The organism is Pseudomonas sp. COR18 (assembly GCF_048568395.1).
Taxonomy (GTDB): domain Bacteria; phylum Pseudomonadota; class Gammaproteobacteria; order Pseudomonadales; family Pseudomonadaceae; genus Aquipseudomonas; species Aquipseudomonas fuscovaginae_B.
The window spans coordinates 3,717,431-3,831,983 of the sequence record NZ_CP183808.1; the positions used below are offsets into that span (position 1 = coordinate 3,717,431).

The window sequence follows — 114,553 nt, forward strand, 5'->3', positions numbered from 1 at the left end:
CAGCTTCCTGCGTGGCCGGGTGTTGCAGCGGTTGCAATCGGTCAGAGGGGGCACCGGCGAGCGAGTCGTTCTCGCCGCCTTGCCGGGTGATTGCCGCGAACTGGAGCTGCTGGTCGCCGGCCTGTTGCTGGGCAATGGCGAAGGGCCGATCAGCGTACTGGCCATCGGGCAGCCGTTCGACGAGTTGCCGCTGATCTGTGAAAAGGCCCGGCCGCGGGCGCTGGTGTTGTACTCCAACCGCTCACCGGCCTCGGACATGCCCCGGCGGTTGAACCGCCTGGCGCTGGCGGTGGAGTGCCCGGTGATGCTGGCCGGCGATGCCTCGGATCTGCTGCAGGATACGCTGGAAGGCACCAGCATCGGTTGCCTGGGGCACGACGGCCAGTCGATGCGCCAGCGCCTTCAGCAGTTGCTGGCCGGCAAGCTCGATACTTGATGACCCGCCCGTGCAGGCCTTCAGGCGTGAAATTCCGGGTGCGCCAGGCGGTGCTGCTGCAGGATGTACTGGCGCAATCGCTGGATTTCGTCCGGGTTGCTCTGGTTGAGTCGGTAGGCGTACAGGCCCTGTTCGGTTTCGCGCTCGAAACGTCCCTGCAGGGCGATACGTTCATAGCCTGACGGGCTGAACCACTGGTTGAACTGCCGGGGCGGCTTGAGACCGTTGCGCAGTTCCAGCAATACCCCCTTGAACGAAATCTCGCGGACCGCCAGGGCTCCAGGCTGGCCGCGGACGTTCTCCAGGTACACCGGGGTTGCCAGGGCCAGGCGCCACGGGCGGACCCGCGGACCATCCTCGAAGATGCTCGGCACGCCCAGGCGCAGGTGCTGGGCATGGAACTCGTCCTCGACCAGGTGCAGCGGAAAACTCATCTTCTGGTTTTCGAAATTGGCCTGGAGGGTGACCTGCTCATGGGCCGCCAGCCTCGTCAGCAGGTCGCGGATCTGCGACACGCCGTTGACCAGCAGGCTCGACGAATTGTCGCGCTTGTTGAGCTGCGGGTTGTGCTGCATGTTCCGGATGAAATCCAACTCGTCCTGAGTCAGAAGGGCAGTGCGGGGCATGATCGGGCTCGAGAAAACAAGGCGGTCTGGTTGAGGCGGCTGACGCTGCATAAGACAACGGATTGCATCATTGGTTGATGCCACTGGTCGCCCGGAGGGCTTCGAGTTCGGCCTTGACCTCGGCCAGTTGCGCCTCCAGTTGGGCAGCCCGTTGCTGGGCCTTGACCTGGGCCGTGACATCCTTCTGCACACCGACGAAATAGGTCAGTTGGTCGCTTTCGTTGAACACCGGCGAAATCGACAGTTCGTTCCAGAAATGCGTTCCATCCTTGCGATAGTTGCGAATGATATGGCGGCACGGCTGGCGTGTGCGCAACGCTTCGCGAATCAGCGCCAGAGCCGGCTGGTCGCGATCGCCGGACTGCAGGAAACGGCAGTCCTGGTAGAGAATTTCCTCCTTGCTGTATCCGGTAAGGCGTTCGAAGGCGGGGTTGGCGTAGATCAGGATGTTGTCTTCGCCTTCCTGCTCCGCAACCACGATACCTTCGTTGGAGGCATCGATGACAAGTTGCAGCAATTTCGAATTGATCATTGTCGGAGAAATCCACAGTCCATTGGCACGCCATTCAAGTTTAAGAGAATGTCCCGGCGGGTCAATGCCGGCCGGGACGTGTGGAGGGAATTTCAGTGGGAATATTTCTCATCTGGTAATATCCCCGGCTTTACACAGCTCCAGGATGAGATTGATGAAAGTCGCCATTCTTTCCGGCTCGGTCTACGGCACCGCCGAAGAAGTAGCCCGTCATGCCAAGCGGATCCTCGACAAGGCCGGCCTCGAGGCCTGGCATGACCCGCGTGCGAGCCTGGCCGACGTCCAGGCGTTCGCCCCCGAGGCCTTTCTGGCGGTGACCGCCACGACCGGCATGGGCGAGCTGCCGGACAATATCCAGCCGCTCTACTACGCCATTCGCGATCAGTTGCCAGCGGCCTGGCGCGGCCTGCCGGGTGCGGTGATCGCCCTCGGCGATTCGAGTTATGGCGACACCTTCTGCGGTGGCGGCGAACAAATCCGCGAACTGTTCGCCGAACTCGGCCTGCGTGAGGTCCAGCCGATGCTGCGCCTGGACTCCAGCGAAACGGTCACCCCCGAAACCGACGCCGAGCCCTGGCTGGCCGAGTTCATCAGCGTACTGAAAGGTTGACCGGCCGCTCGCGCAGCAGCGCCAGCCAGGCCTGCGCGGCTTGTGACAGATAGGCGCCACGGCGCCAGATGAAGGCGATATCCCAGCGCAGGTCGGTGGGCGAACTGAGGCTCAGGCGGACCACGCCGGGCCGCACCAGCGAGCGTGCGACCACGCTGGGCATCAGCGCCACGCCTTGCCCGGCGGCCACCAGTGCCGCGAGGAAGTCCGCCTGGCCGCTGCGCCCGCTTTCCCTGGGGGTGAACCCCAGCCGCTCGCAGGCCTGGATCAGCCGATGGTTGAGCACGAAACTGCGCTGATACAGCAGAAAGGGCGTGTCGGCCAGTTGCTCCAGGCGAATCGAGCCTTCCTCGGCCAGTGGATGGTCGATTGCCAGCAGTACATCCAGGGGCTCGTCGCAGAACGCCTGGCAGTCGAACGCCGGGTTGCTTGGCGTGAGACCGGCACCCAGCTCCAGCTCGCCACTCAGCACCGCCGGTTCGATGTTCAGGCTGCCGCCCTCGAGCAGTTGGATGGCGATATTCGGATAGCGTCGCCGATACTCGGCGAACAACCCGGCGAACAAGGTATCGCCGCCCAGTTGCGGCAGCCCCAGGCGCAACTCGCCCCGGGCCAGTTGGCTCAGGTCATCGAGTTCGTGCAGCAGCCCGTTGCGCAGACGCAACATTTCCTCGGCCCGTTGCAATACCACCCGGCCGGCAGCGGTCGGCAGCACCTGTGGGCCCTGGCGGTCCAGCAGCATGACCCCGAGGCTGTGTTCCAACTGGGCGACCTGCTTGCTCACCGCCGACTGGCTGATGTGCAGGGTCTTGGCGGCCTGGGTGAAGCCGCCCTGGTGAACCACTTCGACAAAACTGCGCAGTTGCTTGAATTCCATGGGCCAATTCCAATTTGGAATGGATGTCAGTCTAACAATTCGCTTTTGGGATGAAAGGCCCGGCTCTAGAATTTTCGCCATGGGAGGGCCTGAATCCGATGAACAGATCACTGCTGAAAAAAACCGCGCGTCTGCTCGCCGAACTGTCGGTGTTGTGCGGCCTCTATCTGCTCGGCGGTCAGGTGGCGGCCTGGACCGGCTGGCCGATTCCCGGCGGGGTGATCGGGCTGGCGCTGCTGTTGCTGCTGTTCGCCTCGGGGCGGGTCAAGCCGGCCGCGCTGCAACTGGGCGCCGGCTGGCTGATGGCGGAGATGCTGCTGTTCTTCATCCCGGCGCTGATGAGCCTGCTGGACTATGGCGCCATGCTGCGCCAGGACGGTTGGCGGATCCTGCTGGTGATCATGTGCAGCACCCTGCTGGTGATGCTTTCGACCGCATTCACTGTCGAATGGGTCTGCCGCTGGAGCAGCCGCCGTGAAGCTTGAGTGGATGTCGCTGTTCTGGCTGGCGTTGACCCTGGGCGCCTATGCCTTCAGCCGCTGGAGCTACCGACGCACGGGGCGTTACCTGTTGTCGCCGCTGATCCTGGTGCCGGTCATCCTGCTGGCGGTCGCCGTTCCGTTGCACACCGCCTATGCCGAGTACTCGCGCGACACCCATTGGCTGGTCCTGGTACTGGGGCCTGCCACCGTCGCCTTCGCGGTGCCGATCTGGCAGCAGCGTGGCCTGCTCGTTCGCCATTGGCCGGCGCTGTTGCTGGGCATGCTGGCCGGCAGCGTGGCCTCCATCGGCAGTTCCTACGGGCTGGCCCGTGCCCTGTCGCTGGACAGTGCCCTGGCCCTGTCGCTGGTGCCGCGCTCGATCACCACGCCCTTCGCCATGCCGCTGGCCCGTGATCTGGGCGGTGTACCCGACCTGACGGCGGTGTTCGTGCTGGTCACCGGGGTGTTCGGCGCGATGGTCGGTGGCGTCCTGCTCAAGTGGCTGCCATTGCGCAGCAGCCTGGCGCGTGGTGCGCTGTTCGGCGTCGGCGCGCACGGTGCCGGGGTCAGCCGGGCCCGTGAAGCCGGAGGCGAGGAGGGAACGGTCGCCGGCCTGGTGATGGTCCTGACCGGCCTGCTCAACCTGTTTTGCGCGCCACTGCTGGCTATGCTGATCTGAATCGGCCGGGCTGATGCCAGCGGGGAGGCGCGGACTATCCCTCTGCCTTATCGCGCACCATTCACCCCCAACCGTATTTATTGTGACCGGATGCCACGTATCCGACACTCAGGCTCTATATCCCACTGCCCCTGGCTGGAGAGCTGTCATGAGTGAGTCTGTGCGCTTCGAAGATAAAGTGGTGATCGTCACCGGTGCCGGCGGTGGCCTGGGGCGGGCCCACGCATTACTGTTCGCCCGCCATGGTGCGCGTGTGGTGGTCAACGATCTGGGTGGCTCGACTCACGGCGAGGGCGCCAGCGCTTCGGCAGCGGACAGGGTAGTAGCGGAAATCCGCGAGGCTGGCGGCACCGCCGTGGCCAACCACGATTCGGTGACCGACGGCGACAAGATCGTGCAGAACGCCCTGGATGCCTTCGGTCGGGTCGACGTGGTGGTGAACAACGCCGGCATCCTGCGCGACAAGACCTTCCTCAAGATGGAGGACGCCGACTGGGACCTGGTCTACCGGGTGCATGTCGAGGGTGCCTACAAGGTCACCCGCGCCGCCTGGCCGCATCTGCGCGAGCAGAACTACGGCCGGGTGATCTTCACGGCCTCCACCTCCGGCATCTACGGCAACTTCGGCCAGTCCAACTATGGCATGGCCAAACTCGGGCTGTATGGCCTGACCCGCACCCTGGCTATCGAGGGGCGCAAGAACAACATCCTGGTCAATGCCATCGCGCCCACCGGCGGTACCCGCATGACCGAGGGGCTGATTCCGCCGCAGGTGTTCGAACTGCTCAAGCCGGAACTGATCAGCCCGCTGGTGGTGTTCCTCGGCAGCGAGCAGTGCGAGGAAACCGCTGGCCTGTTCGAGGTCGGTGGCGGCTGGATCGGCAAGACCCGCTGGGAGCGCAGCCTGGGCGTCGGTTTCGATCCGCACAACGGTTTCGGCGTGGACGAGGTCGCGGCCAACTGGCAGAAGATCTGCGACTTCGACAATGCCGTGCACCCCGCGGATACCCCCGAGTCCCTGCAACAGATGATGGCGAACCTGCAAAAATACAGCGGCTGACAGGCGTCGCCGGTGAGCGAACGCCGGCCATAAAAAAGGCCGCTGTAATCACAGCGGCCAAGGAAAGACGTTTGATCAAGGAGCGATAAATCAACGTCAGTGAAGCAGGTGACCATCGGTTCGCCGGCGAGCCGATGTCGAAACCGGGGCGGCCGCACTGGCCGCAACCGCCTTCAGTGCAGAGTCGATGACTCGATGCCCGAACCTCTCCCGAAGCTTTGACCCTCCGAGCGATTCCCCTGAAAGCCAGGCCAGGATAGGGAATTGTCGCGCCCTGAAACAGTGCGCTTCATGACAATCACTGTTGCAGCGGGCGTAACAGTCGCGAATGACTGTGCCGAGGTCGCACCTTGTGTCGGCGAGCCTCATCCATTCCCCCTATGGCGTGCCATCCAGCCCTTCGATGGTCCCCTGCAAGCCCGCGCCGGTGCGGCCATTCATCCTTTGGAGGTACAACGAAAATACCTCCTTGGTGCGCTTATCGCTCCCGCTGGCGCTGGGTAGGGTGAAGCCTTCTGTCACTCACCGGGGAAGACGCATGACAAAAACAACAATGCGCGCCATCTTCACGCCGCAGGCGCTGGCGGTAGCCGTGGCTCTGGGGGCGAGCGCCCAGGCCAATGCGGTTTCGTTCAATATCGGGGAGATCGAGGGCAAGTTCGACTCGTCCCTGTCGGTCGGTGCGAGCTGGGGTATGCGTGATGCCGACAAGTCGCTGGTCGGGGTCTCCAACGGCGGTACCGGCCAGGCGTCCACCGGTGATGACGGACGGCTGAATTTCAAGAAGGGCGAGACCTTCTCGAAGATCTTCAAGGGCATCCACGATCTGGAACTGAAGTACGGCGATACCGGTGTATTCGTCCGTGGCAAGTACTGGTACGACTTCGAACTGGCGGACGACGACCGTGAGTTCAAGGACATCAGCGACCATCATCGCGACGAGGGCGCCCGCTCTTCCGGCATCGAACTTCTCGATGCCTTCGTCTACCACAACTATTCGATTGCCGATCTGCCGGGCACCGTGCGCCTGGGCAAGCAGGTGGTCAGCTGGGGCGAAAGCACCTTCATCGGCAACTCGATCAACAGCATCAACCCCATCGACGTTTCGGCCTTCCGCCGGCCCGGCGCCGAAATCAAGGAGGGGCTGATTCCGGTCAACATGTTCTTCGCCTCCCAGAGCCTGACCGATTCGCTGACCGTCGAGGGCTTCTACCAACTGAACTGGCAGAACACGGTTGTCGATAACTGCGGCACCTTCTTCGGCAACGACGTGGTGGCCCATGGTTGCAACAACAACTACACCGTCGGCAGCCCGGCCATCGCGCCGCTGCAGCCGGTAGCCGCGGCTTTTGGCCAGGGCTTCGAGGTCACCTCCGAAGGCGTGGTGGTGCAACGCAGCAAGGATCGTGAAGCCCGTGATGGCGGCCAGTTCGGCGTAGCCCTGCGCTGGCTGGGCAATGACACCGAGTACGGCCTCTATTTCATGAATTACCACAGCCGGACCCCGACCGTCGGTACCACCACGGCGGGCCAGGCCACCATCAACTCCCTGGGCAGCATTCTGCCGCTGGTGCCTGCCGCCTTCCGCACCGGCCTGGCCCAGAGCATCATGCTGGGGCGTGGCCAGTACTACCTGGAGTACCCGGAGGATATCCGTCTCTACGGCGCAAGTTTCTCCACCACCTTGCCCACCGGCACCGCCTGGAGCGGCGAGATCAGCTACCGGCCCAATGCGCCGGTGCAACTCAACACCACCGACCTGACCCTGGCCCTGGTCAACCCGATTGCCGGTGGTGCCGCCTCGCCGATCCGCACCACGGCCGGCTCCGACAACACCGGCTATCGCCGCAAGGAAATCACCCAGGCGCAAACCACCCTCACGCAGTTCTTCGACCAGGTGCTGGGCGCCGATCGCCTGACCCTGGTGGGCGAGGCCGGGATCACCTACGTCGGCGGCCTGGAGTCCAAGGACAAGCTGCGCTACGGGCGTGACTCGGTCTATGGCGCCTACGGCTTCCAGGGTGATACCGGCGGTTACGTCACCGCCACTTCCTGGGGCTACCGTGCCCGGGCGATCCTCGACTACAGCAACGTGATTGCCGGGATCAACCTCAAGCCCAACCTGTCCTGGTCCCACGACGTCAAGGGCTACGGCCCCAACGGCCTATTCAACGAGGGCGCCAAGGCGGTCAGCATCGGCGTGGATGCCGACTACCGCAACACCTACACCGCGAGCCTGAGCTACACCGACTTTTTCGGTGGCCGCTACAACACCCTGATTGACCGCGATTTCCTGGCGCTCAGCGTCGGCGCGAACTTCTGATCAAGGCTGAATAAGGACTACTTCATGCGCAAGATGATTCTGCAATGCGGCGCCCTGGCCCTGAGCCTGCTGGCGGCCAACGTGATGGCGGCGGTTTCCCCGGAGGAAGCGGCCAAGCTGGGCACCACCCTGACCCCGATCGGCGCGGAAAAGGCCGGCAACGCCGATGGTTCGATTCCGGCCTACACCGGCGGCATTCCGAAAAACGCTGGCGCGGTGGACAGCAAGGGCTTCCTCGCCGATCCGTTCGCCAATGAAAAACCGCTGTTCGTGATCACGGCGGCCAATGCCGAGCAGTACAAGGCCAAACTCTCCGATGGCCAGTTGGCGATGTTCAAGCGTTATCCACAGACCTACAAGATTCCGGTCTACCCCAGCCATCGCACCGTGGCCCTGCCACCGGCGGTGCTCGAGTCGGCCAAGCGCAGTGCCCTCAACGTCACCGCGATCAACGACGGCAACGGCCTGGCCAACTTCACCGGCAACCGCTACTACGCCTTCCCGATTCCGAAGAACGGCGTGGAGGTCCTGTGGAACCACATCACCCGCTACCACGGTGGCAACCTGCGCCGCACCATCACCCAGGCGACGCCGCAGACCGACGGTTCCTTCACCCCGATCACTTTCGAGGAAGAGGCTGCGGTGCCCTCGGAGATTCCTGATCTGGCGCCGGACAAGGGCGCCAACGTGCTGACCTTCTTCAAGCAGGAAGTCACCGCGCCGGCGCGTCTGGCGGGTAACGTGCTGCTGGTGCACGAAACCCTCGACCAGGTGAAGGAGCCGCGCCTGGCCTGGGTCTACAACGCCGGCCAACGCCGTGTGCGCCGGGCCCCGCAGGTCGCCTATGACGGGCCGGGTACCGCCGCCGATGGCCTGCGTACCTCGGACAACTTCGACATGTTCTCCGGCGCGCCGGATCGTTACGACTGGAAACTGATCGGCAAGAAGGAGATGTACATTCCCTACAACAGTTACAAGCTGGACTCGCCAAGCCTCAAGTACACCGATGTGATCAAGGCCGGGCATATCAACCAGGACCTGACCCGCTACGAGCTGCATCGGGTCTGGGAGATCGAGGGCACGGTCAAGCCGAGCGAGCGGCACATCTACGCCAAGCGTCACATGTACATCGACGAGGACAGCTGGCAGGTCGCGCTGGTGGACCACTACGACGGTCGTGGCCAGCTGTGGCGGGTGGCCGAAGGGCATGCGCAGTTCTACTACGATCACCAGGTGCCGGCCTACACCGTCGAAACCCTGTATGACCTGATTGCCGGTCGCTACATCGCCCTGGGCATGAAGAACGAGGAGAAGCACAGCTTCCAGTTCGGCTTCGTCGGCAAGGCTGCGGACTACACCCCGGCGGCGCTGCGGGCCAGCGGCGTGCGCTGATAACAGTCGCCACGGAACTCGTGGCCGCTGTGGAGTCCATGGGAGCACACGTGCCGGTGGGAGCTGGATGTACCCGCGAAGAACGATCACGCGCTTATCCTGGATAAACGCGTGGTTGGATTCGCGGATAAATCCTGCTCCCACTAAGGCCGGCTCCCACAACCTTTTTCTCCCGAAGCTCTTTTTATGAGGTCCGATCAGCCTCCTGAATACTTGTTCATGCCAGTGCCCGAACAGGAATAGGGTAAGCGGATAAAACCAAGAAAGGCTGCCGCCATGACCGCCATGACCCCGCGTCTGGATCGTCCCGGGTTCCTGCCTCGCCTGTCCTCCCGCCATCTGTCGCGCCCACGCCTGAGTATTCCCCTGATCGAGTCCCAGGCCCGGGTCCGTCTGCTTTGCGCCCCCGCCGGCAGCGGCAAGAGCGCGCTGCTTGCCGAATGCCTGCTGCAGGCGCCCGCCGATTGCGGGGTGTGCTGGCTGCCTCTGGCCGGGGCGAACCTGGCGACCGAGGCCTTCTGCAGCGCCCTGGCCGAAGCCCTGGGCCTGGACGGCCCATGTGACGAGTCGAGCCTATTGGCCCGGCTGGCCCGCTGGAGCACACCGACCTGGATTTTCCTCGACGACTATTGCCGCCTGCCCGACCCGGCACTGGATCAACTGCTCGACCGCCTGCTGGCGGTCAGCAGCCCGATGTTGAGCTGGTGGCTGGGTGGACGGCGCCGGCCCCACTGCAACTGGCCACGACTGTTGCTGGAGGGCGAACTCCATGAGGTCGGGGCCGCGCAACTGGCTTTCGAGCGCAGCGAGATCGAACGCCTGGTGGTCAACCCGACGAGCCAGGTGTCGCCCCAGTGCATCGAGCGGATCAGCCAGTACACCGGCGGCTGGTGTGCCGGCGTGCGGGTGGCGTTGCTGGAGGCGCCGGCCTGGATCGCCAACGACCCGGATGCCGGTTCGCGGCGCTCGGCGACCCTGCTCGATTACCTGCAACACGAACTGTTCGACGTGCTGGCGCCCGAACTGGCTGAGGCCTGGCGGGTACTGGCCCATTTGCCGCGGTTCAACGCCGACCTGTGCGAGCACCTGTTCGGTGTGGGCGAGGGGGCCCAGTGGATGCGCACCCTGCAGGAGCTGGGGTGCTTCGTCGAACCCTGGGAGGAATCCGGCGAATGGCTGCGGATATTCGCCCCGCTAACCCTGCTGCTGCGTGACGAGCCGTGGCCGGCCGCACGCTCCTGGCATCGGCGGGCCTGCCAGTGGTTCAGCGCCCGGGGTGACTGGCAGGCGGCGGTGGAGCAGGCTCTGGCGGCCGAAGAGCTGGAAGTCGCGGCGAGCCTGCTGCACAACTTCAGTTTCGACTACCTGTTCGAGGGCCAGAACGTCCCGTTGCTGTTGCGCCTGCACGAGCAGCGCCCGGACGAGCTGTTGTTCGGTACCCCGCATCTGCTTGGCCTGATCACCACCGCGCTGCTGTTCGCCGGACGTTTCGACGAGGCGGCGCGGAGCATCGAGCAGATGGCCCGCTTCGCTCCACAACCGTCGGCGGCGGCCCAACGGCAGTTGGTTGCGCGTTGGCAGGCGCAGCAGGGTTGGCTGTTGCACCTGCAGGGACGGGCGGCAGCGGCCCGCGAGCATTTTCTCGAAGCACTCCAGGACCTGCCGCCGGCGGCCTGGCCGGCGCGGCTGTTCTGCCTGTCGGGCTTGACCCAGCAGGCCCTGCTCAATGGTGAACTGGAGCAGGCCCATGCCTTGAGCCGGGAGGCCCTGTGCCTGGCCCGGGCGCAAGGCTCGCTGCTGTTCGAGGCGTTGCTGGAACTCGACCACGCGCAATTGCTGGAGCAGCGCGGGGCCTTGCAGCGCAGCGAGGCGCTGTTGGAGAACATCCAGGCGCTGCTGCTGGCCAAGCATTACGTGACCGGTCCGTTGCGCGGGCGTGTGGCCCTGCGCCAGGGGCGTCTGGCCTTGCGCCAGGGCCATGACCAGCAGGCCGCCGAATACTTCCGGACCGGGCTCGATGAATGCCTGCGTTGCCACGATAAACGGGGGCTCTACGGCTTCCTCGGGCTGGCGTTGCTGGACGCCAACCAGGGTAATTATCCCCAGGCCTTCGTACGCTTGCGCGATGCCGAGCGGCTGATGCAGCAGCGGCATATTCCCGACACGGTATACCGGGCGGTGCTGCTGATGATCAGCAGCCATTTCTGGTTACAGCAGGGACGTCCCGAACTGGCGGATGAAGCGCTGACCCGGGTGCTGCGCCACTATCGCGGGCCGAACGCGGTACAGGCGCCGCCGGCCACCCTGGAGCTGATTCCACGGCTCGAGTATCTGCTGGTGCTGGCCCAGGTCTACCAGCACAAGCCTTGTGCGGCGCTGGAGTCGCTGGCCCGGCAACTGGAGCAGGCCCAGCGCCGTGGCATGCAGGGCATCGAGACGGAGATTCGCCTGGCCCTGGCGGAGGTGGCGTTCCTGCAGGGGCAGGTAAGCCTGGCCCGGACTCATCTCGGCGAGGGCCTGGCACTGGTCGGTCGCTGCAATCTGCAACAGGCGCTGCGCGAACTGCGCCTGCGTCAACCGGGCCTGCTGGCGGCGCTGGGGGTCGAGGAGGAACTGGTGGCCAGCGGTGACAACCCGTTGAGCCAGCGCGAACTGGAAGTGCTCAGGCTGATTGCCCAGGGCAGTTCCAACCTGCAGATTGCCGACCAGTTGTTCATCTCGCTGCACACGGTGAAGACCCATGCCCGCAGGATCCACAGCAAGCTCGGTGTCGAGCGCCGCACCCAGGCGGTGGCCAAGGCCAAGGCGCTGGGCCTGATGGGCTAGGACAAGGCTGATGTCGTGGGCGTTGGGCTCAGCTGCGCAAGCGCTAGCCTGTGGGAGCCGGATTTATCCACGAAGCCTTTGGCAGTCCCAAGGGCCTATTCGCGGATAAATCCGGCTCCGACAGTCACTGCATTCCCACAGTCACTGGCTTTTCTGGTAGCCCATGCGCCAACTGATCGCCTCGCTGGCCGCCAGCAGGCGCTTGGCCGCCGGGCCGTTTTCATCGGCATGGAACAGCGACGTCGGGCCCACCACCGTCAGCACCGCCACCACCTGGCCCAGGGCGTTGAACACCGGTGCCGACAACGCGTCGACCCCCGGCATCAGCAGGCCATGGACGAAGTGCAGCCCACGCTGGCGGATCTGTTCGCAGGTCGCGGCGTAGGTGGCGGCATCGGCCAGGGGATGCGGGTGGCCGGCCTTGAGCTCGGCCTCGCGCAGGTCGACGGTCTCGCGATCCGGCAGGAAGGCGTTGAACACCAGGCCGGTGGATGAACTGAGCAGCGGCAACACCGAGCCCAACTGCGTGACCACGGTCACCGCACGCACCGCCGGCTCGATATGCACCACGGTCGCCCCGTGATTGCCCCAGACCGCCAGGAAGCAGCTTTCATTCAGGTCATCGCGCAGCTCCGCCAGGGGCATCGCCGCCACCTGCAGCACATCCATGCCGTTCAGCGCCGCGAGACCGACCCGCAACGCCTCGCGACCGAGGCCATAGTGATTGGTGGCGACGTTCTGTTCGGCGAAACCGCTGGCGATCAGCGCCTGCAGGTAGCGGTGCACCTTGCTCGCCGGCATCTGCACATGCTCGGCCAGGCGCGACAGCGAGGTGCTGGGCGACAGCTCGGCGAGGGCCTTGAGGATATCGGTACCGACCTCGGCCGAGCGGACTTTCTGTTTGGCGTTGCTGTCGCTGCTGCGCGGCTTTTCCATGGAGGCGATGTGATCCCGGGACGAATGGGCGTCTTTATAGCTTGACGAGCACAGGCAATCAAATTACGTTTTGCATAATCGAATTACGCAATTCATAAATTTCGATCCAATAAAAACAACCGACCTTGCTGCCTGTCCGTGATTGGGGGAGCCGGCACGGGTCCACTCCACCAGGAGGCTCCATGAACCTCGACTCCACGACGCTGGCCTACCAGTCCGGCTTCGGTAACGAATTCAGCAGCGAGGCGCTGCCCGGCGCGCTGCCGGTCGGCCAGAACTCGCCGCAGAAAGCCCCCTACGGGCTCTACACCGAGCTGCTGTCCGGCACCGCGTTCACCATGGCCCGCAGCGAAGCCCGGCGCACCTGGCTGTATCGCATCCAGCCCTCGGCCAACCATCCGGCGTTCGCCAAGCTGGAGCGACAACTGGCCGGCGGCCCTCTGGGCGAGGTCACGCCCAATCGCCTGCGCTGGAACCCGTTGCCGATTCCGGAGCAACCCACGGATTTCATCGATGGCCTGGTGAGCATGGTCGCCAACTCGGCAGCGGATAAACCGGCCGGCATCAGCGTCTACGGCTATCGCGCCAACCGCTCGATGGAGCGGGTGTTCTTCAACGCCGACGGCGAACTGCTGCTGGTACCCGAACAGGGGCGCCTGCGCATCGCCACCGAGCTGGGGGTGCTGGAACTCGAACCGCTGGAAATCGCCGTGCTGCCCCGTGGCCTGAAATTCCGTATCGAACTGCTCGATGCAACGGCTCGTGGTTATGTCGCCGAGAACCACGGCGCGCCGTTGCGCCTGCCGGACCTGGGACCCATCGGCAGCAACGGCCTGGCCAACCCACGCGATTTCCTCGCGCCCGTGGCCCATTACGAGGACCGCCGGCAGCCGACCACCCTGGTGCAGAAATTCCTCGGCGAGCTGTGGGGCTGCGAGCTGGATCATTCGCCACTGAACGTGGTCGCCTGGCATGGCAACAACGTGCCGTACAAATACGACCTGCGGCGCTTCAACACCATCGGCACGGTCAGCTTCGACCACCCGGACCCGTCGATCTTCACCGTGCTGACCTCGCCGACCAGCGTGCCGGGCATGGCCAACCTCGACTTCGTGATCTTCCCGCCGCGCTGGATGGTGGCGGAGAACACCTTCCGTCCGCCGTGGTTCCACCGCAACCTGATGAACGAATTCATGGGGCTGATCCAGGGCGCCTACGATGCCAAGGCCGAAGGTTTCCTGCCCGGCGGCGCGTCCCTGCACAGTTGCATGAGCGCCCATGGGCCGGACGGCGAGACCTGCAGCAAGGCGATCGCCGCCGAGCTGGCGCCGAGCAAGATCGACAACACCATGGCCTTCATGTTCGAGACCAGCCAGGTACTGCGTCCGAGCCGCTTCGCCCTCGACTGCCCACAGTTGCAGAACAATTACGACGCCTGCTGGGCAAGCCTGCCCAACACCTTCACCCCGGATCGGAGATAACCCATGACTCAACCCAACCTTGCGCGCAGCTGGGTCGCATCCGCCAACGGGCATGCCGACTTCCCGTTGCAGAACCTGCCACTGGGCATCTTCAGCCATAAGGGCTCGGCCCCACGCAGCGGCGTGGCGATCGGCGAGCATATCTTCGACCTGCAGGCGGCGCTGGAAGCCGGCCTGTTCGACGGTGCGGCCAAGGCCGCGGTCGAAGCCACCCGTGGCGGTCAACTGAACGCCTTCTTCGAGCTCGGCCGCAGTGCCCGCCAGGCCCTGCGCCAGCGCCTGCTGGAACTGCTCGGGGAAAACAGCAGCCTGCGGGGCCGGATCGAAGCCGAAGGGGCGAAGTTGCTGCCGCTGGCGGCGGACTGTGTCATGCACGTGCCGGCGAAGATCGGCGATTACACCGATTTCTACGTCGGTATCCAGCACGCGCAGAATGTCGGCAAGCTGTTCCGCCCCGACAACCCGCTGCTGCCCAACTACAAGCATGTGCCGATCGGCTACCACGGCCGGGCCTCGACCGTACGTCCATCCGGTACCGAGGTACGTCGGCCCAAGGGGCAGACCCTTCCTGCCGGGCAGAGCGAACCGGTGTTCGGCCCTTGCGCCCGGCTGGACTACGAGCTGGAGCTGGGGATCTGGATCGGCCAGGGCAATGCCATGGGCGACTCGATCGCCATCGCCGACGCCGCGGAGCATATTGCCGGCTTCTGTCTGCTCAACGACTGGTCGGCGCGTGACGTGCAGGCCTGGGAGTACCAGCCGCTGGGGCCGTTCCTGTCGAAGAGTTTCGTCACCAGCATCTCGCCCTGGGTCGTCACCGCCGAGGCCCTGGAGCCGTTTCGCAAGGCCCAGCCGGCGCGTCCCGAGGGTGATCCGCAGCCGCTGCCGTACCTGCTCGACCCGCGGGACCAGGAAACCGGTGCCCTCGATATCGAGTTGGAAGTGCTGCTGCAAACCGAGGCGATGCGCGAGCAGCAGTTGCCACCCTTGCGCCTGGCCTTGAGCAACACCCTGCACATGTACTGGACCGTGGCGCAGATGGTTGCGCATCACAGTGTCAACGGCTGCCAGTTGCAGCCCGGCGACCTGTTCGGCTCCGGCACCCTGTCCGGCCCAGAGGCCGGCCAGTTCGGCAGCCTGCTGGAAATCACCGAGGGCGGCAAGAAAGTGGTGGAGCTGCCGTCGGGCGAAGTGCGCCGGTTCCTCGAGGATGGCGACGAAATCATCCTGCGTGCTCGCTGCCACCGCGAAGGCTTTGCGTCGATCGGCTTCGGCGAATGCCGTGGCAGGATCCTGCCGGCGCGTTGAGAGGAGCGAGCCATGGAGCTTTACACGTACTACCGCTCGACCTCGTCCTACCGGGTGCGGATCGCCCTGGCGCTCAAGGGCCTGGACTATCACGCGCAACCGGTCAACCTGATCGCGCCGGGGGGCGGTGAACACCGCCAGCCGGCGTACCTGGTACTCAACCCGCAGGGGCGGGTGCCGGCATTGCGCACCGATGCCGGGCACCTGCTGACCCAGTCGTCGGCGATCATCGAGTTTCTGGAGGAGCGTTATCCACAGGTGCCGCTGTTATCCCGCGACCTGGCGACCCGGGCCCAGGAGCGGGCGGTGGCGGCGTTGATCGGCTGCGACATCCATCCGCTGCACAACGTCAGCGTGCTCAACCTGCTGCGCCAGTGGGGGCATGATGAGCAGAAAGTTCAGGAGTGGATCGGGCACTGGATCACCCAGGGGCTGGCCGCCGTCGAGCAGTTGATTGGCGAGACGGGCTACTGCTTTGGCAATGAGCCGGGATTGGCGGACGTCTACCTGATTGCGCAACTGTATGCGGCCGAGCGCTTCAAGGTGCCGCTGGAGGCCTATCCGCGTATCCGCCGGGTCGCGGCGCTGGCACAGCAGCATCCGGCGTTCATCCAGGCTCACCCGGCCAATCAGCCGGATACTCCGGCCTGAGGTCCGTCGCCCGGACCGTCAGTGCACGACGGTATCGGGCGGCATGCGCCCAAGGCGTTCGGTCAGGCGCAGGCGCTGGATCGGGTCGTCGCTGAGCAGCAGGGCGCGTTCCAGGTCATAGCGTTCGGCCCGCGGACAGTCGAGTTTCTGGTACAGGCTGGCACGGGCCAGGTAGTCGCTGGCGTTGCCCTGGCCCAGTTCCAGGACCCGTTCGGCATCGCGCAGGCCGGCGAGGAAGTCATCGTTGGCCAGGTGCAGTTGCCGCAGGTTGCGCGACAGGCGCTGGAGCATGTCCACCGGTGTCGCCGTCTGCATGTGTTCGGCACTCAGGAGCAGGGTCGGGCCGTACTGGCGGCTGAGCAACTCACGGCAATCGTTGGGGTAGAGACGGCGGCCGCCGCAGGGATCGAGCAGGTGGTCCGCGCCCGGTACCCGCAACAGGAAGTGCCCGGGAAAGTTGACCCCCACCAGCGGAATCTCCAGGCCTCGCGCCAGTTCCAGGGCGATCAGTGCCAGCACCAGCGGTTGTCCGCGACGACGCTGCAGGACCTTGTCGAGCAGGGCGGCATGGGGGCGTAGCGGGGTGAACTCGTCCTGCTGGAACCCCAGCTCGTTCATGCGCCGCAGCAGCGGTTGCGCCAGCTCGCTGACCGGCAGCAGTGGCAGCCCCGCGCTGACCCGCTGTTGCAGATCCTTGAAATCGCGCAGCAGGCTTTCGGGCCGCACCTTGGAATCATGCTCGGCGGCGATCCACAACGCCGCTTCGAACACCGCGGGCGGCGTACGCTCCAGACAGGCAAAAAAAGCTTGGCGGGGGTTCATCGAAATCTCCGGCAGATGCTCTGTTTTAGCGCTGCTGCGGGGTTTCGTCCAGTGGTTTGGGGCCCCGGCGGGTTATGTCATAAAGCCTGCAATGCTGGCCGGCTTATTCCCCGGTACTTCGGCATTCTTTGCGGGCAAGCCTATACTCGCTGTGTACAAGAAGTGATCAGGGGGCTATTCGATGTTTGCTCTCATGCAAAGCACTCGCCTTGAATCGCTGCACCTCAGCGTCGACCCGGTGACCGGGTTGAAGGCGGTGATCGCCATCCATAACCGTCGCCTGGGGCCTGCCCTGGGTGGTTGTCGTTACCTGGCCTACCCTGACGACGAATCCGCCATGACCGACGCCATCCGCCTGGCCCAGGGGATGAGCTACAAGGCGGCTCTCGCCGGCCTGCCGGTGGGCGGTGGCAAGGCGGTGATCGTCCGGCCTGCCCATGTCGAGAGCCGGGCCGCGCTGTTCGAGGCCTTCGGCCGCTGTATCGAACAGCTCGATGGCCGCTACATCACCGCGATCGACAGCGGCACTTCAACGGCCGACATGGATTGCATCGCCCAGTACACCCGGCATGTCACCAGCACCACCAGCGCGGGCGACCCGTCGCCCTACGCGGCTCTGGGGGTATTCGCCGGCATCCGTGCCACGGCCATGGCACGCCTGGGCAGCGACAATCTCGAAGGCCTGCGCGTGGCGGTCCAGGGGCTGGGCAATGTCGGTTATGCCCTGGCCGAACAACTGCACGCGGTGGGGCGGAGTTGCTGGTCAGTGACAACGATCAGGGCAAGGTGCAGTTGGCGATGGAGCAGTTGGGCGCCCACCCGGTCGCGACCGAGGCGTTGATCAGCACGCCCTGCGATATCTTCGCGCCCTGCGGCCTGGGCAACGTCCTCACCAGCCAGAGCGTGATGCAGCTGCGGTGTGCGGCTGTCGCCGGTTCCGCCAACACGCAATTGACCAACCTGAGCGTCGCCGACCAGTTGGAAAAGCGCGGGATCCTCTATGCGCCGGACTACGTGATCAACTCTGGAGGGTTGATCTATGTGGCGCTCAGGCACCACGGGGGGGAACTGTCGGACATCACCGCGCACCTGTCACGAATCGGTGCGCGGCTGACCGAGGTCTTTGCCCATGCCCAGGCGGAAAAACGCTCGCCAGCGCGGGTCGCGGACGAGCTGGCGGAACGCCTGCTGTACCGCTGAGGTCCCGGGTTACTCGGCGTCTGCCGGGGCCGAGAGCAGTTCGGACAGGGCGTCCGGCTGGCTCTTGAAGGCCTTGGCGAATACATCGCGGTTCTTCGCCATGTAGATGCCGACTTCCTCCACCTGTTGCTCGTTCAGCGAAGGCACGGCCTTCTGCAGGACTTCAGCCAGCAATTCGGCCAGTTCGAGCATCTTGTCATGACGGTCAGCTTCGGCTTTATCCATGAACAAACGCTCCAGATCTCGGCTGCTGCGGTATACCACTTCGACGGCCATTTACCACCTCACATGCCTTCTCGATAGGTTGTCTTGTGCGATTACTGTATTTATATACAGTTAAGAGGATATGCGAATCCTCGAGGTTTGGATAGTGGCTTTTTAATGTAGACCTGTTTCGGGTTTTGTCAGGGGGTGCGGCTTCCGGTCGCGGGCAAAGCCGCCGTCATAGGCCGGGGGCACGTGCCTCGAAGGCCGCGGTCACCATCTCACTCCAGCCCCTGGCCTTTTTTCTGCATGGCTTTTACGTGCAGTGAAACAGTCACCTTCAACCCGCATCATCCGATCGAGCCGATCTAAGGACGTGCACCGTGAAAATCAATTGGGCCGAGAAACTGCGGCAAAACGTGCATCAGGTGGCTGAGTCCCTGGGCAATCTGTTCGTCGAGTCCTTCCATTACCTGGCACTGTTCGCCATCGGTGGGGTCACGGCCTGGGCGGCCGTGATGGAGTTCCTGCTGATGATCGAGGAGGGGCACATCAAGATCGATGACATCCTCCTGTTGTTCATCTACCTCGAGCTGGGCGCGATGGTCGGGATCTACTTCAAGACCAACCACATGCCGGTGCGCTTCCTGATCTATGTAGCGATTACCGCGCTGACCCGCCTGCTGATCTCCAATGTGTCGCACCACAACCCACCGGACATGGGCGTGGTCTACGTGTCCGGGGCGATCCTGCTGCTGGCCTTCGCGATCCTGGTGGTGCGTTACGCCTCGTCGCAGTTCCCCTCGGTGAAGATCGAGCACCCGCAGCGCAAGGTCGGCGAGGGTTCGGCCGAACATCCCGAAGTGGAAAAAGGCGAGCTCTGAGCCCGCCTTCCAGGAGCGTTCCCGTGGGTCAGTTGATCCACATCCCGGCCCGCAGGTGCCAGCCATCCCCACGCTGCTCCCAGTGCGGGTGCACGTAGCGGTAGCCGGGCCGCACCGGCTCCCAGTGGCCGTGCACCGCCACATAGCGGCGACCATCCCAATGCCAGTAGCCGCGGGCCCAGATGAAGCCCGGACGGTAGGCCGGCTCGACTTCGATGACTTCCTGCGGTGGCGGTTGTGGCGCCACCACCTCGACGTACCTGACCGGCGCAGGGCGCTCGACGATCACCGGGCGTTCACGTACCACCCGTTCCTGCACACAGCCCGCTGCGGCGACCACCGCGATGGCCAACACGGCATAACGAAAAAACATCAGACCTCCTCGGACTCTTCCTGGCATGGCGTGTCTGTAGTGAACGACGGAATTTTCAGGTTCGGCCGTTGAATAGGTTGTAACAGTGTGTGTCTGTCCGTTGGCTGAACCCGAAGGCGCTTTGTTCCATGTCGGTTGCCGTTGGTCGGGTGGGCGTCAGTCAGGCGCTGCAGGCGGTCCTGGGGATGAAGGGTGTCAGCCTCCGGACAGGCGCACGGATAGACACTGGTGCTGTGGTAGACAACATTTTCCCAGCAAGGAAGTTTCCGCATGTCGCTTGCCCGTGCTGTTTTTCGACCGCTGTGTTGCTGGTTGCTGGTCTCGCTTTTTGCCCCCGTCGCGGCCATGGCGGCGGCCGCGCCCCTGAGCCCGGCTGATGCGGCCTGGCTGCGGCGTGACGGTTTCGACCTGGATGCAGCCAATGTCGCCCGCTTCCGGGCCATGGGCCGTACCGGGCTGTTGCAGGCGCAACTGAACGATCGTCTCCACGATTCGTTGCCGCCCGCCATCGAGGCCCAGTTGCAGGCCTATCCGATCCTGGCGACCCCGTTGCAGGCGACCCTGCTGGCCTTCCGGCAGGCCCAGGAACAGGTCAAGTCGATGCCCGCCGGCGATCCCCAGGCCGAGGAGAAGAAGGCCTTGCAGCGCCAGGCCAACGACGCCGCCGACCAGGCCCGGCAGATCGTCCTGCTGCGGGCGGTCTACGGCAGCAACCCGCTCAAGGAACAGCTGGTGTGGTTCTGGCTCAACCACTTCAGCGTCTTCGCCGGCAAGGGCTCGGTGCGGCTGATGGTGGCCGACTACGAGGAACGGGTGATCCGCCCCCACGCGCTGGGCAAGTTCAAGGATCTGGTATTGGCGACGCTCAAGAGCCCGGCCATGCTGGAATACCTGGACAATGCGCAGAACGCCCGGGGCAAGGTCAACGAGAACTACGCCCGTGAACTGATGGAGCTGCACACCCTGGGTGTCGGCTCCGGCTATACCCAGCAGGATGTCCAGCAATTGGCGCTGATCCTCACCGGTGCCGGGGTGCTGCCGCTGGATGACCGGGTGCAGAAGTTCGGCCCGCGGGTCGCGCCGCTGGTGGTGCGCGACGGCCTGTTCCAGTTCAACCCCAACCGGCATGACTTCAGCGATAAGGTGCTGCTGGGCCAGCCGATAGCCGGCAGCGGCTTCGACGAGATCACCCGCGCGGTGGAGTTGATCACCCGGCAGCCGGCCTGTGCCCGCTTCATCTCGCGCAAGCTGGCCGAATACTTCGTCGCCGATCAGCCACCGCAGGCCCTGGTCGATCGCGTGAGCGCCACCTTTCAGCGCACCGACGGCGATATCGCCCAGGTCATGGGCACGCTGTTCGAGTCGCCGGAGCTGCAGCACAGCGCCGGCAGGAAATTCAAGGACCCGATGCAGTTCGTGGTCTCGGCCGTACGCCTGGCCTACGACGGCAAACCGATCGCCAACCCGCGTCCGCTGCTCAACTGGCTGAACCAGCTGGGCGAGCCGTTGTTCGGCCGTCTGACGCCCGATGGCTGGCCGCTCGATGCGGCCGGCTGGGCCAGTTCCGGGCAGATGTCAAAGCGCTTTGAAATCGCCCGGGCCATTGGCGCGGGCAGCAATCGGCTGTTCACGCCCGAGGGCAGCCAGAGCATCGGTGCCGGATTCCCGCTGATCACCACGCCGCTGTACTACGACGCCATTGAGCCGCATCTGTCGGCGGCCACTCTCGGGGCGCTGAATCAGGCCCGGTCGCCGCAGGAGTGGAACACCTTTCTGCTGTCCTCCCCCGATTTCAACCATCGCTAGGTGCCCTGATGAATCGTCGAGACTTTCTGCTGGCCTGTGCGGCAGGCGCGGTGACGCTGCCGGGCCTGTCGTTTTCCACACGGCTGTTCGCCGCCCCCGCGTCGGCCCCGCGTTTTCTGCTGGTGTTCCTGCGCGGTGGCTACGATTGCAACAACCTGCTGGTGCCCTACGCCAGCGACTTCTACTACGAGTCGCGTCCGAGTCTGGCGATTGCCCGCCCGGATGCCCACAACGCCGACAGCGCCATCGCCCTGGATGGCCACTGGGGCCTGAACCCGGTGCTGCGGGATTCGATCTACCCGCTGTGGCAGCGCAAGCAGATCGCCTTTGTGCCGTTCGCCGGGACCGACGACCTGTCACGCAGCCATTTCGAGACCCAGGACAATATCGAGGCCGGGCAGCAGGCCGGGCAGCAGTCCCATTACCGGTCGGGCTTCCTCGCCCGCCTGGCGGGCGCCGTCCCCGGCAGCGCGCCGATCGCCTTCACCGACGCCCTGCCGGCGAGCTTCCAGGGCGGCCGGGATATCCCCAACCTGTCGCTGCGCGGGCTGTCCAGGCCGGTGTTCGATGAGCGCCAGTCGAACATTCTCGCCTCGATGTACCAGGGCACGCCGCTGGCGGCGTCGGTCGCCGACGGCCTGGAACTGCGCCAGCAGGTTTCCCGAGAGTTGCAGGAGGAAATGCAGAAGGCCGGGCGCGGCGCACCGACGGCCCGCAACTTCGCCGCCGAAACCCGGCGCATCGCCACCCTGTTGCGCGATCAGTACCGCCTGGGTTTCGTCGATGTCGGCGGCTGGGATACCCATGTCAATCAGGGGGGCGTCCAGGGGCAACTGTCGAACAACCTGGCCAACCTCGGCCAGGGCCTGGCCGCGTTTGCCGAGGCCATGGGCGAGCAGTGGAAAGACACCACGGTGGTGGTGGTTTCGGAGTTTGGCCGAACCTTTCGCGAGAACGGCAACCGCGGCACCGACCACGGGCACGGCACGGTGTATTGGGTGCTGGGCGGCAGCGTGCGGGGCGGGCGGATCGCCGGAGAGCAGGTGGCGGTGAACGCGGCCGGCCTGCTGCAGAACCGCGACTATCCGGTGCTCAACAACTACCGTGACCTGCTGGGTGGGCTGCTGGGGCGGACCTGGGGAATGTCCGCTGCGCAGTTGCAGGTCGTTTTCCCCGGCGCGCGCCCCAATGGGCTGCAATTGGTCTAGATCGCCAGGTAGCCGAGCTCCGGCCGGGGAAGCCTGGCAGGGCGGGCCAGCAGCTTGAGATTGTCGTCGTCGGTCATGGCCGTGAGAATCTCCAGGGCGCTGTGGCCCTGCTCGATGGCGATGCCGAACTGCACGCTCTGTATCAGGCGTTTCAGGCGCTGCGGGTCGTTGCGTTGCGCCGGGCTGATCATCCGCTTGGCGACCACGCCGTCGGCATTGGACAGGGTCAGCAGGATGCTGCCATCCAGGCCCTGCAGGCTCAGGTTGACCCGGTACTCGGGCTGGAAGGCGTCGTTGATCAACTGGAAGGGATTGTCCATGGTTTTCACCGTTCTGATCGGAACATGCAGGCATTGACTACGTGGAAACCGGATTGGTTCGTTATTCCGGACCACTGGCCATCCGTGGTCCTGGCTTCATGCCGGAACCGTCGAACTGGAGAATGACAAAGCAAGCCCTGTGCCGGATCACGGGCGGGGCGTTCGCCATGAGCGGGGAGGTCGATTCGGTGGGGATTTTCAGCTGACGTTGTGTCGGGAAATTTCAGATGCTAAGGCCCGACCCAATTCCCGACCATACCAGTGCTTTTGCGGCTTGTCCGGCTTTTTTTGTCGAAAAATATTTATCTTTTCAAAGGGCTTGAATTGTTTTTCCAGCTGCCCAACTCTGTAGACAAGAGGCTATGTTTCGCACTGCCTCCAGCGGTGCGGCGAACCTCTTGCGAGCTAGCTGAAATAAGGGAAGAACTATGCAAATCCAAGTCAATAGTGATAACCATATTCAAAGCAGCAAACGACTGGAGGAGTGGGTCCGTACGACCGTTGAGAGCACGCTCGAACGCTACGAAGACGACCTGACCCGGGTCGAAGTCCACCTCGGGGATGAGAACGGCGACAAGCCCGGCCCCCACGATATTCGTTGCCAGATCGAAGCCCGGCCAAAAGGCCGCCAACCGATTTCCGTCACCCATAAGGCCGATACGCTGGAACAGGCGATCGACGGCGCGTCAAGCAAACTGGAGCATGCACTGGAACACCTGTTCGGCAAACTGGCGGCCAAGCGCGCCACCATCGTCAGGGGCGAGCGCCGCGACCTGGGTGATGCCCTTCTGGAAGAGGAGTTCGAAGAGAAAGAGCGCGTACGCCTGGCCGCCAATGGCTGACCGTCAGCGCTGAAAAAAAGGGCCTGCATTTGCAGGCCCTTTTTTATTGCGGCGTGAATCGGCTCAGAACGCTACGGAGGTCTGCAGGTAGACCGTGCGTGGTTCACCTACGTACTTGCCCTTGTTGTTGTCGTCGAACGAGCGGGTGAAGTACTGATGGTTGAAGATGTTCTTCACCCCGACGGCAACGTTCAGATCCGACAGCTGTGGGCCGAAGTCGTAGGCCGCGCGGCTGCTGAACAGCATATAGCCGGGAATACGTCCGGTGCTGCCGTCGGCACTTTCCGCGTGGGTGTTGGCGTTGTCGGCGAACTGGCTGCTCTGGTAACTGCTGTCCAGGTTCAGTTTCCACGGCCCCTCGGTGTAGCTGACCCCCAGAGTACCCTTGTGCTTGGAAGAGAACGGTACGCGGTTGCCCTTGTTCGGGCCGTCCTCGCGGATGGTCGCGTCGACGTAGGCGTAGGTCGCGTACACATCGAACCCCGCCAGTGCCGGGCTCAGCCCGTCGAGGGCATAGTTGACGCTGGTCTCGATCCCCTGGTGGCGCGTCTGGCCACGGGCGATCACCGTGTCGTTGGTCTGGTTGCTGTCGTACTGGTTGTCGAAGTTGATCAGGAACGCCCCGATCTCCGCGCGCAGGCTGCCGTTGTCATAGCGGGTGCCGAGTTCCCAGGTCCGTGCCTTCTCCGGTTTCACTTCGCCACCCGCCACCCGGTTGGGCATCTGGCTGTATTGCACGCTGCCGAAGGAGCCTTCGGTATTGGCGTAGAGGTTCCAGCTTCCGTTCAGGTGATACAGCACATTCAGCGCCGGCAACGCGGTGTTGTAGTCGCCCTGGTACTGCACGTGTGTCAGGTTGTTGTTCTGCCGGGTATCGATCATTTCGTAGCGGATGCCTGGGGTGAAGGTCCACTTGCCGATATCGATGCGGTCATCGATGAACACTGCATGGGCCTGGGTGGCTCCACGGGTGTCGCGGTCGTTGCGGCTGTGGGTGTCAGGGAAGACCTGGTTGCTGGTGATCGGCGTGCGGTAGCGCAGTTCGTGACCGGCCTCGTTGATATAGCGGTAGCCGACGCCCAGCTCGTGCACCGTGTCGCCGAGGTCGAAGCCCTGGCTGAAACGGGTTTCCAGGCCACGCACCCAGTACTCGCGCGGGGACAGGGAGAGGAAGCTGCCCTGGTCCAGGTAACCGCTGCGCAGGGTCTTGGTGAAGAAACTGTTCACGGTGAATTCGCGACGATCCTGCTGGTAGCGGTAGCCGAAGTCGAACATCGTCCGCCGACCCCAGAAGCTGTCCTTCAGGCGGGTCGACTGGTACGGGTCGGCCGCATAGGCGGCGCTGCTCAGGCCGCCGGGCATGTCGGCCTGGCCTTCGTAGTATTGGGCCATGGCGGTGAAGCTGTTGGCGTCGTCGAGCTGGTACTTGCCCTTGAGGATCAGGTCGTCGATCTCGGTGTCGCTGTGTTCGCGCCAGTCGCTGCCGCGAGTGCCGGAATACAGCAGGGCGCCGCCCAGGCCGTTGTCGGCGGTGCCGCCGGCCAGCAGGTTGCCGGTGCGCTTGAAGCCATCCTGGCTGGAGGACGGGCTGACTTCGGTCTGGAAACCACCTTTGACCGTGGGCGTGTCGGGAATCGCCCGGGTCACGAAGTTGACGATGCCGCCGACGTTCTGCGGGCCGTAGCGTACCGCGCCGCCGCCACGGACGACATCGACGGCGTCCATGTTGTCCATGCTCACCGGGGCGAATGACAGCTGCGGCTGGCCGTAGGGGGCGAACGGCACCGGGATGCCGTCCATCAGGACCGTCGAGCGCGAAGCCAGCCGCGGGTTGAGGCCACGGATACCGAAGTTCAGCGCCATGTCATGGCTGCCGGTGCCGTTGTTCTCCGGAGCGTTGACGCCGGGGATGCGATTGAGCACATCGCGGGCCTGGGTGGCGCCCTGGCGCTCGAACTCTTCGCGGCGGATCACATCACGGGCGCCGGGATGTTCGAAGACATTGGCCTGTTCGGCGGAACCGAGCCAGTCACCGACCACGGTCGAAGTGCCCAGCTCCAGGGGCGTCGCGCCAGCCGCCGCTGCCGGTTGCAGGCTGAAGGCATTGTTGCCTTCGTCGCGGGCCTGCAGGCCGGTGCCTGCGAGCAGGGCAGCGAGCCCGGCGGCGGGGCTGTAGTCACCGTCCAGCCCGTGGCTTTGCAGGTTGCCGGTAACCTGGGAGCCGAAGGAAATCAGCACGCCAGCCTGGCGGCCGAACTGGTTGAGGGCGTTTTCCAGCGAGGTCGGCGCGATCTGGTAATGCCGGACCGTGGCCTGATCGGCCTGGGCAAGGTTGCCAAGGTTCAGGCTGGCGCCCAGCAGCAGGTAGCGCAGGGAGCGGGCGAGGGGGGTGAGACGGGACGATTGAGAGGGCATGGGGCGATCCTGAGAAGTGGGGGCAAGGTGGCTTTCCTTCTCTGTCACGCGACACTGAAAAAACGGCTCACTCTTTTCCGATTATTTTTCTGCGGCCGCTTCAGGCCCGTGCCTCGACGTTGACCCAGAAACGGGTGAATCGCCGTACCCGCACCGGCAGGCTGATTTCCAGCAGGTCGAGAATGCGTTCGCTGTCGTCCAGCGGGTAGCTGCCGGAGATCAGCAGGTGGGCCACCTGCGGGTCGCAGTGCAGTTGCCCGCGTCGATAGCGGCTCAATTCGTCGAGGAAATCCGCCAGGCGCATATGGGCGGCGACCAGCATGCCCTCGGTCCAGGCACTGCCGCCGGCCTCGAGTGGTTGAGGGATCTCCCAACCCTGGCGGCTGAAGCGCACCTGCCGGTTCTTCGGCAACAGCAACGACGTGCCGCTCCAGTCCGTGGGGCGCAGTTCGACCTGGCCGTCGAGCACCGCCAGTTGCGTGTGGTCGCGCCCTTGCCGGACGTCGATCCGAGCCTGCTGCGTGCGGACCACGCCCTGGGCGGTGGCGAGCAGCAGTGGCCGGCTGTCGGCCACTGCGTTCAGCAGGATCTGTCCTTCGAGCAGACGGACCAGCCGTTGCCCGGCATCGAAGCGCACATCGACTGCGGTGCCGGTATTGAGCTGCAACTGGCTGCCATCGGCCAGTTGCAGCTTGCGCCGTTGGCCGATCGGGGTGCGATAGTCGGCCAGCAGCGGCGTGAGCGGGTTGTGCTCGCGAAGGCCCCAGCCCAGCGCCGAGCCCGCACCCAACAGCAACAAAAGCTTCAAGGCCTGGCGCCGGCCCTGGCTACGTGGCGCATTCAGGGCCGCATGGGCCAGCGGCGAGGATAGCCCGCGCAGCCGCTGATTGACCCGCTGAATATGCTCCCACGCCCGCTGGTGTTCGCCGTGGGCGGCCAGCCATTGCTGCAGCGCCTGCTGCCGGCGCGGGTCGAGCGGGCCACTCTGGACTTCCATCAACCAGTGCACCGCCTGCTCGGCGACCTGGCTGGAAAAGTCCGCCGGGCCGGACATCGGCGACCTCATCGGGCGAAGTAGCAGCGCATCGCTGCCTTGGTCAGGTGGCGCTTGACGGTGGCGAGCGAAATGCCCAGTTCGGCGGCAATGGCGCCGTGGCTCAGGCCGTCGACCTGGGACAGCAGGAACGCGCGTTTCACCAGGCGGGGCAAACCGTCGAGCAACTGGTCCAGCTCCACCAGGGTCTGCAGGATGATTGCCTTCTCTTCCTCCGACGGGGCGAGCATCTCCGGGAACTGCGCCAGGGTTTCCAGGTAGGCGCGCTCCAGGTCCTGGCGCCGGTAGTGGTTGCACAGCACGCGCTTGGCGATGGTCGTCAGGAATGCGCGGGGCTCGATGAGCTGCGGCGTCTCCCGCGCCGCCAGCACCTTAATGAAGGTGTCCTGGGCCAGGTCCGCGGCGTTTTCCGGGCAGCCGAGACGGCGCCGCAACCAGCCGGTGAGCCAGCCGTGGTGGGCGTGGTAAAGGACTTCGACGGTTTGTGCGTGGTGCACCGTTAGCACTCCGGCCACTGGCGTGGATGCTTAAGAGAACAAGAATTGTTCGCATTGTAGGGCCCGGCCGGGACATTCGGCAATCCACCCCGATCCACGGAGCAGGCGATATTCGTCGGCGTCTTTTGCGTATGAGAATATTTATCATTAATATTGCGCGATTATTCGCAGTGGCTTGTCGGGGTATTTCCGATGGTCGCCTTTCGCGTTTTCCCTTTTCCAAGGTCGGTCCATGAAAAGCAGTACTGGCAGGCTGTCCGTCTCCTATCGTCTGGCTGTCACTTCGCAGGTGCCTGTGGCATGGGCGTTGGCGGCATCGGGCCTGCCAGGCAGCCGTCTGGCTGCGCGGGTGCTGTCTTGAACCTGATGCTGACGCCACCCGAATCGCCACAAGGCAATGACCTGGAAAGCAGTGCCGGGCGCGCGCATTTCCTGCGGGTATTCCTCTCCCAGCGTTCGCAGATGGAAGCGCTGGTCAGCCGCCGCGTCGGCTGTCGGGCGACGGCGGCCGACCTGGTGCAGGACCTGTTCCTGCGCTTCTGGCGCCGGCCGCTGGTGCAGGTGGAGGAGTTGAGCACCTACCTGCTGCGTTGTGCCGGCAACATTGCCATCGATCATCTGCGCAGCGAGGGGGCCCGGGTGCGAGTCAATGAAGGCTGGTTGCCCGAGCAGCCCATCGAGAGCCACGAGCCCGAGGCGGCCTTGGAAGCCGGCAATGACCTGCGGCATGTCGAAGCGGCGTTGCGGGCGCTGCCGGAGCGCACGCGGCAGATTTTCCTGCTGAACCGCATCCATGGGCGCAAGTACGCCGAGATCGCCCGGGCCATGGGGTTGTCCCAAAGTGCCGTGGAAAAACATATGATGCGCGCCCTCGAAGCCTGCAAGGCCAGCCTTCGTGATCCCCAGATACCGCGCACGCCAGGGAATGCCTCGAAATGAACCGCTCCAGCGTCCAGGTGACGCCCGCTCAGGAACAGGCCGCGCTGGTCTGGTTGAGCCGCTTGCACGACCAGCCCGGCAGCGCCGAGCAGGCGATGTTCAGCCGTTGGTTACAGGCTGATCCGGCCCATGCCGAGGCCTATGCCCAGGCCCAGGTGCTCTGGGAGCTGAGTGAGGTGCCGGCCAGCCGCCTGGCGCAGGAAGAGGCCTTCGCCCTGCAGGGGTTGCTCAGGGAAATGGACCGTCCGCGTCGTAGCGTCTTGCGCCGCTGGTCCGGGCCGTTGGCAATGGCCGCCTGCCTGTTGTTGATGATCGCCGTCGGCGCCGGTTGGCAGCCGCAGCGCTGGCTCGACGATCTGGGCGCGGATTATGTGTCGGCGCCGGGGCAGGTGCGTACGGTGACCCTGGCCGATCGCTCCGAGGTGACCCTGGACACCGACAGTGCCATCGCCGTGGATTTGCGCGGCGACGAGCGGCATGTTCGGCTGCGTCGTGGTTCGGCGTTCTTCAGTGTCAGCCACACCGGCGAGCCGTTCGTGGTCGAGGCCAGGGGCGGCGAGGTGCGGGTACTGGGGACTCAGTTCGAGGTCCGTCTGCAGGACGAGGGCGCGCGGGTCACCGTGTTGTCCGGGCGGGTCGGGGTTACGCCCGCTCAGGGCGCGGCGCAACAGGTGCTGACCGCCAACCAGCAGCAGGCCTATGCCGACGGCGCGGCGCAACCGCTGCAGACGGTGGACAGCGATCTGCAACTGGCCTGGCGCCAGGGCTGGCTGAACTACTCGAAGGCGCCGCTGGCCGAGGTGGTGGACGACCTGCGACGCTACTACCCGGGGCGCATCCTGCTGTTCAACGATGCCCTGGCGGCGCGGCGGATCAGCGGCAGTTTCCCCAATCGGGACCCGCAGGCGGTGCTGGATTCGCTGCAGGGCGTGCTGGGGTTCGAGCAGCACAGTCTGCTGGGGCGGGTCATCGTGTTGCGCTGAGTGTCCTGGCCTGGACCTGAGCATCAGCCGCGGCTCCGGATAATCACGCCATCACCCTGCGAGCCCTGAAAATATTTTCAAAAAAGAGGTGAGGTAAACCCGGACGCCATTCGTGTAGTGGGTGAAAGTGCGATGCATTCGCATCAACGGCTTATCCATACACGGGTCTCCAGCATGAAGTCCAAGGCAAAATCGGTGGCAGGCAATTCGGTCAAACAGTGGCTCGGCGCTTCGGCGTTGGCGGTTTCAGGGCTGGCCCTGTTGCCGTCGAGCGTGGCCCGGGCGGTTGAAGCGAGCACGCAGCAAAGTGCAGTCTTCAACTTTTCCATCGCCGCCAAGCCGCTGCCCCAGGCCCTGAACGATTTCAGCCGGGTCACCGGCCTGAGCGTGGTCTACACCGATGAGGCGCCCTACAACCTGCAGGCCCCGGCGGTCAGCGGTCAGTTGAGTGCCGAGCAGGCCATGCAGCGCCTGCTCGGCAACTCCGGTTTCACCTTCCGTCGTACCGACGAACACACCCTGGCCCTGGAGCCGCTGCCGACCGAAGGTGCGCTGAACCTCGGCGCCACCACCATCAACGGCAACCGCCCGAACGATGGGGGCGGCACCAGCTACCAGCCGCCGCAGGTCAGCTCGATTGCCCGCTCCAGCGCCTCGCTGCAGGAGATCCCGCAGACCATCAACATCGTCCCGGCCCAGGTCATCCGCGACCAGACGCCGCGCAATCTGGACGATGCGTTGAGAAACATCAGCGGCATCACCCAGGCCAACACCCTCGGCAGCACCCAGGACGCGGTGATGATCCGTGGTTTCGGCGACAACCGTAACGGCTCGATCATGCGCGACAGCATGCCGGTGGTGCAGGGCCGTGCCCTGAACGCCACCACCGAGCGGGTCGAAGTGCTCAAGGGTCCGGCGTCGCTGCTCTACGGCATCCAGGACCCGGGCGGGGTGGTCAACCTGGTCAGCAAGAAGCCTCAACTGGAGCAGTACAATGCGGTGACGATCCGCGGCTCGACCTATGGCTCGGGCAAGAACGGCAGTGGCGGCAGCCTCGACAGCACCGGGGCGATCGGCGACAGCAACCTGGCCTACCGGATGATCGTCGATCATGAAGACGAGGATTACTGGCGCAACTTCGGCACCCACCGCGAGACCCTGATCGCACCGTCCCTGGCCTGGTTCGGCGACAACACCAAAGTCCTGTTCGCCTATGAACACCGCGAGTTCCTGACCCCGTTCGACCGTGGCACCGCCATCGACCCGAAGACCAACCATCCGCTGAATATTCCGGCCGACCGCCGCCTGGACGAGCCGTTCAACGACATGGAAGGCCGTTCCGATCTCTACCACTTCGAGGTCGACCACGACCTGAACGACAACTGGAAAGCCCACTTCGGCTACAGCTGGAACCGCGAGACCTATGACGCCAGCCAGGTGCGTACTACTTCGGTGAATGCCAACGGCACCCTGACCCGCAGCATGGACGGTACCCAGGGCGCACTGACCACCGACCGATTCACCACCGCCAGCCTCGAAGGCAAGGTACAACTCGTCGGCCTACAGCATGACCTGGTGTTCGGCGTGGATGACGAGTACCGCAAGGTCTACCGGGCCGAGCTGATCCGCCAGAACCAGCGCCGCGCGTTCAACTACCTCAATCCGGTGTATGGGCCTGAAGTGGAGGGAACCACCGTCAGCGCCAAGGACAGTGCCCAGACCGATCTGCTGCGCAGCGATGCCGTGTTCCTGCAGGACTCGATCCACCTCGATGACCATTGGATCCTGGTCGCTGGCGGGCGTTTCGAGACCTTCGACGAATATGCCGGCAAGGGCCAGTCGTTCCAGGTCAACACCAATACCAACGGGCAGAAGTTCTCGCCACGTTACGGCCTGGTCTACCGCTACACCGACGAGCTGTCGTTCTATGGCAGTTACACCGAGTCGTTCAAGCCCAACTCGACCATTGCCCCGCTGTTCACCACCGGCACCCAGCGCCTGGTTCTCGACGGCTCGATCGATCCGGAAGAGTCCAAGTCCTGGGAACTGGGCGCCAAGCTCGACATGCCGGGCCGGGTGACCGCCACCGCGGCACTGTTCGATATCCACAAGCGCAACGTGCTGGTCACCGTCGCCGAAGGCGCGACCAACGTCTACAGCGTGGCCGGGGAAGTGCGTTCCCGTGGCCTGGAAATGGATGTCAGCGGCCAGTTGAGCGACCGCTGGAGCGTGATCGGCAGCTATGCCTACACCGATGCCCAGGTCACCCGGGATGCCAACTTCCAGGGCAACGACCTGCAGAACGTGGCGAAGAACAGCGGCTCGTTGTCGGCGGTTTACGACTTCGGCACGATCATCGGTGGCGACCAGCTGCGCGTCGGCGCCGGGGCCCGTTATGTCGGCGAGCGTGCCGGTGATGCGGCCAACACCTTCGAACTGCCGGGCTACACCGTGGCCGATGCCTTCGCGACCTATGACACCAAGGTCGAAGGGCAGAAGGTCAAGTTCCAGCTCAACGTGAAGAACCTGTTCGACAAGACCTACTACACCTCGGCGGCCAGCCGGGTCTTCGTCTCCATGGGGGATTCGCGGCAGGTCTCGCTGTCCAGCACCCTGGAGTTCTGAGCAGGTATACGGTTCGCCTGCCGGGTATCGCCGGCAGGCTCACCCTCTGGCACCTTAACCGCAGCTGTCCGAGCGCTTCATGTCCCGGGAAAGCCGGCTATCCTGCGTGGATTCCCGGGGCCCTGTTACCGCATAATTCCTTCTGTTGACTCGATAAGTACCTTTTCCTATGTGCCTCGTTGAGTGATGGGCCGCGCCTTGCCGCGCGGCTCTTCTGTATCTGTGTCAATTGAAGTTGGGGCATTGGATGAATTGGCTACAAGGTTTCACCGGCAGGGGCGTCGTGGTCGTCTGCTGCGCATTGCTCGGGGCCTGTTCCAGCAAGGCGCCGCCAGCACCCGAGCCGGTGCGTACGGTTATCCTGCAGGCGGCGCAGTTGCCGTTGCCGCTGCCACGTTCGAATTTCTGCGCCGGGCTCGACAACACCCTGCGCAGCCCGGTCATGCAGGGGGCGGTGACCTCGCTGGTGGTGCGTGAGGCGGGCAGCGGCAGGCTGGTCTGCGAATACAACGCCCAAAGCCGGCTGGTGCCGGCTTCGAGCATGAAGCTGGTGACCACGGCGGCGGCCATGGACGTGCTGGGCGCCGACTTCCGTTTTTCCACCACCGTGCTGAGCACCGGCGTGCAGCAGGGTGGGCTGCTGGTCGGCGACCTGTACCTGCGCGGCAGCGGCGACCCGAGCATGCGTCAGGAGGATTACCAGGCCCTGGCGGCGGATCTCGCCCGCAAGGGCATCACCCGGGTGCGGGGCCGGCTGATCCTCGACGACACCGCTTTCGACCGCCAGCGCCTCGGGCTCGACTGGGACCCGGCGGATGAGCAGCAGTACTTCGCCGCGCAGATTTCCGCCTTGAGCGTGTCGCCGAATGCCGACTTCGATGCCGGCTCGATCCTGGTCAATGTGCGGGCCGCGGGTGTACGCCAGCCTCCACGGGTCAGTTTCACTCCAGAGAACCGCTACATGACCCTGGCCAATCGCGCGATCACCGGGCGTGGTGGTCCGCTGGTGGTCAGCCGGGCCTCCGGCAGCAACCTGCTGCAGATCAGCGGGGCCTTGCCCAAGGGCGCCGAGCGGGTGGTGCAGCTGAGTGTCTGGGAGCCGACCGGGCTGGTGGCCGATGTGTTCCGTAGCGCGCTGCTCCAGCGCGGTATCGTCGTCGAAGGTGGCAGCGTGCTGGGACTGGCCACGCCAGCCCAGGCCCGGCCGCTGGCGGAGCACCAGTCGCCGGTGCTGGCGGAGCTGATGCCGCCGTTGCTCAAACTGTCGAACAACAACATGGCGGAAATCCTGCTCAAGGCCATGGGCCGCAAGACCGCCAACAGCGGCACGGCGGTGGCGGGCGCGGCGGCGGTGAGCGGTTTCCTGCAGCGCCAGGGCGTCTCGCCGGCCGGTTTGCAGCAGTTCGACGGTTCCGGCCTGTCCCGGCGTAACCAGGTGTCGGCGCGGACCCTCAGCGATCTGCTGCTGGCGGTGCGCAACCGGCCCTGGTTCAACGCCTGGTACGCGGCGCTGCCGGTGGCCGGCAACCCCGAGCGGATGGTCGGCGGCACCTTGCGCAAGCGTCTGCGCGGCACGGCGGCGGCGAACAATGTGCACGCCAAGACCGGCAGCATGCGTGGCGTGTCGTCGCTGGCCGGGTACGTCACCAGCGGCAACGGACAACCGCTGGTGTTCGCCATGTTGACCAACAACTACCGGGTGGGCGGCTGGGCGATCAAGGACATCGAGAACCAGGTGGTGACGGCGCTGGCCAACAAGACCGATTGAGCCCTGGCCTGTGAGGGCAGTCCAGGGAGCAGTGTTCAACCTTCAGTACAGGAATGCCTGCCGGTACTGGCCGGGCGTGGCCCCCAGTACCTGGCGGAAGCGGTTGGTGAAGTGGCTGGCACTGGCGAAACCGCAGGCCAGGGCGATCTCTCCGAGTGGCCGGGCACTGCCGCGCAACAGCACCCGCGCCCGTGCCAGGCGTCGGGCCAGGACATACTGGTGGGGCGGCAGGCCGAAGCTGTGGCGGAACATCCGCGCGAAGTGATATTCGGACAACGTACATAACCCGGCCAGCTCGCCAAGGCTCAACGGCTGTTCCAGCCGGTGGTCGATGTAGTCCACCAGCAGGCGCCGCTGATGCGCGGCCAGCCCGCCCTTGAGCCGCAATCCCTGGCGCAGGCCGACCTGGTTGAGCAGCGCATGATCGAGCAGGTCATGGGCCAGGCTGCTACTGAGCAGGCGTTCCGCCGGTTCGTTCCAGTCCAGCCCGATCAGTTGGCGAAAGCGGCGGGCCTGCTGCGGGTCTTCGAGAAAGGTGTGCTCCTGCAACTGCAGTTCACGCGGCTCGCGGTCCAGCAGGGTGACGCAACCGAGGGCGAACTGCTCCGGGCTGAAGTACAGGTGCGCCAGCCGGATGCTGCCGTTGATCACCCAGCCGGACTGGTGTTCGGCCGGCAGGATGCACAGCTTGTCCGGGCCGCCCTTGGTCTCGGGCCGGCCACGGCGGAAGGTGCCGGTGCCACCGGCGAGGTAGCAGGACAGGGTGTGATGGCCAGGCGCTTCGTAGTCCTGGGCATCGTGGTGGTTGCTCCAGATGGCGGCCGCCAGCCCGTCGCCCAGTTCGGCGCTGTGTTCCAGGCGCGAATGGGGCGAGCGGTTGAGGGCTTGAAAGACTTGCAGGGTATCCAGTGCGGACATGGTCTGTTCTCCAACGTCTCGCATGCTACTCCCTCGCGTGCCGGCTGCCAGCCCCAGGCGATGACCGCCGCGACAAAAGCGCAAGTTTATGCAAGCGCGAGCCTGCACCATGGCCGCAGACTGGGCCGGACTTTCAGGAGCCCGCACCATGAACCTCTTTCTCTATCTGCTCACCGTATTGATCTGGGGTACCACCTGGATCGCCTTGAAACTGCAACTGGGCGTGGTGGCGATTCCGGTGTCGATCGTCTATCGCTTCGGCCTGGCGGCGCTGGTGCTGTTCGTCATGTTGCTGCTCAGCCGGCGCCTGCAGCCGATGAACCGGCGGGGTCATCTGATCTGCCTGGCCCAGGGTCTGTGCCTGTTCTGCCTGAATTTCATGTGTTTCCTCACCGCCAGCCAGTGGATTCCCAGTGGCCTGGTGGCGGTGGTGTTTTCCACCGCGACCTTGTGGAATGCCCTGAACGCCCGGGTGTTCCTCAGGCAGCGGATCGCCCGTAACGTGCTGCTGGGCGGCGCCCTGGGCCTGCTGGGGCTGGGCCTGCTGTTCTGGCCCGAACTGTCCGGGCATAGCGCCGGCCCGCATACCGCGCTGGGCCTCGGCCTGGCGTTGCTCGGTACCCTGTGCTTCTCGGCCGGCAATCTGCTTTCCAGCCTGCAGCAGAAGGCCGGGCTCAAGCCACTGACCACCAACGCCTGGGGCATGCTCTACGGCGCGGCGATGCTCGGGACCTACTGCCTGCTCAGCGGCATTCCGTTCGTCATGGAGTGGAATACCCGCTACCTCGGCTCGTTGCTGTACCTGGTGATTCCAGGCTCGGTGATCGGTTTCACCGCCTACCTGACCCTGGTCGGTCGCATGGGGCCGGAACGGGCCGCCTACTGTACGGTGCTGTTCCCGCTGGTGGCGCTGAACGTTTCGGCCTATGCCGAGGGCTACCACTGGAGTGCACCGGCGTTGCTCGGGCTGCTGACGGTGATGGCGGGCAACGTGCTGGTGTTCCGCAAGCCCGCTGCGCCACGGCCCGCGGTGGCGGTGAAGACAGCATGAGCCCGGTCGGCGTAATACCCGGCTAACGCCCGGCGACCGTCGCGGTTTTCTAGGCTGGCGTTTTCAACGCTTGCCAGGGAGGCCGAATGAGCCCGCCGGAACCACCATCGCCAACCACCGCGTCACTCCCAGCCGATATCGCTGCGGGCGTCGACCCGCAGCTCGCCGCCTTCGTCGCCCGCCAGAACCCGAGCCTGCATTCCCATGACAGTTGGGCCCGGCAGCAGGTCCTGGACCATCTCACCCAGTCGTTCCAGGCTTCCATGGGGCCGCTGAACGAGAGGGAGCAGCGCACCTGGCTCGGTCTTTTCCATTCATTGAACGCGACCGGAAATGCCCTGGATACCGAGAGCCGGCGCCTGCTCGACGAGTTCGAACAGACTGGCCTGCACGAGTTGCGCAAATGGCTCAAGCAGACCAGTCGCCTGGATCTCGACCCGCGGACGACCTATCTGCACACCGCCTATGCCTTGAATCCACAGAGCCGCAGCAACTTGCCGGCGATCTTCAAGCGGGCAGTGGATGCCAGTGGTGTCACGGTCGTAGAAGTGGCAACGCTGTCGTTGTGGGACGCCGCACGCCTGAACTTCGCCTTCTTCGACTTCCCTGAAGTGAAGGGCCGCTGGATCAGCCATGATCAGGGGGCAGACAGCGTCAGTAAGCACGGCCTGGTCGATGTGGACGATTTCATCCGCATCGTCCGGGAACTGAACCTGGGGGCCGACCTGCGCCAGCGAGTCGAGAAGGCGCTGACTCCCGAGGCCGGGCTGGCCCGGGCGATTGGCGCGCACATGCACGACCTGTTCCGCTTCAACCTCTATGACGCACCACGCAATGCCAACAACAGCGGTCTGAGCCGGGAACTGTTCGACGCCTTGCGCGATGCGCTGGAACTCGGCCTGCCATGGCTGAAGGTCGAGCATGTGTCGCTCAAGCTGCCGGACTCGCTGCCGGGCCTTGTCGCCGAGGTGGAATTCACCATCGAGGAGGCCATCCTGCAGCTGTTTTCCTGGAGTCCCTCGGACCGCGGGCGCTTCCATTTGCCGCTGCTGATCATTCGGGTCCCCGGGGTGGTCGGGCTGTACAGCTATTGTGCCGAGCGGCCGAGCGGTGTGCTGCGTCACCACGTGTCGCAGGCGGCCTTCGAACATGAGTTCAAGGCCCTGCTCCAGGTTGGCAACGTCCGCGGACAACTGGGCTGGCTGATCTCCTCGCTGTCCTTCGAGCAGCAGGGCCGGCTCTGGCCACTGCTCGATCCCGAGCACAAGCCAGAGGGCCTGAACTGGGCCGCCGGGAAACTCTACGACGCCTTTCACTGGGTGTTTCCGGTCCGGACCCTGGATGACCTGGAGTTTGCCTACCAGCCCACCGGGCAGGATCCACAGCAGGCGTTGAGCGCTTTCTATCGTTGGCGTTTTCGCGTCAATGTCGAGGCGATGGCGGTGTCCAAGGGGCAACAGGATTGGCGGGCGGTCAAGGAGGGGGTGGTCACCTTCATGCACCATCTGCTCGACCTGTTGCTGACGCCGGTGCCGGGAGGGCTGGGCAGTATCGGCCGGATCGTCACGGCAGCCCTGGGCATGAACCTGGTCATGGAACTCTACGAAGGGATCGAGCAGGCCGGCCAGGGCCATCCGGAAAGCCTGCTGCAGGCTGGGCTGGAAATCGGCAGCCTGTTGCTGATGGGCGGCTTGCATGGCTATGCCGGGCGCCTGGCTTCGCGACACATTGCCAGCGAGTTCGCCCAACTGGATCGGTACCGCATGGTGCCGGGCGGGAATACGGTCACCCGCCTGTGGAAAAACAGCCTGATCCCCTATGCGCGCAAGCGTCTCGAACTGGCCTCGGTGTTCGATGGCAACGGGCTGGGCCGCCAGGGTGGCAAGCTGTATGGCCAGGCCAGGGAGAACGATCAGGAACTGACGGTCGAGCTGCAGTACGACAAAGTCCTGCCGGGTTATCGGGCGGTCCCGGCCGACCCTGCGGCATTTCACCCGCCGATGGCCTACGATCCCGAGTCCCGGCGCTGGTCGGTGTCCCTCGACGACAGTCGAACGCTTTCGGATACCCGCCTGCTTGAGCGCATGGTCGCTCTGAAAGGGGGGACCCCGGAGCAGTTGCGGCGGGCTCTGGAGACCAGTGGCGTTTCCCGCGAGCATCTGGATCAGGTCTGGTCGGGGCAATTGCCGCAACCGGCACTGGTTGAAGCGCTGGAGCGTTTCGAGGTCGAGCAGGGGATCGCCGGGATCGTGGCCGCCGACGAAGAGCAGGGCCTGCTGTCGCCCATGTCCCAGCGCGTGCTGTTCTGCCTCTTGCCTCACTTGTCACTCTGGCCCGAGGACCTTTGCCTGCGGGTTCATGACAGCAACGGCGAACTGCAGCAGGTTTATGGCAGGCGCCAGCGCCTGGGCATGTTCAGGCGCTCGGTAAACATCAGGCAACTGGCGCAGGGCGGTTTCGTCGAGCATTCCGAGGTGAGCGGCGCTGCGATGACCACCCTTGCCCATGAAGCCGGCGTGCTGGACCTGATCCTCGGCCTGTTGCCCGGCGAGACACTGATCGGCGGCATGGAACCGGTGGTGCGACGTGTGCTGGTGGGTGAGGTGCGTCTTCAACTCGGCGTGATGGCGCGTGAGCGTTCGGCGGAATTGTTCGAGGCTCTGGGCATGTATTCGGGCTGGTTGAAGATCGATGCCGGCACCAGTACCCATGCCTCGAACAGCGGCGCGATCAGCTACCTGCCGGTGTTCCTCGGCGGCATGCCGCACTCGGTGGTGACCTTGCGCCTGTTGTATCCACACCTCTCGTTGCCCAGGCTGGCGCAGTTCCTGCGCGACCATCCGCTGTCGTCGACGCAGGTCGGGGACCTGCTGGAGCATCGCCGTGCGCCGTATCGCCTGCGCTACACCCTGGAGCGTGAGCAGCAGTTCAGTGCACTGGGGCGTGTTCTGGATGGTATTCGTCAGGTCCGTTCGTTCCATGAGCCGACGGATGCCTGGCTGCAGTGCATTGCCGGCGATTTTCTCCGTGATCGGCTGGGCAGGGAACTGCGCTGGGTCGATGGTCAGGAGGCGGCCTTGCCCGTATCGGACCAGTTGTCGTTGCGGCGATACGGGCAAGGCACCTACACCACCTTGCAGGCGCGTCGGCAACCGGGCCTCGATCTGTCTGTACCGAGCCAGAGCTTCTATCTGGCCCTGGCCGCTTCGCTGTCGGCTCGGGAGCAGGGGCTGTTGGGGATGTCTTCCTCAACCGACATCCAGTCGCTGCGTGACGGATTCGCCGCCTACCTGCTGGCCTTGCGTCGGGAGGACGGTAGCCTGGGCTTGCGGTTGGAGCAGTACGAGCGCCAGCTTCCGGTCACGCCGCTGGCGGTGTCGGGCGTGCCAGGCTTGTACACGCTGGATCGGCGTTGGCTGGTGCGCCTCGGGCAAGGTTTTCATGAAGTCGAATGGGATGGCCAGTTCGATGAGTGGCGGGGGCGCCATCCGACGGTCATGGGCGCCTATGGGCCATTGCTGGAACACAATGGCCGTGGTGGCTGGTGGCATGAATTCGAACAGCCATGGACCTGGAGCGGGGAGCGGGCACTGCGGCGGCTGTTGGGAGACGGAGTGCTCGTTACCGATGAGTTGGCCCGTCAGGTTCTGGACACCAGCGGGGTGCCTTACAGCCTGCCCGGTCGATGGTTGTTCGAGAATCAGGTTCCGGTGCCGTTGCTGGATGAGGTTTGCCGGCACTTCGACCTGCTCCGCCTGCCGGCGCCTGCCGACACCTCTATCGAGTTGGCGCCCCTGGTGACCGTTGTCCGGCAGCAATTCCCGTCACTGGGCAAGGAGCTGACGCAGGCCATGCTGGAGCAGGCGGATTCGTCCGAATGCCAGCTGATTCGCGAGTCTCGACGGTTGTCGCTGGGGCTGGCCGAGGAGGCCCGTTACCTGAGTGGCGAGATCGATGTCTGCCGGCTCTACGAGAGCCTGTGCCTGCCCACCGAGAGAACCGACTTCAACGACACCCTGCTCCTGCAGTTGCTCGACCGTTTGCCGGGTTGGGAGCCGAGCCTGCGGATCGAGTTGCGTCGCGATACCGTGGCCGGTCCGTTGATCGCCAGCGTCGGGGCCGATACGGCTGTTACCCGCCGGGTGCTGGTCAAGAGCGACGCCGGTTATGAGCCGTTCGCCATGGAACGTGGCGGTAGCCGCAGCCTGGCGACAGCCCATGAGGATCCGTTTTCCGCCGTGCTGCTGGCCGTGCCGCAACTGCGACGCACCACCCTGGGTATCCCTCATGTCGGTGAGACGGTCGAGCAGGATCTGAAGCGGGTGATGTTCCAGAGTGCGGCAGTTGATCGCAATCGCCTAAGGCGCCTGCTCAAGCAACCTCCGGTCATGCCCTGGGCCCACCTGCCACAACGACTGGTACGGCTGGTCGGTGGCACGTTGGGCTATCCGTTGACAGGGCGGGCAAGGGCGGGAGGATATCCGCCGGGGTTGCTGAGAAAGTTGAGGGGGCTTTATCGCGGCTGTACCGAGGCGCAGTTGTTCGCCATCCTGGCAGACCTGGGCAGCACGGTCGAGGCCCGCACCCGGGCTGTCGAAGCCTTGCAGGCCGAGTATCGCCAGTTGAAGAAGGAACTGGCTGCCTGGGTGGCGGCGCCGTTGTTGCAGGAGCCCGAGTCTTTCTCCATCGATAGCCGGGTTGTACCGCGCCGGGAGATCGCCCGGCGTATCCGGCGCTGCTGGCGTCGCCAGAGCGCCGGGCCGGAGTCGGCGCCGTTGTCTTATGTGTTGGTGCTCGATGGCCTGGAGGTCGAGGATCTACCGGAACTGAATACCGATTTCAGTCATGTCGCGCTACTGTCGATGAACAATATGGGGTTGGGGGGCGTTCGCTACCTGAGTCGCTTCCTCAGAAGTTTCCCCGGGTTGACCACGCTGCGCATGGAGCGTAGCGGCCTGAGCAGCCTGCCCAACGCCATCGCCGAGTTGTACAAGCTGCAGGTGCTGTCGCTGGAGAACAACCGCCTGCGTCTGATCCGTGGCACCGCACAGGAGCTGGAGGGGCTGGAGGCCTTGCTTGAACTCAACCTCAATGGCAACCCACTGGGCGTACTGCCCAATTTTGCCACGATGCAACGCTTGCAGGTGCTGCGGCTGAGCCACACCGGAATCCACGAATGGCCCCTGGGGTTGCTCGGGCTCAGGGATCTGGTCAGGGTCGAGCTGCGGATGAATACCATCAGCGATCTGCCCGTGCTGTTGTTCAATGGGCATGATCAGCTCTGTCACGGCACCGATCTGTCGGGTAATCCGCTGTCGTCCCAGGCACTCAGTGCAATCCTGAGCTACCGGCAACGGCATGAGCAACTCATGAACTTCGGTATCGAGGACCTGCCGGTATCGTCCACGTTCGGGATCGACCGTTGGGCGGCGGGCAACGAGAAGACCGCGCACAGGGTCATGCTGTGGAATCAGTTGAGGGAGCTACCGGGGGCGGATGTGTTTTTCCTGCTGTTCGAGCGCATGAGTTCCCCGCCGACCTTCTTCAATGTGCATTATCGGGCGGCCCGCAACAATCTGAGTGCGCGGGTGTGGCGGCTGATCGAGGTCGCCTCGCAAAGCCTGAGCCTGTGCAACCGGTTGTTCCAGGTCGAGGGGCAATGGCGCTATTCGGGGGCTACCAGTTACCAGATCTTCAACCGCCTGGAGTTCGTCGTGGATTGTCACGAGGCCTTGAAGCTGGAGCAGGAAGCCGCCGAGTCCCGGCTGCTGACCCTGTTGAGAGGGCAGTTCCGCCTGGAGGCCCTGCGCCTGGCAAGCAGTATTCGGCACACGTCGCCGATTTTCTGGTACCGGGCCTACTATGACGCGCTGGCGCGGGAGCTGGCCTTGCCCGACCAGTTCAATGGTTTGTTCAGCCCCAGCCCGGTGCGGCTCAACCGTCGACAGATTGACGAGATGAAGGCGCAGGTGCTGAGCCAGGAGCTTGCCGCGCAATCGCCTCAATCCCCGCCCAACGATCCGTCGCGAGCCTTGCTGGGCGAGGTGTTCGAAGAGTTGCCCGAGGAAGTTCCACCTGAGCCGCCCGAGGTCCTGCCCGAATATCTGCCCCAAGAGCCTGCCACACCCAGCGAGGATGGCAGTTCTCCCCTGGTCCGCTTCCTGGTGGCCAACGATGTCTGGAGCAATTTCCTGATTCATGCCCATGACGCCGATTTTCAACGGGTCTTCGGCAAACTGCTGGCGTTCGACAGCCATCCGGAAGACAACGAGTATCGCCTGCTCTGGCGTACCCGGATGAGCCAGTTCCAGTACAACACGCGGCGTTCGGCCTGGGTCAGGTACTGGACCATCCGGGCCTTGCTCAAGGAGGGGGTATCGGCCTTGGGCAGTGCCTGAGGCCGATCAGTGGGGAGCGCTTCAGCCTTTCCAGACCTGCGGGTTGACCAGGTCCTGCGGGCGCTCGCCGAGCAGGGCGCTGCGCAGGTTGGCCAGCGCGCGGTTGGCCATGGCTTCGCGGGTTTCATGGGTGGCCGAGCCGATATGCGGCAGGGTCACGGCATTCTTCAACTGGAACAGTGGCGACTCGGCCAGCGGCTCCTTCTCGTAGACATCCAGCCCGGCACCGCGCAGGGTGCCGGCCTGCAACGCCTGGATCAGTGCCGGCTCGTCCACCACCGGGCCGCGGGAGATGTTCACCAGGATCGCTCCCGGCTTCATCAGGCCCAGCTCACGCTCGCCAATCAGATGGCGGGTCTTCTCGCTGAGCGGCACCACCAGCACCACGAAGTCGGCTTCGGCCAGCAAGGCGTCGAGGCTGCGGTACTGGGCCCCCAGTTGCTGCTCCAGCTCGGTCTTGCGGCTGTTGCCGCTGTAGAGAATCGGCATGTTGAAACCGAAGTGGCCGCGGCGGGCGACGGCGGCGCCGATGTTGCCCAGGCCGACGATACCCAGTGTCTTGCCATAGACGTCGGTGCCGAACAGGTCCGGGCCGATGGTGGCTTTCCACTGGCCGGCCTTGGTCCAGGCATCCAGCTCGGCCACCCGGCGAGCGGTGCTCATCAGCAGCGCGAAACCGACGTCGGCGGTGCTTTCGGTGAGCACGTCGGGGGTATTGGTGAGCATGATCCCGCGTTCGCTGAGGTAGGCCACGTCATAGTTGTCGTAGCCGACCGAGACACTGGAAACCACTTCGAGCCTGCCGGCGTTTTCCAGCTGGGCGCGGCCCAGCTTGCGCCCGACACCGATCAGGCCGTGGGCATGGGGCAGGGCTTCGTCGAACTGGGCACTGAGATCGCCGAGCTTGGGATCCGGGACTATCACCTCGAAATCCTGGCGCAGTTGCTCGACCATGGCAGGGTTGATGCGGCTGAAGGCAAGTACGGTTTTTTTCATCGCGAAGCTCATCGAACGGCGGGGATAGCAAGCACGCTATCATTTTTCGCCGGGGGCTGTAGGGGCGAGTAAGGCTTGAGGGCCCCTTCGCGGGCAAGCCACGCTCCTACAAGGTCCGTGTCGAACCACAAATCCGCAAGCGACTGATGACCTGTAGGAGCCGGGCTTGCCCGCGAAGGGGCCCTCAAGCCTGCACACAATCCTGGGCTCTTCCACCGTCTCAGGTCGCCAGGCGTACGCTGCTCAGTTCATAGGCGGCCAGCTCGGCCTGGTGAGCGGCGAGAATTTCCGGCAGCGAGCCGCGCAGGTACTCGACCCAGGTCTTGATCTTGGCATCCAGGTACTGCCGCGACGGATAGATCGCGTACAGGTTCAGTTCCTGGGAGCGGTACTCGGGCATCATGCGCACCAGGCTGCCGTTGCGCAGGCCTTCGATGGCCGCGTACACCGGCAGTACGCCAACGCCCATGCCGCTGGTGATCGCGGTTTTCATCGCGTCGGCCGAGTTCACCAGGAACGGCGAGCTGGACAGGGTCACCGCCTCCTGGCCATCCGGGCCGTTGAAGGTCCAGTTGTCCAGGGCCGTTACCGGGCTGACCAGGCGCAGGCAGGCGTGGTTGAGCAGTTCGCTGGGCTTGCGCGCGCAGCCGTTGGCCTTCACGTACTCGGGCGAAGCGCAGACGATGCTGTAGGTGATGCCCAGCCGTTGCGAGACGAAACCCGAGTCGGGCAACTCCTTGGCGAGCACGATGGACACGTCGTAGCCCTCGTCCAGCAGGTCCGGCACGCGGTTGGCCAGGGTCAGGTCGAAGGTCACGTCCGGGTGGGTCTTGCGGTAGCGGGCAATCGCATCGATCACGAAATGCTGGCCGACCCCGGTCATGGTGTGCACTTTCAGCAGCCCGGCCGGCCGCGCATGGGCGTCGCTGGCCTCGGCCTCGGCTTCCTCGACGTAGGCCAGGATCTGTTCGCAGCGCAGCAGGTAGCGCTTGCCGGCCTCGGTCAGGGCGATACGGCGGGTGGTACGGTTGAGCAGGCGGGTTTGCAGATGGGCTTCCAGGTTGGAGACCGCGCGCGAGACGTTGGCCGTCGTGGTGTCCAGTTGTACGGCGGCAGCGGTGAAGCTCCCGGCTTCGGCCACGCAACTGAAGGCGCGCATGTTTTGCAAAGTGTCCATGGGGCTCTCTCTGGGGCGATGGCAAATTGTGACACGAAGTAACAAGGCGATGTGCAGCTTGTCTCCGCCCGAATGTGGCGCTTTTGCGCCATCGGCTTCATTCGACCCGCCAGGCGCTCTTCACCTCGGCGTCATAGTAGTCGTCGATGTAGGCGAAAAACACCTCTTTCAGGGCTTCCCGGGCCTGTTGCAGGTGGTGCTCGTCCGGGGTGTCGCGGGCGGTCCTGGCGGCCTGGAACAGGCTATCGACGACGTGCCTTCCCGGCGGTGAAATGCGCCTCCTGATTTCTGCGAGTTCCTGAACGATCAGCGTCTTTTCGCCGCCATTGGCAATATTTTCCAGCAGCTTGTCGAAGGCGTTCGCATGCTTGTGAACATACCCGTCCCACCAGTCGATGTCGGCCTGCGTGCGCTTGCTCAGTTTGCCCAGGGCGAGCGGTAGCAACAGGTCCAGCGACTGGCTGCCCAGCTGTTCCTCGAGCAGGCTGTGCAGATGGCCGCCGAGGCCGACCTCGACCGTCAGCGGGGTGGGGGTATCGATGGTCCGATTGACATTGTCGGTTTGCGTGAGGAGTTTCTGGCTCAACAGCAACACCGGTTTCCCCTCCTTGATCTTCAGCGAGAACGTCGCCGAGACGCCATGTTGCTGATATACCACCGTGCCGGCGATCAGCGCCACGATAGGCGCCGGGTCGAAGCCGTTGACGCCGAGCCGGGACAGGCCGCTCGAGACCAGGTTCTGCAGGCTTTCCAGGCTGTTGAACTGGCCGTTGAGCGTAAGGTCCAGGTAGGTCCCGCTCAGGTGCGGGTCGTCGTCCTTGACCGACGACAGGCTGAGTTTCACCGAGGTTTGCGCACTGGCACCGGCGACGACCTTGAGTTTCGCTTCGGTGCTGATGCTCCGGGTTTCGGTGTCGGCCTTGGCCGTATGGGTTTTCAGGCTGTCCGGGCGCAGCAGCAGCGCATGCTCCGTGAACTGCTGGCGGATGGCCCGGTCCTCTTCCGAGCCTTCAGCGATAGCGTTGCTGATCTTGAGATGGATGTAGTGGTTGGCCAACTCCCGGGAGCGGCTGTCGACTGCCTCTGTGAGCTCTTTTCGCTTGCGGGACTCCAGATTGCGCAGTACCGCGCTGGTCAGTTGCTCGCTGCTGTTGGCGACATGTTCGTCTATGGCGCTGATTAATTGCTGCGCTGTGGTGTTGTCGCTGTGTGTTTTATCAAGGCGCGTTCTGGCGAGCTCCGGGTAGCTGTCATGCAACCCGATGATATCCATCGCCTGGTTTTTCGTGGTGTGCAGGATGTCCGCCTTTACCGTCGCACCCAGCGTGACGACGCCCAGGCCATCGAGTTCGGCGCTACCGGTCAGGGCAACCCGCGTGCCGCGTTCGATCTGGAACGGCTGGGCCTTGGGGCTGTGTCGCTCGAACCCCGGCGAGTCGAGGCCGTTTTCCCGCAGTTTTTTTTCCAGGTAGAGCTGGCTCTGGGCGGCAAGCCGGATGTTGCGCTTGTAGTGGTTGCAACTGGCGAACAGATTGCGGCTCTGGGTGAGCATGTCGCGCTTGGAACCGTTCCACCAGGTCCATTTGGAGCGGCTGCGGGCATTGGCATAGGCGTCGATATCGCCGTACTTGCGGACGGTGGACTTCTCGACCGACACACCTGCCTGTGCCGAGGCCACTCTGGCTGACAACTTTGCCGTCACCCCCGCGCTGACGCTGGTGGTATCCCTGATGATGCGGCCCTGGGTGGTGCTCAGTCCCGTGGACAGCTCCATGCCTGGCACGATACTGGCCATGCCCAGTACCCCCATGCCCACCCCCAGCCGGGTCTGGTTACCCAGTGAGCCACCCTCGGCCACCGTGGCCCGGCTTTTGGCCAGGGCCTGGTCCAGCACGGTTTTGCTGCGCTGGTCGCGGCTGGCACGAAACTGCCATTTGAGCATCCGGCACAGGTCGCGTTGCTCCTCGTGCTCCTGGCGGTGGGGTTCGGCGCCGGTGCGGGCGAGTTCGTCAAATGATTGCTGGGCCGCCTTGAAGTATTCATAGCAGGCCTGTGCCTCCTTTTTGCCGAGGCTGGCCGGGTCGGGGGCACCGCTGGTGCGCGACAGCAACTGTCGGTGGAGCTTTTGCTGGGTGGCACGCCGGGCAGGCGGGCTGTCTGCCAGCTTTTCCAGGAAGTGCTTGGAAAGCGTGCCAACGGTTGTCGGGGGGCGGTCCTGGCTGGCAGGGGCCGCTTGGACGCCTTGCAGGTGTTGCGCGAGGTCCTGCTGGGGCGGGTTCAGCGACGGGGCTTCGTCGTGGTACGAGTCCATGCGGGTGTAGCTGAGCAACCTGGGGATTGCAGGGTCGCTGGGAAACAGGGCCTGCTTGTTTGGCACCGCGCTGGAGAGCTTCATGGTTCGTCACTCCGGCGCCTGGCAGCGTCGCAGGAAAAAATCGCAGGCGTCGAGGATGCCGGTCCTTTCGCCCAGGCAGGGTTCGACGAACAGGGCCTTGACCGCCTGGTCGCGGAACCAGGTATCGAACAGCAGCATCACGGGGGCATCGGGGCCCTGGACGATAAAGTCGGGCGAGCCACTACCGGCCGGTGCATCGGGGCGGGCGAGCATGAGCAGCAGTCTTGGCCGGTCGTACTCCAGCCAGAGCCGGTGCTGATCCCAACCGGTGGCGAGTTGGAAGTAGTCGGCCGGCGGGTCCGGCAGTTGGCGGCTCAGAAGGCGGATGAAGTCATCACGGATGGCTTCGGACATGGTGAGCGTCCTGTTTCAGTCGGCGGAGTGTTTGGCGGCACTGGAAAGGCTGAAGAAGGTGGTCAGTTCTCTCAGTACCTGTTCCGGGGAGTGGGCCGGGCGGATCAGCCCCCTGACGACGGGTGTCGTCTCCTGGCAGTCGATGCTCATGTGGCTGCGGCACAGGCTCAGGTTGAGCTGTTGCCAGTGCCGTACCGCGATGTGCCCGACGCCCTGCAGTGCCCGGCTGACCCGGTAGCCGTCGGCGTACTCGAGGGTGCAGGGATCGCCATCCAGAGTCAGCAGGTGCAAGCGGTCTTCGCGCCGTTCGACCGCGATTCGCAAGTCGTCGAGCAGGCAGTGTTGCAATGCATCCAGGGGATCGGGAGGGACGAGGGAGCGGTAAAGACCACAGCGCTTGCGTAGTTCGAGAGACAGATTCATGGAATGCCTCTGACTTGTGTTTTTTATTGTCAGTCCGGTGACAACGTCGATATGGATTCAGACTGGCATGGCGGTTGGGTCGCCAATATCACAATGCGCTCATGGACCGGGTCGCTCTGGCATGTCATTTCGCCATCGCCTGCGACGGATTATCGCGGGAACGGTAACAAATATTCGCAGGAATCCACGCTTATCGCCGTGCCGGGCGCCCCATAGAATTGCCGCTCCAAAGCTTCTCCATCCATGTCGGGAATTCGCAGCAGTGCCGCGTCGCATCAGCAGAGAGTTGAAGACTCTCAGTGTTTGGGCTTTATCCTTGGCTATCAGCGGCTGCATCGGAACCGGAGGAATTGCCCCACAAGGCAAGAGCCTCGCCGCCAACACCCTTTCCACCGACGAAGCGATCCGCAGCGCCGCGCGCGATGCCCACTGGCCGACAGCCCGTTGGTGGCAGGCCTATGGCGATCCGCAACTCGACCAATGGCTCGACCTGGCCCTGCAAGGCAGCCCGAGCCTGGCCATGGCCGCCGCCCGGGTGCGCCAGGCGCGGGCCCTGGCCGGCCTGGCCGAATCGGCTGAGGTGCTGCAGGTCAACGGCCAGTCGACCCTCAAGCGCCACAAGTGGGCCACCGACCCGTTCTACGGGCCCGGTGATCTGGCTGGTTCCAACACCTGGGACAACAATGCGGCCCTTGGCCTGAGCTACTCCCTCGACCTCTGGGGCCGTGAGAGCAACGCGACCGAACGCGCCGTGGACCTGGCACACATGAGTGTCGCCGAGGAGCGCCAGGCCCGCCTGGAGTTGCAGGGCAACATCGTGCGGGCCTACATCCGGTTGTCGCTGCATTACGCCCAGCGCGATATCGTCGAGGCGACCCTGACCCAGCAGACGCAGATTCTCGACCTGGCACAACGCCGCCTGGCAGGCGGCATCGGTACCCAGTTCGAAGTCAGCCAGGCCCAGGCGCCGTTGCCGGAAACCCACCGCCAGCTCGATGCGCTGGACGAGGAAATCGCCCTGAGCCGCAACCAGCTGGCGGCCCTGGCCGGTTTCGGTCCGGGCGAGGGCGCGCGCCTCAAGCGTCCATCGCTGTCTCTGCGCACCGCACTGAAACTGCCGTCGGCCCTGCCGGTCGACCTGCTCGGCCAGCGCCCCGACGTGGTCGCCAGCCGCTGGCAGGTCGCGGCCCAGGCCCGCGGCATCGACGTGGCCCATGCCGGTTTCTACCCCAACGTCGACCTGGTCGGCAGCCTCGGCTACATGGCCACCGGCGGCGGCATGCTGGAGTTCCTGGCCGGGAAGAAATTCAACTACAGCGTCGGCCCGGCGATCTCGTTGCCGATCTTCGATGGCGGCCGCCTGCGTGCCGAACTGGGCGAAGCCACGGCCGGCTACGACATCGCCGTGGCTCATTACAACCAGACGCTGGTCAATGCCCTCAAGGGTATTTCCGATCGATTGATCCGCCGCGAGTCGCTGGACAAGCAGCAGGCCTTTGCCGCCGAGTCGGTGGCGGCGGCGCAGAAAACCTACGACCTGGCGATGATCGCCTACCAGCGCGGCCTCACCGACTACCTCAATGTGCTCAATGCGCAGACCCTGCTGTTTCACCAGCAGCAGGTCGAGCAGCAGGTCCAGGCCGCGCGCCTGAGTGCCCATGCCGAGCTGGTCACCGCCCTGGGCGGTGGCCTCGGTGCAGGCAACGATGTACCGGCGCCGGAGCGCAGCATGCCGTCCAGACCAGCCGCCGTAATGGCCGCCTTCGATCACTGAGAATCGCCCCATGACTCCCTTGCCCGCCCCGGTGCGCTGGCTGTACTCCCTCGAATGGCGTCGCGGTTTCTTTGACTGGGCGCGTAGCGATGGCGTGACCTGGGTCTACATCTTCAAGGTCCTGGCCGCCGCCTTCCTGACCCTCTGGCTGGCCATGCGCCTGGAGTTGCCGCAGCCGCGCACGGCGATGATCACCGTGTTCATCGTCATGCAGCCCCAGAGCGGCCACGTGTTCGCCAAGAGTTTCTACCGCCTGCTCGGTACCCTGGCCGGCTCGGCGATGATGGTGCTGCTGATCGCCCTGTTTGCGCAGAACACCGAGCTGTTTCTTGGCGCCCTGGCGATCTGGGTCGGGGTCTGCTCGGCCGGTGCGGCGCGCAACCGCAACTTCCGCGCCTACGGTTTCGTCCTCGCCGGCTACACTGCGGCGATGGTCGGCCTGCCGGCCCTGGCGCACCCGGAAGGGGCGTTCATGGCGGCGGTGTGGCGGGTGCTGGAGATCGCCCTGGGGCTGGTCTGCTCGACCTTCGTCAGCGCCGCGATCCTGCCGCAGAGCGCCAGTGCGGCGATGCGCAACGCGCTCTACCAGCGCTTCGGCGCCTTTGCCGGGTTCGTCAGCAGCGGCCTGCGTGGCCCCCATGCCAGCGCGGCGTTCGAAACCGCGAACATCGGTTTCATCGCCCAGGCCGTGGGCATCGAGGGCCTGCGCAGCGTCACCGTCTTCGAAGATCCGCACATGCGCCGGCGCAACGGTCGCCTGAACCGGCTGAACAGCGAGTTCATGGCCCTGACCACCCGCTTCAATGCCCTGCACCAACTGCTGGAGCGCTTGCGCGGTGACCAGGCCTCGACGGTGTTCGCCTTGATCGAGCCGGGCTTCCGGGGCCTGGCCGAACTGCTCGACGGCTTTGCCGGGCGCGGCCTGACCGACGCCGATGCCGCACGCCTGGCGCAGCAACTGGCCGACTACAAGGCGAGCCTGCCGGAGCAGGTGCGCAGCCTGCGTTCGGCGTTCCTGGAGCGCGAGCCGGACGAAGCCGACCTGCTGGATTTCCACACCGCCTTCGAACTGCTCTACCGCTTCGTCGAGGAACTGCACAGCTATGCGTTGACCCACGCGTCCCTGGCCGACCACCGCCACGAACGCGAGCAGTGGGACGAATCCTTCGTGCCCAAGACCAACTGGCTGGCGGCCTCGGCGTCGGGCCTCCGGGCCGCGTTCATCCTGCTGGTGCTCGGCAGTTACTGGGTCGCCACCGCCTGGCCGAGCGGGGCGACCATGACCCTGATCGCCGCCGCCACGGTCGGCCTGTCGGCCGCGACCCCGAATCCCAAGCGCATGTCGTTCCAGATGGCCTGCGGGACCTTTCTCGGCGCGCTGATCGGCTTTGGCGAGATGTTCTTCGTGTTCCCCTGGATCGACGGCTTTGCGCTGCTGTGCCTGGTGCTTGCCCCGGTGTTCGTGCTGGGCGCCTTCCTCGCCTCGCGCCCGGCCTACATGGGGGTGGGGGTCGGCCTGCTGATTTTCTTCAGCACCGGCTCGGTCCCGGACAACCTGACGGTCTACAACCCCTACACCTTCATCAACGACTACATCGGCATGGTCATGGGCATGCTGGTCTGCGCGGCGGCGGGCGCGATCATCCTGCCGCCCAACAGCCGCTGGCTCTGGCAGCGGCTGGAGCAGGACCTGCGCGAGCAGGTGGTGTTCGCCATCAGCGGCAAGCTCAAGGGCCTCGGTTCGGCCTTCGAAAGCGGTACCCGCGACCTGCTGCACCAGGCCTACGGTTTCGCCGCGGGCCAGCCGCAGGTGCAGAGTTCGCTGTTGCGCTGGATGTTCGTGGTGCTGGAGGTCGGCCACGCGATCATCGAGCTGCGCAAGGAACAGGCGATCCTGCCGGTGCATCCGGCCTATGCCGAATCGCAGCCGTGGCGCCAGTCGATCCGGGTCATGGGCCGCTCGCTGATACGCCTGTTCATCCAGCCGGGCGCCAGCAATCTGGAGCGCGCGCTGGTGGCGGTGGACCACGCCATCAGCCGGGTCCAGGCCACCGACGAACCCTTTGCCCGCCACTTCGACACCTCGGTGCTGCGCCGGGTGCAGAGCTACCTGCACTTCATCCGCACCTCGCTGCTGGACCCGCGTTCGCCGCTGGCGGCCCTGGGCCACCCACAAGGAACTGCCCATGCTTCGTGAAATCGCCTTCCACGGCCTCTACCTGCCGACCGTGACCCTGGTGTTCCTGGTGGCCGCGGGGGTGGGCTGGGCACTCGACCGCTTCATCGCCAGCCATGACCTGTACCGCTTCTTCTGGCATCCGGCGCTGCTGCGCCTGAGCCTGTTCAGTTGCATCTTCGGCGCCCTGGCGCTCACTGTTTACCGTTGAGAACGACCCGATGAAAAAGCTCTTCAGCCTGCTCGCCACCTTGCTGGTCCTGGCCCTCGCGATCTGGATCGGCCGGCTGCTGTGGGTGCAGTACATGGAAACCCCCTGGACCCGCGACGGCCGGGTACGCGCCGACATCATCAACGTCGCGGCGGACGTCACCGGCGAGGTGGTGGACGTGCCGGTGCGTGACAACCAGGTGGTGAAGAAGGGCGACCTGCTGATGCAGATCGACCCCGAGCACTATCGCATCGCGGTCAAGCAGGCGCAGTCGCTGGTGGACTCGCGCAAGGCCACCTGGGAGATGCGCAAGGTCAATGCCCATCGTCGCGCCGACCTGGACAACATGGTGATTTCCAAGGAGAGCCGAGACGATGCCGGCAACCTCGCCGACGCGGCCCTGGCCGACTACCAGCAGGCCCAGGCGCAACTGGAGGCGGCACAACTGAACCTGGCGCGGACCCAGGTGCGCGCGGCGGTGGACGGCTACGTCACCAACCTCAATGTGCACCGCGGCGACTATGCGCGCATGGGCGAGGCGAAGATGGCGGTGGTCGACATGAACTCGTTCTGGGTCTACGGCTTCTTCGAGGAGACCAAACTGCCCCATGTGAAGGTCGGCGACCCGGCGGACCTGCAACTGATGAGCGGCCAGGTGCTCAAGGGGCACGTGGAAAGCATCTCGCGGGGTATCTACGACCGCGACAACCCCGAGAGCCGCGAACTGATCGCCGACGTCAACCCGACCTTCAACTGGGTGCGCCTGGCCCAGCGGGTGCCGGTGCGGATTCACATCGACGAGGTGCCGGACGGTGTCTTGCTGGCGGCGGGGATCACCTGCACGGTGGTGGTCAAGCCGACCGCGCAGTGACCTGGGGCAGCGGCAGGCTGCAAGGGCCCCTTCGCGGGCAAGCCCGGCTCTCACAGGGACGATGTCGAGCCGTAGCTTGTGGAACGCCGCAACACTGTAGGAGCCGGGCTTGCCCGCGAAGGGGCCCCGAAGATCACCGCCAACGCCTGGCTTCACTCGGTCGTTGTGGGGCCATCACGGCGGATGGTGCCTAGAGCCGGCCTCCCAAGCCGAACTTCTTCATCAGCACCTTCTCCAGCAGGCCCTTGGGCAGCAGGTTCGCCATCAATGGCAAGGCCCGGCTGCCGTTGCCCAGGCGCAACAGACGTGGCGGATTGGGCTGGCTGGCGGCCCTGAACAGGCCGGCGGCAAATTCGCTGGCCGGCGTCGGCCGGTTCTGCGACGCGTTGGCCCGCGCGCGGATGCCCTCACGCAACGGCCACCAGGGCGACTCCTCGGCAATCAGTTGCTCGGCCTCATGGCTGGCATTCCGGGCGAAATGGGTGTCGATCGCCCCGGGCTGCACTTCCATCACCCGCACACCAAAGGGGGCCAGTTCCATGCGCAGCGCATCGCTCAGGGCATGCACCGCCGCCTTGGACGCGCAGTAGGCGCCGGCGAACGGAGTGACCAGCACGCCCGAGACACTGCCGACATTCACCACCAGCCCACGGCTGCGGCGCAGCGCCGGGAGCAGGGCGCGGGTTATGCCGACGATGGAAAACACATTGGTTTCGAACTGCCGCTGCATGGCCTCGACACCGCCATCGAGCAGCGGACCCATGGCGCCGTAGCCGGCGTTGTTGATCAGGATGTCCAGGCCCGCCGGCTGCTGCCCGATACGTTCGGCCAGCTGTTGCAGGGCCTTGCCATCGTTGACGTCCAGCTGCACGGCGGTGAACCCGGCGGCGGCCAGAGCGGCGACATCCTCGGCCTTGCGTGCGGTGGCCCAGACCTCATGGCCGGCCTGTCTGAAACTGTCGGCCAAGGCGCGGCCGATACCGCTGGAGCATCCGGTGATCAAGGTGACGGGCATGGGCACATCCTTATGAGGCCTGAGAGTCGAAGACCTCCGAGAATACCTTGTCCGTGACAAAAAGGAGTGAATCGAGCCCCTGTTTGATCTTTTCCCGGTTGGTACCGTGCATGCGGCTCTGGCCACCGTGACCATCGAGAAAGAACAGGGTGGGTACGAACTCGATCTCGATAGCCGGTTGCATCAGCTTGAAGATCGGATAGCTGAGCTGGAAAAACGCCACCTTGTCCCGATAGGGCCCGGCGGCCAGTGCCGCGATTTGCGGCTTGAGTTGTTCGCAGGGCGGGCAGCCGCGACCGTAGATCAGCACGACCGAGGGCTTGGGGCGGATGAGCGGCACTTCCAGGCTGCCCAGCTCGCTGCGGAACGCGCGCCGGGTCTTTATCTCGGTCACTGAGGTGTGGCTCTTCATTCTGACTCCCTGCCTGGGTTGCACCGCCAAAGGGTTATTCAACGCCAAAATCAGAGGGTTGTAACCTGTCAAAAATGACAGGTGGCTAAGTGCCATCATTGTCGGTTTCAGCCGGAAAAACTGCCCTGCAGACGCTCTGCGCGAAACTCCAGAGTCTGTGGACGGTAGCCGGGACGCAGGGGCGGCATTGGCAGGCAATCTTCCCAGACTCCTGCGGCCTGCAACTGGCCAGGACCGCGATAGCGGGGGGCGCTGTAGCTGTTTTCGGCGAGGTTGACGGTGTCGCCCGGAGCGTAGGCGGCGATGCGCCAGCGCAGTTCCACCAGGGGCACGCTGTTGTCGTTTTTCATCTTCAGTTGCAGCGGTCGGTCGGCCGGGCAGTGCTCGGGGGCGTAGCTGATACGCATCTCCAGGTGCGCCAGTTGCCGGGCTTCGCGGGTATCCATCCAGGCCACCCAGGCGGCCACCATGCCCAGTCCGGCCAGCGCGGCCAGGGAGACCGGCAAGGCCTTGGCCGGGTAGCGCAACAACAGGATCAGCCAGGTGATGATCAGCAGGACGCCGATGAACATGAACGGATGCCTCGATAATGCGGGAAGCCTCATCCTGACAGTGTAGGTGGCGCGGGTCCATCCTGGAGATTTGCCCACCTGTCAGGGAGCGTGGCTCTTACAATTCGGGGGCAGTGTCGTGAGCGGAATAGGGGGCACCCGCGCCCTGCCAACCGCGGATAGGGGACGCGGCGGGCAGGGCGCAGGTGGTGGAACGCGGGAATCACTGGGCGATGGTTTTCACCGAGACGCCCCGCTCGACCGGGGTCGAACGGCCGTAGATATCTTCGAAACGCTCGATATCGTCTTCGCCCAGGTAGCTGCCCGATTGCACTTCGATGATCTCCAGCGGGATCTTGCCCGGGTTGCGCAGGCGGTGCACCGAGGCGATCGGGATGTAGGTGGACTGGTTCTCGCAGAGCAGGAACACGTTTTCGTCGCAGGTCACTTCGGCGGTGCCGCTGACCACGATCCAGTGTTCGGCGCGGTGGTGATGCATCTGCAGCGACAGGCACGCTCCCGGCTTGACCGAGATGTGCTTGACCTGGAAGCGTCCGCCCATGTCCACCGAGTCATAGGAGCCCCATGGCCGGTAGACTTCGCAGTGGTTCTGGGTTTCGCTGCGGCCCTGTGCGTTGAGGGTGTTGACCAGTTGCTTGACGCCCTGGACCTTGTCCTTGTGGGCGATCATCATCGCGTCCTTGGTCTCGACCACCACGATGTTCTCCAGGCCGATCACCGACACCAGTTTGCCGTTGCCGTGGATCATGCAGTTGCGGCTGTCCTGGATCACCACGTCGCCCTTGCTGACGTTGCCGTTCTCGTCCTTCTCGTGCACATCCCACAGCGACGACCAGCAACCGACGTCGCTCCAGCCGGCGGTGAGCGGTACCACGCAGGCGCGCTGGGTCTTTTCCATCACCGCGTAGTCGATCGAGTTGTCCGGGCACTGGGCGAAGGTGGCTTCGTCGAGGGTCACGCTGTCGGCATCCTGCTGGCTGCGTTCGAGGGTCAGCAGGCAGGTGTCGTAGATGTCCGGATCGTGCTTTTTCAGCTCTTCGAGGAAGCGGCTGGCACGGAACAGGAACATGCCGCTGTTCCAGTAGTAGCCGCCGGCCTCGACGAACTCGTTGGCGCGTTTTTCATCGGGCTTCTCGACGAATTGCGAGACCCGGCTGACGCCTTCCGGCAGCAGCGCGTCGTTGCTCGACTTGATGTAGCCATAGCCGGTTTCCGGCTTGGTCGCCGGCACGCCGAACAACACCATCTCGCCACGTTCGGCGGCCACGGTGGCCAGGGCCAGGGCGCGCTGCAGGCCCTTCTGGTCCTCCAGCACATGGTCGGCGGGCAGTACCAGCATCAGCTCGTCGCGGCCTTCATTGACCAGCAGCATGGCGGTCAGGGCCACGGCGGGGGCGGTATTGCGGCCGAAGGGCTCCATCAGGATGCGCTGGGCTTCGAGCTGGCGTGCCTGCAGCTGTTCGCTGACGATGAAGCGGTGGTCCTTGTTACAGACCACGATCGGGGTGTCCATGCCTTCGAACACCAGGCGTTCGATGGTCTGCTGGAACAGGGTCTGCTCGCCGGTCAGGGCGAGGAACTGCTTGGGAAACTGCTTGCGCGACAGTGGCCAGAGACGGGAGCCGCTACCACCAGAGAGGATTACCGGGATCATGCTGTTACTCCTTTAAACGATATTGGGTTCAGAGCTACTGTGTGCTGTCTTGTTGTTGTCCAGTGCCGGACGATGCGCGTTGGCGGGAGCAGCACCTGTCGAGCCCGCACGCTCAGGTCGCGTTCGTCCGGCGAATTCATCAGCGGGTCGATACCGGGCGCTTGACCCAGACCGGCGACAGGCTGCTGCCGCTGCCGGTGACGTAGAGCACCGCCGCTTCGCCGCGTTCCAGCGCGACCGGCTTGAGGTCACTGACCTTCTGGTTGCCGTCGTACAGGGCGAAGCTGACCTTCACCGGGTTGATCTCGCGTTCGCCACGACCCTTGGCGGCCACCGACTGGACCACGTCGGTCTTGCCATCGGCGGTCTTGAGGGTCAGGGCCTTGTCGCTGAGGTTCTGCACGCGTACCAGGGACTTCTGCTTGTTCTTGAACGGTGGTTCCTCGATCAGCTGTGGCTGGCCGCTGGCGTTGTTGACCAGGGTGTAATAGTGATCGGGGGCGAGTTTCACCGGCAGGCTCTGGCTGCCGATCTTGGCGCTGTAGTCACCGCCGGGCATGAAGCTGAAGTCGCTGCTGGCCAGTGGGGCGACGTCGTTGAGCGCGGTGGCCCCGACGGTGGCGCTGACTTCCTGGTTGCTGGCGTTGTACAGGCGTACGAAGCTCGAGCCTTTCGGTGCGGTCGGGCCGTACAGGGCGGCGTCGCCGGCGGCCCAGACCTGCAGCGAGAGCAGGCTCAGGCCGGCGGCCATGGCCAGGGTCTTGAGGGTACGGCCGTGGGTGTTACCAGTAGTAGTAAAAGTCATGGTGCATACCTCTTTTTCAGTTTTGCGCCTGTGCAGGCGACTCGGATCGGGTTGTGTTCAGAACCAGGTTCTGTTGGCGGATACCCGCGGCTTTCAATTGCGCAACCCACTGCGGGTCGGCATCGCCGATTTCGTTGTTGACCGGCAGGTAGCGCTCCGGGAATTCCCAGATCAGCACCTGTGGCGGGTTGTTCTTGAAGGCGTCGCTTTTCAGGTAGGCGAGCATCGGCAGGATGGGCCCATGGCCGTCCTCGGCGTAATTGACCACGTCGCTGTGCAGTGCCTGCTTCAGGGCGCCGACGAAGTTCCATTTCGGGTTGGCGCTGTAGCTGGTGCCGATCAGTGCCACCGGCACCTCGTTGTCGGCGAACAGGGCGTCGTCGCCGGCCGACTCGCTGTCGACGGCATGGGTGACACGTTTTTCCAGCGGCTCCTCGGCCGGCATCAGGTTCTCGAACAATGGGTCCAGCGGCAGGAACTGACGCAGGTCGCCCTTGTGTTCCTCGGTCTTTCCGGCCTCGGTGACGAAGCGCTGCGGCTGGCCGCTGAGCGGCATGGCCTGGGCTATCGCGTTGGCCAGTTGGTTCGCGGCGACCTGGGCACCGTCCGGGGTCCAGTGGGTGTCGGTGCGCAGGAATACCTGCTGGCCGTTCTGCTTGGCCTGCTGCAGCGGGCCGAGCAGGTCGGGGGCGAGGATGTGCCCGGCGGCGACGCGGGCATGGAAGTCACGGTACAGGTCGGCATGGATGCTGGCCGGACGCTCGTCGCCGAGGTGTTCCGGATACAGCCGGACCTTGGCCGGAACGATCGCCATCACCAGGTTCACGCCTTTGGCCTTGAGGGTCTGGCGCACGCCTTCGACCAGTGCGTAGTTGCCTTGCAGGTTCTGCTGCTGGCCGGCGGTCGGCTTGAACTCCTCGTCGCTGTAGAGCCATTGGTCACGGCCCAGTACCACGCCGGGACGGCCTTCGTTGAACAGCTTGAAGTCCAGCGCGGCCCAGAGGTTGGTGCCCAGGCGCTTGATCGGGAACTCGTCGTCGTAGCGGGTCTCGACGGCCTTGGCCCAGCGCCCGTTGAGGAACGTGGCGTCGGGGTTGGTGCTGAAGCCGATGAGGCCGCGCAGGGACCACAGGCCCAGCGCCAGCAGCAGGGCGAGGAACAGCGCGATATAGAGGATGCGTAATGAGCGGGTCATGGTCGGCTCCCTCAGAACTGGAAGTAGAGGAACGGCGAGAAGCTCTGCGCCGAGAGTTTGAGAATCGAGGCGATGAACAGCAGCAGCACCAGGGCGCGCATCAGGTAGCGCGGCCAGTCGGCGACCCAGTAGGCCGGTTGCACCTGGGCTTCGACGCCGACGGTGTAGCCGGGCTCATGGATGCTGCCGGCCGCTTCGCCGGGCGCGGCCTTGATCAGGCCGGGTTGGGCGCTGGCCGGGCCATCGGCCGGCTTGCCTTTCGCCTTGGCGGCGGGCGGGTCGCGGTACAGGTCGCGCAGGCCGAAGAACGCCAGGGTCGCGTAGGCCACCACCAGGGTCGCCACCTGCAGGCCGGTGAGGCTGGCGCGGTTGAGTTCCGACAGCGACCAGTCGCCGAAGCTGAACATGGCACCGTACATGCGGCCGGCCACGTGCAGGTTCTCGGCACGGAAGATCACCCAGCCCATGATCACCAGCAGGAAGGTCAGAGCCCAGCGGATCGGGTTGAGGCTGCGCGGGGTGGTGTTGATGCCCAGGGCCTTTTCGATCGCCAGCCACATGCCGTGCCAGGCGCCCCAGACGATGTAGGTGATGTTCGCCCCGTGCCACAGGCCGCCGAGCAGCATGGTCAGGAACAGGTTGCGGTAGGTGATCAGGGTGCCGCGGCGGTTACCGCCGAGGGTGATGTACAGGTAGTCGCGCAGCCAGGTCGACAGGCTGATGTGCCAGCGCCGCCAGAACTCGGTGATCGACTGGCTGATGTAGGGCTGCTTGAAGTTCTCCATGAAGCGGAAGCCCATCATCAGGCCCAGGCCGATGGCCATGTCGCTATAGCCGGAGAAGTCGAAGTATAACTGCGCGGTATAGGCCAGCGCGCCGAGCCAGGCATCGCCGGTGGTCGGATGTTGCAGGGCGAAGCAGTGGTCGGCGACCACCGCCAGGGTGTCGGCGATGAACACCTTCTTGATGAAGCCCTGCATGAACCGCGTGGCACCTTCGGAGAACTTGTCGAGGGTGTGGGTGCGGTGGTTGAACTGGTCGGCCAGGTCACGAAAGCGCAGCACGGGACCGGCGATCAGGTGCGGGAAGATCGCCACGAAGGCCGCGAAGTCGATCAGGTTGCGGGTCGCCGGGGTGTCGCCGCGGTACACGTCGATGATGTAGCTGATGGACTCGAAGATGTAGAACGAGATACCGATCGGCAGCAGCACGTGGGTCAGGATGAACGGTTCCAGACCGAACGAGGTCATGATCGCGTTCAGGCTGTCGACGCCGAAGTTGGCGTACTTGAAGTAGCCGAGGATGCCCAGGTCGACGGCCACGCCCAGCAGCAGCCAGCGCTGGGCCGGTTTGCTGCGTACGCCGGCGGCACCGACTTTCAGGCCGATCCAGTAGTTCCACAGGGTCACGCCGGCGAACAGCGCCAGGAAGTCGACCCGCCACCAGGCGTAGAACACGTAGCTGGCGACCAGCAACAGCAGGTTGCGATAGCGTTGCCCGCTCAGGTAGTACAAGCCGAGAAAGATCGGCAGGAACAGGAACAGGAACACGTTGGATGAGAAGACCATCCCGATCTCTCCTTGTCTGATCAACAGTCCGGGGCCAAGGCCCCCCCAAACCCCCCATGCAATCCGGGGGGCGTCGATCGTTCCCACGCTTTGCGTGGGAACGCCTCTCAGGACGCTTGGCGTCCGCTTTGTGACGCAGGGCGTCACGGGCTGCGTGCCCACGCGGAGCGTGGGCACCATCGGGTTCGTTAGCGGTTACCCTTCTCGTGCGCCGGGTCGTAGACCCGGGTCAGGTCGCCGCCGAGGCGGAAGGCCTTGAACGGCTGCATCCCGTGCTTGCGCTGCAGCACATCGTCCGGGCAGGTGTAGAGCGTGCAGTAGGGCTCCAGCCAGGCGAATTTGCTGTCGACCTTGAGATCGGTCATGTCCTGCTCGCGGCCGTTGCGGGCCTGGAACTGGCTGGGGTCCTGGACGCCGGCCAGCACCCGGTCGCCGAGGCGCTTGAGCGCAGCGTTGTTTTCCTGGCGCAGGTCGACGCCGTTGGCCAGGGCGAAGCTGGCGATCATCGCCAGCGGCGGCAGCGCATAGTTGTGGTAGGCCAGGGCGCGTTGCTGGCGCTTGAGTTCGTTGGGCAGGAAACCCTGCGGGTCGACCTGGTTGGCACCGACCTTGTATTCCTTCACCGCCCAGTCGAACAGGTCGCGGCGGTCGGTGGCGATGGCGGTTGCCATCACCGCCCAGGCGGCCCAGTACGAGTGGTTGTTGGTCTTGTCCAGCGGCAGGTTGTCCCAGTCGCTGACCACCTGGTCGGCCAGCTTGCCGAACCAGGCCTCGATCTGCTGCGCCTCCTTCTGGTGGGTCGCCAGCGGACGGGAGTCGGAGAACTTCAGGCGCAGGTAGGACGAGGCCATGCTGCCCAGCGCCCATTTGCGCATGGACTTGCCGGTGTGGTTGAAGTCCCTGGAGGTCAGCGCATCGGCCTGGGCCCAGGCGGTCAGCCAGTTCAGCGTACAGCTCAACTCCTGCGGGCGGCCGTCACGCATGAACTGCATCACCTGTTTGCTGGTGCCGCGCTCCATGCTGGTGATGTCGGCGGTGCTGTCGCGAAAGGCCTTTTCCGACTGCACGTTGAGGGTCGCCCGGGCCTTGTCGGAACCTTCGTACTTGCTGCGGAACTGCAACTGGCCGGTGTAGGGCTGGGGCATGGCCTCGCAGCCCTCGCTGCTGTCGCCGCTCTTGACCTTGTCGACGGCGGCGAAGTAACCCTGCGGCGGACGCAGTGGCGCCGCCGCCTGGGCGGAGCCGGCGACGATCGCCAGGCCCAGCAGGGAAGGAACGAGCAGTGTGCGGATAGTCATCTTCAGGCACCTCATAACCCGGCCTGGGCCCGGTGGGGCTCGGCGCTGGGGAATACGTTGCGTTTGCAGATCTTCGCCTCGACCTTCTGGGGCGCGGTGCCCGGTTCCGGGCCCTGGACTTCCACGGCCAGCAGGTTCTGGTTGGCCCAGTCCTCGTCGGTGCGCAGTTCGAAGGCGAAACGTCCGTCCGTGTCCGATGTTTCCGGTTTCTCGATCTTGATGTCCTCGTGGCGACCGTTCATGTACCAGAGGGTGGCTTGCAGGGTTTTCACCGAGGTGTCGGCGAAACGGATGTCGACCTGGTGGCCGCTGTTGCGCAGGTCGCGGTTGTTGCTGTTGACCAGCAGCTCGTTCTTGCCCGGCTTGACCGTGGTGCTGGCACTCATGTCGGCGTTCTTGCCTTCGCAGCCGTTGTCGAGCAGGGACATCATCTGCCGGTAGATGGTTTCCTGGTCCAGGCGGTAGAGCGGCGAGAACTCCCAGATGAGGATCTTCGGTGGTTTCTTCTGGAACTCTTCGCTGCCCAGGTATTGCAGCATCGAGCCTTCCAGGCCGCCGCCGGGGAAGGCCACGTTGAGAATGTCGGCACCGATGTACTGCTGCAGGAAGCCGGCGAAATTGTAGTTCTTGCCACTGTGGCTGGTGCCGACCAGGGTGATCTGCGGGTCGCCGGCGTCACCGAACAGGTCGCCGTCTGCTGCTTCACCCTTGGGCTCGGTGGCGAACTGTTCCATGTACTGGATCGCATAGCTGGTGCCGCACAGCTGGCCGGCCATGTTGTGCAGGGTGCCGGTCTTGCCCATGCGCCCGGAGACGTGGGTCTCGAATTCGCGAGGGGGGATGTCGGCGAAGCCGGGGACCTTTTTCACCGTCTCGGCGACGATCTTCGCCGTGCGTTCGGCACCGTACGGGGTCCAGTGCTGGTCGCCACGGAAGTAGAAGTCGTGGGCCTGCTGCTCGTTGGTCAGTGGCGACAGGTCGGGCACGTGGTAGCCCATTTTCGCGAAGCGGCCGAGCATCGCCTGGTAGTTGTGCAGGGCCTTCTGGTAGTCGAACTTGTCGCGCTCGGCGGGGAACAGCTTGTTGCGGTTCACCAGGCCACGGGTCGGCTGGTAGACCACCACCAGTTCGACGCCCTTGCTCTTGAAGGCATCGTGCAGTTGCTGCAGGCGCTTGTAGCCGGCCGGCGTGGTGTCGAACTCGGTGCGCAGGTCTTCCTGGGTACGGAACAGCCAGTCGCCCTGGGCCTGGACCAGAGTGGTGAAGTTCTGCTGGTAGCGGGTCACGTAGTTCTTCGCGTCATGGGCCGCGGGGCACAGGCTGCAGCAAGGCTCGGCGGTGAATTTCGGCGCTTGCACTTCCTCGGCCCGCAGGTTGCCGCTGGCGGCGAGGATCGCGGTGGCAAGGGCAGAGAGGCCGAGCAGTTTGATCAGGTGTGGGTTCATTAAGGTCGTCCTCAATCGCGCATTTCGGTCTGGCGTTCGACGGGGTCGATCAGCACGGCTTTCTGCTGGCGCACCAGCAGGTCGAGAATTTCATCCTGGCGATCACCCAGCACGCCGGTGAAGGTGATGCCGCTGCTCTTGGCCGGGGCGAGCATCGACACCCGGTACAGTTCCAGGCTCAGCGGCGAGTCGATGGACAGCGGGCCGCTGCCGTTGCCGGCCAGTTCGCCGCCGACCACGATCAGCGAGACTTCGGCGTCGAACGGGTCGAGCTTGATGTCGCGGTCGGTGTCGCTCAGGTCCTTGATGTGGCCGTAGATGCCGGTCAGGCCGTTGGCCATCGACAGGTTCTCGTACAGGCGCACGTTGACGCTGTTGCGGATGCGGATGCCGTGGCGCTTGTTGCCGATCAGCCGGTTGGCGTAGATCAGGTTGTCGGCACTCTCGTAGAGGGTGATGCCGTCGGTATGGTTCTTGTAGATCTCGTTGTAGGCGATCAGGTTGTTGACGCTGTTGCGGTCGATCACCAGTCCCGAGAGGTGGTTGTCGTAGCTGCGGTTGTTGAAGATGAAGCTGTCGTTCACTTCCCGGGAAATGATGATGCCGTGCTTCTTCTTCGTGCCGTACACGGTGTTGTCGGCGATGATCAGCCGGTGCGAGCGGTCGTGGGGGTCGATGCCGTAGACGATGTTGTCGCGATAGGTATTGCCCTTGAGCACGAAGTCACGGGTTTCATAGCAGTAGAAGCCGTACCACATGTCGCTGAATTGCGAACCGATGATCCAGCCGGTCGGTTCGGGACGCTTGAGCACCTTGGCCATGTTCGGCGTGTACTGGGAAATACTCACACCGTAGGACTTGCTGTTGGAGTAGCCGAAGCTGGCCATCGTGCTGTTGACGATATAGGTCTCGGTGCCGCCCCAGGCCAGCAGGAACGGACGGAATTCCTTCGGCGAACGGAAGGTCGCCGGGCCGTTGTCGGCCTCGCGCCAGCCGGTGACCTTGGTGTCGCGCACGAACAGTTGCCCGTCGTTGACCAGGAACGCGCCGCCTTCCTGGGACAGCCGCAGTTCCTGGGTCTGACCGTCGATTTCGAGGATGCCCTTGCGCCCGACCACGATCGGAATCCTGGCCAGGAATACGCCCGGCGAGGTTTCGCTGATGTACTTGGCCGGCAGCTTCTTCACCAGGTCCTTGAGGTTGAGGTAGCCGTCGTCGATGAAGATCGCCTGGGGGATGCCGTGCTGGCGCACCACCCATTCGGCCATCTTGTTGTCACCGCCGATGAAGTCCTTGAGGGCGTCCTCCTGCATCATCCGGCGCACGCTGATCTTGCCCGGCTGGCCGCGCACGATCTTCGCCGCGACGGCCTCGGCGGTGTAGCCGCCGAGGTCCGGCAGCTTGGGTTTTTCCAGGTGCAGCGGTTCGCTCGGCGCGGTGCTGACGGTATAGGTCTTGGCCTGTTGCAGTTCCTTGGCAATGATCGGCGCCTGGCCGCTGGCGGTGGCCGGCTTCTCGACGTTGGCGAACGCCGTGCTGCCGGCCAGCAACAGGGCGGCAGCGAGAGCGCTGAGCGAACCTTGCATGGCGATCTGATTCATCTTGGAAACTCCCTTGGCGGCCGGCATCAGAAGCGCCAGATCACGTCGATGAATGCGCGGTGCATGTAGGAATCGACGTCGTGGCCGTAGGCGCTGCCCGGCTTGAACACGCCGCCGCGAAAGCGCACCAGCGCCGAAGGTTCGTCGATCGACTGGCTCAGGGCTGCCGGCAGCAGGCCCTGCTTGAAGTACTTGGTGACCACCAGATCCATCTCCTGGCCCATGTCCTTCTTGCCGTCCTGCAGCGGCAGCGAGGTGCTGGAGAGCAGGGCGCCGGTGCTGTCGTCATAAGTGTTCTGCGCGGCGTTGATGCCGTTGCTGCCGACGTCCTTGTTGCCGTCGACACGCCAGAACTTGTGGTAGACCAGGCTGGCGTCGTAGTCCTCGCGCAGTTGCCAGGAGCCGAACAGGGTGGCGGTCTGCAGGTTGTTCAGTTCGCCACGGAAGGCTTCGCCGAAGCGGTGCATGCGTGAGCGGGTGCCGGTGAAGTTCGAGCGGTTGCTTTCCAGGCCGTTCTGTTCGTAGTCACCGCTGGCACGGGCGTAGGCGGCACCGACCTGCCAGTTCGGGTCCAGGCGCAGGCGCACGCCGAGGTCGGTGGCCCAGCCGTTGACGCTGTCGCCACGCTTGGCTTCGGCCGGACGGGTACCGTCGGCGTTGAGCGGGTTGACGCTATCGCGGTGGCCGCTCATGCCGGTCAGGCTGGCCCAGTAGTTGATCGTGTTGGTGTTGCGGAAGTTGTAGGCGTCGCTGTTGGCTTCCAGGCCGAGCCAGGTCAGGTTGCCGTTTTCCTTCTTGTCCAGCGGGTCGCTGGCGACACCCGGGGTCGGGTAGTCGAGCTTGCCGTCGTCGTGGCTGTGGTGGGCGCGCAGGCCGACCCACTGGCCCGGGGTCCACTGGTAGGCGACGTCGCCGTAGACGTGCAGGCGGTCCTTGTCCTTGGGCGCGAGTTCGGTGAGGTCGGTGCGGTATTCGCTGAAGCGTTCGGCGGTCCCCAGGTTGGCGCGCAGCAGGGTGGTGTCGAAGGTCCAGTTCAGCGCTTCGATGTTGGTGTCGCGCCACTGTCCGTCGTCGTTGCGCAGGCGCTGGCGACCGAACTTGAGGATCTCGCCGGGGTAGGGCGTGAAGCCCTTGTAGCCGACCCAGAACTCACGCAGGGCCAGGTAGCTCTTGTCCGGCTTGCGGGCGTCGTTGCTCGAGCTTTCCTGGTCGCCATTGGCCTGTTGCAGGGTGTCGGTCTCGATGATGTCGGTGGCGGTCACCGCCTGGCCCATGGCGTAGGCGCTCCAGTTGCCGCTTTCGCCGTAGACCCAGGGGCGCAGGTCGAGGCCGATGCCGTTGGCGTCGCCACCCTTGAGGGTGCCGAGGTCGCGATCGTCTTCCGACTGCGCGGTGATCTTCGCTTCCAGGCCGAAATTCTGGGTTTCGGTGAGGGCGGCCAGGGTCGGCGTGGACCAGGCCAGGGCAAAGCTCAGGCCGATGCCGGCCTTCACGAAAGGATTGAAAGTCATAGGGTCTTTTCCTCGCTGTCGCCTTCCTGCAGGACTTGTTGCAGGTCCAGCGCGTTGCGGCTCAGGGTGCCGCGCAGGCGCTGCTCCTGCTGCAACAGGCGCTGGGCGTCGGCGCGCTGGGCAGGCGGCAGTTGTTCGTCGAGTTGCTGGGCCAGCTCATTGGCTTGCGGCGTGTCCTGGGTCTTTGCCAGTTGGCCGAAGACATAGGCGTTGAGCGGGTCGGGCTTGGTCCCGCGACCCTGGGAAAACAGTTGGGCAATGGCGTAGTCGGCGCTGTTCTGGCCGTTGCGGGCGGCCTTGAGCAGGTGGTCGAGGGCTTTCTGCGGGTAGACCTGGCCGAGGTAGCCGCGGCGATAGATCTGCCCCAGGTAGTAGTCGGCGGCGACTTCGCGGCCGACGGCTTTCTGGAAATGCGCCTCGGCCTGTTTCGCGTCCGCCGGCACCCACTTGCCTTCGTAGTAGAGCTTGCCCAGCAGCAGTTCGGCCCGCGGCTGGTCGGCGGCGCGACCGTTGTTCAGGTACTCCATCATCTGGTCGACGTTGCCCAGGTCGGGGTAGTCGTAGAGCAGTTGCGCTAGGCTGACCCAGGATGCCGGGTAGCCGGGGGCGATCTTCTCGAGCAGTGCCTGCGCGGTTTTCGTATCCGGCTGGCCGAGGCTCGAGTCGGCCAGTACCCGGGCGACGCTGTCGACCCGCTGGGCACCGACTGCACCGCGGCTGTAGGCGGCCTGCAACTGCTTGAGCAGTTCGGCCTGCTGGTCCGGCTGGGCGCGTTTCTGGTAGACGGTGGCCAGCTCGACGTAGCAGATGTCGGTGCTGTTGAGCGCGACCTTGCAGATTTTCTCCACCTCGTCCAAGTGCTGGTCGTAGGTACCCTGGGTGCGATAGAGCAGGACCTGGGCCAGCCCCGCTTCCGGGTAGCCGGCGCTGCGCCACTGGTCGATCTGGCGCTGGGCGTTGACCTCGGGGAAGCTCTGCGGGAATTGCAGGTAGAGCATCGCCAGGGCGATCAGGGTGTTGCCTTCACCGTTGGCGAAGGCCTTTTTCAGCAGGGTCTCGGCCTCGTGGTGCTCGGCTTCGGTCGCGCCGGGCTTGGCCACCAGCAGGCGCCCCAGGCGGGCCTGGGCGCGGGGCGAGGTGTCGGCGGCGGCGCGGTAGGTCGCCTCGGCCTGACGGATCTGTGCCGGGTCGCGGCTTTCCACCTGGATATCGGCCAGGCCGACCTGTGCGTCGCTGTAGCCCAGGTCCGCCAGTTGGCGGTAGTTCTGCTCGGCCAGGGCGGTGTCGCCGCGCTTGAGCGCCTCGTTGGCCAGGCGCTGGTCGGGCAGACCGGCGCAACCGGCCAGGCCGATCGCCATGGCCAGTGTCAGGGGCAGGGGTCTGAAGGTCGTCACAGGCATGTCCTCCGCTTACAGTCCGGCGGCCATGGCTTTGTCGATCAGCCAGTTGAGGTTCGGGCCACGGTCGCTGTGCACTTCCACCGGACGACCGGCGAGGCTGCTGTCGAGGCTTTCATCCGGCTTGATCAGCACGCGGATGTCGGAGGACAGGTCGTCGCTCTTCAGGCTGGAGCTGCTGACGATCCGGCCCTGGCGTACCTGCTCTTCGCCGGCGACCTGGAAGTTCACGCGGGTGCCGGGACGTACTTCGCCGAACTGGCGATAGGAGAAACGTGCCTCGACGTTGGCGACGCTGTTGCGTGGCACCAACTGGAAGATCACGTCGCCCTTGCTGGCGTACTGACCGTTGGCGACCAGTTGCTGGGCGACCATGCAGTCGCACGGCGAGGTCAGGGTACCGGTCATCTGCTTGCCGAACAGTTCCTCGACCTTGGCCGGTTGCAACTGGTCTTCGTCCAGGTGGCCCTTGAGCACGTCGAGCATGCTGGTGCTGAAGCTCGCCAGTGGCGCGCCCTTGGCGGCGATGCCGTCGTCCTTGAGCAGGCTCTGCACGGTACCGTCGCGCGGCATGGTGACGTTCACCCCCGGCACGCTGACCAGGCCGGCCTGGGCGTGGCTGACGAAGTACATGCCGTAGATCGACTTGAGCACGAAGCCGAACGCCGCCAGGCCGACGACGAACACGCCGACGCTGAAGGTCACCGCACGCAGGCGGCCAAGCGGGCTCAGGCCGGTGCCGTCGTCCTTCTTGCGCCGGGCCTTGGTGAAGTTGTCGCGCTGCAGGGTGGCGAGCACGTCGCCCATGCTGACGATGTCACCGGCCAGGTGCGAGGTGATCAGGTGGCGCAGGGTGGCGATGTCCTGGGGTTCCAGGTTCTGGAACTGGCAGCCGACACGACCGTGCTGGCGGTCGTAGGCGCGGATCTGCAGTTCGACATCCATGCCCAGGCCGAGGTTGTCGATAACGAACATCAGACGGCCCTTGTACACCTCGCCGAGGGTCAGTTCCTGTTGCTGCTGCGGCGGCAGGTTGAAGCTCAGGCCGCCGGCGGACAGGTCGTGCACAGGCACTTCCATGGGCTTGCCCGCGCTACCGAAGAAACGCAGCTTGGCCGGGATCTTCACCCGGGCGTGCTGGCGCTGGGCTTCGGATTCGTGGACGACGTTGGCGTTGACTTTAGAGTTCATGAGTTAAAGCTCCATTGGCTAATTCAGGCGAGTCGGGTCAGACCATCGTCATCAGCACGGCGATGAAAATGCTGCCGGCGGAGAAGGTCATGGTCCGGGACGACCAGGTGTTGAACCAACCTTGAAAGCTGGCGAGGTCGCGGCTCAGTTTGGTGTCCTGGCGGGTCCAGGACTGGCGGTCGAGGCGGAAGAACACGTAGATCTTCATCAGTGCGCCGACGATCTGGTTGTAATAGAGGATCGCCGGGTAGGCCGGGCCGATGCTGTGGCCCGAGCAGGCCAGCAGGATCGTCAGGATCAGGCGGGTGATGCCGATCCACAGCAGGTAGGCGAGGATGAATTCGATGCCGTACTTGAAGCTGGCGATCAGCGCCACGGTCAGGCCCAGCAGCGAGGTCCACATCGACACGCGCTGGTCGAACAGCACCACGCTGGTGAACAGGCCGAGGCGGCGGATACCCAGGCCCAGGGCGCGGGAGTTCTGGCGCAGGTTGTTGCCGTACCAGCGGTACATCAGCTTGCGGCTGGACTTGATGAAGCTCTTCTCCGGCGGGTGCTCCACGGTATGGATCGCCGCGTCGGGCACGTAGAAGGTGTCGTAGCCCAGGCGCATCAGGCTGTACCAGCTGGACTTGTCGTCACCGGTGAGGAAGCGGAAGCGGCCCAGGCGCCAGTGTTCCAGCGAGTCGCTCTCGACGTCGGCGATGAAGCCGGCATCGGTGACCACGCTGGCGCGGAATACCGACATGCGCCCGGTCATGGTCAGTACGCGCTTGGACAGGGCCATGGAGCACATGTTGATGTGGCGCTGGGCGAAGCGCAGCTTGTGCCATTCGCTCATGACGTAGCCGCCGCGCACTTCGCAGAATTCGTTGGTGGTCAGGCCGCCGACGTTGTCGAACAGCTGGAACCAGGGCACGGTGCGGCGCACCACGCCTTCGCTGAGGACGGTGTCGCCGTCGATCACCGCGACCACGGCACGCTCGTCCGGCAGGTGACGGGAGATCGCCCGGAATCCGTAGGCCAGGCCGTCGCGCTTGCCGGTGCCGGCGATGCGGACGAAGTCGAGGGTGACCCGCTCCGGCGGGTTCATCCGCGCCCAGAGGCTCTTGACCAGCAACTCATCGGACATTTCCACCAGCGAGCAGACCACGGTGGTGGGGAAGCCGCAGTCGATGGCTTCGCGGATCACCGATTGGTAGACCTGGGCGGTGGTGTGGGCGTCGATGCGAAAGCTGGTGACCATCAGGAACACGTGGGACGGGTCCGTGGCCTTGCCCAGCTTGCGCAGTTTGCGCCGCAGGTGCGGGTAGACGATGTAGAGGAAGATCATCCCGCGCACGAAATGGGTGGCGCCCATGGAGTAGCGCCAGATACCCACGGCACCGATCAGGAAGATGAAGTCCTTGGATTCGGCATCGAAGGTCGAGGTGGGCAGCAGTGAGGCCAGGCCCATCAGCAACGTCAGGTAGAACAGCCAACCGGCGGCCTGGAGGAGGCCATGTTTCAGCCTGTACATAATCTGCATCCATCTGTGTCTCGGGCGAGGCCCGATGGGGTCGTTAGCAATCCTGGGGGCGAGGCGCCCGGTGGGCGCCATCGTCAGCAAGCCGGCTCCCGCGGGGAGGGGAGGGACCCGAGGGGCCGGCCTGCTGGCGATCAACCGCGTTGCGGTTGCCGCGGGTTTACCAGCAGATCCCTTCGGCGCGGCCGCCGGCGCTGGTCGGCTTGGACATGAAGCCGACCAGGTCGATGACCTGCTTGCCGTGTGGCGCGTTCTCGGCCAGGTCGCGGAACTTCTCGTCGCGGTTGCCGAGGATGATCACGTCGCTGTTGTCGATCACGGCGTCGAAGTCGGCGTTGAGCAAGGACGACACGTGAGGAATCTTCGATTCGATGTAGTCCTTGTTCGCCCCGTGGACGCGGGCGTACTCGACGTTCTTGTCGTAGATGCTCAGGTCGAAGCCCTTGCCGATCAGCATTTCCGCCAGTTCCACCAGCGGGCTCTCGCGCAGGTCGTCGGTACCGGCCTTGAAGCTCAGGCCGAGCAGGGCGACCTTGCGCTTGTCATGGCTGGCGACGATGTCGAAGGCGTTCTGTACCTGAGTCTCGTTACTGCGCATCAGCGAGTTGAGCAGTGGCGACTCGACGTCCAGGGAGCCGGCGCGGTAGGTCAGGGCGCGCACGTCCTTGGGCAGGCAGGAGCCGCCGAAGGCGAAGCCGGGGCGCATGTAGTACTGGGACAGGTTGAGGGTCTTGTCCTGGCAGACCACGTCCATCACTTCGCGGCCATCGACGCCGACGGCCTTGGCGATGTTGCCGATCTCGTTGGCGAAGGTCACCTTGGTGGCGTGCCAGACGTTGCAGGTGTACTTGATCATCTCGGCCACTTCGATGTCCTTGCGGATGATCGGCGCGTCGAGTTCTTCGTAGAGGGCCTGCAGGACATCGCCGGAAGCACTGTCGAGTTCGCCGATGACGGTCATCGGTGGGTAGTCGTAGTCCTTGATCGCGGTACTTTCGCGCAGGAACTCGGGGTTGACCGCGACGCCGAAATCGACGCCGGCCTTCTTGCCCGAGCAGTCCTCGAGAATCGGGATCACCACGTTCTTCACGGTGCCCGGCAGCACGGTGCTGCGTACGACGATGGTGTGGCGGGTGGTCTTGTCGCGCAGGACGAAACCGATTTCACGGCACACCGATTCGATGTAGTTCAGCTCCAGGTCGCCGTTCTTCTTGCTTGGCGTACCGACACACAGCATCGACAGATCAGTGGCCCGAATCGCCTCGGCGAAGTCGGTGGTGCCGCGCAGTCGACCACTGGCAATACCCTGGGCCAGCAGCGGCTCCAGACCCGGTTCGACAATCGGCGACTTGCCGTTGTTGATCAGGTCGATCTTGTCCTTGGAGATATCAACGCCAACGACATCATGGCCTCGTGCAGACAGGCAACCGGCACAGACTGCACCGACGTAACCCAAACCGAATATGCTAATGCGCATTGCATTTACCTCTATCTTAATTACGCCATCAAATGGCGGAAGTTAATGTAGCCAGTAGTCGTAATGCACTCGAAAGTCTCACCGGAAGAGGTTTATCTACCGAGTGCAGGCATATAAATATCGAGTGGCTAAATAATTGCACTCAAGCTGTGCGCAACTTGGCCTTGTTATGAGGGACATGCCCTTTAATGTGGCCGACCTTCTTCAGGACGGTCCTTGTCAGCGGGCTTGCCGTCCGCTTATGCCCGTGGCAGAGCCATTGGGGTATAAGCCGGCAAGTGTCTGACTGGTGCATTGTCTGGGTGGCCGCCCTGGCCTTCGTAGGGGATATTAATGATGCGTATCTCCTGTCCTTTGATGGATTGCAATTGGCTGGGCTCTTTCGTAAGTCCTAGGTTCAAACTTAAACAAGTTATCCAGCCTGCCTGTAAGTCATCTCTTACAAAATCGTTGAGACTCGTCACGGGTGGTATGAGCAATGGAGGGGAACATAAGTTCCGATCCGCTCATCCTGTTTTCGGAAAATTCTTGAAATATTGTTGGAGATGGCACTGCTTTCATATTGATAGCACTTCTCGTTTCGCCCTTTGATTACGGGGACGAAAAACGCTGCGATGGTTCTATGCCATCATGGGAAAATTTTTTTGGTGCCACTACGAAAAAAAATGAAAAAAGTCGAGTGAAAGAATTTTCATTGTTGTTACAGTCAATTTTATGGCGTCAGAAAAATGGATTTCCGGGGTGGCGCATGAAGAGGAGGAGAGGAAATCGTGGGTTCTACACATTGCGTGCAGTGCACCAGGTCGGGGCAGGGTAACAGAAAAATCGCCTTGGGCCGGCAATCATTTTCATCACGGGGAGAATCGCCTGCGAGAGCCAATGGGCTTTGACTCCCCAGCGACGAGCGTTCAAGCCGGCACCCGAGAGTAAGCTTGCGCCCGTTCGCGGAACTGCTGCCATGATTATTGTGGGAGGGGGCTTGCCCGCGAAGCTTTTGCCGCTCTCGCAGACGCCTTCGCGGGCAAGTCCGCTCCCACCGTGCAGGGGGCTGGGCCTTGAAGCGGTTATTCCGGCGCGTGGTCGCGGAGGAACACCAGGTTGTCCGGCTTGGAGAGTTCTGCGCTGAAACGGTAGCCTTGTTCGTCGAACGTCTTCAGATTTTCAGGGTTGGTGATGCGTTCGCGAATCACGAAGCGGGCCATCATGCCGCGGGCCTTTTTCGCGTAGAAGCTGATGATCTTGTACTGGCCGTTCTTCTGGTCACGAAACTCGGTATTGATGATGCGGGCGTTGAGCGCCGAGCGTTTGACCGCCGAGAAGTATTCATTCGAGGCCAGGTTCAGCAGTACGTCGTCACCTTGTGCGGCCAGGGCTTCATTGAGCCATTCGCTGATGCGCGTGCCCCAGAAGGCGTAGAGGTCCTTGCCGCGGCCGTTGGCGAACTTGGTACCCATTTCCAGGCGGTACGCCTGCATCAGGTCCAGGGGGCGCAGCAGGCCGTAGAGCCCGGAGAGCATGCGCAAGTGGGTCTGGGCGAAGTCGAAGTCGGCGTCGCTGAAATCCTCGGCGTTCAGGCCGGTGTAGACGTCGCCCTTGAAGGCCAGCAGGGCCTGCTTGGCGTTGTCCGGGGTGAAGGCCGGGGTCCAGCTGCCGAAGCGCGCGGCGTTGAGGCCACCGATCTTGTCGGAGACATGCATCAGCTCGCTGATCTGTGCCGGGCTCAGCAGGCGCAGTTGTTCGATCAGCTCCTGGGAGTGGTCGAGGTATTGTGGCTGGGTATAGCGTTTCGTCACCGGTGGTGTTTCGAAATCGAGGGTCTTGGCGGGGGAAATCACCATCAGCATGAAGTCGTCTCCTGTAATCGTCGGGGGATTCTAGGGGGTTGGGCGGTTTGGCTCCAGCTATGATGTCGATAGCGGCCGGGTGCTTGTCTTTGGGGCTTGGCGATTTTTACGCAGGATTGTCATGCGACCCGGGACTGCAGGAGCCGGGCTTGCCCGCGAATGGGCCGGAACACGCGCGGCAGGAGGGGCGGACGTTGAGATCGGCTATAGTGCGCAGGTTCCTGTCACGGAGACATCCTTCTTGCGTTTTCTTCTTTTATGCTCGGCCCTGCTGGCCTGCCTGGGCGCCGCGGCCGCGCCGAACGACGTCGCGACCCTGGATCGCAGCACCTGGCCCGAGGCGCTGAGCAGCCCGGCGCTGTTCGATGTCGCCTCGCGGGCGGAAATCCTCACCTTCGCCCATGCCCTGCTGGTCAGCGAGATGACCGACGAGCCGGCCCTCAGGCAGCGCCTGGGGCTCAGGCAGATCAACATGGCGTCGATCAACCGGGTGCGTGCCCGTCTCTGGTCGCGCCTGCTGCAGAACTACAACTTCGCCCAGCAGAGCTGCGAGCAGGACGCTTCGTTCTGCTATTACGTCGAAGACATGGACAGCCTGCGCGAACAGGCCGGCAAGTTCCGCGTGCCGGAAGACTCCTTCTATATCCGCTGGGCCGAGCCGAGCCGGGCGTTTCACGAGCGCTACCTGGATGAACTGCTGCGCATGGCCGCGCTGTTTCCCCAGACCAGCAGCGAAATCGCCCTGTTCGGCGAGCCCGAGCGCAATGGCGAGGATTTCCATGATCGACTGTTCCTGCTGAGCTTCGACGGCGGTCCCGGTCCGATCGCGGGCAATACCGACGAACTGACCGGGTACCTGCGCCGGCAGAAGATGAATGGCCTGTTCCTTGTCCTGGGCGGCGCCCTGCAGGCACGGGTGGACAAGAGCTCGATCATGGCCGTGCGGGAACTCTATAAACAGCAGTGCGTAGGTATCGAGGGCTGGCAGTATCGCTCCCACAGCCACTGGCAGGACTGGCAGGATTCGGTGCAGCGCAGTGCCGCGCTGGCACAGAGCGTGTTGCCGGAGAACTACCTGCCGTTGTTCCGCCCGCCTTATGGCCAGCGCCAGGCGGACAGCGGGGCGTTCTTCAGGAAGCAGGGCTTGCAGGTGGTGTTGTGGGACATCGATTCGGCCGATGGGAGTGGCAAGCTCAGCGCCGAGCAGTCCGCCCAGCGGGTGATGACCCTGATGCTGTTGTGGCGGCGTGGTGTGATCGTGTTCCACGATGCCCAGGACAAGGCGCTTGGTGCATTGCCCTGGCTGTTACGGCAGACGGCGGAAAGTGGCCTGGGCTGGCGTGATTGCAACGACGCGTTTCGCTAGTGCGTTGTGGGAGCGCCCGCCGTGCTCGCCAACCGTGCCATAAGCTGGGTTCTCGTGGCTTGAAGGCTCGGGATGTAGGAAATTTCGAAGGAATTCGGGGCAGGTGGACTTCCGACTTTAACGGGGTCCAGCCTGCTCGCCAAGGGCTATTCGTCACTCTGAAAAATAAACTTCAAAAAGTCGTCAAAGTGCTTTTTCCTGTCACGGGTTTTGCGGTATTACGGAGTCAGACCGCCGAAACCTGCAACACAGGTGGCGTCTGCCAAGACCCCACCTTGTGCACAGAGCGCCTGCCCCTTCCAGGCGAATTCGGCGGTCACTTCGAGGCGCGATGCCGTCCAGGCGTCGCGTCGACTGGCTCCCACAAAGGTGACCGAGTATGGATGATCACGGACGCACGCCTTCTTCCAACCAGCCAATCCTTTACGTGCTCGATACCAACGTACTGATCCACGATCCAAACGCGTTACTGAACTTCGAGGAGCATCACGTCGCCATCCCGATGACGGTCCTGGAGGAACTCGACAAACTCAAGAGCGGCCACCACAGCGTGGCTTCCGAATGCCGTCAGGCGATCCGCCTGATCGACAAGACCCTGGGCGATGCCAGCCCCGAGGACGTGGAGCGGGGAGTGCCTATCCAGCGGGGCAAGAGTGGTCCCAAGGGGGCGCTGTCGATCCTGATGAGCAAGCGCAACGAGCCCAATCTGTTGCTGCCGGAAAACCTCAACGACAACATCATCATCAACCAGTTGGTCGACCTGCATGCGCGTGACAAGGGGCTGCGCCTGGTACTGGTGACCAAGGACATCAACATGCGCCTCAAGGCGCGTGCCTGTGGCATCGCGGCCGAGGACTACAGCACCGACCAGTTGGTCGATGACGTGGACCTGTTGCCCAAGGGCTTCCACAACGTGCCCGGCTCGTTCTGGGACCGGGTCAGCAAGGTCGAGACCCGTCAGGGGCATGGGCGCACCTGGCACCAGGTGCAGATGACCGACAACCTGCCGGCTGTGCACGTCAATGAGTTCATCATCGATGAGCAGGGTTTCGTCGGTTGGGTGAAGGAGATCGATGCCGACGTGCTGCTGATCCTCGACCTGCATCAGGAACCGCTGCTGCACCAGGAGGCCTGGGGCCTGAAACCCCGCGACATCTACCAGAGCCTGGCGCTGTACGCCTTGCTCGACCCGGACATCCACCTGGTCAACCTGACCGGTGCCGCCGGTTCCGGCAAGACCATCCTGGCCCTGGCGGCCGCCATCGAGCAGACCATGGTCAGCAAGCGCTACCGGCGTATCATCGCCACCCGCAGCGTGCAGGGCCTGGACCAGGAAATCGGCTTCCTGCCCGGTACCGAGGCGGAGAAGATGGAGCCCTGGCTGGGAGCGATCACCGACAACCTCGAAGCCCTGCACATGGATGACGAAAGCACCCATGGCAGCGTCGACTACATCCTCAGCAAGGTGCCGTTGCAGTTCAAATCCCTCAACTACATCCGGGGCCGCAGCTTCCAGCAGAGCCTGATCCTGATCGACGAATGCCAGAACCTCACGCCGCACCAGATGAAGACCATCATCACCCGTGCCGGCGCCGGTTCCAAAGTGGTGTGCCTGGGTAACCTGGCACAGATCGATACTCCCTACCTGTCCGCGACCAGTTCCGGGCTGACCTACCTGACCGAACGCTTCAAGGACTTCCCGAACGGCGTGCACATCACCCTGCAGGGCGTGCCGCGTTCGATCCTGGCCGAATACGCCGAGTCCCATCTGTAACCGCAACCCGGGCGGCCGCGCGCCGCCCGGTCCGGTGCCCATCTCGGGCGTGCGGAAAACTGACCCGCGGGTTTACAATCGACACTCCTGATCAGGAGTATCGCCGTGCTGACTCATCTCGATTCCCAAGGTCGCGCCAATATGGTCGACGTCACCGACAAGGCCGTGACCTTTCGCGAGGCGCTGGCCGAAGCGCGGGTGCGCATGTTGCCGCAAACCCTGCAAATGATCGTCAGTGGCGGTCACCCGAAGGGTGACGTGTTCGCCGTGGCGCGTATCGCCGGGATCCAGGCGGCGAAGAAGACTTCCGAACTGATTCCGCTCTGCCACCCGCTGATGCTCACCAGCGTCAAGGTCGAGCTGAGCGCCGATGGCGAGGATGCCGTGCGCATCGTGGTGCGCTGCAAGCTGTCCGGCCAGACCGGGGTGGAGATGGAGGCGCTGACGGCGGCCAGTGTCGCGGCGTTGACGATCTATGACATGTGCAAGGCGGTCGACCGTGGCATGACCATCGAGAACGTGCGCCTGCTGGAGAAGCTCGGCGGCAAGAGCGGTCACTATCAGGCGGATGCGTCATGAAGCTCGATGTGCAGTTCTTTGCCCGCTACCGGGAAGTACTCGGGGTGGATGCCGAACAGGTCGAGGGCGAGTTCGCCACGCTCGGGCACTTGCGCGACCACCTGCTGCAGCGCGGTGGCAACTGGCAGGTGCTGGCCGAGCAGGGCCTGATGTGCGCGCGTAACCAGGAACTGTGCGGGGTGGGCGAGCCGCTGGTCGACGGGGACGAGGTGGCGTTCTTTCCTACCGTGACCGGAGGCTGAGATGGCGGTTCGTATCCAGGCCGGAGCCTTCGATCCGGGCGCCGAAGTCAATGCGTTGCACGCGGCGAATGTGGGTATCGGCGCGGTGGTCAGCTTTGTCGGCTATGTGCGTGACTTCAATGACGGGCGCGAAGTGGCCGGGATGTTTCTCGAACATTATCCGGGTATGACCGAGAAGGCGCTGGGCAAGATCATCAGCGAGGCCGAGCAGCGCTGGCCGCTGCTGCGGCTGGAGGTTCTGCATCGGATCGGGGCGCTGGAGCCGGGGGAGCCGATCGTGTTCGTCGGTGTGGCCAGTGCCCACCGCCAGGCGGCGTTCGACGCCTGCAACTTCGTCATGGACTATCTCAAGACCCGGGCGCCGTTCTGGAAGAAGGAAAACACCGCCGAGGGGCCGCGTTGGGTCGAGGGGCGGGCCAGCGACCAGGCGGCGGCGCAACGCTGGAAGTAGCGGTCTGCTTGAGCGCCTCTTTGCGGGCCGGCCCGACTCCTGCAGTCAGTCGTCGTTCACCCGCTCTGTGTACGCCAAAGGCCTGCTGGAACTGGGGCCTGTCGGTCGCCGCATCCCCGCGAAGACCGCAGTGAAATCACGGTAAATCTCCCTTCACGGCCACCTCGGGCCGGCTGCATTTGCTCGTTGACGGATTGTACATATAAGTCCAGTATGGATTTATAAGTACAAAATCAAGTTGTTTTCTTCTGTCTACTGCCGTGCCACAACACCTCCAATAACCAGCGGGAGCCCCAGCATGAAGAAGTTCACCCGGATCTGTGCCGTTACCCTGAGCCTGCTCACCAGCGCCAGCCCGTTCGCCGCCGAGAAGACCTTGCGCATCGGCATCGAGGCGGCCTATCCGCCGTTTGCGTTCAAGACCGCCGAAGGCAGGATCGGCGGCTTCGACTACGACATCGGCAATGCCTTGTGCGCGCAGATGCAGGTCAAGTGTGAATGGGTCGAGGGCGAGTTCGACGGGCTGATTCCGTCGCTCAAGGTCAAGAAGATCGATGCGGCGCTGTCGTCGATGACCATTACCGACGAGCGCAAGAAGTCGGTGGATTTCACCCACAAGTACTACTTCACCTCCTCGCGGCTGGTGATGAAGCAGGGTGCGGTGGTGGATGATCAGTACACCAGCCTCAAGGGCAAGACCATTGGCGTACAGCGTGCGACCACCACTGACCGCTACGCCACCGAAGTCCTGGAACCGCGGGGAATCAAGGTGGTGCGCTATGGCAACAACGAAGAGATCTATATGGACCTGGCGTCCGGGCGTCTGGATGGCATCTTCGCCGACACCATTCCGTTGAGCGATTTCCTGGCGATGCCGCGGGGCGCGGGCTATGCCTTTGCAGGGCCTGAACTGAAGGACCCGAAATATGTCGGCGAAGGCGCGGGGATCGCCGTGCGCAAGGGCAACAGCGAGTTGCTGGGTCAGTTGAACAAGGCCATCGACGGTATCCGCGCCAGTGGCGAATACCAGAAGATCGAAGGGAAGTATTTCAAGTCGGATATCTACGGCGACTGAGTGCCGGAGCCCGCTCGCCACAATGGGGGTCTGTCTGATAGCTCCGGCTGCTTCAGGCCTCTGCCTTCAATTCCTTCAGGTGCTTGTAAACGGTCGCCCGGCCCATGTTCAGCACGTTCGCCACATAGTTGGCCGCGCTCTTGCCCTTGAACGCGCCCTCGGCATGGAGGGCCAGCACCAGCTCGCGCTTGTGGTCGCGGGTCAGCAGGTTGAGCCCCAGTTGCCGCTGGCGCAGCCAGTTGTGCAGGAAAGTGTTGATCCGTTCCTGCCAGTCATCACGAAACAGTGCATCCGGTTGCGGCACCAGCTTGCTGGAGGAGAGGAACAGGTCCAGCGCAGCCTTGACGCTTTCAAACAGGGAAATATTCAGATTGATGCACAGCACCGCCAGCGGGGTGCCCTGGCTGTCACGCAGGACGGTGCTGACACTGCGAATCTTCTGGCCATCCCAGTTGAGCTTCTCATAGGGGCCGATATTGCGCTCGCTGACTTGACCGTCAAGCATGTCCTCCAGGGCGGCATCGTCGCCAATCTCGCGTTTGGAGATATTGTTGGCGATGTAGTCGACCTTTTGTGTGCGCAGGTCGTGCAGCACCACTTCCGCATGGGGAAAGAACAGCGTGGCAATGGCGTCGGCAATGGCTCGGAAATTATCCAGGGCGGGATCCTGTCGGGGTGTCATGGTCTTCTCCAGGCGGCGTCAGCGCCCCGGTAAGGGCGCTGGCAGTGTGCCGTAATCGCCGGCGGTCGTCATCCCAGGCGGGCAGGCGAGAGCATCGCGGCGGTCAGGCCGAAGTGTTCGAGGTGGGCCGGCAAGGCCTGGCCACGCACCAGGGCAGCGCTGGCCTGGCCCATGGCGGGAGAGGTCTGGATGCCGTAACCGCCCTGCGCCGCCACCCAGAACAGACCTGTGACCGAAGGGTCGAAACCGGCCACCAGGTTACCGTCGCTGATAAAACTGCGCAGGCCGGCCCAGGTGCGGGTCGGGCGGCGGATGCTCAGGGTGGTGGCTTCCTCGATCTGGTAGATGCCCATGGCAATGTCCAGTTCCTCGGGTTGTACGTCGTGGGGTTCGACCGGGTCGGCGTTGGCCGGCGAGCCCAGGAACATGCCGGCATCCGGTTTCATGTAGAACGATTCGTCCAGGCTCACCAGCATGGGCCAGTGATGGGTTTCCAGGCCTTCGGGCGGTGCGAAGATAAACGCGGCCCGGCGCTTGGGCTGCAGGCCCAGCGCGGCGGCACCGGCCAGATGACCGATATGATCGGCCCAGGCGCCGGCAGCGTTGATGATCACCGGGGCGCTGAAGGTCTTTCCGTTGGTCAGAACTTGCCAGCGGCCGTCGGCATCGCGCTCCAGGCCCAGGACTTCGCAGTCGGTGTGGATTTCCCCGCCTTGGCGACGGATACCGCGCAGGTAGCCCTGGTGCAGGGCATCGGTGTCGATATCGCTGGCGCTGGGGTCATAGAAGGCGCCGTGGACCTTGTCCCGGCGCAGGATCGGCAGGCGTGCGCAGGCCTCGTCGGCGCTGAGCTTCTGTACCTCGGGGACGCTGGCCTTGGCGCTCAGGTACTGCGACAGCAGTTCGTCCGGGTCGCCGTTGAAGTCTACTGTCATCTCGCCACGGGCGGTGAGCAGCGGGTGTTCGGCGAAGCCGGCGGGTGGATGGTCGAAAAAGTCCCGGCTGGCGAGGGTGAGCGCGCGTACCTGGGCGGTGCCGTAGGCGGCACTGTAGAGGGCAGCCGAACGGCCGGTGGAATGGTAGGCCGGATGCGACTCGCGCTCGAGCACGATGACCCGGCCGTGTGCGGCGAGCCAGAAACCGGTGGACGCGCCGGCAATGCCGCCGCCGATGATGATGAAGTCTGCCTGGCTCATTCAAGGTCTCCTGAAAGGTGAGGTTGGGGGGGCGGGCCTGCCGAAAAAGGGCTGGGCAGTCTTTGCGGCGAGCCGCGTTATCGTTCTTCCCGGGCAGGCCCGCCCCACAGTGCGGGGGACAAGGTGCGATCAGCCGGCGTTGTGCAGATGATAGAGCGCATTGGCCAGCGCGATATCTTCCAGGCCCAGGCCGATGGAGCGGAAAAAGACATGCCGTGCGTACTCCGGGCGCGGGACCTGTCCACTCAGCAATTCGGCCAGGTCGCCACGAATGCTGTCGGCCTCCCAGTCGTGCTTGCAACTGGCAATCAGCATCTCTCCCGCCGAGTCCGGGGTGGTCTTGCGGTAGTCGCAGTAGACCTCCATCGCTTCCAGGGCTTGCGGTGGGATTTCATGGGCGCGCGGCGCATTGGTGCTGATGGAGGTGATCAGGGCCGGTTTGCCCAGTGTGCGCGGATCAATGACCGGGGTCGCGGAGGAGGTGCAAAGCATGATCACATCGGCCTCCTCCAGGGCTGCGTCGAGGTGCGCGACGAGTTCCAGGTGGGGTTCGATCTCCAACAGGCGCCCGCGGGTTTCGGCACCGAGGTTGGGCGAATACAAGCGTATGCTCCGCCATTCACGCAGGTTCCTGGCATAACGCAGGTGTGCCTGGGCCACCGGGCCACTGCCGACGATCGCCAGGCGGCTGGCGCTCGGCGCAGCCAGGGCGTCCACGGCCACTGCAGTGGTCGCCGCGGTACGGGCAGTCGTCAGCTCGCCGGCGTCGCAAAGCAACAGCGGCTGGCCGCTGTCCATGGACATCAGCAGGGTCCAGGCGGTGACCAGCGGACCCTGCTCGCGCACGATATAGGGCGAGGTCTTGATGCCGTAGACACGCTCCTCGGCCAGCACTCCCAGGTAGTTGATGAAATCACCGTCCCCTTGTGGAAAACCGACCTGTTGCTGGGCCGGTTGCACCGCCTTTGCGGCTGCGAGATCACCGAACAGTCTGCGCATGATCTGTGGTACGTCGAGTTGCTGCAGTAACTGATGCGCCTGCGGCTGGGCAATCACATAAGGGGTGGGGCTGGGCATGCGTGGGGCTCCCTTGGATTCTTTTTGAACTGTTTTGTCTATTATGGACTTTTAGTTCAATTCGGCAATCCGCAGGCGAAAAAAAACGCCGACTGCGAACAGGCGGCGTTCTTGCGCGGTGCTTGGGGGGGCGTCAAGGACGCTGACGCACCACCGGTCGCAGCAATTCCGTCGGCGGCATCTCGCAACTGATCTTGCGCCCCAGCAGTTCCTCGATCGACGGCAACTGGTAGGAGTCGTCCTCGCCGGCGAAGCTGATGGACACGCCATCGGCCCCGGCACGACCGGTACGCCCGATACGGTGTACATAGTCATCCGGCACTTCCGGCAGGGTGAAGTTGATCACGTGGCTGATGCCGTCGATATGGATCCCGCGCCCGGCGACATCGGTGGCCACCAGTACGCGGATCTTGCCTTCGCGGAAACCTTCCAGGGTCTTGATGCGCTTGTGCTGTGGCACGTCGCCGGACAATTGGGCGGCGTTCACGCCGTCACGCACCAGGCGTTCCTCGATACGCCGCACCTCGTCCTTGCGGTTGGCGAAGACCATCACCCGTTCCCAGCCGTTGTCGTTGACCAGGTTGTACAGCAGCTTGTACTTGTCGGCCGAGGCCACCGCATAGATGTGCTGCTCGACGTTCTGGTTGGCGACGTTCTGCGATTCGATCTCGACGATCGCCGGGTCGGTGGTCCATTGCCGGGCAAGGTTCATCACGTCGTCGGTGAAGGTCGCGGAGAACAGCAGGGTCTGGCGTTCGCTTTTCGGCGGGGTCTGGCGAATGATCTGGCGAACCTGCGGGATGAAGCCCATGTCGAGCATGCGGTCGGCTTCGTCCAGCACCATCACCTCGACCATGTCCAGGTGCACCTCGCCGCGCTGGTTGAAGTCCAGCAGGCGGCCCGGGGTGGCGACGAGAATGTCGCAATGACGGGCTTCGAGCTGCTTGAGCTGCTTGTCGAAATCCATGCCGCCGACGAACTGCATGACGTTCAGGCCGGTGTACTTGGTCAGGTCGGCGGCGTCCTTGGCGATCTGCACCACCAGTTCACGGGTCGGCGCGATGATCAGTGCCCGGGGCTCGCCCATGTAGCGCTCGGCCGGAGGTGGCGTCTGCAGCAACTGGGTGATGGTCGAGATCAGGAAGGCGGCGGTCTTGCCGGTGCCGGTCTGGGCGCGGCCGATCGCATCCTTGCCGGCCAGGGTGTAGCCCAGCACCTGCGCCTGGATAGGCGTGCAGTAGGGGAAGCCCAGGTCGTGGATGGCGTGCATCAGTTCCGGTGCCAGCCTGAAGTCGTGGAAGCGGGTCTTGCCTTCCTGGGGTTCGACGACGAAGTCCTCCAGCTTCCACGGTGCCGGTTTTGGCTTCGGCGCCCGCTCGCGGCGTGGCTGGGCGGCCTTGGGCTTCCCGGCGCTGGGCTGGCCGGAGGGCTGTGGGGCGGCGGTCGGCTGGGCTTTCGGTTTTGCCGCGGGCTCGGCACGTTCCGACGACTGGCCGGTCAGGCGGCTTTCTGGTGGGGGAGTCGGAGTGCCGGTACCTGGTGCGAGCTGCTCAGTCTCGCCTTTACCGAATATTTTTTTGAGTGCTTTGAGCACGGTCGTCTCATCAATTGGTTAAGGAATGTACGCCGGCCAGTGTAATGCAAGAATCGGGCGCGGCGTAGTGCGTTACGGCGATCAGCGCAAACGAGCGGCCAGCCAGGTGCCGATGTCGTTGATTTCCTCCGGTAACACTTCGTGGCCCATTGGGTATTCCTGCCATGTCGCGGTGACATCATTGCGCTTCAGGTGCTCGTAGGCGGTGCGACCCATGGCGTTCTGCACCACCTCGTCGTAATGGCCATGCAGGCAGTACACCGGAATCCGTTGCTGGCTGGCCGAAAGCTGCAATTCGTCACTGAAGGTCGGGGCGTAGGTCGACAGGGCCAGCACGCCACCGAGGGCGCCCTGCCACCTCAGGAAAGCGGTGTGCAGCACCACCGCGCCGCCCTGGGAGAAGCCGGCGAGGAAGATTCGCGTCGGGTCGATACCTTCGGCCCGCTGGGCCTTGATCAGTGCGATCACGCTGTCTGCCGAGGCCTCGAGCTCTTCGTGGCTGATGGAGCGCGCCGGGCTCATGGCCAGGATGTCGTACCAGCTGGGCATGGCGTAGCCGCCGTTGATCGTGACGGCGCGGGTGGGAGCCTGGGGTAGCACGAACCGGGTGCTCGGCAGGCGCTCCTGCAGGGCCTCGGCCACGGGCAGGAAGTCGTAGCGATCGGCGCCCAGGCCGTGAAGCCAGATGACACAGGCGTCGGCGGGTTTGGCCGGGTGGATGATCAGGGGATCGGTCATATCTGCTCCATTTGCTCCATTAATGTGCGTGCGCTCCGATTGGGTGCGTGATTGCAGTGCACAGCTGGCGTATCTGTTAAGAAGATGTCGCAACTTTGAAAGTTTTCTTGTTGACCTCTGGCTGAATCGCTTTACCCATCACTGTGGTACGGGCTTTGCTATGGGAGATTCGAGTGTGTGCTTTCCCCCGCTGGCGGTAACACTAACAGGCTAGCGTCAGCAGTGGGATAGCACGAATCCGGCTAACGGATTCGGATTGATGTTCGCCACCGGCCGGGAAGGCTCCGCGAACACAGGGCGCAAGCCGTTCGGCCGATTGGCGGGCAATGAGTGCACCCCGGGGATGTCCCCCAACTAGACTCATGGCTCAAAGTCTTTGTCGCTGACCCAAAAATAAGCCAACCCGGGTCAACTAACGCCTCATAAGGGTGCGACAAGGCTCTAGCTCCGACACAACAAGAGCAACTGGAGGTTTGAATGAAGATGTTGAAATCCACCCTGGCAGTCGTGACTGCTGCTGTCGTCCTGGGTGTCAGCGGTTTTGCACAAGCGGGTGCCACCCTCGATGCCGTTCAGAAGAAGGGTTTTATCCAGTGCGGTGTGAGTGATGGTCTGCCAGGTTTCTCGGTACCTGACGCCAGCGGCAAGATCATCGGTATCGACGCCGACGTCTGCCGCGCCGTTGCCGCTGCCGTGTTCGGCGATGCGACCAAGGTCAAGTTCAGCCAGTTGAATGCCAAGGAGCGTTTCACCGCCCTGCAGTCCGGCGAGATCGACATCCTTTCGCGTAACACCACCATGACCAGTTCCCGTGACGCGGGCATGGGCCTGAAATTCCCCGGCTTCATCACCTACTACGACGGCGTGGGCTTCCTGGCCAACAACAAGCTGGGCGTGAAGAGTGCCAAGGAACTGGATGGCGCGACCATCTGCATTCAAGCCGGTACCACCACCGAACTGAACGTGTCCGACTACTTCCGTGCCAATGGCCTGAAGTACACCCCGATCACCTTCGACACCTCCGACGAAAGCGCCAAGTCGCTGGAATCCGGTCGTTGCGACGTACTGACTTCGGACAAGTCCCAACTGTTCGCCCAGCGCAGCAAGCTGGCTTCGCCGAAGGACTACGTGGTTCTGCCGGAAACCATTTCCAAGGAGCCTCTGGGCCCGGTCGTGCGTAACGGCGACGACGAGTGGCTGGCCATCGTGCGCTGGGTCGGCTACGCGCTGCTCAACGCCGAGGAAGCCGGTATCACCTCGAAAAACGTCGAGGCTGAAGCCAAGTCGACCAAGAACCCTGACGTAGCCCGCCTGCTGGGCGCCGACGGTGAATATGGCAAGGACCTCAAGCTGCGCAAGGACTGGGTTGTGCAGATCGTCAAGCAGGTCGGTAACTACGGCGAGATCTTCGAGAAGAACCTCGGCAAGAGCACTCCGCTGGAAATCGATCGTGGCCTGAACGCCCTGTGGAACAACGGCGGTATTCAATACGCACCTCCTGTGCGCTGATTGATCTGTCGCCCGGCGGGCCAACCGCCGGGCGATCTTCCCTGTTCCGTTTTTTCTGGGGCACTTCATGCAAAATCAAGTCGGCGCACCAAAGCAGAGGCTCAGCCTCAGCGATCCGCGAGTGCGTGCGTGGTTATTCCAGATCATCACGGTTGTCGCGGTGATCGCCTTGGGCTGGTACCTGTTCCACAACACCCAGACCAACCTGCAACACCGGGGCATCACCTCGGGCTTCGGTTTCCTCGAGCGCAGTGCCGGTTTCGGTATCGCTCAGCACCTGATCGACTACACCGAATCCGACAGCTATGCGCGTGTATTCGTCATCGGTCTGCTCAACACCCTGCTGGTGACCTTCATCGGTGTCATCCTGGCGACGATCCTTGGCTTCATCATCGGTGTCGCGCGGCTGTCGTCGAACTGGATCATCAACAAGCTGGCGACCATCTATGTCGAGGTGTTCCGCAACATCCCGCCATTGCTGCAGATCCTGTTCTGGTACTTCGCGGTGTTCCTGACCATGCCGGGGCCGCGCAACAGCCATAACATCGCCGATACGTTCTTCGTCAGCAGCCGTGGCCTGAACATGCCGGCGGCCATCGCCGCGCCAGGCTTCTGGCCGTTCGTGGTCAGCCTGGTACTGGCCATCGTCGCGATCGTCTTCATGACCCGCTGGGCCAACCGGCGCTTTGAAGAAACCGGCGAGCCGTTCCACAAGTTCTGGGCCGGGCTGGGGTTGTTCATCGTTATCCCGCTGCTCTGCACGCTGGTCTTCGGCGCGCCGGTGCACTGGGAAATGCCCAAGCTGCAAGGCTTCAACTTCGTTGGCGGCTGGGTATTGATCCCTGAGCTGCTGGCGCTGACCCTGGCCCTGACGGTGTACACCGCGGCGTTCATCGCCGAAATCGTCCGTTCGGGTATCCGTTCGGTCAGCCATGGCCAGACCGAGGCGGCGCGCTCCCTGGGGCTGCGCAACGGTCCGACCCTGCGCAAGGTGATCATCCCCCAGGCCCTGCGCGTGATCATTCCACCGCTGACCAGCCAATACCTGAACCTGGCGAAGAACTCGTCCCTGGCGGCCGGTATCGGTTATCCGGAAATGGTTTCGCTGTTTGCCGGTACGGTGCTCAACCAGACCGGGCAGGCCATCGAAGTCATTGCCATCACCATGAGCGTGTACCTGGCGATCAGTATCAGCATTTCCCTGCTGATGAACTGGTACAACAAGCGCATCGCGCTGATCGAGCGGTGAGGAAAGGCCCATGAGTTCCCATACCTTCAAACCTGACATGCCCCCACCGAGCAGCAGCATCGGCGTGGTCGCATGGATTCGGGCCAACATGTTCTCCAGCTGGATCAACACGCTGCTGACCCTGTTCGCCTTCTATCTGATCTATCTGGTGGTGCCGCCGATCCTGCATTGGGCGATCCTGGATGCCAACTGGGTCGGCACCACCCGTGCCGACTGCACCAAGAGCGGTGCCTGCTGGGTGTTCATCCAGCAGCGTTTCGGCCAGTTCATGTACGGCTACTACCCGCAGGAACTGCGCTGGCGCATCGATTCGACGGTGTGGCTGGCGATCATCGGTGCGGCGCCGCTGTTCATCTCGCGCTTCCCGCGCAAGGCGATCTACGGCCTGTGCTTCCTGGTGGTGTTCCCGATCGTCGCCTTCATCCTGCTGCACGGCGGCTTCGGCCTGGAAACCGTGGCGACCAGCCAGTGGGGCGGCCTGATGCTGACCCTGGTGATCGCTACCGTCGGTATCGCCGGCGCCCTGCCGCTGGGCATCCTGCTGGCGCTGGGACGGCGTTCCAATCTGCCGGCGATCCGTGTGGTCTGCGTGACCTTCATCGAGTTCTGGCGCGGCGTGCCGCTGATCACCGTGCTGTTCATGTCCTCGGTGATGCTGCCGTTGTTCCTGCCCGAGGGCATGAACTTCGACAAGCTGTTGCGGGCACTGATCGGGGTGATCATGTTCCAGTCGGCATATGTCGCCGAAGTGGTACGTGGCGGCCTGCAGGCTATTCCGAAAGGGCAGTACGAAGCCGCGGCCGCGATGGGCCTGGGCTACTGGCGCGCCATGGGCCTGGTGATTCTGCCGCAGGCCCTGAAGCTGGTGATCCCCGGCATCGTCAACACGCTGATCGCATTGTTCAAGGATACGAGCCTGGTGATCATCATCGGTCTGTTCGACCTGCTCAACAGCGTCAAGCAGGCCGCCGCCGACCCGAAATGGCTCGGCATGGCTACCGAGGGCTACGTGTTCGCCGCCCTGGTGTTCTGGATTTTCTGTTTTGGTATGTCCCGCTACTCCATGCATCTGGAGCGCAAGCTGGACACAGGCCACAAGCGTTAGGAGTCAAGTGATGAGCGAAGCGATCAAACAGCCTGTGGGTCCTGAAGGCATTATTCAGATGCAGGGCGTGAACAAGTGGTACGGGCAGTTCCACGTACTCAAGGACATCAACCTGAACGTGCGGCAGGGCGAGCGTATCGTGCTTTGCGGTCCGTCCGGCTCGGGCAAGTCGACCACTATCCGCTGCCTCAACCGCCTGGAAGAGCACCAGCAGGGCCGCATCGTGGTCGATGGCGTGGAACTGACCAACGACCTCAAGCAGATCGAGGCGATCCGCCGTGAAGTCGGCATGGTGTTCCAGCACTTCAACCTGTTCCCGCACCTGACCATTCTGCAGAACTGCACCCTGGCGCCAATGTGGGTTCGCAAGATGCCCAAGCGCAAGGCGGAAGAAATCGCCATGCACTACCTGGAGCGCGTGCGTATCCCGGACCAGGCGCACAAGTTCCCCGGGCAGCTCTCCGGCGGCCAGCAACAGCGTGTGGCGATTGCCCGTGCACTGTGCATGAAACCGAAGATCATGCTGTTCGACGAGCCGACCTCGGCCCTCGACCCGGAAATGGTGAAGGAGGTTCTGGACACCATGATCGGCTTGGCAGAAGACGGCATGACCATGCTCTGCGTGACCCACGAAATGGGCTTTGCCCGTACCGTGGCCAACCGCGTGATCTTCATGGACAAGGGCGAGATCGTCGAACAGGCGGCCCCGAACGACTTCTTCGACAACCCGCAGAACGATCGGACCAAGACGTTCCTCAGCCAGATCCTGCATTGATCGACTGGCGCTGAATGAAAAACCCGGACCTGGTCCGGGTTTTTTTATGGGGCGGCATCGACTGTCGCCTGCGGCTTGAGCGCCCGCCGGTTTCTGGGATAGGCTAGTGAAAATTCATCCTATGATTGGATGTCAAGGCGAGACCATGTCCCCAAGCATTCCCCTGACCAAGCGCTCCCTGGTCGACCAGGCCCTGGAGCAATTGCGTGAACGCATCAGTCGCGGCACCTGGGTGGTGGGCGAGCGCCTGCCGACCGAGCCGGAGTTGGCGGCCGAGCTGGGCATCAGCCGCAACACCATGCGCGAGGCCATGCGTGTGCTGGCGTTTTCCGGGTTGATCGAGATTCGCCAGGGCGACGGCAGTTATTTGCGGGCCACCACCGATCCGTTGGCGACCATGCAGGCGTTGTCGCGCTGTTCCCTGGACCAGGCGCGCGAGACGCGGCACAGTTTTGAAGTCGAGGCCATTGGTCTGGCGGCCCTGCGTCGTACCGACGAGGACCTCAAGGGTTTGCGTGAAGCGCTGGATGCCAGCAGCCACCACTACCACGGTGATCTCGACTGCTACATCTCCTGCGACCTGGTCTTTCACCAGCGGCTGATCGACGCCGCGCACAACCCCATGCTCAGCGAGCTGTATCGCTACTTCTCCAGCGTGATCGCCAGCGCCTTGCGCCAGACCCTCGACATCACGCCCCGCCGCCAGTCGGTGTTCGATCTGCACGTCGCGCTCCTCGAGGCAGTCGAGCAGCGCGATCCCGAACGCGCCAAGGCCCTGTGCAGGACCCTGATCAATGAACCTTGAATCCGAGACCATCATGCCCCGTTCCATTCCCGAGGCCGGCGCCTCGACGCAGCCGCGCCGAGGCGAACTCGATCCGCTGCTGATCGATGCCGAAGCCGATGACGCCATCGTCCAGCAGGCTCACCCGGTACTGCGCCGTCCCTGGCTGTTGCTGCTGGGGCTGGTGCTGGTGGCGTTGAACCTGCGCCCGGCGCTGTCGAGCATGGCACCGATGCTCAGCGAAGTGTCCCGCAGCCTCGGCTTGTCGGCGGCCAAGGCCGGCCTGCTGACGACCCTGCCGGTACTCTGCCTGGGCCTGTTCGCGCCCCTGGCGCCGGTGCTGGCCCGGCGTTTCGGCAGCGAGCGGGTGGTTCTGGGGATTCTCCTGACCCTGGCCGGCGGCATGCTCCTGCGCAGTTCCCTGGGCGAGTTCGGCCTGTTTGCCGGCAGTATCCTGGCTGGCGCGAGCATTGGTGTGATCGGCGTCCTGCTGCCGGGGATCGTCAAGCGTGACTTTGCCAGGCATGCCGGGACCATGACCGGCGTCTACACCATGGCCCTGTGCCTGGGGGCGGCCATGGCGGCGGGCTCGACCGTGCCACTGAGTCAGCACTTCGGTAACAGCTGGTCGCTGGGGTTGGGCTTCTGGGTGGTGCCGGCCCTGGTAGCGGCCGTGGTATGGCTGCCGCAGGTCGGCAGCCGGCAGGGGGCGCACCAGGCGGCCTATCGTGTGCGTGGCCTGTTGCGTGATCCGCTGGCCTGGCAGGTGACCCTGTACATGGGCCTGCAATCGTCGCTGGCCTACATCGTGTTCGGTTGGCTGCCTTCGGTGCTGATCGGCCGTGGCCTGACGCCAACCCAGGCGGGCATCGTGCTCTCCGGTTCGATCCTGGTCCAGCTGGCCAGTTCCCTGGCGGCGCCCTGGCTGGCGACCCGTGGCAAGGACCAGCGACTGGCGATCCTGGTGGTCATGCTGCTGACCCTGGGTGGCCTGTTCGGTTGCCTGTACGCGCCCCTCGACGGCCTGTGGGGTTGGGCGATCGTGCTGGGGCTTGGGCAGGGGGGGACCTTCAGCCTGGCACTGACCCTGATCGTCCTGCGTTCGCGCGATGCCCATGTGGCGGCGAACCTGTCGAGCATGGCCCAGGGCATCGGCTACACCCTGGCGTCCATGGGCCCGTTCGCGGTGGGCCTGGTGCATGACCTCACCGGCGGCTGGCAGGCGCTGGGCTGGATTTTCGCGGTGGTCGGCCTGGGTGCGATCGCTGCCGGGCTCGGGGCCGGGCGGGCGCTGTACGTGCAGGTCAACAGCGAAAAACTCTGAATGGCCCCGTACTCCCGGTATTCGAATGGCGAATGCCGATAGTCAGCGGCGCATTTGCGGACTATCGTGCAGGCAATCCTTTTACCTGCACGGAGCCCGTACATGAGTGATGCCCACAGCGCGTTGATTACCGAGTTCTACAAGGCCTTCCAGCGGCTGGATGCCGAGGCGATGAGCGCCTGCTACACCGAGGATGTGCTGTTCAGCGACCCGGCCTTCGGTGAGTTGCGCGGGCGTGATGCCGGCGACATGTGGCGCATGCTCACCACCCGGGCCAAGGACTTTTCCCTGACCTTCGACAATGTCCGTGCCGACGAGCGCAGCGGTGGTGCCCATTGGGTGGCGACCTACCTGTTCAGCCAGACCGGCAACATCGTGGTCAACGATATCCAGGCCCGCTTCGTGTTTCGCGACGGCAGGATCTGCGAGCATCACGACAGTTTTGACCTGTGGCGCTGGGCCCGCCAGGCACTGGGGGCCAAGGGCTTGATCCTGGGCTGGACGCCGCTGGTGAAGAATGCCGTGCGTGGCCAGGCGCTCAAGGGACTCAAGGCATTCCAGGCAAGCCGCTGAGGTCTGTTAAGATCTCATCCCCCGTTTCCGCTCAAGCCGCCTGCCACGTGAACACCAGCCCGGAACCCGAAGTCATCGCCGAGACCGTCGTGCCGGCGACCAAATCCTGGTTCGTCTATCTGGTGCGGGCGGCCAACGGTTCGTTGTATTGCGGTATCAGCGACGACCCGCAGCGGCGTTTCGCCTCGCACCAGAGCGGCAAGGGCGCGCGCTTCTTCCACTCGAGCCCCGCGGTGGCGCTGGTTTACGTCGAAGCGTGCCGTGACAAGGGCGATGCCCTGCGCCAGGAGCGCCTGATCAAGAAACTGCGCAAGAGCGCCAAGGAGGCGTTGGCGGCGAGCTTCTGCCTGGAAGCCTTTTCGGCCGGGCGAAAGTGACCCGCGCTCCCTGGCCGTACCGTCGGCCATTAGTGCCTTCGATAGGGCGATATCAGCCAGGTCGGGTAGGCTGGCGCCGATTTGCAGGCTAAGCTGCGGACTCCTACTCGTACGGCGGATCCCGGCATGTCTGAGCTGATTCTTCACCACTATCCAACGTCCCCCTTTGCCGAAAAGGCTCGGCTGCTGCTGGGTTTCAAGGGGCTGTCCTGGCGCTCGGTGAACATCCCGCCGATGATGCCCAAGCCTGACCTGACGGCCCTGACCGGTGGCTATCGCAAGACTCCGGTGCTGCAGGTGGGCGCGGACATCTACTGCGATACCGCGCTGATCGCCCGTCGCCTGGAGCAGGAAAAGGCTTCGCCGGCATTGTTCCCCGAAGGCCGGGAGATGGTGGCCACGACGTTCGCCGCCTGGGCCGATTCGGTGGCCTTCCGGCATGCCGTGGCTCTGGTGTTCCAGCCGGAATCGGCGGCGGTGCGTTTCGCCCGGTTCTCCCCGGAACAGGCCAAGGCCTTCATGGCTGACCGTGCCGGGTTGTTCAGCGGTGGTTCGGCCACCCGGGTTCCGCTGGAGGAAGCCAGGCATTCATGGCCGGCCTTCATGGCCCGACTGGAACAGCAACTGCAGCGTGAGGAAGGCGACTTCCTGTTCGGCGAGCCGTCCATCGCCGATTTCTCGATGGCGCATATCCTGTGGTTCCTCAAGGCTACGCCGGTCACTTCGCCGCTGGTGGATGAGTACCCTGCAGTGCTGGCCTGGTTCGAGCGGGTGATGGGCTTCGGGCACGGTGCCTCGAACGTGATGACGGCCGAGGAGGCGGTACAGGTGGCACGGGAAGCTGTGCCGGCAGAGCTGCCCGAGGAACCTTTCGTCGATCCGAACGGCTTCACCGCGGGGCAGCAGGTCGTGATTGCCGCCACGGACTACGGCGTCGACCCGGTGGCCGGCGAGCTGCTGTTTGCCGGCAGCGAGGAACTGATCCTGCGGCGTGAGGATGAGCGGGCGGGGGTGGTGCATGTCCACTTCCCGCGGCTGGGGTTCCGTATCGAGGCGCGTTGAGCGGCGTGGCATTCTGTAGGAGCAGTCGGTGCGGCGTCCGACTTGCCCGCTAACAGGCCCGTGCGGCCGCTGAAAGCTTCGCGGGCAAGCCCGCTCCTGCAGGGCGGAGTCACTTGAGGGCAGCGAGGATGTTGTCTGGTCGATAACCGCGAATCAGCGTGCCGTTGACGTCGAGTATCGGAATCCCGCCGCCGCCCAGGGCCTGGTAGGCCTTGCGCGCCTGCGCGTCCTTTTCGATATCGAATTCCTTGAACGGAATGTCCTTCTGGTCAAGAAAGCGCCGGGTCGCCTTGCAGTAGCCACACCATTCGGTGGCGTAGAGCACCACCCGGGCCTGGCTGCGGGTCTGCTCGGACACCACCGATTCGGGGTGGAACACCCGCTCGATCCTGCCCCAGTTCTGGTAGACCACGACCACCAGCAGGATCAGCAGGAACTTCTTCAGCACGCCAGCGAGCATCGATCAGTCCTTGCGGCGCTTGAGCTGATCGGTGAGCTGGGTCGGCAGGCCCTTGATGATCAGTGTGCCGGCCTCCTCGTCATACTCGATCTTCGAGCCCAGCAGGTGCGCCTCGAAGCTGATGGACAGCCCCTCGGCCCGGCCGGTGAAGCGGCGGAACTGGTTCAGGGTGCGTTTGTCTGCCGGGATTTCCGGGGACAGCCCGTAGTCCTTGTTGCGAATGTGTTCGTAGAACGCCCGGGGACGATCCTCGTCGATCAGCCCCGAGAGTTCCTCCAGGGCCACCGGCTCGCCGAGTTTCGCCTGGCTGCTGGCATAGTCGACCAGGGCCTTGGTTTTCTCGCGGGCGTCGTCTTCGGGCAGGTCCTCGCTCTCGACGAAGTCGCTGAAGGCCTTGAGCAGGGTACGGGTTTCGCCCGGGCCGTCGACGCCTTCCTGGCAGCCGATGAAGTCGCGGAAGTACTCCGAGACCTTCTTGCCGTTCTTGCCCTTGATGAAGGAAATGTATTGCTTGGACTGCTTGTTGTTCTGCCACTCGGAAATGTTGATCCGCGCGGCCAGGTGCAACTGGCCCAGGTCCAGGTGCCGGGACGGCAGGACGTCCAGTTCGGCGTTCACCGCCACGCCTTCGCTGTGGTGCAGCAGGGCGATGGCCAGGTAGTCGGTCATGCCTTGCTGGTAGTGGGCGAACAGCACGTGGCCGCCGGTGGAAAGGTTGGACTCCTCCATCAGCTTCTGCAGGTGTTCGACCGCCACCCGGCTGAAGGCGGTGAAGTCCTTGCCGCCATCGAGGTACTCCTTCAGCCAGCCGCTGAACGGGTAGGCGCCCGATTCGCCGTGGAAAAGACCCCAGGCCTTGCCTTGCTTGGCGTTGTAGCTTTCATTGAGATCGGCCAGCAGGTGCTCGATGGCCTGGGACTCGCTCAGTTCGGAGTCACGGGCATGGAGCACGGCGGGTGTGCCATCGGGTTTCTTGTCGATCAGGTGGACGATGCAATGACGGATCGGCATGGGCTTCTCGGCTGGTGGTCGGGGGGAGAGGCGCGGCTCCCCGGGTAAAGCCGTCAGTGTACCGTACCGTGGCGCTGAAGCAGCGTTTGGCGGAACAAACTTGACCAATCAGCGGTTTCTGGCAGTTTTTTTTCGAAAACGAGCGCAAAAGCTGACCAAATGGCTAGGTAGAGGCGGATATTTCCCCGTCTCTGTGCTAGCTTTGCCCCGTCTTGCGCCAAGGTATGCGCGCAAAGCGTGTTTTCAGCAGGTGTCAGGTCGAACCAAACCCCGTTTTTGTTATCTACATCCGCGATCCGTCGCGGTTTATCAGCGGGGTGTCAGGTCCAAAAGGCTTGGCTCGATGGCTGGCACTGCACTCTGCAATCCAAATGAATTTGATAGGGAAGGAACATCTCAATGGCTATTACCAAAGACCAACTGATCGCCGATATCGCCGAAGCTACCGCTCTGCAGAAGACTGAAGTGCGCAAGGTTCTCGAGCAACTGACCGATATCGTTGCTGATCAGCTGGAAAACGGCGGCGAAATCACTCTGCCAGGCGTTGGCAAACTGAAAGTGACCGAGCGTCCTGCCCGTACTGGCCGTAACCCTTCGACTGGCGCTGCCATCGAAATCGCTGCCAAGAAAGTGATCAAGCTGGTTGTAGCCAAGGCCCTGACCGACGCTGTCAACAAGTAAGATGCCGTGAAACCGTGCCTTGGAGCGATCCGGGCGCGGTTTTTTTCGCCTGCGAAATGGCGTTGTTCGATTTATCCCCGGCTTGGCCCGCCGGCAGGCACCCAGCGTTCCTGGCGCCAGGCCTGTTGCCGGGCCTTGTCCTGGAAGGTCCAGGCGACGAAGCGGCTCTGCTTCTGGCCCTGGGACATCTCCACGACCCGGCTTTCCAGGACACCGACCTTCTTCAGGGCCGCCTCGATGGCAGGCAGGTTCGAGGCCTTGGATACCAGCGTACTGAACCACAGTACCTGGTTCGCCAGCGGCGAGCTTTCGCTGATCAGTTGCGTCACGAAGCGCGCCTCGCCACCTTCGCACCACAACTCCGCAGCCTGGCCGCCAAAGTTCAGCACCGGCAGCTTGCGCTTGGGGTCGGCCTTGCCGAGGGCCTTCCATTTACGTCGACTGCCGCTCTGGGCCTCATCGAGGGAGGCGTGAAACGGCGGATTGCAAAGGGTCAGGTCAAAATACTCGTCACTGCCCAGCAGGCCGCTGAGGATGTGTTTCGGGTTGTCCTGCTGGCGCAGGCTGATGGCCCTGTTCAGGCCGTTGGACTGGACGATCGCCTTGGCGGCGGCGAGGGCCGTGGGGTTGATGTCTGAGCCGAGGAACTGCCAGCGATAGTCGCCATGGCCGATCAGCGGGTAGATGCAGTTGGCCCCGACGCCGATATCCAGCACCCGCACGGCAGCACCACGGGGAATCACGCCGTCGTTGTGTTCGGCCAGCAGGTCGGCGAGGAAGTGCACGTAGTCGGCCCGGCCCGGTACTGGCGGGCAGAGGAAGTCCGCCGGGATGTCCCAGTGGGCGATGCCGTAGAAGGCCTTGAGCAGGGCCCGGTTGAACACGCGCACGGCCGCCGGGTCGGCGAAGTCGATGCTTTCCTTGCCGTAGGGGTTGATGATCACGAACTGGCCCAGCTCCGGGCAGCCCTTGATCAGTTGCGGGAAGTCATAACGCCCCTGGTGACGGTTGCGCGGATGCAGTGCGGCTTTTTCGCGCGGCTGTGCCGCCTTGGCCGGGGCGGCCTTGGCGGGTTTTTTACGTGGGGGCTTGGGTTTGCTTGGGGCGTTCATGGGCAGGGTCGGTTCAGGTAAGGCTCGATTGACCGGCATTGTCCCACATTCGCCCGCTCAGGGCTGGAATGCGCCGATGAAGATCGCCGGGTCGACCCGGGCGTCGTTCAGGCTGATGTTCCAGTGCATGTGTGGCCCGGTGGCGCGTCCGGTGGAGCCGACCTTGCCGACCACGGCACCGCGGGCCAGGGTCTGGCCGACCTGCACGTCGATCTTCGACATGTGGCAGAACATGCTGATGAAACCCTGGCCGTGATCGACGAACACGGTGTTGCCGTTGAAGAAGTAGTTGCCGGTGAGGATCACCTTGCCGGCGGCCGGTGTCTTGATCGGCGTACCGGCCGGCACCGCGAAGTCCAGCCCGGCGTGGGGGTTGCGTTCCTCGCCGTTGAAGAACCGGCGTACGCCGAAGCGGCTCGACAATGGGCCGTTCACCGGTTTGTCCAGCAGCAGGTTGCTCGGCGTGCCCGGACTGAAGCTGCGATAGGCGCGCAGTTGCACCGCCAGTTCCTCATCGATGCGCTTGAGGTCGGCCGGGTTGGGATTGACCTGGCGGGTGTTTTTCAGCGTGATGTGCTGTTCCGGGTATTGCTTGCTGCCGACGCTGAAACCGAGATTACGGCTGCCCGAGCTGATCTGCTGGTTGCCGGGCTTGACGCTCAGCGGGATGCCGACGATCGCCAGCCAGTTGTTCTGCTCTTTGACCACCAACACCGGTTTGCCCTGGTAACTGGCCTTGGGCGCCTGGGCCGCCGTGCCGAGGTCGACCACGGCGACGCCGCCGGGCACCGGTTTGTTCAGCAGGCGGGTGATGTAGCTGTCGGCGTGGGCATTGCAGGCCAGGCCCAGGAGCAGCAGGGCGGCAAGAAAACGCGGCATGTTCAGATCCCTTGAAAGTCAGTCCAGTAGCGAGAGGGTCACGGGTGTCAGGTGGTTGTCCTCGACCCGCACCTGCAATTCGCCCTCGGCCAGTTTCGCCTTCAGCCGTTGGCCGGGGCGGGTCTGCCCGGCATTGCGGATGGCCTGGCCGCGCTCGTCCAGCAGGATGCTGTAGCCGCGTCCGAGGGTCGCCAGCGGGCTGACCACATGCAGGGTTTGCATCTGGCTCTGCAACTGCAGGCGCCGCGCCTTCAGGCCCTCGCGCATGGCTCGGGGCAGGCGTTCGGCAAGGCTGTCCAGGCGTTGGCGCAGCAGCGCCAACTGACGGCCCGGATGCTGGCCGGCGAGGCGGGTTTCCAGGCGCAGGAGCTTTTGTCGGCGATTATCGAGCTGGCGTTCAAAGGCCCGGCGCAAGCGCATGTCCAGGTCATCCAGGCGCTGGGCCTGCTGACGCAGGCGTTCGCCCGGATGCCGCAGGCGCCGGGCCAGGCCGTCCAGGCGCAGGCGCTCACGCGCCAGCCGGTCCTGCATGCGCATCACCAGGCGACGATGCAGGTTCTCGACCCGGCGTTGCAGGTCGCTGGAATCGGGGGCCAGCAGTTCGGCCGCAGCCGAGGGCGTCGGGGCGCGCACGTCGGCGACGAAGTCGCTGATGGACACATCGGTTTCGTGGCCGATGGCGCTGACGATCGGCGTCACGCAGGCATCCACGGCGCGGGCGACCGCTTCTTCGTTGAAGCACCAGAGGTCTTCCAGCGAGCCGCCGCCGCGGGCCAGGATCAGCGCGTCGAAACCCTTGGCGTCGGCGATTTTCAGGGCGCGAACGATCTGCGCGGTGGCCTCGCGGCCCTGGACCGCAGTGGGGATCAGGGTCAGTTCCACCTGCGGTGCGCGCCGACGGAAGACGCTGATGATGTCGCGGATCACTGCGCCGGTCGGCGAACTGACGATACCGATCCGTTGGGGGTGGGCCGGCAACGGGACCTTGCGTTGCGCGCTGAACAGGCCTTCGGCACCGAGCTTTTCCTTCAAGGCTTCGAACGCCAGGCGCAGCGCGCCATCACCGGCCGGTTCGACGGTGTCGAGAATCAACTGGTAATCGCCGCGGCCCTCGAACAGCGAGACCTTGCCGCGCACCTTGACCGCCAGGCCATCCTTCAGGGCCTGGCGTACGCGGGCGGCGTTCTGCCGGAACAGCGCGCAGCGCACCTGGGCGCCGCTGTCCTTGAGGGTGAAATAGATATGGCCGGAGGCCGGGCGGGCGAGGTTGGAGATTTCGCCTTCGACCCAGACATTGCTGAACACGTCTTCCAGCAACACCCGCGCGCGGCCGTTGAGCTGACTGACAGTAAGGACTTCGCGGTCGAGGCCCAGACGGGAAAAGGGGTCTTTGATCATGGCGGGCATGATAAAGGCATTTGCTGGCCGATCACCATGCTCTGTGAATGGAGGCCACTATTCTTGTGGATTTATCAGGATGGTTTCTGTGCGGCCACCCAATAGGAGCTTCCGTGTCTGGAAGGGCGCAACCGCCAGCAAGCCGGGCCCCACAAGGGGCAATCAGTGTTGCAGGTGCTGCCGGAAGCACTCGACGAACTGGGCCACCAGCGGTGTTGGTTCCTGGCGGCAGACCAGGGCCAGGGTGCTCTGGCAGTCCGGGTCACTGAGTGGCAGGAAGTGGATGTTGGCCGGGGCGATGTCCCGCATCGACTCCGGCAGCAGGGCGATGCCGAACCCGGCCTGGATCAGTTGCAACTGGGTGGTCTTGCGCGATACCACTCGGGCCGCCTTGGGAAAGAACCCCTGGCGCATGCACAATTCGGCCGACAGGTAACTCAAGCCACCCCGCTGGGGATGGGGGATGGAGATGAAGGCTTCGTCCCTGAGCAGTGCCAGGTCAATGCCTTCGGTCGACCCCGCCAGCGCATGGTCCGGTGGCACGGCCAGCAACAGGCGCTCGCTGAACAGCGGCAGGATCTGGACGCCTTCGCGCTGGCGCAGCACCGGCAGGCGCAACAGGCCGACATCCAGCCGACCCTCGGCCAACTCTTCAAGTTGCGCCTCGGAAGACAACTTGGCGATATCCATCGAAGCGCCCGGGCTCTGCTCCAGGTAATGACCGATTGCCCGCAGCAGGCGTCCGCTCATCGGCACGGTGCTGGAATGGCTCAGGCGCAACGTGCCCAGTTGGCCATTGCCGACCTGGGTCGCCAGCTCGCTGGCCTTGTTCAATTCGTTCAGCAGGTTTCTCGCCCTTGGATAGAAGGCCTCGCCAGCCGCTGTCAGCCGCGGCTGGCGTGCGGTGCGCTCGAAAAGGGGCGTTTGCAGGTGATGTTCCAGTTCCTTGATCTGCCGGCTCAAGGCGGACTGGGCAATGAACAGGCGCTCGGCGGCCGCACTGAAACTGCCGGAGTCGGCGATTTCGACGAAGTAACGCAACTGGCGGGTGGAAATCACAAGTCATGCCTTTTCGAGATGGGTGAAGGGCTTTGAACATATTAGTCGCAAGGCTCGCCAATGGCTAAAGTCAAGCGAACCCATTGTGGAAGTCGTTTCTCATGAGTGTCGTCGCGTTGTTGAGCCAGTGGCCGTTCAGTGCCACCGACTGGTTGGTGGTGGAACTGGGTGTCGCCCTGGCCTATATCGTCTTTGGCGTGGCCGGTTTCGGTACGGCGCTGGTGGCCGGTCCGATCCTGCTCCTGTTCATGCCGTTGTCGAAGATCGTGCCGTTGCTGGTGTTGCTGGATTTCGTCGCGGCGTTCGGCAACCTGCTGCCGTCGCGCAAGGATGTCGCCCGCTCGGAACTGTTGCGCCTGTTGCCCTGCATGGCGGTGGGTTGCACCCTGGGCGTGGTGTTCCTGCTCAACCTCAAGTCCGACATCCTGCTGTTGCTGATGGGCCTGTTCATCAGCGCCTATGCCCTCTACAGCCTGCTGATCAAGGTTCGGCCCACACAGTTGAAGGCTGGCTGGGCAGTGCCCATGGGGACGGTGGGCGGGATGTTCGGCGCGTTGTTCGGCAGTGGCGGCTTTCTCTATGCGATCTACCTCAACAGCCGGCTGCCCAAGGATGCGGCCCGGGCCACGCAGAGCGCGCTGATCAGTTGCAGCACGGTGGTGCGTCTGTCGCTGTTCGTGATCGCCGGGGTCTACGCCGAACTACCTTTATTACTGTTGGCGCTGTGCCTGCTGCCGGCAATGGCGTTGGGGCTGTGGATCGGCCGGCGGGTGACGGCGAGATTGTCCCGTGAAGCCTTCGTGCGTCTGGTGACCTGGCTGGTGCTGGCCAGTGGCATTGCGCTGATCAGCCGCTACTTCAGTGCTTGACCTGGGGGGGCAGGGGATTAAGCTGCTGCGCCGGGTTGCCGAAAAGCTGTTCTCTCCCGACGCACCCGCCCGTAGCCATGAAGTCCCTGAGCATGAACACCCAAAGCATCATCGTCCCGAAAATCTCCACCCTGCCGGTTCACGAGCCTCGTGCCCGGGCGATCCTGCGTTGGCTGGTACGCAAGAACATCGTCGAGGAGCAACTGAGCACCTGCGGCCGCACCGGCAATCGCATGGCCTACGCCATCGCCCCGGGGGCGGCCAATGTGGTCCTGCGTCCTGAGGCGCTGCCGTTCGGCGAGCCGATCAACGGCCTGGAGATCATCACCAAGCGCTGCATCTATACTCCGTCCAGGGGCTTTCTCGAAGAGGCCGGCTGTGCCGAATGCCGCCGGGAAGTCGGCGAGGCGCTGTTCGACAGCCTGGAAGACTGGATGCCGGGGCGTACCGAGAACTTCATCTGCCCATTGTGCGGGCATGAGGACGACATCAACGGTTTCCTGTTCCTTCAGCCCTGCGCCTTCTCCAACCTGGGATTCATCTTCAATAACTGGCTGGAAGCCGGTTTCAGGCAGGCGTTTCTCGACGAGTTCGCCGACTGGCTGGATCAGCCCGTCGCCTGGGTGCAGGTCGAGCTGTAAATAGGCCAAGGTTTACATTGAGCCGGGGCCCTGGTGTGAGTATAATGGCGCGCTTCCATTTTCCCGCCCGGGAGCCCCCGCGATGCTGCGTATCAGCCAAGAAGCCCTGACTTTCGACGACATTCTCCTTGTGCCCGGTTATTCCGAGGTGCTTCCCAACGAAGTCAGTCTCAAAACCCGTCTCACCCGTGGCATCGAGCTGAATATTCCGCTGGTTTCCGCTGCCATGGACACTGTCACCGAAGCCCGTCTGGCCATTGCCATGGCCCAGGAAGGCGGTATCGGTATCATCCACAAGAACATGACCATCGAGCAGCAGGCTGCCGAAGTGCGCAAGGTCAAGAAGTTCGAGGCCGGTGTCGTCAAGGATCCGATCACCATCGAGGCCGACGCCTCGGTCCGTGACCTGCTCGAACTGACCCGCATGCACAACATCTCCGGCGTGCCAGTACTGCACGATGGCGACCTGGTGGGCATCGTCACTTCCCGTGACGTGCGTTTCGAAACCCGCCTGGATGTCCCTGTTCGCGAAGTGATGACGCCGAAAGAGCGTCTGGTCACCGTTCGCGAAGGTGCCGACAAGGCCGAAGTCCGTGCGCTGCTGCACAAGCACCGCCTGGAAAAGGTCCTGATCGTCGACGACAAGTTCGCCCTCAAGGGCATGATGACCGTCAAGGACATCGAGAAATCCAAGGCCTACCCGCTGGCCAGCAAGGACGACCAGGGTCGTCTGCGCGTCGGCGCCGCAGTCGGCACCGGCAAGGACACTGGCGACCGCGTGACCGCGCTGGTCAATGCCGGCGTTGACGTGGTGGTGGTCGACACCGCCCACGGTCACTCCAAGGGTGTGATCGACCGCGTTCGCTGGGTCAAGGAAAACTTCCCGCAGGTGCAGGTGATCGGCGGCAACATCGCCACCGGCGCTGCGGCCAAGGCCCTGGCCGAGGCGGGCGCGGATGCGGTCAAGGTCGGTATCGGCCCGGGCTCGATCTGCACCACCCGTATCGTCGCCGGTGTCGGCGTGCCGCAGATCAGCGCCATCGCCAACGTCGCCGCTGCCCTTGAAGGCACCGGTGTTCCGCTGATCGCCGACGGCGGCATCCGTTTCTCCGGCGACCTGTCCAAGGCCATCGTGGCCGGCGCCTCCTGCGTGATGATGGGTTCGATGTTCGCCGGTACCGAAGAAGCGCCAGGCGAGATCGAACTGTTCCAGGGCCGTTCCTACAAGGCCTACCGCGGCATGGGTTCGCTGGGTGCGATGGCGCAGTCCCAGGGTTCCTCCGACCGCTACTTCCAGGACTCCTCCGCAGGTGCCGAGAAGCTGGTGCCGGAAGGTATCGAAGGTCGCGTACCCTACAAGGGCACCCTGACCGCCATCGTTCACCAACTGATGGGCGGCCTGCGTTCCTCGATGGGCTACACCGGCAGCGCCAACATCGAGGAGATGCGCACCAAGCCCGAGTTCGTGCGTATCACCGGTGCCGGCATGGCCGAATCTCACGTCCACGACGTGCAGATCACCAAGGAAGCTCCAAACTATCGCGTAGGCTGATAGTGATCGCCTCCTGGCGCTGGTCGGGAGGCGATTGACGAATTTGAACCGGGGCTGTTGATGACAGCCCCGTGTTGTTTCTGATTTCACAGACGAGAATGAGCCATGGCCCTCGACATTCACGCCCACCGCATCCTGATCCTCGACTTCGGTTCCCAGTACACCCAACTGATCGCCCGCCGTGTGCGTGAGATCGGTGTGTACTGCGAACTGCATCCGTTCGACATGGACGACGAGGCGATTCGCGAATTCGCTCCCAAAGGCGTCATCCTCGCCGGCGGCCCCGAGTCGGTACACGAAGCCAACAGCCCACGCTGCCCGCAGGCGGTGTTCGAACTGGGCGTACCGGTTTTCGGTATCTGCTACGGCATGCAGACCATGGCCGAACAGATGGGCGGCAAGGTCGAAGGTTCCGAGCTGCGTGAATTCGGTTACGCCCGCGTCGACGTGGTCGGCAAGAGCCGTCTGCTGGACGGTATCGAGGACCACATCGACGCCGACGGCCTGTACGGCCTCGACGTGTGGATGAGCCATGGTGACAAGGTCACCCGGATGCCGGAGAACTTCCACATCCTGGCCAGCACCCCGAGCTGCCCGATCGCCGGCATGTTCAACGACGACCTGCGCTACTACGGCGTGCAGTTCCACCCAGAGGTGACCCACACCAAGCAGGGCGGCCGCATCCTGTCGCGTTTCGTCCTCGACATCTGCGGTTGCGAAGCGCTGTGGACCCCGTCGCACATCGCCGACGACGCCATTGCCCAGATCCGCGCCCAGGTCGGCAGCGACAACGTCCTGCTGGGCCTGTCCGGCGGTGTCGATTCCTCGGTGGTCGCGGCGCTGCTGCACAAGGCTATCGGCGACCAGTTGACCTGCGTATTTGTCGACAACGGCCTGCTGCGCCTGCACGAAGGTGACCAGGTGATGGCCATGTTCGCCGAGAACATGGGCGTCAAGGTGATCCGCGCCAACGCCGAGGAGCAGTTCCTCAACAACCTGGCCGGCGAAGCCGACCCGGAGAAGAAGCGCAAGATCATCGGTCGCACCTTCATCGACGTGTTCGATGCCGAATCCTGCAAGCTGAACAACATCAAGTTCCTGGCCCAGGGCACCATCTACCCGGACGTGATCGAATCGGCTGGCGCGAAGAGCGGCAAGGCCCACGTGATCAAGTCCCACCACAACGTCGGTGGCCTGCCGGAAGAGATGAACCTCAAGCTGGTCGAGCCGTTGCGCGAGCTGTTCAAGGACGAGGTTCGTCGCCTCGGCCTGGAACTCGGTCTGCCGTATGACATGGTCTACCGTCACCCATTCCCGGGCCCGGGCCTGGGTGTGCGGATCCTTGGCGAAGTGAAGAAGGAATACGCCGACCTGCTGCGTCGCGCCGACCACATCTTCATCGAGGAACTGCGCAAGGCCGATTGGTACCACAAGGTCAGCCAGGCTTTCGTGGTGTTCCAGCCGGTGAAATCGGTAGGTGTGGTCGGTGACGGCCGTCGCTACGCCTGGGTCGTGGCCCTGCGTGCGGTGGAAACCATCGACTTCATGACCGCGCGCTGGGCGCACTTGCCTTACGAACTGCTGGAGACGGTCAGCGGCCGGATCATCAACGAGATCGAGGGTATTTCCCGCGTGACCTACGATGTGTCGAGCAAGCCGCCGGCGACTATCGAGTGGGAATGATCCCAGCCTGATGTAGGCTCAAGGCGTTAAAACAATGGCGGTCGATGCTTCGGTATCGATCGCCATTGTCGTTTCTGGCTATAGGAAAGTTCGCTGCTCTTAACCGTCGCAATATCCTGAAAACACACTGGTCTTCTTGCGTTTTCTATCTCTGTACACTCAAGAAACTCTAGCGCGGAGCCCCGACCATGGTGATCAAGAGCGGACTGCGTTTCATGCAGAAAGCTGGACCGGTCAATCGCGGTTGACAAAATGTCAACTTTTTATCATTCTATATCCGTGGGCATGAAACGACATGCACGTCATATCCAGAAAGCCGTTCAGCGATGCGGCAAGAGCCTACCCAAACGATGTTGAAGCTATCGACCGCACCTATCGGGTCTTGCGATCCGGCGAGTTCGATACACCGCAGGCGCTAAGGAAGGTTTTTCCATCACTGGACAACTTCAAATACAAGGATAAGTGGTGGGTACTCGACATCGGTGGCAACAATCTTCGCCTGATTGCCTTCATCGAGTTTCGCGACAACCGCCTGTACGTCAAGCACATCGTGACTCATGCCGAGTACGACAAGCTTTGCAAACGTCACCGGAAGGAGGCTGATTGATATGGGGTTTGCCGCCATCAAGGAAAAAGCCCATGCCTTGTTCAGCGAGGCGGGCTTCATTAGCCGCATAGCCAATGATGACGACTATGCCAAGGCGCTGGCGTTGATGGATGATCTGCTTGAGGACTATGAGGTCAACCGTCCGCTGATCGAAATCCTGGCTCGCTCCATTGAGAGTTGGGAAAACGAGTCTGAGGAGTTTGTGGCGTTCAACGCACGGGTGGCAAAGTTGGGAGGCGTTGACGTGCTTCGGTTGCTGATGGAGCAACATGGTCTAGGAGTGGCTGATCTGCCAGAGATTGGTAGCAAGTCACTGGTGTCCAAGATTCTTAATGGCCGTGGCCGCAACTTGACCCGCGACCACATTGCGGCATTGAGTAAGCGGTTTGCGGTCAGTCCTGCACTTTTCTTTTGATCGCGCCACTTTTCCATCCATACCGGCAGCTTCAGGTGCGTTAAGCGTTGCTCATCTCCCTGTTGACCTTGCCGAGAGACTTCGATTGGCATCTGACTTGATCACGTCATTGAAGTGGTGCCGGACCTGGTCGGGCTCACCAAGGCCACCGGCAAACTCGGTGCGGTGAGCCCCGAGTTGCTGGCGCTGGTGCTGTGAATCATCGGCTGGCAGCGCCTCAGCGCCGCGCCACATCCGAAAAGTAGAACTTGTCCAGCGTATGCCGCGACTCGGTGTACTCGAACTGCCGGCCGTCCTGCAGGAAGGTCTGGTTCTTCACCACGATCACGTGGCTGGCGCCGTCCAGGTCCAGGTGCTGCAGGTCGTCCTTGCTGCAGCGCATCGCCTCGATGGTGCGCTGGGCGAAGCTGATGTTCAGTTGCAGGGTTTGCTCGATGTAGGCGTAGATCGAGTGCTCGGCGATCTCTCGGGTGAGGCCGGGAATCAGCTCGGCGAGGAAGTGGTTGATGTCGAGAATGATCCGCTTGCCGTCGATGCGCCTGACCCGCTTGATCCGGATCACCGGGCTGCCCGGTTCGCCCTGCAGGCGTTCCTGCAGGAAACCCTCCAGCGGTACTTCGCTGAACTCCACGACTTCCGTACCGATGTTGTTGCCCAGGCTCGAATGGGCTTCCTGGAAGGTGACGATGCCGCCGAGCTGGAACTCGATCGGGCTGCGTGACAGCACGAAGGTGCCCTTGCCGTGAATCTTCTGGGCAAAACCCCGCTCCTGCAACTGCTCGATGGCCTTGCGCACGGTGCCGCGGCTGGCCTGGTAGCTGTCCATCAGCTCGGTTTCCGAAGGGAGCCGGGCGCCTTTTTCCAATTGCTCGGTGGTGATGCTGGCAAGCAGATCGCTGTAGATCTGGTTGTATTTGCTCATGGTGTTCGCTCTGGATCGGAAATCGCCCGGTAACAGCGTAGCGGACGGGATGTCCCAAGGAATGGAACCTTAAGGGCAGGTCGAGGCTTTGTCCATTTGTCGGGCTTTTTGCCAATAAACGCTCAACTCGTCTGTACGAGTTGTTGCTTTAACTCGTACAGACGAGTAACGTCTGCTCATGTGCTGCGACAACCTCCAATAACAATCAGCGCGGAAGAAAAATCATGAGCCACGACTATCCGAATATAGCCCGCCAGTTGCTGAGCAGCCTCGGCGGTGCCGACAACCTCGAGCAGGCCGCTCACTGCGTCACCCGCCTGCGGCTGGCGCTCAAGGACCCGAACAAGGTCGACCGGGCCGCGTTGTCCGCGATCGATCTGGTCAAGGGCTCGTTCTTCACCGGCGGGCTGTTCCAGATCGTCATCGGTCCCGGCGAGGTGGAGCGGGTTTACGCCGCGCTGCGCGAGGCCACCGGCCTCGCCGCATCGACCATCGCCGATGTCAAGAAGGCCGGCGCCGACAAGAGCAACGCCATGCAACGCCTGGTGCGGGTGTTCTCCGATGTGTTCATGCCGATCCTGCCGGCGCTGATCATTGCCGGCCTGCTGATGGGGGTGAACAACCTCATGGGCGCCAAGGGCATGTTCGTCGATGGCAAGACGCTCCTCGAAGCCTATCCGTCGCTGGAGGGGCTGTGGAGCCTGATCAATCTCATGGCCAACACCTCGTTCGTGTTCCTGCCGGCGCTGGTCGGCTGGTCGGCGGCCAAGCGTTTCGGCGGTAGCGAAATCCTCGGTATCGTCCTTGGCCTGATGCTGGTCCATCCCGACCTGCTCAACGCCTGGAACTACGGCAAGGCGGTGGCCGGCCTCGACGGTCAGAGCCTGCCGTACTTCGATATCTTCGGCTGGTTCCGGATCGAGAAGGTCGGCTACCAGGGGCAGATTCTGCCGATCCTGCTGGCCGCCTACGTCATGAGTGTGATCGAGAAATGGCTGCGCGCGCGGGTACCGAATGCCGTCCAGTTGCTCGTGGTGCCGATTACCACCATCGTCGTCACCGGTGTTCTGGCCCTGGCGATCATCGGCCCGGTGACCCGTCACCTGGGCATCCTGATCACCGAGGGGATGGTCTGGCTGTTCGACGTGGCACCGGCGGTCGGCGGTGCGGTGTTCGGTCTGCTGTATGCGCCGCTGGTGATCACCGGCATGCACCACATGTTCCTCGCAGTGGACCTGCAACTGATCTCCGGCCATGGCGGTACCTTCATCTGGCCGATGATCGTGATGTCCAACCTGGCCCAGGGCAGTGCGGCGCTCGCGGTGTTCTACATGAGCCGCAACGCCCGGGATCGCAGCATGGCCTCGACTTCGGCGATTTCCGCCTACTTCGGCATCACGGAACCTGCGATGTTCGGCGTCAACCTGCGCTACAAGTTCCCGTTCTACGCCGCCCTGATCGGCTCGGCCCTGGCCAGCGTGTTCCTGTCGCTGAACAAGGTGCTGGCCTCGGCCATCGGTGTGGGCGGCCTGCCGGGTTTCATCTCGATCGTCCCGCAGTCGATTCCGGTGTTCATCATCGGCATGGCCGTCGCGATGCTCGTGCCCTTTGCCCTGACCTGTGCGCTGAGCCTGAAGATCGTGCGCCCCGGCTATCGCGTCGCCTGATATCGACTCCACCGACTACAAGGGAATCTCCATGCAAGACTGGCAACGCTCGGTGATCTACCAGATCTATCCGAAGAGCTTCCATAGCCATGCAGGCCTGCCCACCGGCGACCTGCTGGGGGTGGTCGACAAGCTCGACTACCTGAAGTGGCTGGGGGTCGACTACCTGTGGATCACGCCGTTCCTGCGCTCGCCGCAACGCGATAACGGCTATGACATCAGTGACTACTACGCCATCGACCCGAGCTACGGGACCATGGCCGATTGCGAGTTGCTGATTGCCGAGGCCGGCCGACGTGGGATTCGGCTGATGCTCGATATCGTGGTCAATCACACGTCCATCGAACATGCCTGGTTCCAGCAGGCCCGCAGCAGCCTGGACAACCCCTACCGCGACTTCTACATCTGGCGTGACCAGCCGAACAACTGGCAGTCGAAATTTGGCGGCAACGCCTGGGAGTACGAGGCGCAGACCGGCCAGTACTACCTGCACCTGTTCGATCACACCCAGGCCGACCTGAACTGGGACAACCCCCGGGTGCGTGAGGAAGTGTTCCGCATGATGCGCTTCTGGCGCGACAAGGGTGTCGGTGGTTTCCGCCTGGACGTGATCAACCTGATCTCCAAGCCGAAGGACTTTCCCGAGGATGCCTCAGATGGCCGGCGTTTCTATACCGACGGTCCGAACGTTCACCAGTACCTGCAGGAAATGCACCGTGAGGTGTTTGCCGGCCATGATCTGATCAACGTCGGCGAAATGTCCTCCACCAGCCTGGAGCACTGCATCCGCTATTCGCGGCCGGAGTCGCAGGAGCTGTCGATGACCTTCAACTTCCATCACCTGAAGGTCGATTACCCGAACATGGAAAAGTGGGTGTGTGCCGATTTCGACTTCCTCGAACTCAAGCGCATCCTCTCCGACTGGCAGCTTGGCATGCAGGCCGGCGGTGGCTGGAACGCGTTGTTTTGGTGCAACCACGACCAGCCGCGGGTGGTCTCGCGCTTTGGCGACGACGGCGAGTATCGCGTGCACTCGGCCAAGATGCTCGCCACGGCGCTGCACTTTCTCCAGGGCACGCCCTACATCTACCAGGGCGAGGAGCTGGGCATGACCAACCCGGGGTTCGAGCACATCGACGACTACCGCGATGTCGAGACCCTCAACATCTATCGCATCCAGCGCGATGCCGGCCAGTCGCCGGAACAGAGCATGGCGGCGATCATGCAGAAGTCCCGCGACAACGGGCGCACGCCGATGCAATGGACTGCCGGTCCGAATGCCGGTTTCACCTCGGCGCAACCCTGGATCGGCGTGCCGCCGAATGCTGCCTGGATCAACGTCGAACAGCAGTTCGAGGACCCGGATTCGGTGCTGCATCACTACCGCCGGCTGGCGGCACTGCGGCGCAGCGAAGCACTGATGGTCGAAGGCAGCTATCGGCAACTGCTGCCCGAGCATCCGCAGGTCTGGGCCTATGTGCGTGAAGGCCGTGGTGAACGCCTGCTGGTGATCAACAACTTCTATGCCGACAGCTGCGAGATAGCCTTGCCCCACGGGATTTTCGAGCCGGGGCAGCAGCAGCGCCTGCTGATCAGCAACTACCCGGACTGTCCGATTCGGGAGCGGGAACTTTTCCTGCGTCCCTATGAGTCCTTTGTACTTAGTCTTTCAGAAAAATAGGAAAAGTCGTTCATCAAACGCAGCTCGTAGTAGGTCGTGCGCTGGAGGGCCACGTCTGAAAATCGAATCTCGACAATAAAAACAATGAGAACAGCGGAGTGGTTAATGAAGACAATAAGTAGAGGTCTGCTGGTGTCCTGTGTCTGCCTCGGCCTGCCGTTTCCGGCCGAAGCACTGGAGTTCGCCGGCTACCTGCGCAGCGGCATCGGTGGCTCGACCAACGGCGGCAAGCAGAGCTGCTTCCAGTTGCCGGGGGCACCGTCCAAGTATCGCCTGGGCAACGAGTGTGAACAGTATGCCGAACTGGAACTGCGCCAGGACCTGTTGACCCTCGACGACGGTTCGGTGCTGAGCGTCGATGCCATGGCCTCGTTGTACAACCGTTATGGCCGCAACCTCAGCTTCGACGGCGAGAACGGCGCGGCGCGGATGCCGCAGATGTATGCCCAGTGGTCGAAAATGCCATCGCTCAACGGTGGTTCGCTGTGGGCCGGGCGACGCTACTACAAACGTAACGACATCCATATCTCCGACTTCTACTACTGGAACCAGAGCGCTACCGGCGGTGGTATCGAGGACGTGCTGATCGGCGACCTCAAGTACAGCTACGCCTTCTCGCGCAAGGACAACCTGTACCAGAAGGACTACATCAACCGGCATGACTTCAACGTCGCCGGCTTCAAGGTCAACCCCGACGGCGAGCTGGAGTTCGGTTTCAGCTATATCGATGCACCGCGGCGCAACGATACCCACCAGGGCTGGGCGATCACCGCGCAGCATGTTCAGAAGAACTTCCTCGGCGGCAAGAACAAGTTCGCCCTGCAATACGGTGAAGGGCCGGGCACCGGCCTTGGCTATACCGGTGACCCGCGTCTGGATACCAGCAGCAGGAGCTACCGGGCGGTGGAGTTCTTCGACTGGCAAGTGACCCCGCGCTTCGGCGGCCAGTTCGAAGCGGTCTACCAGAAGGATATTCGCCCCGACGGCCAGGACCAGAACTGGATCTCCCTGGGCGTGCGTCCGGCCTATGCGCTCACCGAACAGTTCAAGCTGGTGACCGAACTGGGTCATGACCAGATCGAGGCCCCGGGCGGTACCCGCAAGCTCAGCAAGTTCACCTTCGCGCCGACCTGGTCGCCGAAAGGGCCGGACTTCTGGGCGCGTCCCGAAGTTCGTCTCTACTACACCTACGCCAGTTGGAACGCGGCGGCACAACGGGCGGCCAACGAGTTGGCCGCCGGCTCCGCGCTGTCCGACAGCGGCGCGTTCGGCAATGCGCTGCATGGTTCCAACTTCGGCGTACAGGTCGAGTACTGGTGGAAGTAGCTTCATGCCGGGGGGCAGGGGCCCGTCGGCGCGTCACGGAACAACAATCAGAAGGTGATCTCATGAGCGCAATTCCTTCCCTGGAACTGCTGGCTCCGCTGTCCGGGGTGCTGATGCCGCTGGACCAGGTGCCCGATCCGGTATTCTCCGGTCGCCTGATCGGCGACGGTGTGTGTATCGATCCGACTTCCGGCGTGCTCTGCGCCCCCCTGGCCGGAGTGGTCAGCAATATCCAGGACAGCGGACACGCCATCAGCATCACCGATGAGCGCGGCGTGCAGGTGCTGATGCATATCGGCCTGGATACCGTGAACCTGGCGGGCAAGGGCTTCACTGCATGGGTCGTCGAGGGTGAGCGGGTGGAGGCGGGCCAGCCGCTGATCGAGTTCGACGCCGATTACCTGGCACTGCATGCCCGCAGCCTGCTGACGCTGGTGCTGGTGGTCAGTGGCGAGCCCTTCAGCGTGCTGGCGGAAACGCTGGTCGACAGCGGCCAGCCGCTGCTGCGCCTGGGCTTGCAGGCTCCGTCGAATGGCGTGCCGCTGCCTGAGCATGAAGAGCAGCAGGGCGAGGCGCTGTTCTCCAGGCCGCTGACCCTGCCCAATGCCAACGGCCTGCATGCCCGTCCGGCAGCAGTCCTGGCCCAGGCGGCGAAAGGCTTTGCCGCCAGCATCCAGCTGCACAAGCGCCAGAGCAGCGCCAATGCCAAGTCGCTGGTGGCGATCATGGGCTTGCAGACGGTCCAGGGCGATGTACTGCAACTGAGCGCCATCGGTGAGGACGCCCAGGCGGCCCTCGACAGCCTGATCGCGTTGATTGCCGATGGCTGCGGTGAAACGGGGGCCGCCCAGGCGCCGCAGGAAACCTTCGAGGCCCCGGAGCAATCCACCATGACTCTGCTGCGCGGCGTTTGCGCCTCGCCGGGTGCGGCCCTGGGACGGGTGGTGCAACTGGCCGAGCAGGTGCTGAATGTCCAGGAGGTCGGCACTGGCGAGTCACAGGAGCGTGCGCGCCTGGACGCCGCCCTGCTCCAGGCGACCCGGGAGTTGCAGGCCTTGCAGGACAGCGCCGCCGGCAGCGCCCAGGTGGAGATCTTCCGCGCCCATCAGGAACTGCTGGAGGACCCGGATCTGCTGCAGCAGGCGCAGGCGCTGCTGGCTCGGGGCAAGAGTGCGGCCTTTGCCTGGCGGGCGGCCACCGAGGACACCGCCGCCCTGTTCCGGCGTCTTGGCAGCGAATTGCTCGCCGAGCGTGCCCTGGACCTGACGGATGTCGGCCAGCGCGTGCTCCGGCTGATCCTGGGCGTTGAAGAGCGTGCAGCGCCACTGCCGGACGAGGCGATCCTGATCGCCGACCAGCTCACGCCATCGCAGACGGCCAGCCTGGATACCCGGCGGGTCATGGGTTTCGCCACGGTCGGTGGCGGTGCCACCAGCCATGTCGCGATCCTCGCCCGGGCTCTTGGCCTGCCGGCGTTGTGTGGCCTGCCGGTGCAGGTGCTGGAGGTCGCCAACGGCACTCCGGTGCTGCTCGATGCCGACCTCGGACAGTTGCATCTCGAGCCCGCGGATGCGGATGTCCGGCAATTGCTGGTCAAGCGCGAGCAGCAGCGCGAACGCCGCGAGCGTGACAGCGAGCTCTCCCACCATGCCGCGTTGACCCGCGACGGCCAGCCTATCGAGGTGACGGCCAACGTCGCCTCGCTGGAGGAGGTGAAGCAGTCCCTGGCCCTGGGCGGGGAAGGGGTCGGTCTGTTGCGTTCGGAGTTCCTCTACCTGGAGCGCAGCAGCGCGCCGAGCGTCGAGGAGCAGGGCGCGACCTACCTGGCGATTGCCCGGGCCCTGGGCCCTGAACGCAACCTGGTGGTTCGCACGCTCGATGTGGGTGGGGACAAGCCGCTGGCCTATGTGCCGATGGACAGTGAGGCCAATCCGTTCCTGGGTATACGCGGCATCCGCCTGTGTCTGCAGCGTCCGGAACTGCTGCGTCAGCAACTGCGGGCGATCCTCGCCTGCGCCGGGCAGACGCGGCTGCATATCATGCTGCCGATGGTCGCCCGCCTGTCCGAGCTGCGGGAGGCCCGGCAATGGCTGGTCGAGGAGGCGCGGACGCTGGGGATTGCCGAGCTGCCCAAGCTGGGGATCATGATCGAGGTGCCTTCGGCGGCGTTGATGGCCGACCAGTTCGCGCCAGAGGTGGACTTCTTCTCCATCGGCACCAACGACCTGACCCAGTACACCCTGGCGATGGACCGCGACCATCCGCAACTGGCGAGCCAGGCCGACAGCCTGCACCCGGCGGTGCTGCGCCTGATCGCCAGTACCGTCAAGGCCGCCCATGCCCATGGCAAGTGGGTCGGTGTGTGTGGCGCGCTGGCTTCCGAGGCGCTGGCGGTACCGGTGTTGCTGGGGTTGGGGGTGGATGAACTGTCGGTCAGCGTGCCGTTGATCCCGTCGATCAAGGCGGCGGTGCGGGAAGTCAGCCTGGCTGAATGCCAGGTTCTGGCGCAGCGGATTCTTGGGCAGGAAAGCGCCGAGCAGGTGCGCGGCATCCTGCGTGATCATCAACAGGCAACGGCGGCTGCGCCGGTACTGGAGCACTGAACATGTTCGAGAAATTCAGGCAGGCGTTCTGGAAGGCGCTGACACCGGATCTGGTGCCGGAAACCACGGTCTCAGCGAGCGGTGGTGGTCCCTTACCGCCGACGGATGAGCTTGCCGAGTCGCTACTGGCGGCGCTGGGCGGGCCGGCCAATCTCAAATCCCGACAGCGGGTGGCGCTGACGCGCTTGCGGGTCGAGCTGCACGATGCCGGCCGGCTCGACCCGTCGGCGTTGCGTAGTGCCGGGGTTCAGGGGCTGATGAGCTTGCCCGGTGGTGTGTTTCATCTGTTGGTGGGGCTGGACTGACGGCTCATTGCCACCCCGGCCTTACTGTTTCCCAACTGCGGGTGTATCGTATTCGCCTTTTGCGAGCCGTGGGCTTGCGGCTGATTCGGTGAGGTGGTTGGGGTCATGTCTTTTTCCCGTCGACAAGTACTCGGTGGCCTGGTCGGCCTGGCGGTCGTAGGTGTGGGAGCCGGTGGTGCGTCGCGCTACTGGCTGGGGAAGATGGCGGACGCCGAGGCCGGGCATGACTACGAACTGATCGCCGCGCCGCTGGACGTCGAGCTGGTGGCGGGACACAAGACTCCGGCCTGGGCCTTCGGCCCCTCGGCGCCGGGCACCGAACTGCGGGTGCGCCAGGGCGAATGGCTGCGGGTGCGTTTCATCAACCACCTGCCGGTGGCGACCACCATCCACTGGCACGGCATCCGTCTGCCGCTGGAGATGGATGGCGTCCCCTACGTTTCGCAACTGCCGGTGCTGCCCGGCGAGTACTTCGACTACAAGTTCCGCGTGCCGGATGCCGGCAGCTACTGGTATCACCCCCACGTCAGCAGCAGCGAGGAGTTGGGGCGCGGGCTGGTCGGGCCGCTGATCGTCGAGGAACGCGAGCCCACCGGGTTCCGCTACGAACGCACCCTCAGCCTGAAGAGCTGGCATGTCGATGAAGAGGGCGCCTTCCTGCCGTTCAGCATTCCCCGTGAGGCCGCCCGGGGTGGCACGGCGGGGCGGCTGTCGACGATCAATGGCGTGTCGCAGGC

General features: G+C 63.9%; 97 protein-coding genes and 2 pseudogenes (2 of these 99 cut by a window edge). 54 read left to right on the forward strand and 45 right to left on the reverse strand.

Features of this window, described 5'->3' with window-relative positions:
* Window positions 1-436: the 3' end of a MerR family transcriptional regulator gene (locus tag ACM62G_RS17195; protein ID WP_419735212.1), read on the forward strand. The gene continues 524 nt to the left of window position 1, outside the view; only the last 436 of its 960 coding nucleotides appear in the window; its start codon lies off the left edge, out of view; it ends in the stop codon at window positions 434-436.
* A 20-nt stretch (window positions 437-456) separates the two neighbouring features.
* Here ACM62G_RS17195 and ACM62G_RS17200 read toward each other — a convergent pair whose 3' ends face one another.
* Window positions 457-1,062 (reverse strand): hypothetical protein, encoded by a 606-nt coding sequence (locus ACM62G_RS17200; protein WP_054060564.1) that lies wholly within the window; start codon window positions 1,060-1,062, stop codon window positions 457-459.
* Window positions 1,063-1,129: 67 nt separating this feature from the next.
* Window positions 1,130-1,594 carry a PAS domain-containing protein gene (locus tag ACM62G_RS17205; RefSeq protein ID WP_054060565.1) on the reverse strand — a complete coding sequence of 155 codons (465 nt, stop codon included), beginning with the start codon at window positions 1,592-1,594 and terminating at the stop codon, window positions 1,130-1,132.
* A gap of 154 nt (window positions 1,595-1,748) precedes the next feature.
* Here ACM62G_RS17205 and ACM62G_RS17210 point away from each other — a divergent pair, with 154 nt between their 5' ends.
* Window positions 1,749-2,204 (forward strand): flavodoxin, encoded by a 456-nt coding sequence (locus ACM62G_RS17210; protein WP_419735213.1) that lies wholly within the window; start codon window positions 1,749-1,751, stop codon window positions 2,202-2,204.
* Here the strand turns inward: ACM62G_RS17210 and ACM62G_RS17215 are convergent.
* Window positions 2,185-3,081: a LysR family transcriptional regulator gene (locus tag ACM62G_RS17215; protein WP_054060567.1), complete on the reverse strand. Its 897-nt coding sequence runs from the start codon at window positions 3,079-3,081 to the stop codon at window positions 2,185-2,187. The two genes, ACM62G_RS17210 and ACM62G_RS17215, sit on opposite strands and share 20 nt — an antisense overlap.
* Window positions 3,082-3,179: 98 nt before the next feature.
* Between ACM62G_RS17215 and ACM62G_RS17220 the strand changes: the two genes are divergently transcribed.
* From ACM62G_RS17220 to ACM62G_RS17245, 6 genes are all read left to right on the forward strand, one after another.
* Window positions 3,180-3,566: a CidA/LrgA family protein gene (locus ACM62G_RS17220; RefSeq protein WP_054060568.1), complete on the forward strand. Its 387-nt coding sequence runs from the start codon at window positions 3,180-3,182 to the stop codon at window positions 3,564-3,566.
* Complete coding sequence (locus ACM62G_RS17225; protein ID WP_273825807.1) at window positions 3,556-4,242, forward strand: LrgB family protein; 687 nt, start codon at window positions 3,556-3,558, stop codon at window positions 4,240-4,242. The genes ACM62G_RS17220 and ACM62G_RS17225 overlap by 11 nt, the downstream gene beginning before the upstream one ends.
* 148 nt (window positions 4,243-4,390) lie before the next feature.
* The gene (locus ACM62G_RS17230) at window positions 4,391-5,302 is read left to right on the forward strand and encodes an SDR family oxidoreductase (RefSeq protein WP_054061726.1); all 912 of its coding nucleotides are present in this window, start codon (window positions 4,391-4,393) and stop codon (window positions 5,300-5,302) included.
* A 538-nt stretch (window positions 5,303-5,840) separates the two neighbouring features.
* On the forward strand, window positions 5,841-7,625 hold the full coding sequence (locus ACM62G_RS17235) for a DUF1302 domain-containing protein (RefSeq protein ID WP_273825806.1): 1,785 nt from the start codon (window positions 5,841-5,843) through the stop codon (window positions 7,623-7,625).
* A gap of 24 nt (window positions 7,626-7,649) precedes the next feature.
* Window positions 7,650-9,017, forward strand: coding sequence for a DUF1329 domain-containing protein (locus ACM62G_RS17240; RefSeq protein WP_054060572.1), 1,368 nt, complete (start codon window positions 7,650-7,652; stop codon window positions 9,015-9,017).
* A 276-nt stretch (window positions 9,018-9,293) separates the two neighbouring features.
* Window positions 9,294-11,843: a LuxR C-terminal-related transcriptional regulator gene (locus tag ACM62G_RS17245; RefSeq protein ID WP_419735214.1), complete on the forward strand. Its 2,550-nt coding sequence runs from the start codon at window positions 9,294-9,296 to the stop codon at window positions 11,841-11,843.
* Between the two features lie 141 nt (window positions 11,844-11,984).
* Here the strand turns inward: ACM62G_RS17245 and ACM62G_RS17250 are convergent, their stop codons facing one another.
* Entirely contained in the window at window positions 11,985-12,779 is a 795-nt protein-coding gene (locus ACM62G_RS17250; RefSeq protein ID WP_054061724.1) for an IclR family transcriptional regulator, read from the reverse strand.
* Window positions 12,780-12,961: 182 nt separating this feature from the next.
* On the opposite strand from ACM62G_RS17250, the gene hmgA reads away from it, so the two are divergent.
* Genes hmgA through maiA form a run of 3 tightly spaced genes read left to right on the forward strand, consistent with a single transcriptional unit; the run spans window position 12,962 to window position 16,219 of the window.
* Window positions 12,962-14,260, forward strand: a complete 1,299-nt coding sequence (hmgA, locus tag ACM62G_RS17255; RefSeq protein WP_054060358.1) for a homogentisate 1,2-dioxygenase — start codon at window positions 12,962-12,964, stop codon at window positions 14,258-14,260.
* Window positions 14,261-14,263: 3 nt separating this feature from the next.
* Complete coding sequence (gene fahA, locus ACM62G_RS17260; RefSeq protein ID WP_054060359.1) at window positions 14,264-15,568, forward strand: fumarylacetoacetase; 1,305 nt, start codon at window positions 14,264-14,266, stop codon at window positions 15,566-15,568.
* Between the two features lie 12 nt (window positions 15,569-15,580).
* Entirely contained in the window at window positions 15,581-16,219 is a 639-nt protein-coding gene (gene maiA / locus ACM62G_RS17265; RefSeq protein ID WP_273825804.1) for a maleylacetoacetate isomerase, read from the forward strand.
* A gap of 18 nt (window positions 16,220-16,237) precedes the next feature.
* On the opposite strand, the gene ACM62G_RS17270 is transcribed toward maiA, so the two are convergent.
* A complete protein-coding gene (locus tag ACM62G_RS17270) occupies window positions 16,238-17,041 on the reverse strand; it encodes a SirB1 family protein (protein WP_054061721.1) in 804 nt (267 codons plus the stop codon).
* A gap of 181 nt (window positions 17,042-17,222) precedes the next feature.
* Here ACM62G_RS17270 and ACM62G_RS17275 point away from each other — a divergent pair.
* Window positions 17,223-18,241, forward strand: a pseudogene (locus ACM62G_RS17275) (Leu/Phe/Val dehydrogenase).
* 9 nt (window positions 18,242-18,250) lie between these two features.
* On the opposite strand, the gene ACM62G_RS17280 reads toward ACM62G_RS17275, so the two are convergent.
* A complete protein-coding gene (locus tag ACM62G_RS17280; RefSeq protein WP_054060364.1) occupies window positions 18,251-18,517 on the reverse strand; it encodes a YebG family protein in 267 nt (88 codons plus the stop codon).
* Between the two features lie 311 nt (window positions 18,518-18,828).
* On the opposite strand from ACM62G_RS17280, the gene ACM62G_RS17285 reads away from it, so the two are divergent.
* Window positions 18,829-19,329 (forward strand): phosphate-starvation-inducible protein PsiE, encoded by a 501-nt coding sequence (locus ACM62G_RS17285; protein ID WP_054060365.1) that lies wholly within the window; start codon window positions 18,829-18,831, stop codon window positions 19,327-19,329.
* Window positions 19,330-19,357: 28 nt separating this feature from the next.
* Here the strand turns inward: ACM62G_RS17285 and ACM62G_RS17290 are convergent, their stop codons facing one another.
* Window positions 19,358-19,702 carry a YXWGXW repeat-containing protein gene (locus ACM62G_RS17290; protein ID WP_054060366.1) on the reverse strand — a complete coding sequence of 115 codons (345 nt, stop codon included), beginning with the start codon at window positions 19,700-19,702 and terminating at the stop codon, window positions 19,358-19,360.
* Window positions 19,703-19,972: 270 nt separating this feature from the next.
* Between ACM62G_RS17290 and ACM62G_RS17295 the strand changes: the two genes are divergently transcribed.
* Window positions 19,973-21,508, forward strand: a complete 1,536-nt coding sequence (locus ACM62G_RS17295; protein ID WP_419735215.1) for a DUF1800 domain-containing protein — start codon at window positions 19,973-19,975, stop codon at window positions 21,506-21,508.
* Window positions 21,509-21,516: 8 nt separating this feature from the next.
* Window positions 21,517-22,716: a DUF1501 domain-containing protein gene (locus ACM62G_RS17300; RefSeq protein ID WP_273825800.1), complete on the forward strand. Its 1,200-nt coding sequence runs from the start codon at window positions 21,517-21,519 to the stop codon at window positions 22,714-22,716.
* Here ACM62G_RS17300 and ACM62G_RS17305 read toward each other — a convergent pair.
* Window positions 22,713-23,036 carry a DUF3509 domain-containing protein gene (locus ACM62G_RS17305; RefSeq protein WP_054059997.1) on the reverse strand — a complete coding sequence of 108 codons (324 nt, stop codon included), beginning with the start codon at window positions 23,034-23,036 and terminating at the stop codon, window positions 22,713-22,715. The genes ACM62G_RS17300 and ACM62G_RS17305 overlap by 4 nt on opposite strands.
* 428 nt (window positions 23,037-23,464) lie before the next feature.
* Between ACM62G_RS17305 and ACM62G_RS17310 the strand changes: the two genes are divergently transcribed.
* Entirely contained in the window at window positions 23,465-23,878 is a 414-nt protein-coding gene (locus ACM62G_RS17310; RefSeq protein WP_054059996.1) for an HPF/RaiA family ribosome-associated protein, read from the forward strand.
* Between the two features lie 63 nt (window positions 23,879-23,941).
* Here the strand turns inward: ACM62G_RS17310 and fecA are convergent, their stop codons facing one another.
* The 3 genes from fecA to ACM62G_RS17325 all read right to left on the reverse strand — a co-directional run bounded on the left by fecA (window position 23,942) and on the right by ACM62G_RS17325 (window position 27,844).
* Entirely contained in the window at window positions 23,942-26,293 is a 2,352-nt protein-coding gene (gene fecA, locus ACM62G_RS17315; protein WP_419735216.1) for a TonB-dependent Fe(3+) dicitrate receptor FecA, read from the reverse strand.
* 100 nt (window positions 26,294-26,393) lie between these two features.
* Window positions 26,394-27,347 (reverse strand): FecR domain-containing protein, encoded by a 954-nt coding sequence (locus tag ACM62G_RS17320; RefSeq protein WP_419735217.1) that lies wholly within the window; start codon window positions 27,345-27,347, stop codon window positions 26,394-26,396.
* 8 nt (window positions 27,348-27,355) lie between these two features.
* Window positions 27,356-27,844 carry a sigma-70 family RNA polymerase sigma factor gene (locus ACM62G_RS17325; protein ID WP_419735218.1) on the reverse strand — a complete coding sequence of 163 codons (489 nt, stop codon included), beginning with the start codon at window positions 27,842-27,844 and terminating at the stop codon, window positions 27,356-27,358.
* Between the two features lie 366 nt (window positions 27,845-28,210).
* Here ACM62G_RS17325 and ACM62G_RS17330 point away from each other — a divergent pair, with 366 nt between their 5' ends.
* The 4 genes from ACM62G_RS17330 to dacB all read left to right on the forward strand — a co-directional run bounded on the left by ACM62G_RS17330 (window position 28,211) and on the right by dacB (window position 34,159).
* Complete coding sequence (locus tag ACM62G_RS17330) at window positions 28,211-28,783, forward strand: RNA polymerase sigma factor (RefSeq protein WP_419737534.1); 573 nt, start codon at window positions 28,211-28,213, stop codon at window positions 28,781-28,783.
* Window positions 28,780-29,766 (forward strand): FecR family protein, encoded by a 987-nt coding sequence (locus ACM62G_RS17335; protein WP_419735219.1) that lies wholly within the window; start codon window positions 28,780-28,782, stop codon window positions 29,764-29,766. Before ACM62G_RS17330 ends, ACM62G_RS17335 begins: the two co-directional genes overlap by 4 nt.
* A 174-nt stretch (window positions 29,767-29,940) precedes the next feature.
* Window positions 29,941-32,391 (forward strand): TonB-dependent siderophore receptor, encoded by a 2,451-nt coding sequence (locus ACM62G_RS17340; RefSeq protein ID WP_419735220.1) that lies wholly within the window; start codon window positions 29,941-29,943, stop codon window positions 32,389-32,391.
* Window positions 32,392-32,638: 247 nt separating this feature from the next.
* Window positions 32,639-34,159 (forward strand): D-alanyl-D-alanine carboxypeptidase/D-alanyl-D-alanine-endopeptidase, encoded by a 1,521-nt coding sequence (dacB, locus tag ACM62G_RS17345; RefSeq protein WP_416770466.1) that lies wholly within the window; start codon window positions 32,639-32,641, stop codon window positions 34,157-34,159.
* 42 nt (window positions 34,160-34,201) lie between these two features.
* On the opposite strand, the gene ACM62G_RS17350 is transcribed toward dacB, so the two are convergent.
* On the reverse strand, window positions 34,202-35,077 hold the full coding sequence (locus ACM62G_RS17350; protein WP_419735221.1) for a helix-turn-helix domain-containing protein: 876 nt from the start codon (window positions 35,075-35,077) through the stop codon (window positions 34,202-34,204).
* Between the two features lie 148 nt (window positions 35,078-35,225).
* On the opposite strand from ACM62G_RS17350, the gene ACM62G_RS17355 reads away from it, so the two are divergent.
* Both ACM62G_RS17355 and ACM62G_RS17360 read left to right on the forward strand, forming a co-directional pair.
* Window positions 35,226-36,128 carry a DMT family transporter gene (locus tag ACM62G_RS17355; RefSeq protein WP_273825793.1) on the forward strand — a complete coding sequence of 301 codons (903 nt, stop codon included), beginning with the start codon at window positions 35,226-35,228 and terminating at the stop codon, window positions 36,126-36,128.
* Window positions 36,129-36,214: 86 nt separating this feature from the next.
* A complete protein-coding gene (locus ACM62G_RS17360) occupies window positions 36,215-42,526 on the forward strand; it encodes an NEL-type E3 ubiquitin ligase domain-containing protein (RefSeq protein WP_419735222.1) in 6,312 nt (2,103 codons plus the stop codon).
* 21 nt (window positions 42,527-42,547) lie between these two features.
* Here ACM62G_RS17360 and ACM62G_RS17365 read toward each other — a convergent pair whose 3' ends face one another.
* From ACM62G_RS17365 to ACM62G_RS17385, 5 genes are all read right to left on the reverse strand, one after another.
* Window positions 42,548-43,522 (reverse strand): 2-hydroxyacid dehydrogenase, encoded by a 975-nt coding sequence (locus tag ACM62G_RS17365; protein ID WP_419735223.1) that lies wholly within the window; start codon window positions 43,520-43,522, stop codon window positions 42,548-42,550.
* Window positions 43,523-43,742: 220 nt separating this feature from the next.
* A complete protein-coding gene (locus tag ACM62G_RS17370; RefSeq protein WP_054060423.1) occupies window positions 43,743-44,699 on the reverse strand; it encodes a LysR family transcriptional regulator in 957 nt (318 codons plus the stop codon).
* Window positions 44,700-44,796: 97 nt separating this feature from the next.
* Window positions 44,797-47,094 (reverse strand): hypothetical protein, encoded by a 2,298-nt coding sequence (locus tag ACM62G_RS17375; protein ID WP_419735224.1) that lies wholly within the window; start codon window positions 47,092-47,094, stop codon window positions 44,797-44,799.
* Window positions 47,095-47,100: 6 nt separating this feature from the next.
* Complete coding sequence (locus ACM62G_RS17380) at window positions 47,101-47,448, reverse strand: hypothetical protein (protein ID WP_419735225.1); 348 nt, start codon at window positions 47,446-47,448, stop codon at window positions 47,101-47,103.
* A 15-nt stretch (window positions 47,449-47,463) separates the two neighbouring features.
* Window positions 47,464-47,871, reverse strand: coding sequence for a hypothetical protein (locus ACM62G_RS17385; protein WP_419735226.1), 408 nt, complete (start codon window positions 47,869-47,871; stop codon window positions 47,464-47,466).
* A gap of 262 nt (window positions 47,872-48,133) precedes the next feature.
* On the opposite strand from ACM62G_RS17385, the gene ACM62G_RS17390 reads away from it, so the two are divergent.
* The 4 genes and pseudogenes from ACM62G_RS17390 (at window position 48,134) to ACM62G_RS17405 (ending at window position 53,003) form a co-directional block, all read left to right on the forward strand.
* Window positions 48,134-49,645 carry an efflux transporter outer membrane subunit gene (locus ACM62G_RS17390; RefSeq protein ID WP_419735227.1) on the forward strand — a complete coding sequence of 504 codons (1,512 nt, stop codon included), beginning with the start codon at window positions 48,134-48,136 and terminating at the stop codon, window positions 49,643-49,645.
* A gap of 10 nt (window positions 49,646-49,655) precedes the next feature.
* On the forward strand, window positions 49,656-51,842 hold the full coding sequence (locus ACM62G_RS17395; RefSeq protein WP_419735228.1) for an FUSC family protein: 2,187 nt from the start codon (window positions 49,656-49,658) through the stop codon (window positions 51,840-51,842).
* On the forward strand, window positions 51,832-52,032 hold the full coding sequence (locus ACM62G_RS17400; RefSeq protein WP_010445139.1) for a DUF1656 domain-containing protein: 201 nt from the start codon (window positions 51,832-51,834) through the stop codon (window positions 52,030-52,032). Before ACM62G_RS17395 ends, ACM62G_RS17400 begins: the two co-directional genes overlap by 11 nt.
* 10 nt (window positions 52,033-52,042) lie before the next feature.
* A pseudogene (locus ACM62G_RS17405) lies at window positions 52,043-53,003 on the forward strand (efflux RND transporter periplasmic adaptor subunit).
* A gap of 90 nt (window positions 53,004-53,093) precedes the next feature.
* Here ACM62G_RS17405 and ACM62G_RS17410 read toward each other — a convergent pair.
* From ACM62G_RS17410 to yaaA, 16 genes are all read right to left on the reverse strand, one after another.
* A complete protein-coding gene (locus ACM62G_RS17410; RefSeq protein WP_419735229.1) occupies window positions 53,094-53,918 on the reverse strand; it encodes an SDR family oxidoreductase in 825 nt (274 codons plus the stop codon).
* Window positions 53,919-53,928: 10 nt separating this feature from the next.
* Window positions 53,929-54,330: a thioredoxin family protein gene (locus ACM62G_RS17415; protein ID WP_054060199.1), complete on the reverse strand. Its 402-nt coding sequence runs from the start codon at window positions 54,328-54,330 to the stop codon at window positions 53,929-53,931.
* Between the two features lie 107 nt (window positions 54,331-54,437).
* Entirely contained in the window at window positions 54,438-54,902 is a 465-nt protein-coding gene (locus ACM62G_RS17420) for a multidrug transporter (protein ID WP_419735230.1), read from the reverse strand.
* A gap of 202 nt (window positions 54,903-55,104) precedes the next feature.
* Window positions 55,105-56,556 (reverse strand): mannose-1-phosphate guanylyltransferase/mannose-6-phosphate isomerase, encoded by a 1,452-nt coding sequence (locus ACM62G_RS17425; protein WP_054060201.1) that lies wholly within the window; start codon window positions 56,554-56,556, stop codon window positions 55,105-55,107.
* A gap of 139 nt (window positions 56,557-56,695) precedes the next feature.
* Entirely contained in the window at window positions 56,696-57,361 is a 666-nt protein-coding gene (locus ACM62G_RS17430; RefSeq protein WP_419735231.1) for an alginate O-acetyltransferase AlgF, read from the reverse strand.
* A 16-nt stretch (window positions 57,362-57,377) separates the two neighbouring features.
* Window positions 57,378-58,556 (reverse strand): alginate O-acetyltransferase, encoded by a 1,179-nt coding sequence (locus tag ACM62G_RS17435; RefSeq protein WP_419735232.1) that lies wholly within the window; start codon window positions 58,554-58,556, stop codon window positions 57,378-57,380.
* Window positions 58,557-58,567: 11 nt separating this feature from the next.
* Window positions 58,568-60,124, reverse strand: a complete 1,557-nt coding sequence (locus ACM62G_RS17440; RefSeq protein WP_054060204.1) for an MBOAT family O-acyltransferase — start codon at window positions 60,122-60,124, stop codon at window positions 58,568-58,570.
* Between the two features lie 188 nt (window positions 60,125-60,312).
* Complete coding sequence (locus tag ACM62G_RS17445) at window positions 60,313-61,422, reverse strand: mannuronate-specific alginate lyase (protein WP_301600503.1); 1,110 nt, start codon at window positions 61,420-61,422, stop codon at window positions 60,313-60,315.
* 11 nt (window positions 61,423-61,433) lie between these two features.
* On the reverse strand, window positions 61,434-62,867 hold the full coding sequence (locus ACM62G_RS17450) for an alginate O-acetyltransferase (protein ID WP_419735233.1): 1,434 nt from the start codon (window positions 62,865-62,867) through the stop codon (window positions 61,434-61,436).
* An 11-nt stretch (window positions 62,868-62,878) separates the two neighbouring features.
* Window positions 62,879-64,468, reverse strand: coding sequence for a mannuronan 5-epimerase AlgG (gene algG / locus ACM62G_RS17455; protein ID WP_192842766.1), 1,590 nt, complete (start codon window positions 64,466-64,468; stop codon window positions 62,879-62,881).
* Window positions 64,469-64,494: 26 nt separating this feature from the next.
* Complete coding sequence (locus ACM62G_RS17460) at window positions 64,495-65,979, reverse strand: alginate export family protein (protein WP_054061710.1); 1,485 nt, start codon at window positions 65,977-65,979, stop codon at window positions 64,495-64,497.
* Window positions 65,976-67,379: an alginate biosynthesis TPR repeat lipoprotein AlgK gene (gene algK / locus ACM62G_RS17465; protein WP_273826385.1), complete on the reverse strand. Its 1,404-nt coding sequence runs from the start codon at window positions 67,377-67,379 to the stop codon at window positions 65,976-65,978. Before algK ends, ACM62G_RS17460 begins: the two co-directional genes overlap by 4 nt.
* A gap of 9 nt (window positions 67,380-67,388) precedes the next feature.
* A complete protein-coding gene (locus ACM62G_RS17470; protein ID WP_419735234.1) occupies window positions 67,389-68,567 on the reverse strand; it encodes a PilZ domain-containing protein in 1,179 nt (392 codons plus the stop codon).
* A 37-nt stretch (window positions 68,568-68,604) separates the two neighbouring features.
* Window positions 68,605-70,086, reverse strand: a complete 1,482-nt coding sequence (gene alg8 / locus ACM62G_RS17475) for a mannuronan synthase (RefSeq protein ID WP_054057819.1) — start codon at window positions 70,084-70,086, stop codon at window positions 68,605-68,607.
* 166 nt (window positions 70,087-70,252) lie between these two features.
* A complete protein-coding gene (locus ACM62G_RS17480; protein WP_054057820.1) occupies window positions 70,253-71,569 on the reverse strand; it encodes a nucleotide sugar dehydrogenase in 1,317 nt (438 codons plus the stop codon).
* A 1,064-nt stretch (window positions 71,570-72,633) separates the two neighbouring features.
* Window positions 72,634-73,413, reverse strand: coding sequence for a peroxide stress protein YaaA (yaaA, locus tag ACM62G_RS17485; RefSeq protein WP_054057822.1), 780 nt, complete (start codon window positions 73,411-73,413; stop codon window positions 72,634-72,636).
* 241 nt (window positions 73,414-73,654) lie between these two features.
* Here yaaA and ACM62G_RS17490 point away from each other — a divergent pair, with 241 nt between their 5' ends.
* From ACM62G_RS17490 to ACM62G_RS17515, 6 genes are all read left to right on the forward strand, one after another.
* Window positions 73,655-74,779 carry a polysaccharide deacetylase family protein gene (locus ACM62G_RS17490; RefSeq protein ID WP_054057823.1) on the forward strand — a complete coding sequence of 375 codons (1,125 nt, stop codon included), beginning with the start codon at window positions 73,655-73,657 and terminating at the stop codon, window positions 74,777-74,779.
* A gap of 379 nt (window positions 74,780-75,158) precedes the next feature.
* Window positions 75,159-76,553, forward strand: coding sequence for a PhoH family protein (locus ACM62G_RS17495; protein ID WP_054057824.1), 1,395 nt, complete (start codon window positions 75,159-75,161; stop codon window positions 76,551-76,553).
* A 105-nt stretch (window positions 76,554-76,658) separates the two neighbouring features.
* Window positions 76,659-77,132, forward strand: coding sequence for a cyclic pyranopterin monophosphate synthase MoaC (gene moaC, locus ACM62G_RS17500; protein WP_419735235.1), 474 nt, complete (start codon window positions 76,659-76,661; stop codon window positions 77,130-77,132).
* Window positions 77,129-77,374, forward strand: a complete 246-nt coding sequence (locus tag ACM62G_RS17505; RefSeq protein WP_054061707.1) for a MoaD/ThiS family protein — start codon at window positions 77,129-77,131, stop codon at window positions 77,372-77,374. Before moaC ends, ACM62G_RS17505 begins: the two co-directional genes overlap by 4 nt.
* Window position 77,375: 1 nt before the next feature.
* A complete protein-coding gene (gene moaE / locus ACM62G_RS17510) occupies window positions 77,376-77,825 on the forward strand; it encodes a molybdopterin synthase catalytic subunit MoaE (RefSeq protein WP_054057827.1) in 450 nt (149 codons plus the stop codon).
* Between the two features lie 298 nt (window positions 77,826-78,123).
* A complete protein-coding gene (locus ACM62G_RS17515) occupies window positions 78,124-78,900 on the forward strand; it encodes an ABC transporter substrate-binding protein (RefSeq protein ID WP_054057828.1) in 777 nt (258 codons plus the stop codon).
* A gap of 52 nt (window positions 78,901-78,952) precedes the next feature.
* On the opposite strand, the gene ACM62G_RS17520 is transcribed toward ACM62G_RS17515, so the two are convergent.
* The 5 genes from ACM62G_RS17520 to ACM62G_RS17540 form a co-directional block, all read right to left on the reverse strand.
* Window positions 78,953-79,582: a helix-turn-helix transcriptional regulator gene (locus tag ACM62G_RS17520; RefSeq protein ID WP_419735236.1), complete on the reverse strand. Its 630-nt coding sequence runs from the start codon at window positions 79,580-79,582 to the stop codon at window positions 78,953-78,955.
* Between the two features lie 68 nt (window positions 79,583-79,650).
* Window positions 79,651-80,778: an NAD(P)/FAD-dependent oxidoreductase gene (locus tag ACM62G_RS17525; RefSeq protein WP_419735237.1), complete on the reverse strand. Its 1,128-nt coding sequence runs from the start codon at window positions 80,776-80,778 to the stop codon at window positions 79,651-79,653.
* A gap of 129 nt (window positions 80,779-80,907) precedes the next feature.
* On the reverse strand, window positions 80,908-81,855 hold the full coding sequence (locus tag ACM62G_RS17530; protein WP_419735238.1) for an ornithine cyclodeaminase family protein: 948 nt from the start codon (window positions 81,853-81,855) through the stop codon (window positions 80,908-80,910).
* Between the two features lie 133 nt (window positions 81,856-81,988).
* Window positions 81,989-83,449 carry an ATP-dependent RNA helicase RhlB gene (gene rhlB / locus ACM62G_RS17535; protein WP_419735239.1) on the reverse strand — a complete coding sequence of 487 codons (1,461 nt, stop codon included), beginning with the start codon at window positions 83,447-83,449 and terminating at the stop codon, window positions 81,989-81,991.
* A gap of 81 nt (window positions 83,450-83,530) precedes the next feature.
* Window positions 83,531-84,187, reverse strand: coding sequence for an alpha/beta hydrolase (locus ACM62G_RS17540; RefSeq protein ID WP_419735240.1), 657 nt, complete (start codon window positions 84,185-84,187; stop codon window positions 83,531-83,533).
* Between the two features lie 477 nt (window positions 84,188-84,664).
* On the opposite strand from ACM62G_RS17540, the gene ACM62G_RS17545 reads away from it, so the two are divergent.
* The 9 genes from ACM62G_RS17545 to ACM62G_RS17585 all read left to right on the forward strand — a co-directional run bounded on the left by ACM62G_RS17545 (window position 84,665) and on the right by ACM62G_RS17585 (window position 92,945).
* A complete protein-coding gene (locus tag ACM62G_RS17545; RefSeq protein WP_017904198.1) occupies window positions 84,665-85,696 on the forward strand; it encodes an amino acid ABC transporter substrate-binding protein in 1,032 nt (343 codons plus the stop codon).
* A gap of 67 nt (window positions 85,697-85,763) precedes the next feature.
* Complete coding sequence (locus ACM62G_RS17550; protein WP_054057834.1) at window positions 85,764-86,945, forward strand: amino acid ABC transporter permease; 1,182 nt, start codon at window positions 85,764-85,766, stop codon at window positions 86,943-86,945.
* Window positions 86,946-86,955: 10 nt separating this feature from the next.
* The gene (locus tag ACM62G_RS17555) at window positions 86,956-88,050 is read left to right on the forward strand and encodes an amino acid ABC transporter permease (RefSeq protein WP_054057835.1); all 1,095 of its coding nucleotides are present in this window, start codon (window positions 86,956-86,958) and stop codon (window positions 88,048-88,050) included.
* 10 nt (window positions 88,051-88,060) lie between these two features.
* Complete coding sequence (locus tag ACM62G_RS17560) at window positions 88,061-88,825, forward strand: amino acid ABC transporter ATP-binding protein (RefSeq protein WP_054057836.1); 765 nt, start codon at window positions 88,061-88,063, stop codon at window positions 88,823-88,825.
* Between the two features lie 145 nt (window positions 88,826-88,970).
* Window positions 88,971-89,630 carry a FadR/GntR family transcriptional regulator gene (locus tag ACM62G_RS17565; RefSeq protein ID WP_273825990.1) on the forward strand — a complete coding sequence of 220 codons (660 nt, stop codon included), beginning with the start codon at window positions 88,971-88,973 and terminating at the stop codon, window positions 89,628-89,630.
* Window positions 89,620-90,933, forward strand: a complete 1,314-nt coding sequence (locus tag ACM62G_RS17570; protein WP_419735241.1) for a CynX/NimT family MFS transporter — start codon at window positions 89,620-89,622, stop codon at window positions 90,931-90,933. The genes ACM62G_RS17565 and ACM62G_RS17570 overlap by 11 nt, the downstream gene beginning before the upstream one ends.
* Before the next feature lie 102 nt (window positions 90,934-91,035).
* A complete protein-coding gene (locus tag ACM62G_RS17575) occupies window positions 91,036-91,506 on the forward strand; it encodes a nuclear transport factor 2 family protein (RefSeq protein WP_273825992.1) in 471 nt (156 codons plus the stop codon).
* Window positions 91,507-91,553: 47 nt separating this feature from the next.
* Window positions 91,554-91,883, forward strand: coding sequence for a GIY-YIG nuclease family protein (locus ACM62G_RS17580; RefSeq protein ID WP_273825993.1), 330 nt, complete (start codon window positions 91,554-91,556; stop codon window positions 91,881-91,883).
* Between the two features lie 126 nt (window positions 91,884-92,009).
* Entirely contained in the window at window positions 92,010-92,945 is a 936-nt protein-coding gene (locus ACM62G_RS17585; RefSeq protein WP_419735242.1) for a glutathione S-transferase family protein, read from the forward strand.
* Between the two features lie 109 nt (window positions 92,946-93,054).
* Here ACM62G_RS17585 and ACM62G_RS17590 read toward each other — a convergent pair whose 3' ends face one another.
* The gene (locus ACM62G_RS17590; protein ID WP_419735243.1) at window positions 93,055-93,405 is read right to left on the reverse strand and encodes a glutaredoxin family protein; all 351 of its coding nucleotides are present in this window, start codon (window positions 93,403-93,405) and stop codon (window positions 93,055-93,057) included.
* A gap of 3 nt (window positions 93,406-93,408) precedes the next feature.
* Complete coding sequence (yejK, locus tag ACM62G_RS17595) at window positions 93,409-94,416, reverse strand: nucleoid-associated protein YejK (protein WP_054057843.1); 1,008 nt, start codon at window positions 94,414-94,416, stop codon at window positions 93,409-93,411.
* 399 nt (window positions 94,417-94,815) lie between these two features.
* On the opposite strand from yejK, the gene ACM62G_RS17600 reads away from it, so the two are divergent.
* Window positions 94,816-95,097, forward strand: a complete 282-nt coding sequence (locus ACM62G_RS17600; protein ID WP_010445708.1) for an HU family DNA-binding protein — start codon at window positions 94,816-94,818, stop codon at window positions 95,095-95,097.
* Window positions 95,098-95,168: 71 nt separating this feature from the next.
* Here the strand turns inward: ACM62G_RS17600 and rlmF are convergent, their stop codons facing one another.
* The 4 genes from rlmF to ACM62G_RS17620 form a co-directional block, all read right to left on the reverse strand.
* Window positions 95,169-96,209: a 23S rRNA (adenine(1618)-N(6))-methyltransferase RlmF gene (gene rlmF / locus ACM62G_RS17605; protein WP_419735244.1), complete on the reverse strand. Its 1,041-nt coding sequence runs from the start codon at window positions 96,207-96,209 to the stop codon at window positions 95,169-95,171.
* Between the two features lie 57 nt (window positions 96,210-96,266).
* Entirely contained in the window at window positions 96,267-97,088 is an 822-nt protein-coding gene (locus ACM62G_RS17610; protein WP_273825997.1) for a M23 family metallopeptidase, read from the reverse strand.
* Window positions 97,089-97,106: 18 nt separating this feature from the next.
* Entirely contained in the window at window positions 97,107-98,486 is a 1,380-nt protein-coding gene (xseA, locus tag ACM62G_RS17615; protein ID WP_419735245.1) for an exodeoxyribonuclease VII large subunit, read from the reverse strand.
* A 162-nt stretch (window positions 98,487-98,648) separates the two neighbouring features.
* On the reverse strand, window positions 98,649-99,545 hold the full coding sequence (locus ACM62G_RS17620) for a LysR family transcriptional regulator (RefSeq protein WP_419735246.1): 897 nt from the start codon (window positions 99,543-99,545) through the stop codon (window positions 98,649-98,651).
* 101 nt (window positions 99,546-99,646) lie between these two features.
* Here ACM62G_RS17620 and ACM62G_RS17625 point away from each other — a divergent pair, with 101 nt between their 5' ends.
* From ACM62G_RS17625 to ACM62G_RS17650, 6 genes are all read left to right on the forward strand, one after another.
* Window positions 99,647-100,414: a sulfite exporter TauE/SafE family protein gene (locus tag ACM62G_RS17625; RefSeq protein WP_054057405.1), complete on the forward strand. Its 768-nt coding sequence runs from the start codon at window positions 99,647-99,649 to the stop codon at window positions 100,412-100,414.
* Between the two features lie 92 nt (window positions 100,415-100,506).
* A complete protein-coding gene (locus ACM62G_RS17630; RefSeq protein ID WP_419735247.1) occupies window positions 100,507-101,055 on the forward strand; it encodes a sugar ABC transporter ATPase in 549 nt (182 codons plus the stop codon).
* Between the two features lie 82 nt (window positions 101,056-101,137).
* Window positions 101,138-102,607, forward strand: a complete 1,470-nt coding sequence (guaB, locus tag ACM62G_RS17635) for an IMP dehydrogenase (protein WP_054057407.1) — start codon at window positions 101,138-101,140, stop codon at window positions 102,605-102,607.
* 105 nt (window positions 102,608-102,712) lie between these two features.
* Complete coding sequence (gene guaA / locus ACM62G_RS17640; protein ID WP_054057408.1) at window positions 102,713-104,290, forward strand: glutamine-hydrolyzing GMP synthase; 1,578 nt, start codon at window positions 102,713-102,715, stop codon at window positions 104,288-104,290.
* 295 nt (window positions 104,291-104,585) lie between these two features.
* Entirely contained in the window at window positions 104,586-104,897 is a 312-nt protein-coding gene (locus tag ACM62G_RS17645; protein ID WP_273826012.1) for a type II toxin-antitoxin system HigB family toxin, read from the forward strand.
* 1 nt (window position 104,898) lies between these two features.
* The gene (locus ACM62G_RS17650) at window positions 104,899-105,312 is read left to right on the forward strand and encodes a helix-turn-helix domain-containing protein (RefSeq protein ID WP_054057409.1); all 414 of its coding nucleotides are present in this window, start codon (window positions 104,899-104,901) and stop codon (window positions 105,310-105,312) included.
* Window positions 105,313-105,529: 217 nt separating this feature from the next.
* Here ACM62G_RS17650 and treR read toward each other — a convergent pair whose 3' ends face one another.
* A complete protein-coding gene (gene treR / locus ACM62G_RS17655) occupies window positions 105,530-106,234 on the reverse strand; it encodes a trehalose operon repressor (RefSeq protein WP_054057410.1) in 705 nt (234 codons plus the stop codon).
* A 224-nt stretch (window positions 106,235-106,458) separates the two neighbouring features.
* On the opposite strand from treR, the gene treP reads away from it, so the two are divergent.
* The 6 genes from treP to ACM62G_RS17685 form a co-directional block, all read left to right on the forward strand.
* Entirely contained in the window at window positions 106,459-107,901 is a 1,443-nt protein-coding gene (gene treP / locus ACM62G_RS17660; protein ID WP_054057411.1) for a PTS system trehalose-specific EIIBC component, read from the forward strand.
* Window positions 107,902-107,932: 31 nt separating this feature from the next.
* Window positions 107,933-109,582: an alpha,alpha-phosphotrehalase gene (gene treC, locus ACM62G_RS17665; protein ID WP_419735248.1), complete on the forward strand. Its 1,650-nt coding sequence runs from the start codon at window positions 107,933-107,935 to the stop codon at window positions 109,580-109,582.
* A gap of 105 nt (window positions 109,583-109,687) precedes the next feature.
* On the forward strand, window positions 109,688-110,908 hold the full coding sequence (locus ACM62G_RS17670; protein ID WP_419735249.1) for a maltoporin: 1,221 nt from the start codon (window positions 109,688-109,690) through the stop codon (window positions 110,906-110,908).
* Between the two features lie 62 nt (window positions 110,909-110,970).
* Window positions 110,971-113,511 (forward strand): phosphoenolpyruvate--protein phosphotransferase, encoded by a 2,541-nt coding sequence (gene ptsP / locus ACM62G_RS17675; RefSeq protein ID WP_419735250.1) that lies wholly within the window; start codon window positions 110,971-110,973, stop codon window positions 113,509-113,511.
* A 2-nt stretch (window positions 113,512-113,513) separates the two neighbouring features.
* The gene (locus ACM62G_RS17680) at window positions 113,514-113,816 is read left to right on the forward strand and encodes a PTS glucose transporter subunit IIB (RefSeq protein WP_419735251.1); all 303 of its coding nucleotides are present in this window, start codon (window positions 113,514-113,516) and stop codon (window positions 113,814-113,816) included.
* Between the two features lie 105 nt (window positions 113,817-113,921).
* Window positions 113,922-114,553: the start of a multicopper oxidase family protein gene (locus ACM62G_RS17685; RefSeq protein ID WP_419735252.1), read on the forward strand. It continues 745 nt past the right edge of the window; the window shows 632 of its 1,377 coding nt (coding positions 1-632); it begins with the start codon at window positions 113,922-113,924; the stop codon falls past the right edge of the window.

Excerpts from the sequence above, each read along its gene's own strand:
- ACM62G_RS17200 (WP_054060564.1), bottom strand. The coding sequence starts at position 1,062 with ATGCCCCGCACTGCCCTTCTGACTCAGGACGAGTTGGATTTCATCCGG.
- ACM62G_RS17205 (WP_054060565.1), bottom strand. The coding sequence starts at position 1,594 with ATGATCAATTCGAAATTGCTGCAACTTGTCATCGATGCCTCCAACGAA.
- ACM62G_RS17210 (WP_419735213.1), top strand. The coding sequence starts at position 1,749 with ATGAAAGTCGCCATTCTTTCCGGCTCGGTCTACGGCACCGCCGAAGAA.
- ACM62G_RS17215 (WP_054060567.1), bottom strand. The coding sequence starts at position 3,081 with ATGGAATTCAAGCAACTGCGCAGTTTTGTCGAAGTGGTTCACCAGGGC.
- ACM62G_RS17220 (WP_054060568.1), top strand. The coding sequence starts at position 3,180 with ATGAACAGATCACTGCTGAAAAAAACCGCGCGTCTGCTCGCCGAACTG.
- ACM62G_RS17230 (WP_054061726.1), top strand. The coding sequence starts at position 4,391 with ATGAGTGAGTCTGTGCGCTTCGAAGATAAAGTGGTGATCGTCACCGGT.
- ACM62G_RS17235 (WP_273825806.1), top strand. The coding sequence starts at position 5,841 with ATGACAAAAACAACAATGCGCGCCATCTTCACGCCGCAGGCGCTGGCG.
- ACM62G_RS17240 (WP_054060572.1), top strand. The coding sequence starts at position 7,650 with ATGCGCAAGATGATTCTGCAATGCGGCGCCCTGGCCCTGAGCCTGCTG.
- ACM62G_RS17245 (WP_419735214.1), top strand. The coding sequence starts at position 9,294 with ATGACCGCCATGACCCCGCGTCTGGATCGTCCCGGGTTCCTGCCTCGC.
- ACM62G_RS17250 (WP_054061724.1), bottom strand. The coding sequence starts at position 12,779 with ATGGAAAAGCCGCGCAGCAGCGACAGCAACGCCAAACAGAAAGTCCGC.
- hmgA (WP_054060358.1), top strand. The coding sequence starts at position 12,962 with ATGAACCTCGACTCCACGACGCTGGCCTACCAGTCCGGCTTCGGTAAC.
- fahA (WP_054060359.1), top strand. The coding sequence starts at position 14,264 with ATGACTCAACCCAACCTTGCGCGCAGCTGGGTCGCATCCGCCAACGGG.
- maiA (WP_273825804.1), top strand. The coding sequence starts at position 15,581 with ATGGAGCTTTACACGTACTACCGCTCGACCTCGTCCTACCGGGTGCGG.
- ACM62G_RS17270 (WP_054061721.1), bottom strand. The coding sequence starts at position 17,041 with ATGAACCCCCGCCAAGCTTTTTTTGCCTGTCTGGAGCGTACGCCGCCC.
- ACM62G_RS17280 (WP_054060364.1), bottom strand. The coding sequence starts at position 18,517 with ATGGCCGTCGAAGTGGTATACCGCAGCAGCCGAGATCTGGAGCGTTTG.
- ACM62G_RS17290 (WP_054060366.1), bottom strand. The coding sequence starts at position 19,702 with ATGTTTTTTCGTTATGCCGTGTTGGCCATCGCGGTGGTCGCCGCAGCG.
- ACM62G_RS17295 (WP_419735215.1), top strand. The coding sequence starts at position 19,973 with ATGTCGCTTGCCCGTGCTGTTTTTCGACCGCTGTGTTGCTGGTTGCTG.
- ACM62G_RS17300 (WP_273825800.1), top strand. The coding sequence starts at position 21,517 with ATGAATCGTCGAGACTTTCTGCTGGCCTGTGCGGCAGGCGCGGTGACG.
- ACM62G_RS17305 (WP_054059997.1), bottom strand. The coding sequence starts at position 23,036 with ATGGACAATCCCTTCCAGTTGATCAACGACGCCTTCCAGCCCGAGTAC.
- ACM62G_RS17310 (WP_054059996.1), top strand. The coding sequence starts at position 23,465 with ATGCAAATCCAAGTCAATAGTGATAACCATATTCAAAGCAGCAAACGA.
- fecA (WP_419735216.1), bottom strand. The coding sequence starts at position 26,293 with ATGCCCTCTCAATCGTCCCGTCTCACCCCCCTCGCCCGCTCCCTGCGC.
- ACM62G_RS17320 (WP_419735217.1), bottom strand. The coding sequence starts at position 27,347 with ATGTCCGGCCCGGCGGACTTTTCCAGCCAGGTCGCCGAGCAGGCGGTG.
- ACM62G_RS17330 (WP_419737534.1), top strand. The coding sequence starts at position 28,211 with ATGCTGACGCCACCCGAATCGCCACAAGGCAATGACCTGGAAAGCAGT.
- ACM62G_RS17335 (WP_419735219.1), top strand. The coding sequence starts at position 28,780 with ATGAACCGCTCCAGCGTCCAGGTGACGCCCGCTCAGGAACAGGCCGCG.
- ACM62G_RS17340 (WP_419735220.1), top strand. The coding sequence starts at position 29,941 with ATGAAGTCCAAGGCAAAATCGGTGGCAGGCAATTCGGTCAAACAGTGG.
- dacB (WP_416770466.1), top strand. The coding sequence starts at position 32,639 with ATGAATTGGCTACAAGGTTTCACCGGCAGGGGCGTCGTGGTCGTCTGC.
- ACM62G_RS17350 (WP_419735221.1), bottom strand. The coding sequence starts at position 35,077 with ATGTCCGCACTGGATACCCTGCAAGTCTTTCAAGCCCTCAACCGCTCG.
- ACM62G_RS17355 (WP_273825793.1), top strand. The coding sequence starts at position 35,226 with ATGAACCTCTTTCTCTATCTGCTCACCGTATTGATCTGGGGTACCACC.
- ACM62G_RS17360 (WP_419735222.1), top strand. The coding sequence starts at position 36,215 with ATGAGCCCGCCGGAACCACCATCGCCAACCACCGCGTCACTCCCAGCC.
- ACM62G_RS17365 (WP_419735223.1), bottom strand. The coding sequence starts at position 43,522 with ATGAAAAAAACCGTACTTGCCTTCAGCCGCATCAACCCTGCCATGGTC.
- ACM62G_RS17370 (WP_054060423.1), bottom strand. The coding sequence starts at position 44,699 with ATGGACACTTTGCAAAACATGCGCGCCTTCAGTTGCGTGGCCGAAGCC.
- ACM62G_RS17375 (WP_419735224.1), bottom strand. The coding sequence starts at position 47,094 with ATGAAGCTCTCCAGCGCGGTGCCAAACAAGCAGGCCCTGTTTCCCAGC.
- ACM62G_RS17380 (WP_419735225.1), bottom strand. The coding sequence starts at position 47,448 with ATGTCCGAAGCCATCCGTGATGACTTCATCCGCCTTCTGAGCCGCCAA.
- ACM62G_RS17385 (WP_419735226.1), bottom strand. The coding sequence starts at position 47,871 with ATGAATCTGTCTCTCGAACTACGCAAGCGCTGTGGTCTTTACCGCTCC.
- ACM62G_RS17395 (WP_419735228.1), top strand. The coding sequence starts at position 49,656 with ATGACTCCCTTGCCCGCCCCGGTGCGCTGGCTGTACTCCCTCGAATGG.
- ACM62G_RS17400 (WP_010445139.1), top strand. The coding sequence starts at position 51,832 with ATGCTTCGTGAAATCGCCTTCCACGGCCTCTACCTGCCGACCGTGACC.
- ACM62G_RS17410 (WP_419735229.1), bottom strand. The coding sequence starts at position 53,918 with ATGCCCGTCACCTTGATCACCGGATGCTCCAGCGGTATCGGCCGCGCC.
- ACM62G_RS17415 (WP_054060199.1), bottom strand. The coding sequence starts at position 54,330 with ATGAAGAGCCACACCTCAGTGACCGAGATAAAGACCCGGCGCGCGTTC.
- ACM62G_RS17420 (WP_419735230.1), bottom strand. The coding sequence starts at position 54,902 with ATGTTCATCGGCGTCCTGCTGATCATCACCTGGCTGATCCTGTTGTTG.
- ACM62G_RS17425 (WP_054060201.1), bottom strand. The coding sequence starts at position 56,556 with ATGATCCCGGTAATCCTCTCTGGTGGTAGCGGCTCCCGTCTCTGGCCA.
- ACM62G_RS17430 (WP_419735231.1), bottom strand. The coding sequence starts at position 57,361 with ATGACTTTTACTACTACTGGTAACACCCACGGCCGTACCCTCAAGACC.
- ACM62G_RS17435 (WP_419735232.1), bottom strand. The coding sequence starts at position 58,556 with ATGACCCGCTCATTACGCATCCTCTATATCGCGCTGTTCCTCGCCCTG.
- ACM62G_RS17440 (WP_054060204.1), bottom strand. The coding sequence starts at position 60,124 with ATGGTCTTCTCATCCAACGTGTTCCTGTTCCTGTTCCTGCCGATCTTT.
- ACM62G_RS17445 (WP_301600503.1), bottom strand. The coding sequence starts at position 61,422 with ATGACTATCCGCACACTGCTCGTTCCTTCCCTGCTGGGCCTGGCGATC.
- ACM62G_RS17450 (WP_419735233.1), bottom strand. The coding sequence starts at position 62,867 with ATGAACCCACACCTGATCAAACTGCTCGGCCTCTCTGCCCTTGCCACC.
- algG (WP_192842766.1), bottom strand. The coding sequence starts at position 64,468 with ATGAATCAGATCGCCATGCAAGGTTCGCTCAGCGCTCTCGCTGCCGCC.
- ACM62G_RS17460 (WP_054061710.1), bottom strand. The coding sequence starts at position 65,979 with ATGACTTTCAATCCTTTCGTGAAGGCCGGCATCGGCCTGAGCTTTGCC.
- algK (WP_273826385.1), bottom strand. The coding sequence starts at position 67,379 with ATGCCTGTGACGACCTTCAGACCCCTGCCCCTGACACTGGCCATGGCG.
- ACM62G_RS17470 (WP_419735234.1), bottom strand. The coding sequence starts at position 68,567 with ATGAACTCTAAAGTCAACGCCAACGTCGTCCACGAATCCGAAGCCCAG.
- alg8 (WP_054057819.1), bottom strand. The coding sequence starts at position 70,086 with ATGTACAGGCTGAAACATGGCCTCCTCCAGGCCGCCGGTTGGCTGTTC.
- ACM62G_RS17480 (WP_054057820.1), bottom strand. The coding sequence starts at position 71,569 with ATGCGCATTAGCATATTCGGTTTGGGTTACGTCGGTGCAGTCTGTGCC.
- yaaA (WP_054057822.1), bottom strand. The coding sequence starts at position 73,413 with ATGCTGATGGTGATTTCCCCCGCCAAGACCCTCGATTTCGAAACACCA.
- ACM62G_RS17495 (WP_054057824.1), top strand. The coding sequence starts at position 75,159 with ATGGATGATCACGGACGCACGCCTTCTTCCAACCAGCCAATCCTTTAC.
- ACM62G_RS17505 (WP_054061707.1), top strand. The coding sequence starts at position 77,129 with ATGAAGCTCGATGTGCAGTTCTTTGCCCGCTACCGGGAAGTACTCGGG.
- moaE (WP_054057827.1), top strand. The coding sequence starts at position 77,376 with ATGGCGGTTCGTATCCAGGCCGGAGCCTTCGATCCGGGCGCCGAAGTC.
- ACM62G_RS17515 (WP_054057828.1), top strand. The coding sequence starts at position 78,124 with ATGAAGAAGTTCACCCGGATCTGTGCCGTTACCCTGAGCCTGCTCACC.
- ACM62G_RS17520 (WP_419735236.1), bottom strand. The coding sequence starts at position 79,582 with ATGACACCCCGACAGGATCCCGCCCTGGATAATTTCCGAGCCATTGCC.
- ACM62G_RS17525 (WP_419735237.1), bottom strand. The coding sequence starts at position 80,778 with ATGAGCCAGGCAGACTTCATCATCATCGGCGGCGGCATTGCCGGCGCG.
- ACM62G_RS17530 (WP_419735238.1), bottom strand. The coding sequence starts at position 81,855 with ATGCCCAGCCCCACCCCTTATGTGATTGCCCAGCCGCAGGCGCATCAG.
- ACM62G_RS17540 (WP_419735240.1), bottom strand. The coding sequence starts at position 84,187 with ATGACCGATCCCCTGATCATCCACCCGGCCAAACCCGCCGACGCCTGT.
- ACM62G_RS17545 (WP_017904198.1), top strand. The coding sequence starts at position 84,665 with ATGAAGATGTTGAAATCCACCCTGGCAGTCGTGACTGCTGCTGTCGTC.
- ACM62G_RS17550 (WP_054057834.1), top strand. The coding sequence starts at position 85,764 with ATGCAAAATCAAGTCGGCGCACCAAAGCAGAGGCTCAGCCTCAGCGAT.
- ACM62G_RS17555 (WP_054057835.1), top strand. The coding sequence starts at position 86,956 with ATGAGTTCCCATACCTTCAAACCTGACATGCCCCCACCGAGCAGCAGC.
- ACM62G_RS17560 (WP_054057836.1), top strand. The coding sequence starts at position 88,061 with ATGAGCGAAGCGATCAAACAGCCTGTGGGTCCTGAAGGCATTATTCAG.
- ACM62G_RS17565 (WP_273825990.1), top strand. The coding sequence starts at position 88,971 with ATGTCCCCAAGCATTCCCCTGACCAAGCGCTCCCTGGTCGACCAGGCC.
- ACM62G_RS17570 (WP_419735241.1), top strand. The coding sequence starts at position 89,620 with ATGAACCTTGAATCCGAGACCATCATGCCCCGTTCCATTCCCGAGGCC.
- ACM62G_RS17575 (WP_273825992.1), top strand. The coding sequence starts at position 91,036 with ATGAGTGATGCCCACAGCGCGTTGATTACCGAGTTCTACAAGGCCTTC.
- ACM62G_RS17585 (WP_419735242.1), top strand. The coding sequence starts at position 92,010 with ATGTCTGAGCTGATTCTTCACCACTATCCAACGTCCCCCTTTGCCGAA.
- ACM62G_RS17590 (WP_419735243.1), bottom strand. The coding sequence starts at position 93,405 with ATGCTCGCTGGCGTGCTGAAGAAGTTCCTGCTGATCCTGCTGGTGGTC.
- yejK (WP_054057843.1), bottom strand. The coding sequence starts at position 94,416 with ATGCCGATCCGTCATTGCATCGTCCACCTGATCGACAAGAAACCCGAT.
- ACM62G_RS17600 (WP_010445708.1), top strand. The coding sequence starts at position 94,816 with ATGGCTATTACCAAAGACCAACTGATCGCCGATATCGCCGAAGCTACC.
- rlmF (WP_419735244.1), bottom strand. The coding sequence starts at position 96,209 with ATGAACGCCCCAAGCAAACCCAAGCCCCCACGTAAAAAACCCGCCAAG.
- ACM62G_RS17610 (WP_273825997.1), bottom strand. The coding sequence starts at position 97,088 with ATGCCGCGTTTTCTTGCCGCCCTGCTGCTCCTGGGCCTGGCCTGCAAT.
- xseA (WP_419735245.1), bottom strand. The coding sequence starts at position 98,486 with ATGATCAAAGACCCCTTTTCCCGTCTGGGCCTCGACCGCGAAGTCCTT.
- ACM62G_RS17625 (WP_054057405.1), top strand. The coding sequence starts at position 99,647 with ATGAGTGTCGTCGCGTTGTTGAGCCAGTGGCCGTTCAGTGCCACCGAC.
- ACM62G_RS17630 (WP_419735247.1), top strand. The coding sequence starts at position 100,507 with ATGAACACCCAAAGCATCATCGTCCCGAAAATCTCCACCCTGCCGGTT.
- guaB (WP_054057407.1), top strand. The coding sequence starts at position 101,138 with ATGCTGCGTATCAGCCAAGAAGCCCTGACTTTCGACGACATTCTCCTT.
- guaA (WP_054057408.1), top strand. The coding sequence starts at position 102,713 with ATGGCCCTCGACATTCACGCCCACCGCATCCTGATCCTCGACTTCGGT.
- ACM62G_RS17645 (WP_273826012.1), top strand. The coding sequence starts at position 104,586 with ATGCACGTCATATCCAGAAAGCCGTTCAGCGATGCGGCAAGAGCCTAC.
- ACM62G_RS17650 (WP_054057409.1), top strand. The coding sequence starts at position 104,899 with ATGGGGTTTGCCGCCATCAAGGAAAAAGCCCATGCCTTGTTCAGCGAG.
- treR (WP_054057410.1), bottom strand. The coding sequence starts at position 106,234 with ATGAGCAAATACAACCAGATCTACAGCGATCTGCTTGCCAGCATCACC.
- treP (WP_054057411.1), top strand. The coding sequence starts at position 106,459 with ATGAGCCACGACTATCCGAATATAGCCCGCCAGTTGCTGAGCAGCCTC.
- treC (WP_419735248.1), top strand. The coding sequence starts at position 107,933 with ATGCAAGACTGGCAACGCTCGGTGATCTACCAGATCTATCCGAAGAGC.
- ACM62G_RS17670 (WP_419735249.1), top strand. The coding sequence starts at position 109,688 with ATGAAGACAATAAGTAGAGGTCTGCTGGTGTCCTGTGTCTGCCTCGGC.
- ptsP (WP_419735250.1), top strand. The coding sequence starts at position 110,971 with ATGAGCGCAATTCCTTCCCTGGAACTGCTGGCTCCGCTGTCCGGGGTG.
- ACM62G_RS17680 (WP_419735251.1), top strand. The coding sequence starts at position 113,514 with ATGTTCGAGAAATTCAGGCAGGCGTTCTGGAAGGCGCTGACACCGGAT.